At 61.8% G+C, this 102,494-nt stretch carries 102 protein-coding genes (1 of these 102 only partly in view); 56 read left to right on the forward strand and 46 right to left on the reverse strand.

Going from position 1 to position 102,494, the window contains the following annotated elements; translation table 11 throughout:
- On the reverse strand, positions 1-297 hold the 5' portion of the coding sequence (locus tag AC1D06_RS09375; RefSeq protein WP_477986003.1) for an OsmC family protein. Its footprint begins 165 nt before the window's first position; the window shows 297 of its 462 coding nt (coding positions 1-297); its start codon is at positions 295-297; its stop codon lies off the left edge, out of view.
- Between the two features lie 197 nt (positions 298-494).
- Here AC1D06_RS09375 and AC1D06_RS09380 point away from each other — a divergent pair, with 197 nt between their 5' ends.
- The 4 genes from AC1D06_RS09380 to AC1D06_RS09395 all read left to right on the forward strand — a co-directional run bounded on the left by AC1D06_RS09380 (position 495) and on the right by AC1D06_RS09395 (position 5,195).
- Positions 495-1,172, forward strand: coding sequence for a FadR/GntR family transcriptional regulator (locus AC1D06_RS09380; protein WP_477986004.1), 678 nt, complete (start codon positions 495-497; stop codon positions 1,170-1,172).
- A complete protein-coding gene (locus tag AC1D06_RS09385; RefSeq protein WP_477986005.1) occupies positions 1,169-2,440 on the forward strand; it encodes a CynX/NimT family MFS transporter in 1,272 nt (423 codons plus the stop codon). Before AC1D06_RS09380 ends, AC1D06_RS09385 begins: the two co-directional genes overlap by 4 nt.
- A gap of 106 nt (positions 2,441-2,546) precedes the next feature.
- Positions 2,547-4,268 carry a GMC family oxidoreductase gene (locus AC1D06_RS09390; RefSeq protein WP_477986006.1) on the forward strand — a complete coding sequence of 574 codons (1,722 nt, stop codon included), beginning with the start codon at positions 2,547-2,549 and terminating at the stop codon, positions 4,266-4,268.
- A 117-nt stretch (positions 4,269-4,385) separates the two neighbouring features.
- A complete protein-coding gene (locus AC1D06_RS09395) occupies positions 4,386-5,195 on the forward strand; it encodes an AraC family transcriptional regulator (RefSeq protein WP_477986007.1) in 810 nt (269 codons plus the stop codon).
- Positions 5,196-5,203: 8 nt separating this feature from the next.
- Here AC1D06_RS09395 and AC1D06_RS09400 read toward each other — a convergent pair whose 3' ends face one another.
- The 4 genes from AC1D06_RS09400 to AC1D06_RS09415 are packed head-to-tail and all read right to left on the reverse strand — an operon-like array spanning position 5,204 to position 8,847.
- Entirely contained in the window at positions 5,204-5,950 is a 747-nt protein-coding gene (locus tag AC1D06_RS09400; RefSeq protein ID WP_477986008.1) for an N-formylglutamate amidohydrolase, read from the reverse strand.
- A gap of 2 nt (positions 5,951-5,952) precedes the next feature.
- Complete coding sequence (locus AC1D06_RS09405; protein WP_477986009.1) at positions 5,953-7,275, reverse strand: type I glutamate--ammonia ligase; 1,323 nt, start codon at positions 7,273-7,275, stop codon at positions 5,953-5,955.
- The gene (locus tag AC1D06_RS09410) at positions 7,272-7,919 is read right to left on the reverse strand and encodes a cysteine hydrolase family protein (RefSeq protein WP_477986010.1); all 648 of its coding nucleotides are present in this window, start codon (positions 7,917-7,919) and stop codon (positions 7,272-7,274) included. Before AC1D06_RS09410 ends, AC1D06_RS09405 begins: the two co-directional genes overlap by 4 nt.
- A 4-nt stretch (positions 7,920-7,923) precedes the next feature.
- Complete coding sequence (locus tag AC1D06_RS09415) at positions 7,924-8,847, reverse strand: MurR/RpiR family transcriptional regulator (RefSeq protein WP_477986011.1); 924 nt, start codon at positions 8,845-8,847, stop codon at positions 7,924-7,926.
- A gap of 235 nt (positions 8,848-9,082) precedes the next feature.
- Between AC1D06_RS09415 and AC1D06_RS09420 the strand changes: the two genes are divergently transcribed.
- The 6 genes from AC1D06_RS09420 (at position 9,083) to AC1D06_RS09445 (ending at position 16,553) form a co-directional block, all read left to right on the forward strand.
- Positions 9,083-10,060, forward strand: coding sequence for an ABC transporter permease (locus tag AC1D06_RS09420; RefSeq protein ID WP_477986012.1), 978 nt, complete (start codon positions 9,083-9,085; stop codon positions 10,058-10,060).
- Between the two features lie 46 nt (positions 10,061-10,106).
- Positions 10,107-11,132 carry a sugar ABC transporter substrate-binding protein gene (locus AC1D06_RS09425; RefSeq protein ID WP_477875992.1) on the forward strand — a complete coding sequence of 342 codons (1,026 nt, stop codon included), beginning with the start codon at positions 10,107-10,109 and terminating at the stop codon, positions 11,130-11,132.
- Between the two features lie 276 nt (positions 11,133-11,408).
- On the forward strand, positions 11,409-13,532 hold the full coding sequence (locus AC1D06_RS09430; protein ID WP_477986013.1) for an ABC transporter permease: 2,124 nt from the start codon (positions 11,409-11,411) through the stop codon (positions 13,530-13,532).
- Positions 13,529-14,617 (forward strand): hypothetical protein, encoded by a 1,089-nt coding sequence (locus AC1D06_RS09435; RefSeq protein ID WP_477986014.1) that lies wholly within the window; start codon positions 13,529-13,531, stop codon positions 14,615-14,617. Before AC1D06_RS09430 ends, AC1D06_RS09435 begins: the two co-directional genes overlap by 4 nt.
- 1 nt (position 14,618) lies before the next feature.
- Positions 14,619-16,127 (forward strand): sugar ABC transporter ATP-binding protein, encoded by a 1,509-nt coding sequence (locus AC1D06_RS09440; RefSeq protein ID WP_477986015.1) that lies wholly within the window; start codon positions 14,619-14,621, stop codon positions 16,125-16,127.
- A gap of 18 nt (positions 16,128-16,145) precedes the next feature.
- Positions 16,146-16,553 carry a carboxymuconolactone decarboxylase family protein gene (locus AC1D06_RS09445; protein WP_477986016.1) on the forward strand — a complete coding sequence of 136 codons (408 nt, stop codon included), beginning with the start codon at positions 16,146-16,148 and terminating at the stop codon, positions 16,551-16,553.
- A gap of 28 nt (positions 16,554-16,581) precedes the next feature.
- Here the strand turns inward: AC1D06_RS09445 and phnF are convergent, their stop codons facing one another.
- Positions 16,582-17,313 carry a phosphonate metabolism transcriptional regulator PhnF gene (phnF, locus tag AC1D06_RS09450; protein ID WP_477986017.1) on the reverse strand — a complete coding sequence of 244 codons (732 nt, stop codon included), beginning with the start codon at positions 17,311-17,313 and terminating at the stop codon, positions 16,582-16,584.
- Positions 17,314-17,584: 271 nt separating this feature from the next.
- Positions 17,585-18,181, reverse strand: a complete 597-nt coding sequence (locus tag AC1D06_RS09455; RefSeq protein ID WP_477986018.1) for a TetR/AcrR family transcriptional regulator — start codon at positions 18,179-18,181, stop codon at positions 17,585-17,587.
- Positions 18,182-18,287: 106 nt separating this feature from the next.
- Here AC1D06_RS09455 and AC1D06_RS09460 point away from each other — a divergent pair, with 106 nt between their 5' ends.
- Entirely contained in the window at positions 18,288-18,857 is a 570-nt protein-coding gene (locus tag AC1D06_RS09460) for a hydrolase (protein WP_477875999.1), read from the forward strand.
- The gene (locus AC1D06_RS09465; RefSeq protein WP_477986019.1) at positions 18,854-19,966 is read left to right on the forward strand and encodes an AbrB family transcriptional regulator; all 1,113 of its coding nucleotides are present in this window, start codon (positions 18,854-18,856) and stop codon (positions 19,964-19,966) included. The genes AC1D06_RS09460 and AC1D06_RS09465 overlap by 4 nt, the downstream gene beginning before the upstream one ends.
- A gap of 21 nt (positions 19,967-19,987) precedes the next feature.
- Here AC1D06_RS09465 and AC1D06_RS09470 read toward each other — a convergent pair whose 3' ends face one another.
- The 7 genes from AC1D06_RS09470 to AC1D06_RS09500 all read right to left on the reverse strand — a co-directional run bounded on the left by AC1D06_RS09470 (position 19,988) and on the right by AC1D06_RS09500 (position 29,785).
- A complete protein-coding gene (locus tag AC1D06_RS09470; RefSeq protein WP_477986020.1) occupies positions 19,988-22,000 on the reverse strand; it encodes an aldo/keto reductase in 2,013 nt (670 codons plus the stop codon).
- 144 nt (positions 22,001-22,144) lie between these two features.
- Entirely contained in the window at positions 22,145-23,233 is a 1,089-nt protein-coding gene (locus tag AC1D06_RS09475) for an ABC transporter ATP-binding protein (protein ID WP_477876002.1), read from the reverse strand.
- Positions 23,230-25,485, reverse strand: a complete 2,256-nt coding sequence (locus tag AC1D06_RS09480) for a glycoside hydrolase family 2 protein (protein ID WP_477986021.1) — start codon at positions 25,483-25,485, stop codon at positions 23,230-23,232. Before AC1D06_RS09480 ends, AC1D06_RS09475 begins: the two co-directional genes overlap by 4 nt.
- A 9-nt stretch (positions 25,486-25,494) precedes the next feature.
- A complete protein-coding gene (locus AC1D06_RS09485) occupies positions 25,495-26,310 on the reverse strand; it encodes a carbohydrate ABC transporter permease (RefSeq protein WP_477876004.1) in 816 nt (271 codons plus the stop codon).
- Positions 26,307-27,209, reverse strand: coding sequence for a carbohydrate ABC transporter permease (locus tag AC1D06_RS09490; RefSeq protein WP_477876005.1), 903 nt, complete (start codon positions 27,207-27,209; stop codon positions 26,307-26,309). The genes AC1D06_RS09485 and AC1D06_RS09490 overlap by 4 nt, the downstream gene beginning before the upstream one ends.
- 115 nt (positions 27,210-27,324) lie before the next feature.
- Positions 27,325-28,593, reverse strand: a complete 1,269-nt coding sequence (locus AC1D06_RS09495) for an ABC transporter substrate-binding protein (RefSeq protein ID WP_477986022.1) — start codon at positions 28,591-28,593, stop codon at positions 27,325-27,327.
- Positions 28,594-28,717: 124 nt separating this feature from the next.
- Entirely contained in the window at positions 28,718-29,785 is a 1,068-nt protein-coding gene (locus tag AC1D06_RS09500) for a LacI family DNA-binding transcriptional regulator (protein ID WP_477876007.1), read from the reverse strand.
- Between the two features lie 248 nt (positions 29,786-30,033).
- Here AC1D06_RS09500 and AC1D06_RS09505 point away from each other — a divergent pair, with 248 nt between their 5' ends.
- The 3 genes from AC1D06_RS09505 to AC1D06_RS09515 all read left to right on the forward strand — a co-directional run bounded on the left by AC1D06_RS09505 (position 30,034) and on the right by AC1D06_RS09515 (position 33,135).
- Positions 30,034-31,281, forward strand: coding sequence for an NAD(P)/FAD-dependent oxidoreductase (locus AC1D06_RS09505; RefSeq protein WP_477986023.1), 1,248 nt, complete (start codon positions 30,034-30,036; stop codon positions 31,279-31,281).
- 10 nt (positions 31,282-31,291) lie between these two features.
- Positions 31,292-32,326 carry a proline racemase family protein gene (locus AC1D06_RS09510; RefSeq protein ID WP_477986024.1) on the forward strand — a complete coding sequence of 345 codons (1,035 nt, stop codon included), beginning with the start codon at positions 31,292-31,294 and terminating at the stop codon, positions 32,324-32,326.
- 152 nt (positions 32,327-32,478) lie between these two features.
- Complete coding sequence (locus tag AC1D06_RS09515; RefSeq protein ID WP_477986025.1) at positions 32,479-33,135, forward strand: FecR family protein; 657 nt, start codon at positions 32,479-32,481, stop codon at positions 33,133-33,135.
- Positions 33,136-33,498: 363 nt separating this feature from the next.
- Here AC1D06_RS09515 and recF read toward each other — a convergent pair whose 3' ends face one another.
- Positions 33,499-34,620 (reverse strand): DNA replication/repair protein RecF, encoded by a 1,122-nt coding sequence (gene recF, locus AC1D06_RS09520; RefSeq protein ID WP_477986026.1) that lies wholly within the window; start codon positions 34,618-34,620, stop codon positions 33,499-33,501.
- Positions 34,621-34,809: 189 nt separating this feature from the next.
- On the opposite strand from recF, the gene AC1D06_RS09525 reads away from it, so the two are divergent.
- Entirely contained in the window at positions 34,810-35,091 is a 282-nt protein-coding gene (locus tag AC1D06_RS09525) for a hypothetical protein (protein ID WP_477986027.1), read from the forward strand.
- On the opposite strand, the gene AC1D06_RS09530 is transcribed toward AC1D06_RS09525, so the two are convergent.
- The gene (locus AC1D06_RS09530; RefSeq protein WP_477986028.1) at positions 35,061-35,795 is read right to left on the reverse strand and encodes a type 1 glutamine amidotransferase; all 735 of its coding nucleotides are present in this window, start codon (positions 35,793-35,795) and stop codon (positions 35,061-35,063) included. The two genes, AC1D06_RS09525 and AC1D06_RS09530, sit on opposite strands and share 31 nt — an antisense overlap.
- Positions 35,796-35,933: 138 nt before the next feature.
- Here AC1D06_RS09530 and AC1D06_RS09535 point away from each other — a divergent pair, with 138 nt between their 5' ends.
- On the forward strand, positions 35,934-36,881 hold the full coding sequence (locus AC1D06_RS09535; RefSeq protein WP_477876014.1) for a sugar-binding transcriptional regulator: 948 nt from the start codon (positions 35,934-35,936) through the stop codon (positions 36,879-36,881).
- Positions 36,882-36,889: 8 nt separating this feature from the next.
- On the opposite strand, the gene ung is transcribed toward AC1D06_RS09535, so the two are convergent.
- From ung to AC1D06_RS09550, 3 genes are read right to left on the reverse strand one after another with little or no spacing between them, the layout of a single operon-like run.
- Positions 36,890-37,591, reverse strand: a complete 702-nt coding sequence (gene ung / locus AC1D06_RS09540) for a uracil-DNA glycosylase (RefSeq protein WP_477986029.1) — start codon at positions 37,589-37,591, stop codon at positions 36,890-36,892.
- A gap of 8 nt (positions 37,592-37,599) precedes the next feature.
- Positions 37,600-37,908: a HigA family addiction module antitoxin gene (locus tag AC1D06_RS09545; protein ID WP_477876016.1), complete on the reverse strand. Its 309-nt coding sequence runs from the start codon at positions 37,906-37,908 to the stop codon at positions 37,600-37,602.
- A complete protein-coding gene (locus AC1D06_RS09550; RefSeq protein ID WP_477986030.1) occupies positions 37,908-38,192 on the reverse strand; it encodes a type II toxin-antitoxin system RelE/ParE family toxin in 285 nt (94 codons plus the stop codon). Before AC1D06_RS09550 ends, AC1D06_RS09545 begins: the two co-directional genes overlap by 1 nt.
- A 202-nt stretch (positions 38,193-38,394) precedes the next feature.
- Between AC1D06_RS09550 and AC1D06_RS09555 the strand changes: the two genes are divergently transcribed.
- The 3 genes from AC1D06_RS09555 (at position 38,395) to AC1D06_RS09565 (ending at position 42,064) form a co-directional block, all read left to right on the forward strand.
- A complete protein-coding gene (locus tag AC1D06_RS09555) occupies positions 38,395-39,606 on the forward strand; it encodes a mandelate racemase/muconate lactonizing enzyme family protein (protein ID WP_477986031.1) in 1,212 nt (403 codons plus the stop codon).
- Between the two features lie 212 nt (positions 39,607-39,818).
- On the forward strand, positions 39,819-40,106 hold the full coding sequence (locus AC1D06_RS09560; protein ID WP_477986032.1) for a hypothetical protein: 288 nt from the start codon (positions 39,819-39,821) through the stop codon (positions 40,104-40,106).
- Positions 40,107-40,195: 89 nt separating this feature from the next.
- Positions 40,196-42,064, forward strand: a complete 1,869-nt coding sequence (locus AC1D06_RS09565; protein WP_477986033.1) for an FUSC family protein — start codon at positions 40,196-40,198, stop codon at positions 42,062-42,064.
- Between the two features lie 6 nt (positions 42,065-42,070).
- Here the strand turns inward: AC1D06_RS09565 and AC1D06_RS09570 are convergent, their stop codons facing one another.
- A complete protein-coding gene (locus AC1D06_RS09570) occupies positions 42,071-43,051 on the reverse strand; it encodes a DMT family transporter (protein ID WP_477986034.1) in 981 nt (326 codons plus the stop codon).
- Between the two features lie 300 nt (positions 43,052-43,351).
- On the opposite strand from AC1D06_RS09570, the gene AC1D06_RS09575 reads away from it, so the two are divergent.
- The 3 genes from AC1D06_RS09575 (at position 43,352) to AC1D06_RS09585 (ending at position 44,864) form a co-directional block, all read left to right on the forward strand.
- Positions 43,352-43,555 (forward strand): cold-shock protein, encoded by a 204-nt coding sequence (locus AC1D06_RS09575; RefSeq protein WP_477876022.1) that lies wholly within the window; start codon positions 43,352-43,354, stop codon positions 43,553-43,555.
- A 95-nt stretch (positions 43,556-43,650) separates the two neighbouring features.
- Positions 43,651-43,890, forward strand: coding sequence for a BrnA antitoxin family protein (locus tag AC1D06_RS09580; protein ID WP_477986074.1), 240 nt, complete (start codon positions 43,651-43,653; stop codon positions 43,888-43,890).
- A 272-nt stretch (positions 43,891-44,162) separates the two neighbouring features.
- A complete protein-coding gene (locus AC1D06_RS09585; protein WP_477986035.1) occupies positions 44,163-44,864 on the forward strand; it encodes an SDR family NAD(P)-dependent oxidoreductase in 702 nt (233 codons plus the stop codon).
- Positions 44,865-44,976: 112 nt separating this feature from the next.
- Here AC1D06_RS09585 and AC1D06_RS09590 read toward each other — a convergent pair whose 3' ends face one another.
- Positions 44,977-45,444 (reverse strand): SRPBCC family protein, encoded by a 468-nt coding sequence (locus tag AC1D06_RS09590; RefSeq protein WP_477986036.1) that lies wholly within the window; start codon positions 45,442-45,444, stop codon positions 44,977-44,979.
- Between the two features lie 226 nt (positions 45,445-45,670).
- Here AC1D06_RS09590 and AC1D06_RS09595 point away from each other — a divergent pair, with 226 nt between their 5' ends.
- The 10 genes from AC1D06_RS09595 (at position 45,671) to AC1D06_RS09640 (ending at position 55,179) form a co-directional block, all read left to right on the forward strand.
- The gene (locus AC1D06_RS09595; protein ID WP_477986037.1) at positions 45,671-46,939 is read left to right on the forward strand and encodes a M20/M25/M40 family metallo-hydrolase; all 1,269 of its coding nucleotides are present in this window, start codon (positions 45,671-45,673) and stop codon (positions 46,937-46,939) included.
- Positions 46,939-47,739 carry a FadR/GntR family transcriptional regulator gene (locus tag AC1D06_RS09600; RefSeq protein WP_477986038.1) on the forward strand — a complete coding sequence of 267 codons (801 nt, stop codon included), beginning with the start codon at positions 46,939-46,941 and terminating at the stop codon, positions 47,737-47,739. The genes AC1D06_RS09595 and AC1D06_RS09600 overlap by 1 nt, the downstream gene beginning before the upstream one ends.
- A complete protein-coding gene (locus AC1D06_RS09605; protein WP_477986039.1) occupies positions 47,736-48,695 on the forward strand; it encodes an ABC transporter permease in 960 nt (319 codons plus the stop codon). The genes AC1D06_RS09600 and AC1D06_RS09605 overlap by 4 nt, the downstream gene beginning before the upstream one ends.
- Positions 48,692-49,552 carry an ABC transporter permease gene (locus tag AC1D06_RS09610; protein WP_477986040.1) on the forward strand — a complete coding sequence of 287 codons (861 nt, stop codon included), beginning with the start codon at positions 48,692-48,694 and terminating at the stop codon, positions 49,550-49,552. Before AC1D06_RS09605 ends, AC1D06_RS09610 begins: the two co-directional genes overlap by 4 nt.
- Entirely contained in the window at positions 49,549-50,445 is an 897-nt protein-coding gene (locus tag AC1D06_RS09615; protein ID WP_477876030.1) for an ABC transporter ATP-binding protein, read from the forward strand. The genes AC1D06_RS09610 and AC1D06_RS09615 overlap by 4 nt, the downstream gene beginning before the upstream one ends.
- On the forward strand, positions 50,438-51,250 hold the full coding sequence (locus AC1D06_RS09620) for an ATP-binding cassette domain-containing protein (protein WP_477876031.1): 813 nt from the start codon (positions 50,438-50,440) through the stop codon (positions 51,248-51,250). Before AC1D06_RS09615 ends, AC1D06_RS09620 begins: the two co-directional genes overlap by 8 nt.
- Complete coding sequence (locus tag AC1D06_RS09625) at positions 51,243-52,049, forward strand: alpha/beta fold hydrolase (RefSeq protein ID WP_477876032.1); 807 nt, start codon at positions 51,243-51,245, stop codon at positions 52,047-52,049. The genes AC1D06_RS09620 and AC1D06_RS09625 overlap by 8 nt, the downstream gene beginning before the upstream one ends.
- A gap of 25 nt (positions 52,050-52,074) precedes the next feature.
- Positions 52,075-53,634: an ABC transporter substrate-binding protein gene (locus AC1D06_RS09630; RefSeq protein WP_477876033.1), complete on the forward strand. Its 1,560-nt coding sequence runs from the start codon at positions 52,075-52,077 to the stop codon at positions 53,632-53,634.
- A gap of 123 nt (positions 53,635-53,757) precedes the next feature.
- On the forward strand, positions 53,758-54,723 hold the full coding sequence (locus AC1D06_RS09635; protein WP_477876034.1) for an NAD-dependent epimerase/dehydratase family protein: 966 nt from the start codon (positions 53,758-53,760) through the stop codon (positions 54,721-54,723).
- A 207-nt stretch (positions 54,724-54,930) separates the two neighbouring features.
- Positions 54,931-55,179: a hypothetical protein gene (locus AC1D06_RS09640; RefSeq protein WP_477876035.1), complete on the forward strand. Its 249-nt coding sequence runs from the start codon at positions 54,931-54,933 to the stop codon at positions 55,177-55,179.
- A gap of 314 nt (positions 55,180-55,493) precedes the next feature.
- Here the strand turns inward: AC1D06_RS09640 and AC1D06_RS09645 are convergent, their stop codons facing one another.
- The 4 genes from AC1D06_RS09645 to AC1D06_RS09660 all read right to left on the reverse strand — a co-directional run bounded on the left by AC1D06_RS09645 (position 55,494) and on the right by AC1D06_RS09660 (position 57,454).
- Positions 55,494-55,877 carry a nitrile hydratase accessory protein gene (locus tag AC1D06_RS09645; protein WP_477986041.1) on the reverse strand — a complete coding sequence of 128 codons (384 nt, stop codon included), beginning with the start codon at positions 55,875-55,877 and terminating at the stop codon, positions 55,494-55,496.
- The gene (gene nthB, locus AC1D06_RS09650; RefSeq protein WP_477986042.1) at positions 55,864-56,523 is read right to left on the reverse strand and encodes a nitrile hydratase subunit beta; all 660 of its coding nucleotides are present in this window, start codon (positions 56,521-56,523) and stop codon (positions 55,864-55,866) included. Before nthB ends, AC1D06_RS09645 begins: the two co-directional genes overlap by 14 nt.
- Entirely contained in the window at positions 56,520-57,143 is a 624-nt protein-coding gene (gene nthA / locus AC1D06_RS09655; RefSeq protein ID WP_477986043.1) for a nitrile hydratase subunit alpha, read from the reverse strand. The genes nthB and nthA overlap by 4 nt, the downstream gene beginning before the upstream one ends.
- A gap of 71 nt (positions 57,144-57,214) precedes the next feature.
- Positions 57,215-57,454: a type II toxin-antitoxin system Phd/YefM family antitoxin gene (locus AC1D06_RS09660; protein WP_477986044.1), complete on the reverse strand. Its 240-nt coding sequence runs from the start codon at positions 57,452-57,454 to the stop codon at positions 57,215-57,217.
- A 177-nt stretch (positions 57,455-57,631) separates the two neighbouring features.
- On the opposite strand from AC1D06_RS09660, the gene htpG reads away from it, so the two are divergent.
- Positions 57,632-59,527 (forward strand): molecular chaperone HtpG, encoded by a 1,896-nt coding sequence (htpG, locus tag AC1D06_RS09665; protein ID WP_477986045.1) that lies wholly within the window; start codon positions 57,632-57,634, stop codon positions 59,525-59,527.
- A 481-nt stretch (positions 59,528-60,008) separates the two neighbouring features.
- Positions 60,009-61,127 (forward strand): calcium:cation antiporter, encoded by a 1,119-nt coding sequence (locus AC1D06_RS09670; RefSeq protein ID WP_477986046.1) that lies wholly within the window; start codon positions 60,009-60,011, stop codon positions 61,125-61,127.
- A gap of 15 nt (positions 61,128-61,142) precedes the next feature.
- Here the strand turns inward: AC1D06_RS09670 and AC1D06_RS09675 are convergent, their stop codons facing one another.
- Positions 61,143-62,165, reverse strand: a complete 1,023-nt coding sequence (locus tag AC1D06_RS09675; protein ID WP_477876042.1) for an LLM class flavin-dependent oxidoreductase — start codon at positions 62,163-62,165, stop codon at positions 61,143-61,145.
- 171 nt (positions 62,166-62,336) lie between these two features.
- Here AC1D06_RS09675 and AC1D06_RS09680 point away from each other — a divergent pair, with 171 nt between their 5' ends.
- The 6 genes from AC1D06_RS09680 to AC1D06_RS09705 all read left to right on the forward strand — a co-directional run bounded on the left by AC1D06_RS09680 (position 62,337) and on the right by AC1D06_RS09705 (position 69,790).
- Positions 62,337-63,350 (forward strand): LacI family DNA-binding transcriptional regulator, encoded by a 1,014-nt coding sequence (locus AC1D06_RS09680; RefSeq protein WP_477986047.1) that lies wholly within the window; start codon positions 62,337-62,339, stop codon positions 63,348-63,350.
- 22 nt (positions 63,351-63,372) lie between these two features.
- On the forward strand, positions 63,373-64,692 hold the full coding sequence (locus AC1D06_RS09685) for an ABC transporter substrate-binding protein (protein ID WP_477986048.1): 1,320 nt from the start codon (positions 63,373-63,375) through the stop codon (positions 64,690-64,692).
- Positions 64,693-64,901: 209 nt separating this feature from the next.
- On the forward strand, positions 64,902-65,747 hold the full coding sequence (locus tag AC1D06_RS09690) for a carbohydrate ABC transporter permease (protein ID WP_477986049.1): 846 nt from the start codon (positions 64,902-64,904) through the stop codon (positions 65,745-65,747).
- On the forward strand, positions 65,744-66,577 hold the full coding sequence (locus AC1D06_RS09695) for a carbohydrate ABC transporter permease (protein WP_477876046.1): 834 nt from the start codon (positions 65,744-65,746) through the stop codon (positions 66,575-66,577). Before AC1D06_RS09690 ends, AC1D06_RS09695 begins: the two co-directional genes overlap by 4 nt.
- A 34-nt stretch (positions 66,578-66,611) precedes the next feature.
- Complete coding sequence (locus AC1D06_RS09700; RefSeq protein WP_477986050.1) at positions 66,612-68,720, forward strand: ADP-ribosylglycohydrolase family protein; 2,109 nt, start codon at positions 66,612-66,614, stop codon at positions 68,718-68,720.
- A complete protein-coding gene (locus tag AC1D06_RS09705; protein ID WP_477986051.1) occupies positions 68,720-69,790 on the forward strand; it encodes an ABC transporter ATP-binding protein in 1,071 nt (356 codons plus the stop codon). Before AC1D06_RS09700 ends, AC1D06_RS09705 begins: the two co-directional genes overlap by 1 nt.
- An 82-nt stretch (positions 69,791-69,872) precedes the next feature.
- On the opposite strand, the gene AC1D06_RS09710 is transcribed toward AC1D06_RS09705, so the two are convergent.
- The 3 genes from AC1D06_RS09710 to AC1D06_RS09720 all read right to left on the reverse strand — a co-directional run bounded on the left by AC1D06_RS09710 (position 69,873) and on the right by AC1D06_RS09720 (position 72,038).
- The gene (locus AC1D06_RS09710; protein WP_477986052.1) at positions 69,873-71,081 is read right to left on the reverse strand and encodes an MFS transporter; all 1,209 of its coding nucleotides are present in this window, start codon (positions 71,079-71,081) and stop codon (positions 69,873-69,875) included.
- A gap of 172 nt (positions 71,082-71,253) precedes the next feature.
- Positions 71,254-71,691, reverse strand: coding sequence for an SRPBCC family protein (locus AC1D06_RS09715; RefSeq protein ID WP_477986053.1), 438 nt, complete (start codon positions 71,689-71,691; stop codon positions 71,254-71,256).
- A gap of 5 nt (positions 71,692-71,696) precedes the next feature.
- Positions 71,697-72,038 carry an ArsR/SmtB family transcription factor gene (locus tag AC1D06_RS09720; RefSeq protein WP_477986054.1) on the reverse strand — a complete coding sequence of 114 codons (342 nt, stop codon included), beginning with the start codon at positions 72,036-72,038 and terminating at the stop codon, positions 71,697-71,699.
- A gap of 86 nt (positions 72,039-72,124) precedes the next feature.
- On the opposite strand from AC1D06_RS09720, the gene AC1D06_RS09725 reads away from it, so the two are divergent.
- Entirely contained in the window at positions 72,125-72,340 is a 216-nt protein-coding gene (locus AC1D06_RS09725; protein WP_477986055.1) for a hypothetical protein, read from the forward strand.
- A gap of 30 nt (positions 72,341-72,370) precedes the next feature.
- Here AC1D06_RS09725 and AC1D06_RS09730 read toward each other — a convergent pair whose 3' ends face one another.
- The 9 genes from AC1D06_RS09730 to AC1D06_RS09770 all read right to left on the reverse strand — a co-directional run bounded on the left by AC1D06_RS09730 (position 72,371) and on the right by AC1D06_RS09770 (position 81,200).
- Entirely contained in the window at positions 72,371-72,685 is a 315-nt protein-coding gene (locus tag AC1D06_RS09730; protein ID WP_477986056.1) for an L-rhamnose mutarotase, read from the reverse strand.
- 290 nt (positions 72,686-72,975) lie between these two features.
- A complete protein-coding gene (locus tag AC1D06_RS09735) occupies positions 72,976-74,028 on the reverse strand; it encodes a Gfo/Idh/MocA family protein (RefSeq protein ID WP_477986057.1) in 1,053 nt (350 codons plus the stop codon).
- Positions 74,028-74,762, reverse strand: a complete 735-nt coding sequence (locus AC1D06_RS09740; RefSeq protein ID WP_477986058.1) for a FadR/GntR family transcriptional regulator — start codon at positions 74,760-74,762, stop codon at positions 74,028-74,030. Before AC1D06_RS09740 ends, AC1D06_RS09735 begins: the two co-directional genes overlap by 1 nt.
- Positions 74,759-75,721 (reverse strand): ABC transporter permease, encoded by a 963-nt coding sequence (locus tag AC1D06_RS09745; RefSeq protein WP_477986059.1) that lies wholly within the window; start codon positions 75,719-75,721, stop codon positions 74,759-74,761. The genes AC1D06_RS09740 and AC1D06_RS09745 overlap by 4 nt, the downstream gene beginning before the upstream one ends.
- On the reverse strand, positions 75,718-76,758 hold the full coding sequence (locus AC1D06_RS09750; RefSeq protein ID WP_477986060.1) for an ABC transporter permease: 1,041 nt from the start codon (positions 76,756-76,758) through the stop codon (positions 75,718-75,720). The genes AC1D06_RS09745 and AC1D06_RS09750 overlap by 4 nt, the downstream gene beginning before the upstream one ends.
- On the reverse strand, positions 76,758-78,257 hold the full coding sequence (locus AC1D06_RS09755) for a sugar ABC transporter ATP-binding protein (protein WP_477986061.1): 1,500 nt from the start codon (positions 78,255-78,257) through the stop codon (positions 76,758-76,760). The genes AC1D06_RS09750 and AC1D06_RS09755 overlap by 1 nt, the downstream gene beginning before the upstream one ends.
- Before the next feature lie 66 nt (positions 78,258-78,323).
- The gene (locus tag AC1D06_RS09760; RefSeq protein WP_477986062.1) at positions 78,324-79,361 is read right to left on the reverse strand and encodes a rhamnose ABC transporter substrate-binding protein; all 1,038 of its coding nucleotides are present in this window, start codon (positions 79,359-79,361) and stop codon (positions 78,324-78,326) included.
- Positions 79,362-79,458: 97 nt separating this feature from the next.
- Entirely contained in the window at positions 79,459-80,418 is a 960-nt protein-coding gene (locus tag AC1D06_RS09765; RefSeq protein WP_477986063.1) for a C-terminal binding protein, read from the reverse strand.
- A complete protein-coding gene (locus AC1D06_RS09770) occupies positions 80,415-81,200 on the reverse strand; it encodes an acetoacetate decarboxylase family protein (protein ID WP_477882716.1) in 786 nt (261 codons plus the stop codon). Before AC1D06_RS09770 ends, AC1D06_RS09765 begins: the two co-directional genes overlap by 4 nt.
- Before the next feature lie 233 nt (positions 81,201-81,433).
- On the opposite strand from AC1D06_RS09770, the gene AC1D06_RS09775 reads away from it, so the two are divergent.
- On the forward strand, positions 81,434-82,198 hold the full coding sequence (locus AC1D06_RS09775; protein ID WP_477882715.1) for an SDR family NAD(P)-dependent oxidoreductase: 765 nt from the start codon (positions 81,434-81,436) through the stop codon (positions 82,196-82,198).
- Between the two features lie 57 nt (positions 82,199-82,255).
- Here AC1D06_RS09775 and AC1D06_RS09780 read toward each other — a convergent pair whose 3' ends face one another.
- Positions 82,256-83,284, reverse strand: coding sequence for a LacI family DNA-binding transcriptional regulator (locus AC1D06_RS09780; RefSeq protein ID WP_477986064.1), 1,029 nt, complete (start codon positions 83,282-83,284; stop codon positions 82,256-82,258).
- A 184-nt stretch (positions 83,285-83,468) separates the two neighbouring features.
- Here AC1D06_RS09780 and AC1D06_RS09785 point away from each other — a divergent pair, with 184 nt between their 5' ends.
- Entirely contained in the window at positions 83,469-84,590 is a 1,122-nt protein-coding gene (locus AC1D06_RS09785; protein WP_477986065.1) for a mandelate racemase/muconate lactonizing enzyme family protein, read from the forward strand.
- 41 nt (positions 84,591-84,631) lie between these two features.
- Here the strand turns inward: AC1D06_RS09785 and AC1D06_RS09790 are convergent, their stop codons facing one another.
- From AC1D06_RS09790 to AC1D06_RS09815, 6 genes are all read right to left on the reverse strand, one after another.
- The gene (locus AC1D06_RS09790; protein WP_477882711.1) at positions 84,632-86,131 is read right to left on the reverse strand and encodes an ATP-binding cassette domain-containing protein; all 1,500 of its coding nucleotides are present in this window, start codon (positions 86,129-86,131) and stop codon (positions 84,632-84,634) included.
- On the reverse strand, positions 86,128-87,183 hold the full coding sequence (locus AC1D06_RS09795; protein ID WP_477882710.1) for an ABC transporter permease: 1,056 nt from the start codon (positions 87,181-87,183) through the stop codon (positions 86,128-86,130). The genes AC1D06_RS09790 and AC1D06_RS09795 overlap by 4 nt, the downstream gene beginning before the upstream one ends.
- Positions 87,184-87,269: 86 nt before the next feature.
- Positions 87,270-88,379, reverse strand: a complete 1,110-nt coding sequence (locus AC1D06_RS09800) for a sugar ABC transporter substrate-binding protein (protein ID WP_477882709.1) — start codon at positions 88,377-88,379, stop codon at positions 87,270-87,272.
- 132 nt (positions 88,380-88,511) lie between these two features.
- Positions 88,512-89,651: a mandelate racemase/muconate lactonizing enzyme family protein gene (locus AC1D06_RS09805; protein ID WP_477986066.1), complete on the reverse strand. Its 1,140-nt coding sequence runs from the start codon at positions 89,649-89,651 to the stop codon at positions 88,512-88,514.
- 13 nt (positions 89,652-89,664) lie between these two features.
- Complete coding sequence (locus AC1D06_RS09810; RefSeq protein WP_477882707.1) at positions 89,665-90,543, reverse strand: SMP-30/gluconolactonase/LRE family protein; 879 nt, start codon at positions 90,541-90,543, stop codon at positions 89,665-89,667.
- 12 nt (positions 90,544-90,555) lie between these two features.
- Positions 90,556-91,305: an SDR family NAD(P)-dependent oxidoreductase gene (locus AC1D06_RS09815; RefSeq protein ID WP_477882706.1), complete on the reverse strand. Its 750-nt coding sequence runs from the start codon at positions 91,303-91,305 to the stop codon at positions 90,556-90,558.
- Between the two features lie 440 nt (positions 91,306-91,745).
- On the opposite strand from AC1D06_RS09815, the gene AC1D06_RS09820 reads away from it, so the two are divergent.
- From AC1D06_RS09820 to AC1D06_RS09860, 9 genes are all read left to right on the forward strand, one after another.
- Positions 91,746-92,828 (forward strand): tartrate dehydrogenase, encoded by a 1,083-nt coding sequence (locus tag AC1D06_RS09820; protein ID WP_477882704.1) that lies wholly within the window; start codon positions 91,746-91,748, stop codon positions 92,826-92,828.
- A complete protein-coding gene (locus tag AC1D06_RS09825) occupies positions 92,821-93,690 on the forward strand; it encodes an amidohydrolase family protein (RefSeq protein WP_477986067.1) in 870 nt (289 codons plus the stop codon). Before AC1D06_RS09820 ends, AC1D06_RS09825 begins: the two co-directional genes overlap by 8 nt.
- Positions 93,691-93,693: 3 nt before the next feature.
- Complete coding sequence (locus tag AC1D06_RS09830; RefSeq protein ID WP_477882702.1) at positions 93,694-94,182, forward strand: VOC family protein; 489 nt, start codon at positions 93,694-93,696, stop codon at positions 94,180-94,182.
- Positions 94,179-94,511, forward strand: coding sequence for an EthD domain-containing protein (locus AC1D06_RS09835; RefSeq protein WP_477882701.1), 333 nt, complete (start codon positions 94,179-94,181; stop codon positions 94,509-94,511). The genes AC1D06_RS09830 and AC1D06_RS09835 overlap by 4 nt, the downstream gene beginning before the upstream one ends.
- A 10-nt stretch (positions 94,512-94,521) precedes the next feature.
- Positions 94,522-95,289, forward strand: a complete 768-nt coding sequence (locus AC1D06_RS09840) for an SDR family NAD(P)-dependent oxidoreductase (RefSeq protein WP_477986068.1) — start codon at positions 94,522-94,524, stop codon at positions 95,287-95,289.
- Between the two features lie 22 nt (positions 95,290-95,311).
- Positions 95,312-96,100, forward strand: a complete 789-nt coding sequence (locus AC1D06_RS09845) for an SDR family NAD(P)-dependent oxidoreductase (RefSeq protein WP_477882698.1) — start codon at positions 95,312-95,314, stop codon at positions 96,098-96,100.
- 63 nt (positions 96,101-96,163) lie between these two features.
- Positions 96,164-96,400: a biotin/lipoyl-containing protein gene (locus AC1D06_RS09850; protein ID WP_477882696.1), complete on the forward strand. Its 237-nt coding sequence runs from the start codon at positions 96,164-96,166 to the stop codon at positions 96,398-96,400.
- Between the two features lie 46 nt (positions 96,401-96,446).
- Positions 96,447-97,454 (forward strand): alpha-ketoacid dehydrogenase subunit beta, encoded by a 1,008-nt coding sequence (locus AC1D06_RS09855; RefSeq protein ID WP_477882695.1) that lies wholly within the window; start codon positions 96,447-96,449, stop codon positions 97,452-97,454.
- Positions 97,451-98,485 carry a thiamine pyrophosphate-dependent dehydrogenase E1 component subunit alpha gene (locus AC1D06_RS09860; RefSeq protein ID WP_477986069.1) on the forward strand — a complete coding sequence of 345 codons (1,035 nt, stop codon included), beginning with the start codon at positions 97,451-97,453 and terminating at the stop codon, positions 98,483-98,485. The genes AC1D06_RS09855 and AC1D06_RS09860 overlap by 4 nt, the downstream gene beginning before the upstream one ends.
- A gap of 73 nt (positions 98,486-98,558) precedes the next feature.
- Here the strand turns inward: AC1D06_RS09860 and AC1D06_RS09865 are convergent, their stop codons facing one another.
- Complete coding sequence (locus AC1D06_RS09865) at positions 98,559-100,943, reverse strand: transketolase-like TK C-terminal-containing protein (RefSeq protein ID WP_477986070.1); 2,385 nt, start codon at positions 100,941-100,943, stop codon at positions 98,559-98,561.
- Between the two features lie 124 nt (positions 100,944-101,067).
- On the opposite strand from AC1D06_RS09865, the gene AC1D06_RS09870 reads away from it, so the two are divergent.
- From AC1D06_RS09870 to AC1D06_RS09880, 3 genes are all read left to right on the forward strand, one after another.
- On the forward strand, positions 101,068-101,544 hold the full coding sequence (locus AC1D06_RS09870; protein ID WP_477882691.1) for an Lrp/AsnC family transcriptional regulator: 477 nt from the start codon (positions 101,068-101,070) through the stop codon (positions 101,542-101,544).
- 359 nt (positions 101,545-101,903) lie between these two features.
- Positions 101,904-102,047, forward strand: coding sequence for a hypothetical protein (locus AC1D06_RS09875; RefSeq protein ID WP_477882689.1), 144 nt, complete (start codon positions 101,904-101,906; stop codon positions 102,045-102,047).
- Positions 102,048-102,158: 111 nt separating this feature from the next.
- Positions 102,159-102,347: a hypothetical protein gene (locus tag AC1D06_RS09880; protein WP_477882688.1), complete on the forward strand. Its 189-nt coding sequence runs from the start codon at positions 102,159-102,161 to the stop codon at positions 102,345-102,347.
- Positions 102,348-102,494: the final 147 nt, after the last annotated feature.

Raw genomic sequence — 102,494 nt, forward strand, 5'->3', positions numbered from 1 at the left:
CTCGTTTTTCGCCATTCGTCCTTCGGCAATGTCCTCATAGCTGTTGATGACCAGGCCGCGCTTGGCGGCGAGGTAGAGGAAGGTCAGCATATGGCAGGAGGACAGGCTGGCAATGAACGCCTCTTCCGGATCGACGCCGGAAGGATCGGAAAAGCGTGGCACGACATGCGGTGAAGAGGAAGCCCGGAAACTAACGCCGCCGTCGAAAGACCAGGTATGGCCGCGGCTGTAGCGATTGTCGCTGAACACCTCGCCCGGCGTCCGCTCCCAAAGGATGGTGGCAGTGTAGCTGGCCATGTTGGACCTTTCGTTATGGGACCTGCCTGCCACGGCCGACAGGCCGATTTGCTGGCATCGACTCCACGTACCGAACAGAAATAACGACAAACCGCCGGGCGCGATAGCCCGTAGCGGATGGACGAAGGGAGATTGACAGCAGTATGCATCTTTGGCAATGATCAAGTCATCAGATGACTTGATCATTGAAGAAAACCATGCAACCCGTCAATCGAACCAATCTCGCCGAAACCGCTTCTATCGCCATCCGCCAGGAAATCCTCGCCAAGCGCTGGGGCATCGGCGAGAAGTTGCCCAACGAAGCGACGCTTTCCAACATGCTCTCCGTCAGCCGCGGCACGATCCGCGAGGCCGTGCGCGTGCTGGTCTCGCAAGGCTATCTAGAAACCCGGCAGGGCTCCGGCACCTATGTCCTGTCGACGACGGATACGGCAGGCACGATGACCATGGCGCGCCGCGCCGGCCTGCGAGATCTCTTCGAGGCGCGCGCGGCACTGGATGTCGAAGGCGCCCGGTTGGCGGCGCTGCGGCGGACGCCCGAAACGATCGTTGGCCTCCGCATGCTGCTGGAAAAGCGCGGCAATTTCCAGGGGGAGGACAAAGCCGGCTTCATTGAGCGTGATCTCGCCTTCCACAAGGCAGTGATTGCCGCCTCGGGCAACCAGGCGATGGTGGCGATCTACGATTTCTTCTCCGCCTCGATCACCGAGACGATCGCCTCGACGCTCGGTGGTGACATTCCAGAGCCGGATATGCAGGCGCATATTGCCATTGTCGATGCCATCGAAAGCGGCGATCCCGAAAAAGCCGATACCGCGGTGCGCGGCTTCATGGCGCCCGTTATTGCCGCTCTCGAACGGATGATTCTTTCATGAATAGCCATGTCCAGCCCCATGAGCCCGTCGAAGAATTGCTGATCGACGACGAGGCCGCTGCTCCGCCTGCCACGCCGCCGGCTAAGCAAACCGCCGCAAGCCGGGTGATTCTTGGCGTCAGCCTCGTGCTGATCGCCTTCAATCTTCGGCCGCTGTTTTCCAGCGCGTCTTCGCTGCTGCCGGAAATCCGCAGTGAGTTTGGCCTCGGCAGCATCGGCACCAGCGTGCTGACGACATTGCCGGTGTTCTGCATGGGTGCCTTCTCGCCACTTGCGCCAAAGCTGGCGCAGAAGATCGGTGCAGAGCGGACGCTGCTTGGCATGCTCTTTCTGCTGACGCTCGGTGTGGCTTTGCGCGGCATCGCCTCGGTGCCGATGCTGTTTTTGGGCACCGCGCTGGCCGGCGCCTGCATCGCCATCGGCAATGTGCTGCTGCCGGGTCTCGTCAAGCGCGATTTCCCCGATCGTGCCGCGCTGATGACGGGCCTCTATACGATGGCGCTTTGCGCCGGTGCTGCCGGTGCAGCGGGTTTGACCCTGCCGGCCGAGCGTGCTTTCGGCGGCTCGCTGCAGGCAGCTCTGGCTGTGTGGGCGGTGCCGGCGCTGGTCGTCAGCCTCATGTGGTTGCCGCAGGTCCTGACCGGCGGCAGTGCCGCCAGCCGGCCGCGTGTGCGTGTTGCAGGCCTGTGGCGGGATCGGTTGGCCTGGAATGTGACGCTGTTCATGGGACTGCAGTCGGCGCTGGCCTATTGCGTCTTCGGCTGGCTGGTGCCGATCCTGCGTGAGCGCGGGCTCGACGGCGTCGCAGCCGGCGGCATCGTGTCGCTTTCGGTGATGGTGCAGGCGGCGTCCTGCCTGCTGCTGCCACATCTTGCCGTGCGCGGTAGGGATCAGAGGCTGGTCAATGTAGCGCTGATCGTGGTCTCCGTTACCGCCCTGCTGGGCTTCCTGTTTGCGCCGCTGTCGACCGTCTGGGTTTGGGCGGTGCTGTCGGGCATCGGCCAGGGCGGGCTGATTGCCGTGGCACTGATGGTTATTGTGCTGCGTTCGCCCGATTCGCATGTCGCGGCGCATCTTTCCGGCATGGCGCAATGCGTCGGCTACCTGCTCGCCGCGCTCGGACCGCTGATCGTCGGCCTGATCCGCGGCTGGACCGGCTCCTTCAGCTGGAGCGCAGTGCTGTTCGTCCTGCTCGGGCTTGGCGCGGGCATCAACGGCTGGCTGGCCGGCCGCAATCGCCTCGTCGGCGTGCGAGCGGAAACCGGCTGAACGCCTTCCATTCTGAAAAAATTGGACGCCCGGTTAATTGCACCGGTCGCCCCGCTGAGCGCTTTCCTTAGACTACCGGTCAAAGCAAAAGACCGGGAGTGGGACTATGGAGGCAGCGGCGGACTATCTGATCCTGGGGGGCGGTTCGGCCGGATGTGTGCTCGCCGCGCGGCTGACGGAAGATCCGAAGACGAGGGTGCTCCTGGTGGAAGCAGGGCGCAACCTGACGCGCGAGACGATGCCGGCGCATGTCCGCAGCCGCTATCCCGGCCGCGCCTATCTCGATCCCAACAATATCTGGCCGGAATTGCAGGCCTATTTCGCCACCCCTTCCGATGGTGTTTCCCGCGCCAAGCGGCGCTACGAACAGGGACGGGTGCTCGGTGGCGGCTCTTCGGTCAATGCCATGGTCGCCAATCGCGGCGCGCCTTCCGACTATGACGAATGGGGCGAAATGGGCGCCGAAGGCTGGTCTTTCGAGGCCGCCCTTCCCTATTTCCGCAAGCTCGAACGCGATGTCGATTTCGGCGGCGACAACAAATATCACGGCACGGTCGGGCCAATTCCCATCCGGCGGATTTCCGACCAGCGCATGTCGCCCTTCGTCAAAAACGTCTGTGGCGCCTTCGAACGGCAGGGCTACAAGCGCCACGCCGACCAGAACGGCGTCTGGGAGGACGGCATCTTCGTCGGCGCCATCGCCGTCGACGACAGTGGCCACCGTATCCCCACTTCGCTTGCTTATCTCACCGACGATGTCCGCAAACGCGCCAATCTTGAAATCATCACCGACCACACCGCCGAGCGGCTGGTGATCGACAATGGCCGTGTGACAGGCGCAGTGATCATGCTGTCGAATGGCGGCACGGAACGGACCGTGACGGGCCGCGAGACCATTCTCTCGACCGGTGCGCTACATACGCCGACACTGCTTATGCGCAGCGGCATCGGCCCGGCGGCACATCTCTCGGACATGGGTATTCCGTCCATCCTCGACCTGCCGGGCATCGGCGCCAACCTGATGGAGCATCCGTCGACGGCTGTCAGCTGCTACCTGCCGCCCAATCTCCGCCTCGCCGATCTCGACGAACACCACGACCACGCCATCCTGCGCTTTACCTCCGACATTCCGAATGCACCCGCAGGCGACATGCATGCGGCGATGATCGCCCGCTCCGGCTGGCATTCGATCGGCAGCCGCATCGGCACGCTGTTCATCTGGCTCAACAAGCCGTTTTCACGCGGTCAGGTGCGGCTCTCGGGCAAGACGTCGCGCCACGAGCCGGAGGTAGATTTCCGCATGCTGTCGGATGAGCGCGACCTGACACGCCTCGCTTATGGCTTCCGCACAGGCGCCAAGGCATTGCTTGACCTGCAGGACCACGGCGTTTCCGGCCCGGCTTTCCCGACCGCCTATTCCGCCCGCGTGGCGGCGATTGCGGCCGACGGCACGATGAACATGCTCAAGCGTGGCCTGTTCTCGGCGATGATGGATGCGGCCGGCCCGGCGCGCGCCTGGCTCTTGCGCACAGCCGTGACCAGCGGTCTCGATCTCGCCTCGGTGGTCGCCGACGATCAGGGGCTCAAGACCATGCTCAAAGCCGCCGTCGGTGGTGTGTGGCATGCTTCGGGCACGTGCCGCATGGGCGGCGCCGATGACAAGATGGCGGTGACCGATGGTGCGGGCCATGTAAGGGGCATTGCAGGCCTGCGCATCTGCGATGCCTCGCTGATGCCTTCGATCCCGCGCGCCAACACCAATACACCGACGATCATGATGGCCGAGCGGATCGCCGATCTCATCAAGGCAGAAGCCGGTGCGGCATAGAATGGTTCATTTTTCCGCGGATTGCGCTACTATGCTGTCGATGCCTCCCGACAGATGGCATCGCAACGGCACGAAGGGCATCCGTGGGAGCGGGCCTGCTGCCGTGGAGGAGGAGAAATGACGGGTATCCTGGCCGCCCTCAACGGCCCGTTCGGGCGTGTCACCTATTTCGAGATCGTCGAACCGGTCGGCAATCATGCCCATCCGCATGTGCATCTCTTATTCAAGATTTCCGGTGACGACCGGATGATGAATGTCGAGGGCCGGACGGTGCGGCTCGACGACGACACCTGCATCCTGATCAATCCCTGGCAGGAACATTGCGACATCAAGCCGGATGGCGACAGCGCCACGCGCATGCTGGCGCTCTATATCGAGCCCGCCTGGCTGTCGCAGCATCTCGGTGGCGGCTGGCAGCGGAGTTTCGAGATCGTGACGGCGCCGATATTGCCGCATGTGCGCAGCTTGGTCGACGCGGTGCGCGACATGATCGAGGGCGGCCGCTCGGACCATGTGGCATTCGAGGCCCTGCTGCTCGACCTGATCCAGGAATGCACCGCGCCGGTGCGGCTGCCGGTGGAAATGCGCCGCAGTGCCGATTACCGCATCAAGAATGCCGTCCAGCTGCTGCGCGAGGCGCCGCAGCTGCACAATGACTTTCGCTCCATCGCCCGCGATGTCGGCCTGTCACGCTCGCGCTTCTTCGAACAGTTCCGCAACTCGGTCGGCGTGGCGCCAAACATGTTCGTCGACAGTCTGGTGATCGAGGAGGCGATCCGCATGCTTGCCGTTTCCGGCCAACCGCTTGGGCAGATCTCCACCAATCTCGGCTTCGCGGCGCCTTCAAGCTTTACGCGTTTCTTCAAGGAGCGCGTCGGGTTCACGCCGAGCAATCTCCGGCGCCATGTCAGCGACGCGGCTCTCTGACAGTCGCGTTATGCCAGGGCCATGGCGAGGCGCTCGGCCCATTCGGCGATTCCCGTTTCGTCGCGCACCAGGTCCTGGCGGATTTCGATGAGGATTGCCGGATAGCCGCGATCGTCGCCATGCACCGGCACGGCATAGTCTCCCGCTCTGTCGACCGTATAAGGCTCGTTGGCGCCAACGATCAGCGAGCGGTCCTGGCTGAGCCGGTTGATTGTCTCCTCCGCAAATCCTCTTGATTTGTCGAACAGAACGCCCGCGTGCCACGGCCTAGCCTTTCCAAAGAAAACCGGTGTGAAGGAATGGATGGTGACGATCCGTGTGGCCCGCCCGAGCCTGTCCCGCTCGTCAAGATGCGCCTGCACGCGTGCGTGAAAAGGTGCAAAGATTCGATCGATCCGGCGCCGTCTCTCCGCCGACGGCAAAGCCTCATTGCCTGGAATATCGGTCGCTTCCGAGCGCACGGGAATGCTGGTCGGGCTGTCGAGCGGCCGGTTGAGGTCGATCAGCATGCGAGAATAGGTACCGAGAAAGCAGATCGCATCCAGCCGCTGCGAAAGCGTTCGCGCCACGGCCTCCGCCCCGATATCCCAGGCAATATGACGACAGAGTTCCTCCGGCGGCAGGCCGAGTCCGTCATATTCGATCGGGATATGATTGGAGGCGTGCTCGCAGATCAGCACGATATCCGAGGCGCCGGCCTCGTTGAGCATCGTGACCGCCGGCGGCCAGTCCGACCCGTTGAGCGGCGCGGTCATCGTCAATAGACTTCCCGGTAGCGTTCGCAGATCGCGGCATCGTCGAGTCCGGCCAGCGCCTTCATCTCCTCCGACTTTACCCCGACAAAACTTTCAAGGAAGAGCGGCGCGAACCAACCGCGGACGGTGGCATCGGCTTTCAGCGCGTCGAGTGCGGCAGGCAGGCTTTCAGGCAGGCGGATCAGGCCTTTTTCCGCCCGTTCTGACTCGCTCATGATCGAAGGATCGCCCGAGACGATCGGCGGCGGCGGCAGCTTTTGCTTCAACCCGTCCAGCCCAGCGCGGACGATGGCCGCCAGCGCCAGATAGGGATTCGCCGTCGCATCGGCGGCGCGGTATTCGATGTTGAAACTCTTCACCGGATTCCGGCCGCCGATTGTCACCGTCGGGCAGATGCGCAAGGTCGCCTCGCGGTCCCTGTCACCCAGCCAAGTATAGGACGAGCTCCAGCTGTGCGGCTTCAGGCGATAGTAGGAAGAAACGCTCGATGCCGTCAGGACCGTCATCGCCGGCAGATGCTTGATTACGCCGGCGCAGAACGCAGCGGCCGCCGCGGACAGGCCCGCCGGGCCGGCGTTGTCATAGGTCGCCGGCTCACCTTTGCTGTCGATGAGGCTGAAATGGATATGCACGCCATTGCCGACCGAATCCGGCGCGGTCTTGGGCGCGAAGCTTGCCTTCCAGCCACGGACCCGGGCGATCTCGCGGGTGATTTCACGGATCGCAACGGCGCGATCGGCGGCCGTCAGCGCGTCGGCCGGTGCATGCGTCACCTCGAACTGGTCGATGCCGAATTCGGCGATGATCACTTCCGGCGAAACGCCCGCTTCGGTCAGCGCCGCCATCAATTGCGACGCGAACGGATCGGCCCGGCGCAGTCCTTCGAAGGAGAGCACATGTGCGGGCGGCAGGTTGGCGCCGAAAACCTGGAATTCCTGCTCCACGGCAGCCAATAGCGATAGCCCTGTCTCAGCCTTGAGATCGGCCAGCGCATCGCGCAGCATCGTGCGCGTGCAGCAGGACCAGGGCGTGCCGTCGAGCTCGACCAGATTGCCGGGTACGAGGTCGAAGGCGGTCGCCGCACCGGTCTTTTCCGTGCGTAAGCGGGCGTCCAGGTCCGGGATCAGCCGAAGATCGCCCGACGAACCCCAGGGATTGGGATCGGCGATCGAATTGAACGGCGTCAGCGACACATTGGCCTGCAGCCAGCCGATGCCGGTTTCGCTGAGCTTGTCCAGCCGGCTTGTGGAGACGAAGCGGCCCCTGGTCACGGCGGAAATGTCGGTGGTGACGATGCCGGTCAACGGTTCGTAGAGCTCACTCATGCCGCTCTGCTCATCGCCTGCATGCGGCCGACCACCGTGTCGGTGTCGGCAACCCAGCAATAGCCGCCGAACGCCTTCAGCGCTCCCTCATGCCGTTCCCCAGAGGCGGCGCAGCAGGCGTCCGAGACGCAGGTGACGTAATAGCCGCGATCGGCGGCATCGCGCACCGCCATGTCGACGCATTGGTCGGTCATGATGCCGGTGATGATCAGGTAGCGGATGCCGAGATTCTTCAGGAGATAGTCGATATTGGTCGAGTTGAAGACGCCCGACGACGTCTTGGGGATCAGGATCTCGTCGCCGACCGGGGCGAGATTATTGGGCGGCAGGCCCTCCGGCAGCGACGGCGCGATATGGATCGGCGTCAGCTTGTGATCGAGCGAGCGGTCGCGGCCATCTTCAGTGAGGCTCTGGATGATCGTGTGCATCACCTCGATGCCGCTGGCGCGGGCGGCAGCCAACAGGCGCTCATTGTTGGGAATGGTGGTCGAGGCCGTGGTTTTGTAAAAATAGTGTTCTGGCCCGCGCTCGGGATGCGACGGGTCGAGCCCCGGCTCCAGCCAGATGCGCTGCATGTCGACCAGGAGCAGCGCTGTCTCGCCGGGACTATAAGGCGCGTCGCGGCGCATCAGGGGTGGTGTCATAGTGTCATCCTTTGACGGTCTTGGGTCCGGGAAAATCGCGGATCGAGGTTCCCGTCATATTGTCCATCGCCTCGTGGTCGAGCGTCACGGCATTGGCGTGACGGATCGTCTCCAGTGTCTCGATGCGGTTGCGCATCGCCTCGTCCATGCCGGCAAGGATATGGGCGACGAAGGCTTCCAACTGCGCCAGCGCCGGCGCCAAAGTGTCATAGGGTGACGCGGCCTCGACGGGGCTGGTGATGGTCACTTCGGCAATCTCTGCGATCGGCGACAGCCAGGGATCGGTGAACAGCACAATGCGGGTGCCACGCGCAGCGGCCTGTCGCGCGAAGGCGACAATGTCGTTCTGATAGCGCCGATAGTCGAACACGACCAGCACGTCGCGTTTGTCCATGTCGATGAGTGTGTCGAAGGCCTGCGGCGAGAGGGGGCCGAGGTCGCGGACACCGGGCCGGAGCTGCGCAAGATAGCCGGCCAGCATGCCGGCCAGATACCGGCTGAAGCGGCCGCCGAGCAGCGTCAACGGCAGGCGGCTATCGGTCACCAGCTTCGCCGCGCGGTCATAGGTTGCCGCGGGCGTCGTCAGCATTGCCTTGTCGATACAGCCGGCGACCGAATGCAGATAGGCATTGATGGCATCGTCCTCCGCCGACCCGCCGTGACGCTTGGTCTCCATCATCAAAAGCGGAGAATGCAGTCGCGCCTCGACCTCGGCCAGAAGTTTTGCCTGGAAATCCGGATAGCCCTGGAAGCCGAGTTTCATCGCCAGCCGCACCACTGTCGGATCGCTGACGCCGGCGCGCCGGGCGAGCCCGGTGGCTGTGCCGAGCCCCGCCGTCGGATAGTCGGCAAGCAGCACCTGCACGATCTTTTCCTCTGACGGCGTCAGGGAAAGGCTGCTCTTCAGCAAGAGGTCGCGCAGGCTCACCCCTGCCCCCATAGTTAGACCCACGTGAAGAAAGACTTACAGACAAAACACTTCTCGTCAATCGTGAAGAATTGTTGACAGAGAGGTAAATCTGGCATTTACTTTCGCGTAACGCAGCGAGAGACTGTCCGGAACAGCACGCGATCATTGGTTTTTCCGCCATTTCGCCGATGGACGCGAAGCGCGTTTCCGCGCCTTTTGCTGCAGTTGAGCCGTTGGGGACAGGGCCGGTCGCATGCAGTGGATGAACCTCCGCAATCTGAGCCAGGAGAAGATCGTCTTCGCCATCGCGGTGATCATCTTCATTGCCGCCTCCATCGGTCTGCCAGGCTTTTTCACCTCGGAGAATATCGTCGCCATCGTCCGCTCGGTCTCGGTGCTCGGCATTTTGGCGCTCGGCATGGCGATCGTCATTATCGGCCGCGGCATCGATCTCGCCGCCGTGGCGATCATGGCCATGTCGGTGGCCTGGTACCTGCAGCTGCTCAATGACGGCACGGCCGATGCCATCGCCCTGCCGACGGTTCTGGCTGGCGTGCTGTTCATCGGCCTGCTGAATGGCTTTCTCGTCGCCTATGCCGATGTGCCGGCGATCTTCGTGACGCTCGCCAGCGGTTCCTTCGTCTTCGGCTATGTCCGCTCGCAGCTGATCGCGCAGGACGCAGTGCCGGTGCCGCCGGGGCACTGGATCGAGCTGTTCGGCGGCGTGCGCTATTTCAACATTCCCGTCGAAGTGTTCATCTTGCTGGCGCTGGCCTTCCTGATCTTTCTCTTCCTGCGCTTCACCAAATTGGGCCGCTATGTCTATTATGCCGGCGACAATCCGGTTGCGGCGCGCAATGCCGGCATTCCGGTGCGGCCGATGCTGGTGCTGCGCTATGTCATCTCGGCGCTGATCGCCTTTCTCGCCGGCCTGCTGACGGCGGCGAGCCTGCATTCGATCAACACCCGTGTGGTCAATTCGACGCTGCTCTATGACATCGTCCTGGTGGCTGTCATCGGCGGCATCGGGCTTTCGGGCGGCAAAGGCAGCGTCCGCAATGTGCTGTTCGGCGCGGCGCTGATCGGCATCATGCTCAATGCCATGACCATTATCGATATTCCGCTGATCTACCAGAACCTGATCAAATCGACGATCCTGCTGGCCGCGATCATCATGGACGGCGTGCTCAATCCGCGCGACGAGCAGACGGCGCAGCAGGGAGACATCTAGCAATCGCACCCGGCCGAGGCCGGACCGCAACAAGGAGAGGACCGACATGAACTATTGGAAGACCATATTGGCGGCGACCGCCGTGCTTGGCATTTCGCTCTCGGCCACCGTCTCGACCAAGGCTGCTGACGATCCGGCACCGGCGGCCTATTCATCGGCGCTCAAGGGCAAGCGCATCGTCATGGTGCCGATGGCTATGGGCTTCGACCTCGCCCAGGGCTGGTCGGCGATCATCCAGCGCGAGGTCAACGCCTTCGGAGGCAAGTTCGAAACCCGCGATCCGAATTGGAGCGTCGAGGCCGGCGCGCAGGCAATCACCGAAGTGATCTCGTCGGACAGCAAGCCTGACGTGCTGATCGTCATGTCGCCGGACCTCAACTCCTATTCCAAGCTGATGAAGAAGGCGCAGTCGGAGGGCATTTTCGTGCTCCTGATCGACAACCCGGCCAACTTCAAGGCCGATGCCTATGTCGGCGGCGACTGGACTGAACTCGGCCGTCTCGAAGCCGAAGCCGTGGTCAAGGGCTGCGGCCCGAACTCCTCCAAGAAGATCGGTCTCGTGCAGGGCGATGAGGTCAACGCCACCAGCCTGTATCAATATGCCGGGATCATGGAAGTGCTGGCGAAACATCCAGATTTCCAGGTCGTCGCCAAGCCGGATTCCAACTGGGATGCGACCACCTCGCGCAACGTGACCACGACCATGCTGCAGCAGCATCCGGACATCTGCGGCATTATCGATTTCTGGGATGGCGACGCCACCGGTGCCTCGGCGGCGATCCGCGACGCCAAGCTGCAAGGCAAGGTCTTCCTGGTGACCACCGGCGGCGGCGAGAAGACTGCCGATTGCGATCGCATCGCCGATGGCACCTATGGCGCGGTTGTCATGACCGAACTCGCCAAGGAAACCAACAACATGGTGTCGGTGATCAAATACCTGCTGCAGAGCGGCCAGAAGCCCGCGACAGCCTCGCCCTATATCTACACACTGATGAAGTCGACGACGAAGGAGAATCTCCGGCCCGACAGTTGCTGGGATCTGAAGGCGCTGCAGGCTGAAGCGAAGCAGTAGGCCTTGGCATCCGGCTCGCCCCCTCATCCGACCCTTCGGGCCACCTTCTCCCCGAGGGGAGAAGAGGGAGCGAGCGGCACCCTTCCCGTCCGGATCGCAACATCGATATTGTTGCACTCATCCTCTGCGCCAATGGTTGGCTGATGCGGTCCGGCAAACGCCCTCTTCTCCCCTCGGGGAGAAGGTGGCCCGAAGGGTCGGATGAGGGGGCTCTCTCCACTCGTCGAGCGGGCATCCTCCCGCTCGACCCAATCAAGCAGCATGACGCGGTGGCCGATGTCCTTTCGTGAACGCCTGCAAGCCTGGCGATACAACAATATTCCCGATCATCTTATCGGCGAGATCCTCACCAAGCGCTGGACGGACAATGCCATTCCGTTCATCGCGCTGGTGATTGTCGTTGCCAGCTTCGGCACTGCCATCCCCGGCTTCTTCAAGCTCTATTCGCTGCAGGAATCGACCCGCCAGCTCGGCGAATTCTCGATTGTCGTCACCGGGTTGACTGTCGTCATGCTCGGCGGCGGCATCGACCTGTCCGTCGGCTCGATCTTCGCGCTCTCGTGCTTCGCCGCCGTCGGCGTGTTCATGATTCTCGACCAACCCGTCTGGCTGGCATTCATCGCGGCACTGGCGACCGGCGTCGCCTTTGGCGCCATCAACGGCTATCTCGTCGGCTATCTGCGCCTGCGCGCCTTCCTCACCACGCTCGTCACCTTCATCATCGGCCGTGCGATCTTCGATATCCTGGTCGTCAACTATGGCGCAGCGATCCAGACCTCGATGGCCTCCTCCGACATCTGGGATTTTGTCGGTGACAGTACCGTCTATGGCTTTTCCATCCCGGTGATCGCGGCGGTCGTCATCGCCATCCTCACCCATATCGCGCTGACGCGGTCGCGGCCGGGCTGGCATGTGCTCGCCGTCGGCGGCTCACGCCGGTCGGCCCACAATGCCGGCATCAAGGTGCGGCAAACCGTCTTTATGACCTATGTATTTTCCGGTCTCTGCGCCTCGATTGCTGGCTTCCTGATCGCCTGCCGGCTTTCGGGCGCCGGACCAGGCACAGGTCTCAATCTCGAAATCCTGGCGCTGACGGCGGCGGTGGTCGGCGGCAATTCGCTCGGCGGTGGACGCGGCTCGGTGGTCAAGGGCATGATGGGCGCGATCATCGTGCTGGTAATGACCAATGGCCTGATCCGGCTAGGCTATGGCACCGGCACGAACCAGATGGTGCTGGGTATCATGCTGGCGGTTGCCGTGACGATCGACATCCGCTGGCTGAAGAACCGCCACAAGGTGCTGAACGAAGTCTACGTCGCCCCAGTCTATCTGAAGATGGGCGAGACGCAATCGGCCGAACCGAATTCCGGCACGCCTTATGCGCTCAACAATGCGATTTCGAGGACCGACTATATCGGTCTCGGCGAACTCGAAGGGCCGGAAGACGTCATTCTCGACCGCAACGACCATCTTTATTGCGGCACACGGCATGGCGAAATCATCCGCTTCTTCGCGCCGGATTATGTCAAGTCGGAAGTCTTCGCCCACGTTGGCGGTTTCCCGCTCGGGCTTACCTTCGACAAATCCGGCAATCTGATCTCGTGCGTCGGCGCCATGGGGCTCTATTCGATCTCGCCCGATCGCGAGGTGAAGAAACTGTCGGCCGAGACGCGGCGCAGCTGGACCTCCGTGGTCGACGACGCCCGGCTGCGCGACCCGAATGACTGCGACATCGCCCCCGATGGCCGCATCTATTTCACCGACTCGACCAAGCGTTACGACGCGCATGACTGGGCACTCGATTCGATCGAAAACCGCGCCACCGGCCGCTTGCTCGTTTATGACCCGAAGGACGGGACGACGAAAACCCTGCTCGACGGCTACCGCTATCTCAACGGCGTCTGCATCGCCCATGACGGCAAGTCGCTGTTCGTCGCCGAAAGCTGGGCCTGCCGCGTACACCGCTACTGGCTGGAAGGGCCGAAAGCCGGCATGGCCGAATGCGTGATCAAGGACATGCCCGGCTATCCCGACAATATCAATCGCGCCTCGGGCGGGAAATACTGGATGGCGTGGCTCGGCATGCGCACGCCGAGCTTCGACCTGTCGCTGCGCCATCCCGGTTTTCGCAAACGCATGACCCGGCGCCTGCCGCAGGACGATTGGCTGTTTCCCAACATCAATACCGGCGGCGTGGTGAAATTCGACGAAGCTGGCCAAATCGTCGGAACGCTGGGCGATATGACCGGTGTATCGCATCCCATGGTCACCTCGATGCGCGAGCACAAGGGGTATCTCTTCATCGGCGGCATTCTCAACAACCGCATCGGCAGGTTCAAGCTGCCGGAGGCCGATCCGGACTGGGTCGGCCCGGCCTCCTATTGGGGAGCGGCGAAATGATCTTCGATCCGATCCTCGATCTTTTCCGCGGCAAGGCGGTGACCATTCCGCCGCTCGATGGTGCGTTCCGGCCGAACACGATACTGGATGAGGCGGAGGTGGTCGCCGAGCTCGAAGCGCCGGATGATATGGCTTACGACTACGATGATGAGGCCGTGTTCATCTCCAGCGGCAACAACCTCTGGCGGATGAAGGCCGATAAGCCGGCAAACCTTTACCAGACGTTCCCCGCCCCGATAACTGCGGTGGATACCGGCCATCATGGCGCTCTCGCAGTTGGACTCGAAGACGGCACGCTGCTTGTGAATGGTGTCGCAGTCGAAAAACCCGACGAGATCAAATGCATCACCGCCCTGAACTTAAGCGCGACCAACAACCGGCTTTATCTCACGAACGGTTCGAGGGACGTCAGCCCGTCGCGCTGGTCGCGTGATCTTCTGTCGCACGGCAGGAGCGGTTCGATTTGGTTCATGGACTTGAAATCACAAGATTTTCATAAGATTGCCGATGGGCTTGCCTATCCCTCCGGCCTCGACATCACATGGGGCGGTACCGGAAAGGACAGGATTGTCGTCAGCGAAAGCTGGAGGCGGAGGTTGATCCAGATCGATGACAGGACGAGCGACCAAAAGACTTTGACCGATAATTTGCCGGGTTATCCCTCGCGGATGGCGCCAGCTATCTATGGCGGCATGAGCCTTTGCATCTTCGCGCCAATGAACCGTTTGATCGAGTTCGTCTTGCAAGAGGATGACTATCGGCAGGCAATGATGGAGGAAGTGGCGGAAGAACACTGGATAGCGCCGGCCTTGTCGTCGGGTCGCTCCTTCCTTGAGCCGCTGCAATGCGGCGCCATTCGCAGCATGGGCGTACATAAGCCTTGGTCGCCCAGCCGGTCCTACGGCATGATCGCACAACTCGACGACGACTATCAGCCGGTCTCCAGCATCCATAGCCGAGCCAATGGTTCACGCCATGGGATCACGGGCGTCATTCACCTGAAAAATGCCGGGGACATCAGATGTTACGCCGCGTCCAAGGGCGGCAACTGCGTTCTGTCCATCGACTTGAACAAGGGGGCATGAGATGAGCGATAACAGCGACATCATCATCCGCCTCGAAAACGTCACCAAAGCCTATCGCGGTGTCCCAGCCGTCAAGAGTGTCAGCTTCGATCTGCGCAAGGGCGAGATCCATGCGCTGCTTGGCGAAAACGGCGCCGGCAAGTCGACGCTGACGAAAATCATTGCCGGCGTGGTTGAGATGACGTCGGGAAAGATGTTCCACCATGACAAGGAGATTGCCTACGCGACGCCGCATGCGGCGCTCAACGCCGGCATTGCCATGGTGTTTCAGGAAACCAGCTTGGTGCCGTCGATGACGGTGGCGCAGAATCTCTATCTTGGCTCAGAAGCTTTCCTCAATCGGCTGCGCGGCATCTATATTTCGGCTCAGCAATTCCTGCAGTCGCTGAATTTCCCGGTCGATCCGACGGCCATGGTCGAAACGCTTGGGGCGGCGAAGAAGCAGATGGTCGAGATTGCCCGCGCCGTCCAGCACAATGCCGAGATCATCATTTTCGACGAGCCGACGGCGACATTGACGCCGGAGGAGAAGCGGCATTTCTTTGCGCTGGTTCGCCGGCTGAAAGCGCGCGGCGTGTCGATCGTCTTCATCAGCCATGCGCTGGAAGAGGCGCTGCTGCTGTCCGACCGGATCACCATTCTGCGCGACGGCGAACTGGTGGCATCCGGGCCGACCGCGGATTTCGACCGGGAAAAGATCATCGCCGCCATGGTCGGCCGCACGCTGTCGGGCGCGCTCTACCGCCAACGCGATGCCTCCACGATCCGGAAGCCGGGCAAGAAGGTGCTGTCGGTGCAGGACATTTCGATGAGCAATGTCGTGCGCAACAATTCCTTTTCGATTTTCGAGGGCCAGATCACCGGCGTCTTCGGCCTGATCGGCTCGGGCCGCACCGAGACCTTCAAGGTGGTCGCAGGCATCTATAAGCGCGACTTCAACCGTGGCGGTACGATCGAGCTCGACGACAAGCCGGTGCGCTATTACGTGCCGCGCGAGGCGGTGGGTGACGGCATCGTCTATGTCACCGAGGATCGCAAGAGCGAAGGCTTTTTCGAGACCATGTCGATCGCCGAGAACCTGTTCGGCGGTCTTCTGGCGGCCGGTCGCGAGAAAAGCACGGTCATGAGCGTCAAGGAGATGCATGCGCTCTCGGCCGAATGGTCGAAGGCGCTCAATATCCGCGCCATCAACGACAATGCCCGGGTCGTCGAACTTTCCGGCGGCAACCAGCAGAAAGTGGTGATCGGCAAAGGGCTAGTGCAGAAGCCGCGCCTCGTCATCTTCGATGAGCCGACGCGTGGCGTCGATGTCGGCGCCATCGCCGAAATCCACCAGATCATCAATGGACTGGCGGACCAGGGGCTGGCGGTGGTGGTGATTTCCTCCTATCTGCCAGAGATCATGAACCTGTCGGATCGCATTCTGGTCTGCCGGCAGGGGCGGATCGTCGAAGAATTCTCGCCGACGGAATCGACGGAAGAGAAGATCATGTATGCGGCAGTTCACTAGCTGCGAGAAGGAATAGCCATGTCCACCGTAAAACTCCTGACCGACATTGAGATCGATGCCACTCCTGCGGCCAAGGCGGTATTTGACGATATCCGCGCCACGCGCAAATCCGATTTCGTCAACAATTTCTGGCGTGGGCTGGCGAATGACCCGCCGCTGCTCAAGCGCACCTGGGAAGGGCTGAAAGCGGTGATGGCGACGGAAGGCGCGCTCGATCCGCTGACCCGCGAGATGATCTATATCGCCGTCTCGACCGCCAATTCCTGCAGCTATTGCGTCCATTCCCACACCGCCGCCGCACGAGGCCGCGGCATGACGGATGCGCAGCATGCCGAACTGCTGGCTGTGATCGGGCTGGCCGCCCAGACCAATCATCTGGTCACGGCGATGCAGATTCCCGTCGATCCGGAATTCCAGGTAGGTTGAATTTGGTACTAGAGTAGAGCGAGCCGTTTCAGTCCTTGCCAACCGTGAAGGTCACCCGCTCCGACGACCAGACCGTTTCGCCATAATTGAAGGGCATGCCGTTCTGGTCGATGTCGACTTTGCGGACGATCAGCACCGGCGTCGACTTCGGCTGGCGTAGCAGGCGGGCTTCGTCGGCGGTCGGCAAGCGTGCCTCTATCTCTGTGACCAGTCTGTCATAGTCGCGGATGCCGTAGGTGGCGAACGCCGCGGTCACGGTCGGAAAACATTCGCGTGCCTTGTCGAAATCGGGAAAGCGCGCCGCTGGATAATAGGAATCACCGATCTCTACTGGAATGCCGTCAGCGGTCGACACGACGACGCGATGGATAACGGCGGCGCCGAGCGGCAGCCTCAGCCGAACCACGACATGCCGCGGCGCCGGGATGATTTCATGCACCAGCAATTCACCGCCGGGCTCGAAACCCTGTTCGATCAGGTTCTTGGAAAACCGGGTCTTCTTCGAGAGCGGATAGTCCAGCATGCCCTTGTGCACGAAGGTGCCGCGACCCTGTTCGGCGCGCACCAGACCACGCGCCTCGAGATGGGCGATGGTCTGCCGGATGGTAAAACGGCTGACATTAAAGCGCTGCATCAGCTTGGTCTCGGTCGGCAATTGCTGGCCGGGTCGCAGGGCGCCGGATTCGATCTCGTTTGCCAACAGTTCGGCGATCTGGTGCCAGAGCGTGCTGCCGGCTTCACGGTCGATTTCTGCTGTCATCTCGCCCTCCATGCCGGGGCAATCGCCTATGGAAAGGCCCTCTCTGGCCTCCTGAGTTCATCGAAGGGCGGCCATCTCTCCCACAAGGGGGAGAAGACTCGCGGCACTCTCCTTGCCTCAATCAGGGCACGGCGGAGCCGCAAGTTAAGCCCCTCTCCCTTGCGGGGAGGGATTTTGGTACCAAAGACGAATGCCTGCCCTTTAAGTTATGGCGAAGCACATACGACGGTTCCATGACAACCATATGAATTCGTCCGGACGACTGGAGGAATTATGCGGCGGCCACAATATAGGCGCCGGCCATCTTGCGCACCTCTGCAATCTGCCTCTCCGCATCCGCCCCGCCCTTGTCGGCAAGGGGGGGAACTGATTTCAGCAGGTGCAGGATCACCGAGCCCATCGCCGTCGCATGCTCCTCGGCGAGGCGATTGTTTTGCGCTTTCAAAGCCTTGGCGATCCGCTCGATCGAGCCGTTGCGCAGCGCGCCACGGCGGCCGGAGGCATCCTCCTGATGATCGACCAGCGATACGGCCACGGCACGGTCGCCGCGCAGCGCGATCATCAGGTCGATGAAGCGGTTGGCAAGCTGTTCGCCGAAAAGCTGATGGCTGTCGCTGATGATTTCGTCGAGCCCTTCGAACAGCTTTTCGGCGTAACGCATGATCAAGGCGTCGGCGAGCGTCTCCTTGGTCGGGAAGAAGCGGTAGAGCGAGCCGATCGCGGTGCCGGAGCGGGCTGCGATCTCCGTCATCGTCGCTGCATCATAGCCCTTTTCGGCGAAAAGTTCGGCGCCAGACTGCATGATGGCATCGACGCGCAGGCGGCCTCTCGCCCTTTTCGGCGCCACGGCTGATATCACTGTTGACATTTGCGAGGATATCCTCAACTATCTGTTTTGCGAGTCTATCCTCACATAACACGACAGATCTCTCCCGTCATCTCTCCGTTGCAATCCTGTCTCAAGAGGCATTCCCATGCTTGATCCCAAGACCACGGCCCTCGTTCTCATTGATCTGCAGAACGGCGTCGCCAGCAATCCGCAAATCCGCCCGCGCCTGGGCGCGGAGGTGGTCGCCAATGCCATTCCAACCGCCGAGAAATTCCGTGCCGCCGGCGCGCTCGTTGCCCTGGTGTTCGTCAACTTCGCCAAGGACTATGCCGACATGCCGTCGCGCAATGTCGACCAGCCGATGCAGCTTCCGCCGGGCGGCCTGCCGGACGGATGGTCGGATCTTGTCGAAGGCATCGAAGGCAAGGGCGATCTCAAGATCCACAAACGGCAATGGGGCGCCTTCCATGGCACCGATCTCGACCTTCAGCTGCGCCGGCGCGGCATCAACACCATCGTGCTCGGCGGCATTTCCACCAATATCGGCGTCGAATCCACCGCCCGCGCGGCCTGGGAGCATGGCTATGATCTGCAGATCGTCGAAGACCTCTGCGCCGGACCGAGCGACGAGGCGCATAATTTCGCCTTTACCACTATCTTTCCGCGCATATCGCGTGTGATAAAGAGTGAGAACATTCAATTCCCGGCATCATGACGACCTCTGCCCAACCAAGCACTCGGACCATTGCTTTTCGATGGTCCGGGCTCTTCTTTCTCTCGGCTGCATTCGTCGCCGCGCTGGAATTTCTGCGCCTGCCGGCGGCCTTGCTGCTCGGGCCAATGCTGGCGGGTATTTTGTTTTCCGCAGCGGAAAAAACGGTGAAGGTGCCGAAGCTGGTGACGGCCTTCTCGCAGGCGCTGGTGGGCTGCCTGATCGCACAGTCCATCCCTCTCTCCATCCTCACGGAAGTGGGCAAGGACTGGCCGATCTTCCTGGGCGGTGTGATCTCGGTGATCGCCGCCGGCGCCTCGCTCGGCTATCTGCTCGCCAAGCTCCAAGTTCTGCCCGGCACAACGGCGATCTGGGCCTCCATGCCCGGCGGCGCGTCGGCGATGTCGATCATGGCCGAATCCTTCGGCGCCGACATGCGGCTTGTCGCCTTCATGCAATATCTGCGCGTCGTCTGCGTTGCGGTCGCCGCCACAGCGGTCTCACGCATCTGGGTCAGTGCCAGCGGTGCTGCGCCGCCGGCAATCATCTGGTTTCCGCCGATTGCCGTGGTGCCGATGATCGAGACGATTGCGCTCATCGTGTTCTCAATCGTCTTTTCGCAGGTGATGAAGCTGCAGGCGGGGATTTTCCTGCTGCCGATGATGCTTGGGCTGGCGCTGCAGACGCTCGGCCTGATCCAGATCGAGTTGCCGCCTTGGCTGCTTGCGATCAGCTATGCCTTCATCGGCTGGAATATCGGCCTGCGCTTCACCCGGGCCATCCTTCACCACGCAGCAAGGGCGCTGCCACGTGTGCTCGGCTCGATCGTCATTCTGATCACGATCTGCTGTGGCTTTGCGGCGATCCTCGTCGAGGTCATGGGCGTCGATCCGCTGACTGCCTATCTGGCGACCAGCCCGGGCGGGGCGGATTCGGTGGCGATCATTGCCACGTCAACGCCCGTCGACGTGCCGTTCATCATGGCGATGCAACTGATGCGGCTCTTCGCCATCCTACTGACCGGCCCCCTCATTGCCCGTGCCATCGTCAAATGGTCGAAGCTGCGGGACGAGCCGATAGCGCCCGCCCCAAGCCAACTGCCGGCGGAGTAGTGCACCGCCGGCTCTCGTTTCTTATTGCCCGCTTTCGAGCCAGCGTACCTGCTCCGGGGTCAGCTTGATGTCCAGCGCAGAGAGACTGTCCTCGAGCTCCGTCAGGTTGCGCGGGCCGATCAGCGGGATCACCGGGAAGGGCTGCGCCAGGACATAGGCGAGCGCGACGTGGATCGGATGGCGGCCGAGCTTGGCCGCCAGTTCGATCGCCCGGTCGCGGCGTTCGAAATTCTTTTCCGAATACCAGCAGCGGACGATTTCCTCATCGTCATGCTTGTCGCGGCCGGCGCGGTCGGTGAAGAAACCGCGGCCCTGGCTCGACCAGGCAAAGTTGGTGATCTGCGTTTCGTTCAGCCAGACTTTCCAGGCATCGTCGGAGGCGGCGACGCAGCCGGCCCAGATCGGGTCCTGCATCTCGGCCAGCGCGAAATTGTTGGAGAGAGCGCCCGGAGCGGTCTTGCCGTTCTTTTTGGCATAGGCGATCGCCTCGCCCATGCGTTCGCGCGTCCAGTTCGAGCCGCCGAAAATGCCGCGGATACGGCCCGCTTTCACCTCTGCGTCCATGGCATCGACGAATTCGCCGACCGGGATTTCCGGATTGTCGCGATGCATGAAGTAGACGTCGATATAGTCGGTCTTCAGCCGGCCAAGGCTTTCGCTGAGCTGCTTGCCGATCCGGTCGGGATAGCAGAGCGGCGAATGCACGCCCTTGCCGATCAGGATGATGTCTTCGCGCGGCACCTTGCGGCTCGTATGCCAGTCGCCGAAGATCGATTCTGTCTTACCGCTGGCATAGATCCAGGCGGTGTCGAAGATATTGCCGCCGGCTTCGTAGAAGGCGTCCATGGTCAGCGAGGCGGAGACAAAATTCGGGAAGAATTCGAAACCGAGTGCGGCGACCGAACCCTGTTTCGCCAGGCCGGGGATGGAGCGACGCGGTAGAGCATTGCCGGGCTTAACCGGCGCGCCGGCGATATTGACGGTGCGCGTGGCCGGCTTCTCGACCTCGTATTCAAGACCGGCATCGGCGCGCCACTTGTCGAGAACCCGCATGGTCCCCAAAGAATCGGCATGATCCGTGCCAGGTGACGTGAATTCGGTCTGTCCCGCCGCGATGGCGCGGCCAACGGCATCGGCCTCGAAAGCATAGAGCCAGCCGGGTTCGGCGACCTCGACCACCTCTTCCGCGCCATCCGGCTTGATGATCCGGATCGTGCCGGTACCGCCCTTATGGCCGGAAGCGAACCAGAAATCCTTGACCTCTATGCGGCCATCGGAGCCGATGATTCTGAGCGTATTATCCTGCTGCGCCATGATGGAGCAGGAGACTTCGGCAATGATGCCGTTGGGGAACTTCAGGACTGCCGAGGCCCATTCGTCGGCGCCGGTCTGGCCGAGCTGGGCGATGCCGTGCACCGTCATCGGATCGAGGAAGGGCTTGCCATCGACGGCACCGGCGATCAGCCGCACCATCGAGACAGGATAGCCGCCGACATCGAGAATGCCGCCGCCGGCCGTCGCTTGTGAGAACAGGCGGTGTTCAGGCTTCACCGTGCCCATGTTGAAGCCGAAGCTCGACCGAATGAGGCGAACTTCACCCACAGCGCCGGATTTCACCAGTTCGACGATCTTCGCCGTCTGCGGATGCAGGCGGTACATATAGGCCTCGCCGCAGAACACGCCGGCTTTCTTTGCTTCGTGATAGATGGCAGCGGCGTCGAAGGCGGACAGCGCGATCGGCTTTTCGACCAGGACATGCTTGCCGGCGCGCACCGTCTTGATCGCCCATTCGGCATGCGAGGGATGCGGCGTGGCAATATAGACTGCGTCGATTTCTGGGTCTCTCAGCAGCGCATCATAGCCGTCGAGGATGTGGGCGCCGGGGAAACCCTCTGCCAGGCCGGGCTTGTTCGGATCGCGGCTGGCGATGGCCGCCAGAACGCCGGTGGCGGAATGGGCGATCCCATCCGCGAAGGTGCGCGCGATGGTGCCGGGGCCGATAATGCCCCAGCGAATCTTCTTGTTGTCGGACATGGCAACTCCTTTCGTGATGAAACAGGAGAAGCGGCGGGGAGACTAAGCCGACTTTCGTTGGCAAGCCAACGATTCATCCGCTTAGCCCCTTGTTTTGTCGCAGGTTCTTGTCGGAAAACCGTGGAACACTTTTCCGGAACCTGCTTAGCGCAGGCGCTTCTCGTTGCTGTCGAACAGGAAACAGTTCTTCGCCGGGATGCCGACGGTCAGCCGATCCTGCTTGCTCGATATCGAGCGCGATTCCTCGCGTTCGATGATGATCCGTTCGCCGGATCCGATATGGGCGTAGATATAGCTGGTGCTGCCGAGATGTTCGGCAACGTCGACATCGACCGCCAGATCCGCATCACCCTGGCCGGCCTCGACGAAGCGTTCCGGGCGGATGCCGATCGTGACCTTGTCGCCTTTGCCGACGGCTGCTGAAACGGGCAGAGTCAGCCGCACGTCCCGTTGGCTCGTCAGCGTGACCGTTACCTGGCTGGTGCTCGTCTCCGCCACTTCGGCGGCGAGAAAATTCATCTTCGGCGAGCCGATAAAGCCGGCGACGAACTGGTTGGCCGGGTCGTCATAGAGTTCCAGCGGCGCGCCGACCTGTTCCACGATCCCTGAACGCAGCACGACGATCTTGTCGGCCAGCGTCATCGCCTCGACCTGGTCATGGGTGACATAGATGGTCGTCACCTTGAGTTCCTTGTGCAACCGGGCGATCTCGACGCGCATATGGACGCGCAGTTCGGCATCGAGGTTGGAAAGCGGTTCGTCGAACAGGAAGACTTCGGGCTGGCGAACGATGGCGCGGCCGATGGCAACGCGCTGGCGCTGGCCGCCGGAGAGCGCCTTCGGCCGGCGCTCCAGCAAAGGTTCAAGTTCGAGGATCTTGGCTGCGGCCATGACTCGCTTTTCGATTTCAGCCTTCGGCATGCCGGCGAAGCGCAATGCGAAACCCATATTCTCGCGCACGGTCATATGCGGGTAGAGCGCATAGGATTGGAAGACCATGGCGATGCCGCGCTTGGACGGGTCGACATCGTTCATCGGCTTGCCGCCGATCGACAGCAGGCCGGAAGAGATGTCCTCCAGGCCGGCAATCATTCTGAGCAAAGTCGACTTGCCGCAGCCGGACGGTCCGACGAAAACCACGAATTCGCCCGACCTTATGTCGAGATCGACGCCCTTGATGATTTCAAGGCTGCCGAAACTCTTGCGGATGGCGGCAAGCTTCACATCGCTCATACCTGGTCTCCGACCGTAAATTCAAGCGTCTGATCATCGAAGGCAGCGCAGGATACGCTGAGCTCCAACGTGCCTGCCGTCTCGCCCGCCTCCACCCAGAAGCCGGTGGCACCGCCCTTGAAGGTGACGGCGGACGGGCCCTGGATACGGCCATCGCCCTTGAGTGCCAATTGCACCGGCTCTTCGAAGAAGGGCAGAAGATTGCCTTCCTGGTCGAGCGCCCGGAGGATGACACGAACGCTGTCCCTCTCTCCGGCGCGCAATTCCGTGTCGTCGGCAGCGACTTCGAGCCGTGTGGGCACGGGATCAGCCGGCAGGGTCATGGTCTTCACCGGCTTGCCGTCGACATAGCCGGTGATGATGCTTTCGCGCCAGACGCGGCCCCAGGTGCCGAATTCCTGCGGGGTGACTGTGCGGAGGTCGACAACGACAGGCGGGTGGACGAGATGCGGGTAGTTCTCGCGGTCCGGCATGATCCGCTTGGGTTCGAATTCACCGAACTTGAGCTCGATATAGTCGCAATTGGTAAGGATGATCAGCGGCAGCACGCCGCCGATATTGCGCTCGCCGCGCGCCCAATAGGTCACCGGCTGCAATACCACTCCACCGGCCGGATCGCCCTGGGAGGAATAGGCAAAGGCGGCAAATTTCGGCTCGCGGAACATGTCGAGCACGCCGTGATAGCAGATGCGGTCGCCCGAGCCGAAATCCTTATGCGTGTTATAGTCGAACATGCACCAGCCGGTGGAGCCGGAAATGTTGCTGTCGCCGGCCACCGCGTCGAGGATGAGCAGATGGCGGGTCACGTGCTCGGCCTGGCGCTGCTCCTGGTCGAAACGCTTGGTCGGGTACATGTGGCCGTTATATTCGGTGATCATATAGGGGATCGGCCGGGTGATGCCGGTCGTCTCGACCCGGTCGCGCAGCACGACGCGACCGCGATTGTTGCCCGGCATTTCCTCCTGCCCGAGGATGAAGTCGTTCATGGTGTAGACGTCTTCGAGCAGTTCGGAATTGGTGATGAAGCGGACGCCGCCGGTCTGGCGGGTCGAATCCAGTTCACGGGCCAGCCGGTTGGTCTCGGCATAGAAGGTGTGATTGTCCTGGCTCTCGTTGATGCGCACGCCCCAGATGATGATCGACGGGTGGTTCCAGTCGCGCTCGATCATGCGGCGGACATTTTCGATCGATTCCTGCTGCCAGGCCTCGCCGCCAATATGCTGCCAGCCGGGGATTTCCTCGAACACCAGGAGGCCGATTTCGTCGCACCGGTCGAGGAACCACGCCGATTGCGGATAATGCGAGGTGCGGACGATGTTGCAGCGGAGATCATATTTCATGATGTCCGCGTCTTTTTCCTGCGGCCGCCTGCCCATGGCATAGCCGGTATAGGGCCAGGCCTGATGGCGATTGAGGCCGCGGAGTTTCAGCGGCTTGCCGTTCAGCAGGAAACCGTCCGGCGTATATTCGGCGGTGCGGAAGCCGAAGCGGCTGGAAAAACTGTCCCGGCCGGCCTCAGTCTCGATCGTCGCCGTCAGCTGGTAGAGCACCGGATTGTCGATATCCCAGAGTTCGAGGCCGGTGAGATCGTCGATCTCGATCGTGGTTTCGAGGCCTGCCAGTTCCATAGCCTGGGTGATGATGTGCCGGTCATCGGCAGCGGTGATGGTGACGGAGAGCGTGCCTGCCAGCGCGCGGTGTTCGGGATTGGCGAGAATGACGCGGGCTTTTACCGCCTTGCTCTCGGCCAGTGGGTCCGGCGTCTCGATCTTGACATTCTTGATCGCGACCGGGCTCGTGACCTTTAGCCAGACGTCGCGATAGATGCCGGCATAGCAGAGATAGTCGATCTGACCGCCGAAGGGCGGGATTTCGGGGTTTTCCGAACCATCGACCTTCACCGTCAGGATGTTGTCGCCCTTCCTGAGATGCGGCGTCAGCCGCGCCTCGAACGGGGTATAGCCGTCCTTATGGGCGATGATCTTCTCGCCGTTCAGCCAGACGACGTTATCGGCCATGGCGCCGTCGAAGACCAGCGAGACTTCGCGGCCCTCGAAATCGTCTTCCCAGGCTATCAGCTTCTGATAGGTGAACGGCTTCTGGTAACGGGTTTCGTCGAAGTAGTTGTAAGGAAGTTCGACGGCGCTGTGCGGCAGGCGGACCTTTTCGCCGATCTGCAGTTCATGGACGCGATGCTCGGCAAAGCCCTCCGCGAAAATCCAGTTGCCGTTGAAATTCTCGTATCTGCGCATGATAAATTCCTATTTCACCGAACCAAGCATGCCCTGGACGAACTGGCGCTGCATGGCGAAGAAGACGAAGATCGTGGGAAGCGTAGCAACGATGGTGCCGATCATCACTGTGCCGTAATCGGGATAATAGGCCGAGCCGAGCGAGGAGACGACGAGCGTGATCGTCTTCATGCCGTTGGACTGCAGCACGATCAGCGGCCAGAGATAATTGTTCCAGTTGAGCATGAAGACGATGACGAACGCCGCCGCATAGGTCGAGCGCATCACCGGCACATAGATATAGAGGAAGATCTGCCATTCCTTCAGCCCATCGACCCTGGCGGCATCGCGCAGTTCCGGCGGGAAGGCCTTGGTCGCCTGGCGGAAATAGAAGATGATGAAGGCCGACGCGATCATCGGCAGCATGATGGCGATATGCGTGTCGATCAGACCGGCCTTGGCCATGATCCGGAAGAGCGGGATCATCAGCGCCGCGAACGGCACGAACAGCGTCAGCAGCACCAGCGAATAGACGCGATCGCGCCATTTCGAGTGGAACACCTCGAAGCCGTAGCCGGCGAGCGAGGAGACGATGATCGTCAGAAGCGTCGACAGGATCGCCACCTTCGCCGAGTTCCAGAACACCAGCGGCAAGTCCACCTTGGCCAGGAAATTGCTGATATTGGTCATCAACTGCGTGCCGAACGACACTTTGCCGTCGATGATGTCGATCGACTTGTTGGTGGCGCCGATCACCATCCACAGGAACGGAAACACCGACAGGAAGGCTGCGAGCCCGAGGAACACATATTGCGCCGTGTTCTGCGCGAGGCGGGACAGATTCATGTGCGCTCCCTCGCGAAATAGAACTGGATGAGCGCGAGAAGCGCCACCATGACCACAATCACGTAGGAAACCGTCGCTGCGTAGCCGTAGCTTGGCACGTAGCGGAAGGTCAGGTTGTAGATATAGAGCGACAGCGTCAGCGTCGAATCAGCGGGACCACCCTTGCCTTCGGCGCTCAGGTTATAGACTTCGTCGAAGAGCTGCAGCGTGCCGATGGTCGAGGTGATGGTGGTGAACAGGATCACGGGCTTCAACAGCGGTACGGTCAGGTGGACGAAGCGTGCCCAGGCCGGCACACCATCGATGCGCGCCGCCTCGTAGACCGAGCGGTCGATGTTCTGCAGTGCTGCCAGATAGAAGATCATATTGTAGCCGGTCCAGCGCCAGGTGATGGCGATGACGATCAAGACCTTGGCCCAGAAGACGTCGGTGAACCATTGGATCGGCGCGGACGCAAGGCCGATGGCGATCAGTGTCGAATTGACGATGCCGTCGACCGAGAACATGCTCTTGAACAGCACCGAATAGACGACCAGCGACGACACGCAGGGCAGAAAGATCGCCGTGCGGAACAGGCCGACGAAGCGCAGGTTGGGATTGTTGAGCAGGCTGGCGAAAATCAGCGCCAGCGTGATCATGATCGGCACCTGCACGACGAAAAAGGTCATCGTGTTGCCGAGCGCGTGCAGGAAGACCGGGTCGCGCGCCAGCCGCTCGATATTGCCGAAGCCGGCGAATTTGATGATCAGCCCCTTGCCCGAATAGAGCGACCAGCTGAGCGAATCGAGGATTGGAAAGGCCAGGAACAACGCCATCAGGGCCAAAGCCGGCAGGACGAACAGCCAGCCGTTGACATCGTAATAGAAGCGTCTCGCTGAGCCCGATCGCGCGGCAGCCACGGTGCACTTGCTCCTTAGAAAATGGGGGGCGGAAACAGCAATCCCTCAAGGCGAGCGGCGTTCGCCGCTACGCCCCGGGGAGGAAACGGGCCACGAGGGCCCGTCCGGGAGTTTCTTACTGCATCTGGTCCTTGGCCTGGCCTTCGATCGCCTTCAGGACGTCGTCGACCGGCGTGCCCTTGGCAAGCGAAGGCAAGTTGGCGGTCACGGCGTTGTCGACTTCATTGGTGAAGACGCCATAATTGACCGGCGGAACCTTGGCGAGCCAATCGGAGAAGTTCTGCCAGACCTTTTCGCCACCGAAGAACGGATCGGCCGCCGAATAGGCCGGACCCTTGCGGGCAGTCATCAGCGAGCCGACAGCGCCCTGGTCGATCAGGATCTTCTGGTAGAAGTCGACGTCCTTGGCATAGACTTCATTGAGGAAGTCGATCGCAGTGTCTTTTTCCTTGGACGCCGAGAGCACGTACCAGCTCGAGCCACCGAGGTTGGAGGCATGGCCGGCGCCGTCGATGGTCATGGCCGGAATGGGTGCGACGCCCCATTTTTCAGCCTGGTCCTTCTGCGCCTTGACCGTGCCGGTGATCCAGACGCCGGTGATGACGGAAGCGACATCGCCCGAGGTGAAGGAAGCGACCCAGTTGTTCCAGCCGGCCGTCGGCTTGTAGATATTGGCCTGGAGAATCTTGCCTTCGGTCTCAAGCGCGCCCTTCAGAGCCGCATTGTTGGTGATCGAAAGGTTGCCGTCCTTGTCGAAATACCAGCCGCCGGCAGACTGCATGAGAATGCGGATCAGGCCGGCATCGTTGGGGTCGACGCCCATCATCTTGTGGCCGGTCTTGGCTTCGACAGCCTTGCCGATCTCGATGTACTTGTCCCAGGTGAGGTTCTGCATGTCTTCCGGCTTGTAGCCGGCCTGGGCGAGATAGTCCTTGCGGTAGTAGAGGCCGGTGACGCCGGAGTCGAAGGGCATGCCGTAGACCTTGCCGTCGACGGTCATCAGCTGCACCTTGTAGGGCGCGAAGCCGGTATAGTCGATCTTGCCCGACAGCTCGGCGAAGGAGCCGGGGAAGGACTGCAGATATTTCTGCGCGCCGTAGTCTTCGATCAGCACGATGTCGGGAAGCGCATCCGACGTGCCCGAAGCCAGGCCCGTCTGCAGCTTCTGCTCGACGTCGGCCTTGGCGAAATCGACGACGTTGAAGGTCGTGTCGGGATGCGCCTTGGTGTAGCGCGCGCCGGCTTCCTTCATGATTGCGACGTTGAAGTTCGGATCCCAGCACCAGATGGTGACCTGGCCGGCATAGGCGGCGGTGGCGGCAAACAGGCTGACGCCTGCAACGGCTACGGCGGCGAAGCGTTTTAGAATACGGGACTTTTCCATCTTATCCTCCCTCGAAATGGATTGCCTGAAGACGGGTTCCTCTCCCGTCTTGCGGGGAGTATTTCCAAAATGAGGGAAAAGGCAAGAAAAATTTCAGTAAATATTTATTGCAGGTGCGAAGAGCCTAGCTTTGCACCGGTTTGCGACTGCTCTCGCGCCAGATCATTTCGGTCGCGATTGTGACGTTCTTGGTGTAATCGCGACCGGCCAGGCGCTCGACCAGAAGGTCGACCGCGGTCTCGCCGATATGCTCACCATGGATCTTCATGGTCGAGAGCGGCGGGGTGAGGAATTGGGCGACCGGAATGTCATTGAAGGAGACGACCGCGATGTCGTCGAGAACTCTGAGGCCCGCCTCCGCCATTGCCCGATAGGTGCCGATCGCCATGTTGTCGTTGGCGGTGACGATGACATCCGGCAGCGGCTTCAACTGCAGGACTTGCTTGGCAAGCATATAGCCGGTTTCCAAGCGCAGATTCTGGCCGGAATCGCAGCTTTCGCCGAGCACCAGCAGCGCGGGATCAAACTGGCCGCGCTCCTTCTGCCAGTCGATATAGGCCTTGCAGCGCCGCTCGCCAAAGGGCTGGGTTTCGCCATTGAGATGTTCGTAGGAGCCAATGAAGGCGATCCGCTGATAGCCCATGGCATTGAGTTCATTGAGGATTTTTCGCGTTGCGAAAGCGACGTCGGGATGCACGCAATCCATCGTGTCCGACTGCGGATCGAAATCGGCGAAGACGACGTGACGGCAGTGATCGGCAAGCCAGGCGATCTCATTGTCGGACTGCTTGCCGACGACGATGACGCCCGAAACGCTTTCCAAGAGAGCCGGGTCCGGCAGCGTATCGGAATGAAAGATCTTGACGATTTCCGTGCCGTGCGCCCGGCAGCGGTTCTCGATGCCGAAGCGCACGCCAACATAATAGGGGTCGGCAAGCTCGTCGTAAGGCTCGAGGAAATGCACGATGGCAAGCCTGGAAAGCGGCGTTGCCGGTGCGGGCAGGTAGGCGGCGACATTGCCGTTGACGCGATTGCGGTTGCGCGGCGTCGCATAGTTCAATGCTTCGGCAGTTTCGATGATCGCCTGGCGCTTGGCCGCGGAAATCGACAGCGCCGGATCGTAATTCAGCACGCGCGACACTGTCGTGGACGACACCCCCACAGCCTTGGCGATTTCCTTGATGGTGACCATGCCCGACAATCCGGCTTCTTGTGGGTTAAACTCTCACAGTTTTCCCGTCGCTGGAAGAGTGAGCGAGTAAATATTTACTGACTTTTCGCCACGAGAAGACGAACTGTCTATTCCGCTTTGCCGGCTAAGTCGAGGGCTTGTATTGCGGCCTGTCATCGCGGAAATATTTCCGCCGGCCAGTTTTCAAGCCCAGTGAACTGATATATCAGATTGCCTCGAAGACGCCGTAAGGGCGGCAAAGGTCTCGCATGGAACACAAGCATCCCGTTATTGTGGCAGGCGCCGGCATTATCGGCGCGACGATCGCCCATGAGCTCGCGGCGCGCGGCGAAAAAGTCATTCTCGTCGACCGGCAGGAGCCCGGCCTGGGTGCCTCCTTCGGCAATATGGCAAGCATCGCCGTCAACGGCTTCGACGCCGTCTCGCGGCCGTCCACCTGGCGAAAAATTCCCGGCTGGCTGATGGATCCCCAGGCGCCGGTCACGGCCGATCCCATCTATGCAGTGAAAATGCTGCCGTGGTTCCTGAAATTCCTCGCCGCCGGCCGGCCGGCGCGTATCCGCGCCATCGAGGATGCCGGTGCGAGCCTCGCCACCCGCTCACTTGCCGACCTGAAGGTGCTGCTCGACCGGATCGGCGCGCGCGACATGTTGAGCCAGGCGACCTGCCTGTCGCTCTACGAGAGCGAACGCGCGTTCGAGGATGACCACGGCAATCGCGAACTGATGCAGCGCTACGGCATGACATACGAGGTGCTGAGCGGCGGCGAGATCCGCGAGCGCGAGCCGCAGCTTAATCCGGCAATCATCAAAGCGACGCTGCTGCCGGACAATCCGTTCATTTCCGATCCTCATCTGCTGGTCAAGCGCCTGGTCGAGGCGGCTCAAGCGAATGGCGCCGAACTGGTCACCGGCGATATTGCGCGTGTCGAACGCGACAATCGCGGCGTCACTGCCGTGATCCTCGGCGACGGGCGCCGCCTGGAAGCCGACAGGCTGATCCTTGCCATGGGTGCTGAGACCGGCGCATTGGCAGCGTCGCTGGACGAGCCGTTTCCGCTGGAAACCGAGCGCGGCTACCACACGCAGATCATGTCGCCCGGCATCGACCTGACCTATTCGCTGATCTGGCCGGAACGCGCCTTCATGGTGACGCCGACGGCGGGCGGCGTCCGGGTCGGCGGGTCGGTGGAAATGGCGGGGCTGAAGAAGCCGCCGAACTGGCGGCGGGCGCRCATCCTCGTCGAACATGCGAAATTCGCGCTGCCCGGCCTGAAAGTTGAGAATTATACCGAATGGATGGGCCATCGCCCCGCCATGCCGGACACCATCCCCGTCATATCACCCTCGGCGAAGACGAATGGCCTTTATTATACGACCGGCCACGGCCATTTCGGCGTCACCTATGCGGCGACCAATGCACAATTGATGGCCGACATGGTTCAGGGCAGGACGCCGGCGGTCGACATGCGGCCGTTCCGGATCGACAGGTTTTGAGGATAAAGAAATGCGTTGGAAGCGGACCATTCAGCTCGTCGATGTGCATTGCGAGGGCGAGATCGGCCGGTTGGCGACCGGCGGCGTGCCGAACATCCCCGGCAATTCGATCGCCGAACAGTTGAACTATATCAACACGGTGGATGACAGCATTCGCCGTTTCCTCTGCCTCGAGCCGCGCTCCGGCCCGCTCGGCTCGGTCAATCTGCTCCTGCCGCCGCGGCGCGAAGGGGCGGATGCCGGATTCATCATCCTCCAGGCCGACCAGGCGCATGCCATGTCCGGCTCGAACGCCATCTGCGTGACGACGGCGCTGCTCGAAATGGGCATTGTCGAAATGAAGGAACCGGAAACCGTGGTCATGCTCGACACCGCCTCGGGCCTGGTCAAGGCGACCGCCACCTGCAAGGATGGCCGCTGCGAGCGCGTCGAACTCACCATGCCGCCGTCCTTCGTGCTCGATCTCGACGTCGAAGTGCCGACCGAGCACTATGGCAAGGTCAAGGTCGACATCTGCTATGGCGGCATTTTCTATGCCATCGCCGATGCCTCAGCCGTCGGGACGTCGATCAGCAAGGCCAATGCCCGCGAACTGGTCGAGGCTGGCATGCTGCTCAAGGAGACCATCAACCGGACGATGAAGATCGTGCATCCGGAAATTCCGGAAATTTCCGGCGTCGCCTATGTAATGTTCCGCGGCGAGGAACCGGATGGCGCGGTGCGCACCTGCACGACCATGTGGCCCGGCCGCGTCGACCGTTCGCCCTGCGGCACCGGCAGTTCCGCCAATCTCGCCACGCTTCATGCACGGGGCAAGGCCAAGGTGGGTGACGTACTGACCTCGCGTTCCACCATCGGCACGGAATTCCGCGTCGGCCTCAAGGACGTCACGGAAATTGCCGGACGCCCCGCCATCATCCCGACCATTTCCGGCCGCGCCTGGACGTTCGGGCTGACGCAGGTGGCGCTCGACCCATTCGACCCGACGGCGGAGGGCTTTGCCGTTACCGATGTCTGGGGCCCGGAGGCCGGCGCGATCAGATAGAGCGATTGTTTCAGGCTCTGTTCCCGCGGGAACATCGTCTTGAAACATCGCCAGCGATAATGCCGTGGAATTCGAAGGACAGTCGACTGACGCTTGGAAACCGGCAGCGGTTGGCGTAGTCTTTGTGGACAGCTTTCAGGAGGCTCCCTGCCATGTTCGGTAAGATATTCTACATCAACAGAGGCCTGACGCGACGCGAGACGCTTGGTCTCGCCGGCGCGCTGGCGCTGTCGCATGCGCTGCCTGCCTTCGCCGACGACGCAATCGGCCAGGTGCTGGAAGCCAAGGGCGACGTTCTCAAGAGCCAGAACGATATCGAGACCAAGCTCAAGATCGGCACGGCACTGATCAACAACGACCTGATCACCACCGGCGCCAAGAGTTTCGCTTCGCTGACGCTCGGCTCGGACACCAAGATCAATATGGGCGAGAAGACGGAAGTCCTGCTTGACAGCTTCCTTGCAGAGCAGGGCGGCACGCTGGACCTGGTCAACGGCGACATGGTGTTCGACCGGCCGGAAGGCAAGCCGAAGATCGATCTGACCATCCGCACCACGTTCGGCCAGATCGGCGTGCGCGGCACGAAATTCTTTGCCGGCCGCAATCGCGGCAACTATGCCGTCTTCGTCGAGCACGGCCTGGTCGAAGTCATGAGCGGCATGAGCGTACGTAAGGTCGGCGCCGGTGAAGGCGTGGATATCGCCTCGGATGCCAGGACCCGCTCACTGTTCGGCGGCGACGTCTCGGACGTCAAGAGATGGGGCAAGGGTCGCATCGAAGAGGCCTACAAAAGCGTCGGCCTGATGTAATCTCATTTGCTGAAAGCCCATCAAGATCTCCGGATGCTCCCGGAGATCTTTGTTTTTGCGCGTGCCTCGTCAAACGCTGCACAGTTTCGCAAAACATGCTTTTGAAAAAGGAAAGACCGCCATGGCTGGAGGGCTATGCCATGACGGTCTTTTTATGAAGCGGACAAAGAATAAGGGGCGTCTCGGTCCGCATGTCCGGGCCGGCGGGGGACGTGCCGGTTTTCCGGAGGGGACAGCCAAAGGGGCACGGCTGTCTGTACTCATTTAGATGGCGATTCGATTATGTCATTTCAATGAAGCAGAATGCGACTTAAACATTAAAAAATGTTAATGCAAGCACGGGTGCCCGCAGCAGAACCACATTCAACGCGAAATCGTACCATGTGTGACCGTGAAATTTTCTGCGCGGTCGCCGAGCGCATCGAAAAGATGCCGATCCGTACCGGTCATGAAGGCCTGGCCGCCAATATGGTCGATGAGATCGAAGAGGGCGGCGCGGCGGCGCGCATCGAAATGGGCGCCAATCTCGTCGAGCAGCAGAATGGGGGCGGCGCCGGTCATGTTGGCGGTCAGTTGCGCGTGCGACAGGACCAGGCCGGCCAGGAGCGCCTTCTGCTCGCCGGTCGAGCAGAGGCTTGCATCGATGCCCTTCTGCCGGTGGGTGACGATCAGATCGGCGCGATGCGGCCCCTCCAGCGTCCGCCCGGCCGCCTGATCGCGAAAGCGGCCTTCCTGCAGCAGCGCCAGATAGCGGTCCTCCAGATCAACCGCCGGCAGGCCATGCGCCTCGTCGAGGAAACCGGACAGATGAAGGTCGGCGGCCGGAAAGGCCGACCCGACCTCGCCGCGCTCACCGAGCCGGGTCAGCAACATCAATAGTTCACTGCGCGCCAGCGCCATGGCCACGCCGAGGCTCGCCATCTGCGCTTCGATGCCGGCCATCCAGTCGGGATCGTAGCGGCCTTCCTCGAGCAGCTTATTGCGCATCTTCATGGCGCGCTCGAAATCGGCGGCCCGCCGGCCATGGGTTGGATCGAGTGACAGGACCAGCCGGTCGAGGAAACGGCGGCGATCGGAGGCAGGGCCGGTGAACAGGCCGTCCATTGCCGGCGTCAGCCAGAGGATGCGCAGGTGATCGAGCAGTTCGTCGGTCGATTTCGCGTCGGTGCCATTGATGCGCACCCGCCGCGAGGCGGCGTCGCCGGCAGCAAGGCCGGTGCCGATCTCGACCGGCCCCTCCATGCCGTCGATCTCGGCGAAGATGGAAAAGCCGCTTTCGGCACCCTGCAGGCTGATATCGGCATAGACGGCGCGTCTCAGCCCTCGCCCGGGGGAAAGCAGGGAGACGGCCTCGAGCAGATTGGTCTTGCCGGAGCCGTTCTCGCCCGTCAGCACGACATGCCGGCCATCAAGCGTAAGCGCCGCCGTTCCGTAATTGCGGAAGGCGGTGAGCGCGATACGGCGGATGGCGATTTTCTCGGGCATGAACCGGCGGGGGTTTCCTGCAAACTTGAATCAAATCGGCGCGGTCTGTTGCGTGGCGATACACAAAATCGGCGATGCAGACAATTTTATTGATCGCCTTAAGCGGCTTTCAAGCGAGCCGGACTAATCTGCCGTCATGACCGGATGCCACAACAACAATCGGCACCGAAAATGGACAGGGATTGGAACATGAAAAAGCTCGTCTTCGCATTCATGGCCTGCATGGCCGTTTCCACTTTCGCATCGTCGGCCAGCGCCATGAATCTGGGAGCACTGACCCGCACAAGCCCGACGGCTGCCGTCGAACTCGTCGCCGTCACCGAACCGGCCATCTGCCGCGATGCCACCTGCGGTCTGGGCGACCGGCAGGCGTCGAGCGTGGCACCCGTGATCCACGTCATCTTCGCCTCGTTCAGCCAGTTCGTCGGCAAGGCCAGCCATCAGCTCATCGCGGCGGCCTCGGCCGCCTGAAGCTCTCGCACCAGGGCCACCCAGGCCCGCGCGATGCTGAGACCGGCCGCATCGGCGGCCGGACCGGAACGTTGCGCCGTCGCCGCATAGTCCGGCAACCAGCCGGGATGCTTGCGGTCGAGCATGTCCTTGAATTCGGCGTTCCATTTCCCGACCACGCCACGATCCGCCTCGAAGTGGAACTGCGTGCCATAAGCCGCACGGCCGATGCGGAAACATTGGTTTTCGACCGCCGGGTTGCGGGCAAGCCGCACCGCGCCGTCGGGCAGGGTGAACGTATCGCTGTGCCATTCGAAGATCGGAAAGCCGGCTTCGACCGCTGACAGGACCGGATCATCCTTGGCGGCCTCCGTCAGTTCGACCTTATGCCAGCCGAATTCCGGCGCCGTGCCGATGAGGTTGTTCGCGCCATAGGCGCGGGCGAGAATCTGGCTGCCGAGACAGATGCCGAGAACCGGCCGGCCGGCGTCGCCGAAGGCCCGCATCAGGCGCGCAAGTTCCGGCAGATAGGGATGGCTATGGTCGTCGACGGCGCTCTGCTCGCCGCCGAACACTGCAATCGCATCATGGTCGTGCGAGCCTGACGGCAAGTTGTCGCCCTTCCATGGCCGGCGGATATCGAGTGCTGCGCCCACTTCGGCAAGTGCCGCCCCCACCTGCCCGAAATGGGTGTTGGCCATGTTTTCGACGATCAGGACCCGCATCTTTCCGCCTCGATTCTCGTTTGCCGTCCAAAATGGGGCCATCCCGCTGAAAAGCCAAGCGTCTCAGCGGAAATTCCCACTGGCGGAAGCATATCGGCCTATTTATGATATGATCGACAACGGAGATTTTTCGGCGAAATGGCCAAGCGTTCCAGCCGTCTCGATGATGCCGCGCGTGCCGGCTGGCTCTACTATGTGGCGGGCAATACCCAGGACCAGATCGCTGTGAAGCTCGGCGTTTCCCGGCAGTCGGCGCAGCGTCTCGTCTCGCTCGCCCGCTCGGAAGGCCTGGTGCGAGTGCAGATCGATCATCCCATCGCCAACTGTCTCGAGCTTTCCGACGCGCTGCGCGAGCGCTTCAAGCTGAAATTCGTCGATGTCGTCCCCACCGATCCCGGCTCCGAATCGACCATTACCGGGGTCGCCGAGGCGGCGAGCGCGGAAATGGAGCGCTGGCTCAGGCATGAGGAACCGGTGCTGATCGCCGTCGGTACGGGGCGCACATTGAAAGCAGCCGTCGAACTTTTGCCGCGCATGGATTGCCGCCAGCATCGCGTCGTGTCGCTGACCGGCAATATCGCGCCGGACGGATCGGCCGCTTATTACAACGTCGTCTTCACCATGTCGGACTCGGTCAATGTCCGCTCCTTCCCCATGCCGCTGCCGGTCATTGCCTCCTCCCCCGGCGAGCGCGAAATGCTGCATGCCCAGGCGATGATCCGGCCGACGCTGGAACTGGCGGAAAAAGCCGACGTCACCTTCGTCGGCATCGGCGAACTCACCGACGATGCGCCGCTCTATGTCGACGGCTTCATCACCACAGCCGAGCTCAAGGCGCTGCAGAAGGCTGGCGCGGTCGGCGAAATCGTCGGCTGGGCCTTCGATTCCGAGGGCAAATTCATTCGCGACATTACCAATGAACGGGTCGCCTCGTCCCCAATCCCGCCGAGAGACACATCATTGGTGATCGCCGCCGCCAAGGGACCGCGCAAGCTGCCGGGCATTCGCGGTGCGATTCATGGCGGGCTGGTCAATGGGTTGATCACCGATGAGGAGACGGCAGCGAAACTGTTACACGGCGGCTGAACCGCAACCTATTCGGCCACCACATCAGGCTTTTCCGGCAATTGCCAGTCGATCGGTTCCATGCCGTTTGACGTCAAAAACTGATTTGCCTTGGAAAAATGCCGCGAGCCGAAAAAGCCGTTATGCGCCGAAAGCGGCGAGGGATGCGGCGCCTTGAGCACCAGATGCTTGCGGGTGTCGACGAAAGCCACCTTGCGCTGCGCATAGGAACCCCAGAGCATGAAGACCGCCGGGCTCTCCTGCTCGTTGACGCGGGCGATCACCGCGTCGGTGAATTTCTCCCAGCCCTTGCCCTGATGTGAGGCGGCGAGCGAGCGCTCCACCGTCAGCACGCTGTTGAGCAGCAGCACGCCCTGCTTCGCCCAATATTCGAGATAGCCATGCCGCGCCGGCGCGATGCCGAGATCGTCCTCCATCTCCTTGTAGATATTGACCAGAGACGGCGGGATGCGCACGCCGGGCCGGACGGAAAAGCAAAGCCCATGCGCCTGACCTTCGCCATGGTAGGGATCCTGGCCGAGGATGACGACCCTGACCTGACCGAGCGGGGTGAGGTCGAGGGCACGAAAATACTCCGAGCCTCTCGGGAAAATGACCTTCCCCGCCTGCCTTTCTTCCTGCAGGAAGTGCTTCAGCGACGCCATGTAGGGACTGGCGAATTCGCTCGCAAGCGCCTGCTTCCAGCTGTCTTCGAGTTTGATGTCGCTCATTGAAATCCCTACTCTGCCGGCTGGTAGCGCTTGACGTCGATTTCATCGGCATGCTGCCGCATCATGACCGTGTCGTACCAGGCCTGCATCTTGAGAAGCGTGTCCATGTTGACGCCGAATGCCTTTTCGATCCGGAGCGCCATTTCCGGGGTCAGCGATGCCTTTTCGTTGATGAGATCGGAAAGCGTCGCCCGGCGCACATTCAGCACATCGGCCGCCTTGGAAATCGAGAGATTGAGTTCGTCAAGAATTTCCTCGCGGATGAAGGTGCCGACATGTGGTGGCGTCATGCCGATTTTCGAAACCAGTTCGCTCATCAGTGGTAGTCCTCCAAGTCGAGATCGGAAATCTCGCCATCTTCAATCAGGAAGGTAATGCGCCAGTTGCCGGATGCAGCAATGCTCCAGACGCCGGCGCGATCGCCGGCCAATTGATGAATTCGCCATCCCGGCGGGCCGCGTACGCCGTCGATATCATCAGCGACGATCAACGTGGCCAGGATGTTTCTAACCCTATTCAAAAGGTCCGGACGAATGCCTTTTGCATCATCGCCTTCGATGAAGCGTCTGAGACCTTTGTGCCGGACGGAACGGATTTTCATCGCTCAATACATGTACGGTCTTACCGTACGAATTGCAAAGAAATATTGTTATTCGAATGGAAGCGGATATGCGTTCTCTCCGCAACTTCGATCTCCTGTTCTCCACAGCCGGTTCAAATTCCGCCTCGATCCTGACGGTTTGCGGCAGGCGTCGCGGCGCAAAATCAGCTAGGAGTGTCGCAACCAATTCGAGGGAGCGAGCATGAAGATCACCGATGTGAAAACCTGGGTCGTCGCCAATGAGGCCGGCTTTGGCGGACCCTATTTCATCTTCGTCAAACTGACCACGGACGGCAATGTCGTGGGTTATGGCGAGGCCTATAATGCCACGTTCGACCCGCATCTCACCGCCAAGCTGATCGAGGACYGCGCCGCCCGCTATCTCGTCGGCCGCGATCCGCACGACATCGAGACTTTCTTCCGCAATTGCTATTCCTCCGGCTTTTCGCAGCGGCCCGACATCACCATGATGGGCTGCTATTCGGCGCTCGAAATCGCCTGCTGGGACATTATCGGCAAGGAAGCCGGCAAGCCGGTCTACAAGCTGCTCGGCGGCCAGGTGCACGAGGCGCTGCGCACCTATACCTATCTCTACCCAAAGACCGGTTCCGTCGTGCCGGCCGAGATCGCTGACCAACGCAATGTCTACAACGACCCGGAAATCGCTGCCCGCACGGCGCTCGAATATGTCAAGGACGGCTTCAATGCGATAAAATTCGACCCGGCCGGTCCCTATACGATCTATGACGGCCACCAGCCGCGCCTTATCGACATCGAGTTGTCCGCCGCAATGGTCAAGGCGGTGCGCGAGGCAGTCGGCACCAAGGCCGATATCCTGTTCGGCACACATGGCCAGTTCACTGCCTCCGGCGCGCTCCGGATGGCCAAGGCACTCGAACCCTATGATCCGCTGTGGTTCGAAGAGCCGGTGCCGCCGGACATGCCGGAAGTGATGGCGCAGGTGGCGCGCGGTACCTCGATCCCGATCGCCACCGGCGAGCGGCTGACGACGAAATTCGAATTCGCTCGGCTGATCGAAAACCGTTCCGCCACGATCCTGCAGCCGGACCTCGGCCGTTCGGGCGGCATTCTCGAAACCAAGAAAATCGCCGCCATGGCGGAAGCCTTCCACATCCAGATAGCGCCGCACTGCTATTGCGGCCCGATCGTCGCCGCCGCCAATATCCAGATGGCGGTAACACTGCCGAATTTCCTGATTATCGAGGCGATCAAGACGTTCGACGGTTTTCACGAGACGTTGCTCAAAAAGAAGATCGAGTGGCAGGACGGCCATGTGATCCCCTCCAAGGAACCCGGCCTCGGCGTCGAACTCCGCGAAGACATTCTCGACGACTATCCCTTTTCCGGACCGCAACTGCACCTCTCCATGGTGCCCAGGGCGGTTGGCGGCTGAGCGACAAAACGGTCTCTATTTTGCAAATCCGACCAGTGGTAATGCTTTCGCCTCGAACCGGGGCGAAGGCGGAAAATGGAAAACAGTGACAGCCTGACCGGCGTCTGGCACGGGCTTTACACTACACCACCCAGCCTCAAATCCCGGAAAGCCATTTCGTCTGCGTTCTCATGGAAAGCGGTGGCCGACTGACGGGCACGATCCATGAAAGCATGAATCATAATGGCAGGGCGGCCACACAGGAGAATGCAATAATCGAAGGCCTTCACCACGAAAGTGCGATCAGCTTCATCAAGACCTATGACGGYAGCGGGGTGCAGTCCCATTCGGTGGTTTATTCCGGCAACGTCAACGCGACGCGTGACGAGATCGAGGGAATGTGGACGATTGCGGTCGAGCGGCGCAATCTCACTGGCCGATTTCTGATGATCCGGAAGCGCGGCGAAAAGCAGCGAAAGAAAAGCGTCCTGCATGCGAGGCAGGATGTGCCAGCTTTCTGAAACCAGGACATAGGCGAGGCATGAGTCTCGGAATTGTTTTCCGGTCCGGGTGAATCTAAGCTGGATCCGGTAAAATATGCCGACACGCCATGCCCGATCCGAAAACGAATTCAGACATTCCTCCGCCGATGAGGCCGGCCTTTCAACTCGGCTCCCTGTTTGCGTTGCGCAAACCGGTGGTTCGGCGCTGGCCATTCGCGCTGCGCGCCGCCCTGGCAATGGGTGCGCCAGCGGCGATCGGCTGGCTGGCCGGTGACCTGCCGGCGGGTTTGATGGCGACGATCGGCGGGTTCACCGCCGTCTATGGCAATGACCGGCCGTTCCTCAACCGCGCCTTTCATCTGGGCGCGATCGCACTGTCCTTCGCACTCGCCGTGATGATCGGCGTGGCGGCGGGCAGCACGGCATGGCTGGTCATTCCGGTGATCACGCTGCTCGCGACCGCTGCCGCCTTCCTGTGCAGCGCGCTGAAGGTCCCTCCACCGGGCGCCTATCTCTTCACGCTGGCCGTTGCCGCCGGCACGGCGATGGGCGCCGAGCATTTGCTCTGGTGGCATGTCGGCATGCTCGTCTTTGCCGGTGGCGCCTTCGCCTGGGTGCTGCATATGGCAGGAGCGGTGTTCGCGCCGCGCGGGCCTGAAATCCTGGCGCTCAAGACGGCTGCCGGCGCGGTGCGCGATTTTATCGCTGCCGTGGGCACGCCGCGCATGGACGCGGCCCGGCATCAGGCGGCGACGGCTCTGCATCTTGCCTGGACGGCGTTGGTCGGCCAACAGCCGGTCCGGCCACGTCCGGACGGCACGCTGACGCGGTTGCGCACCGAAGGCCGGGAGCTGCATATGATCTTCGCCGAGACGATCAATGCCGCGGCCGCCGGCGAACCCATTCCGCAGGCGAATGTCGACCGAGTAAAGGCGATTGCCGCGCAGGCAACAGCGCCGCGGGACATAACCGATCCCGGCCATGTGCCGCTGGGCCGCGTCAGTGGCTGGCAATTGCTGGAGGAAGGCATAAGGCCGGGCGCGCAGGCTTTCGAAATCGGCCTGCGCGTGGCTGTGGCGTCGATGATCAGCGGCGTGGTCGGCTGGGCGATCAATATCGAGCATGCCTACTGGATCACCGCCGCAGCGGTGCTGATGCTTTATCAGGGGCTCGACTGGGCAACGATGCTGCAGCGGGCGATCCAGCGCGTCGGCGGCACGCTCGTGGGCACCGTACTGGCGGGCGGCGTTCTGCTGCTGCATCCCGAGGGACTGTGGCTTGCCGCGACGATCGTCGTGCTGCAATTCATCATCGAAATGCTGGTGCTGCGGAATTACGGCATCGCCGTTATCTTCATCACCGCGATTGCGCTGACCATCGCGTCAGGCGGTCATGCCGTGCCTGACATCGGCCATCAGGTCTGGATCCGCGCCCAAGATACGATGCTTGGCTGCGCGATCGGGGTCATCGTTTTTACTCTTCTGGCGAAGCGCGGCGCCAATCGAGCCATCTCGCAGGAATTGTTCCGCACCCTGGCGGCCATCGATCTGGTCGGGCAACATCTCGCGATCGGGGACGCCGATACGGCCGAAGTCCGCTCCGCACGGCGCAATCTGCAACATCATACGATGCTGCTGCTGCAGAGTTTCGATGCCGCGGTCGGCAGCAGTGCCGAGGCGAGGACGGCGGCGGAGCCGCTCTGGCCGGCGGTCGTCGCCACGCAAAGGCTCGCCTACCGCCTGCTTGCCGCTGCCTGGCAGATAGAAGCCGCCACGGCCGGTGGCCGCAACATCTCATTGGCCAGGGACTTGTTCGGCGAGGACGGCGGCGAGCAACTGCATGCCTGTCTTGCCGCGGTCATCCATGCGATTCACAGCGGTGTGGCAGCACCATCCGCGCCCAACATTCCGGCCTTTCTGTCGGCGGAAATCCGGCTTCTCAGCAATTCGCTCGTCACGTCGCCAAAGCGCGCTTAAAAGCCACTATGCCGGTTTGTTCTCGCGTGCAGCGGGCGACGACAGGGCGAACAGGCCAGCGGCAGCGATCAGTACGGCGCCCACAATGGTGGCCCGATGCGGGATCTCGCTGAAGAACAAATAGCCCCAGAGCGAGGCCCAGAGCATGGCACTATATTCGAAGCTGGTGACCACGCTTGCCTTGGCGATCCGGTAGGCATTGGTGAGCAGCGTCATGGCGACCGCCGCGATCACGCCGCAGGAGGCGATCAGAAGGAAATCGAACACCGTCGGCCAGACCCAGGGCCGGACAAGGAAATCAAGCGATTTGTACGGCGCGTGCTGGATACCGGTCAGATGGCAGAAGCCGGCAATGGCCAAAGCGCCGACAAGATAGACGCCGTTTTGATAGAAGGCCATGACGGTGGCGGTGGTTTGCGACCCCAGCTTGCGGGCAAACAACATGGCGAGCGCATAGGTCAGCGCCGAAAACAGCGACAGAAGTGCTGCCGGTTCGAAAAGGCCTGCCCCCGGTCGCAGCATGACGATGACGCCGACGAAGCCGACACTCACAGCGGTGATCCGCCGCCAACCGATCGCCTCGCCCAGCAGGAAGGGAGCGAGTGCCAGCGTGAATAGCGGCACCGTGAGATAAAGCGCCACGGCATCGGCGAGCGGCAGCGCCGGAAAGGCCATGTAGTAGGTCGTATAGGCAAGCAGGAGCAGGAAGGCCCGGCCTGCCAATGGCCAGAATTCACGTGAAACCAGTGCGCCCAGCCCGGCCTCGAAATGCACCATGACGATGAGGATCGGCGCCGAGACGAAGCAGCGCGTCGCAACGACCTGCGGTAGCGGATATTCGCCTGACACCGCCTTGATGACGGCGTCCTGCAGCGAGAAGATCAGTATGCCGGAACAAAGATAGATGATGCCGAGCGTGGCGCGGTTCTGCACATGGCTCTCCCGATTGAGGTCGCCATAGTGGATCAAAGCCGAACCTAATGTCACTCAATCCGCGACATCAACCATTCGACCGCGACAATCGGTCGTCAGGCGCGGACCAAAGGCCGGTATCCGGACGTGTTCTGCTGCGGACTGCTCAACGCTGAGCCGCAGGGTTTTTATGCGCCTGCCGAGATTGCTCGTGACGCTGTCAACACGGTGTCGATGTCCGTCCGAGACGCATCGGCGCGCGTCACGTTGGGATTGCGCACTCGGGCCGACCGATGCTGCGGCCAAGCCTGTTGTAAGAAGATCGTTCTCCATGTAGCGTGGCTCTCACTGCACAGTCACCAAGGAAAGTTGAGCATGCCCACAGGAACAGTGAAATTCTTCAACAACGACAAAGGTTTTGGTTTCATTACGCCCGAAAACGGTGGAGCGGACGTGTTCGTTCACGTCTCCGCCTTACAGAGCGGCGGCTCCCTTCGCGAAGGGGACAAAGTGAGCTATGAACTCGGCCAGGATCGAAAGACCGGCAAGTCGAAGGCGGAACGCGTAACGACCGTCTGAGCAATATCCTCAATTCGCCTCTGCTTCGGCTTCTCCGCTCGGGCATGCCTACCGAGAGGCGGATTGTGGAATCCTGAACTATAGGAGGCTTGTTGATGGCAAACACACCGCGAAGACCTGCCAATCCAATGGACGCGGCGGAGGCTTTATTCAAGCCAGCCAAAAAGGTCGCCGCGCCGGCCGTCGAACGACGGGTCTTGCCAGTGACCAAAGAGGCTGTGTCGCTCAAACTCGATAGCGACGTGCTCGCCTATTTCCAGGAGGACGGACCGGGCTGGCAAGATCGCATCAACGACACATTGCGCGCAGCGATGAGAAATAATCGATCGTCGTGATCTCTGGTTCGACAGTTCGGCTTTGGCGAGATCCGGCGATTTACCGATCCGGATCTGTCGCCATTCTCCGACGTTATGAGAATTAGGCTCAAACAGCGAAGCTTACCGGTCTTTCAGGCGAGATCGCCAGTGTCGGCGAGCGCGCCGGCGCTTTTCGCCCATGGCATGGCCGCGGCGACGAAATACATCACTTCCGCAAGATGCTGCTGGAGACATGGTTGCCGTTTGCGGCGAGCCCGATATAGTCGTGCCGGATCAAGCGAGGATGAGACATGAAGCCGAATGTCGTGATGGTAACCGGCGCGGCCGGCAATCTTGGGCAGGCCGTCGTGGCGGACCTCGCTGCTCGGGGCGCCGGCCTCGCCTGTGTCGAGCGCGATCCGGAAAAACTCGACGCGCTCGTCGCCTCGCTGCCGACGGATGCGGTGGTACTGAAACTGCCGGGTGTCGATCTCGGCGATTTCGACGCCTGCCGCAAGGCAGCGCAGGCGGCCGAAGGCCGCTTCGGCCGCATCGACGCGCTGGTCAACACCGTCGGCGGTTTCAAGATGGGGCCGGTCGGCGAGGACGGCCTGGCGCAATGGGACGCGATGCTGTCGATCAACGCCCGCACGGCCTATGCGATCAGCGCCGCCGTGCTGCCCGGCATGCAAGCGGCGAAGAATGGGCGCATCGTTCATATTGCCGCGGCACCCGGGCTGAAAGCCGGCGCCCGCCAGGCAGCCTATGCGGCGTCGAAGGCGGCGGTGATCCGGCTGACCGAGGCGCTCGCCGCAGAAAACCATGCCCACAGGATCACGGCCAATTGCATCCTGCCGGGAACGATCGACACGCCACAGAACCGCGCTGCCATGCCCGACGCTAATCGCGACAACTGGGTGACGCCCGAGGCGATCGCCCGGCTGATTGCCTTCCTGATTTCGCCGGAAGGCGGCATCGTCACCGGTGGCGCAATACCGGCAACGGGGTTTTAGACAGCAAGAGGCATGATGGTTAGCCGGCTTCGCCTCTCGAAATCCCGCGGAGCGACGTGAAAGTTTTCGCGCGGTCGACAGCCTCGGGCAGCCAATCGCGCATCGCCGATCGTTATTGCCTTGCGGCAAGGCGGCTGACAATGCCTCGCCGGCCGCGTTCCATGACCACACCATGGTTCCATGAGAAAACCGGTTTCAAGATGAAAGCGAGATTGACCATCCAGGGCTTCGTCACCTCGACGATCCAGTCGTAGCGGAGATTGCACCCGGCGCCCTCCGATGTCAGCGTCCAGCGGCCGGTGCCATCGAGTTCGCCTGAGGCGCGGCCTTCGATGACGGTCATCGGCTCGACCCTGGTCGTGCGCATATTGAAGGTCAGGTCATAGGGCAGCGCAGTCCCCCAGGTCAGCCGCCGCAGCGCTCCGATGCCATCGGCATCGCCGGGCTCGATCACCTCGACCTTGCGCACTGAGGACCACCATTGTGGCCATGTTTCCGGCGTGGTCAGGATGTCCCAGACCGGCTCGACCGGAGCGTCGAGACGCCAGTTGGTGACGAGATGAAAGTTCGCGGATGCCATGCCAGCCCTCCGGCCCACCCTCTTCGCCGGGAAATCACGGCGAAAGTTTCGATCTCGAAATCCCGGACCGAATCTATAGTGAGACCTGCGCTCCTGCTTGTCCAGATTGTCGTTTGATCGCAGCGATCGAGCCTGTGCCACCGATATTTCACGCATCAACGAATCGCCTTGCATCGCGACATTTTTGGTATATGGTCTGGACAATAAACCATAAAAGTGGGAACGCATGCTGGACGATCTGGATCGCGCAATCGACGCGCATCGGGAGGCTATGTTTGCCTTTCTCGAAGACCTTGTTCGCGCCCCGAGCACCATCGGCTCGGAACAGGCGGCGATGGGGATTTTTGCCAGGCAGGCCGAAACGCTTGGCCTCGATGTCCAACGTCTGCCGTTTCCCAATACCAAGGTCGAGGATCCACGCGCCGGCGTCACGCCGCCGGCCGATCTCCTCACGCCCGACCGTTACCAGGTGTTGGCGACCACGCCGGGAAAGGGCGAACTAACGCTGCTGCTCAACGGCCATATGGATGTCGTGCCGGCAGATTCGCCCGAACTCTGGACCACGCCGCCCTTCGAGCCGTCCCGCCGCGACGGCCGGCTTTATGGCCGTGGCGCAATGGACATGAAGAGCGGCTTTGCTGTCGGCATGCTGGCGATTCAGGGTCTCAGCGATGTCGCGCCCGATCTGTTCGCCGAAAAGCGGCTCGGTTTCGTCGCCGTGGTCGAGGAAGAATGCACCGGCAACGGCACGCTTCTGTCGGTCGCCGACCATAGTGTCACCGCCCGAGAAGTTGTGGTGCTGGAGCCGACCGATCTCGGCCTGCTTCTCGGCGGCGTCGGCATATTGTGGGTCGACATCAAGATCGCGACCGAGGCCGGTCACGCCTATTCCGCCGCCGCGGTCAATGCCATAGAACTGGGCATGCGGCTGGTCGCGGGGCTGCGCCGCTGGGCCGACGACCTGCACCAAACCAATCCCGAGCCGAATATCGGCGCCAATGAGCGGGCCTATAACATCAATCTCGGCAAGGTCGCCGCTGGCGACTGGACGTCCAGCGCTCCGGCCAGCGCAACATTCAGCGTCCGCATCGGCTTTCCGCGCGGCTGGGCGCCGGAGAAGGCGGAGGCGCGGGTTCGGGCTGCGATTTCCGATATGGCTGAGGCCGATCCGGATTTCACCAGCGAGCCAATCATGACGCTCAGCGGCTTCCGCGCCAAGGGCCACTTCATTGAACGCGATGCCGCGCTGGTGCGTGATCTGGCGCAGGCGCATGCCGAGGCGCACGGCGCGCCACCGGCGGCCTTCATGCTCGGCAGCACGTCGGATGCCCGCGTCTATCTCGAGGATCTCGGCATTCCCGCCGTCTGCTATGGCGCCAAAGGTGCCAATCTTCATGGCGTCGACGAATATGTCGAACTGCAGAGCATCGTCGATGCGGCCCGCACGCTGGCGCGGTTCCTCTTGAAGCGGTTCGGCCGCGAGGAGGGACAATGATGCCGGGCGACGATATCATCAGCGATGTGGTTGAAACGGAGGAGCACCCGCCACGTCGCCGACTGCATCTCGGTGCGCCGATCGTCGGCCGCCGCATCGCCGAAGATGTGGTTGACCGACTGGTGACTGCCGTGGCGCTCGGACTCTATGTGACCGGCCAGCAATTGCCGACTGAACGCGAGCTCGCCACCATGCTCGGCGTCTCCCGCACCTCGGTGCGCGAGGCGCTGAAGGAACTGACCGATACCGGCTATCTGGAAGTCCGGCGCGGCCGCAATGGCGGCTATTTCGTGCTGGCGAACTGGGGGCCAAGTTCGGCCGAGCATGTCCGCCGCCAGCTCGTCGACAACTGGACCGAGTTCGAGCACATATTCGATGCTCGCCGGCTAATCGAGTCGACCATTGCCCATACCGCCGCCGAGCGACGCCTCGACAGCGACATGGGACCGATCGTGGCCGCTTTGCAGGCCTATCTCGACGCACCCGACCGCGACGCCTCGCGGCAGGCAGATTCCGCCCTACATCGGGCAATCGCGCAAGCGACGCACAATCCGATCCTCGTCGACCTGTCCGTCGACCTGCGCACCCGAATCAGCCTCAATCTCGGCGCCGAACCCTTTACCGAAGAGGTGCGCCGGATCGCCATCGGCCAGCACCAGGAACTGGTCGCAGCCATCGCCGAAGGCAGGGCCGACGATGCCGCAGCGATCGCCGCCAGGCATTTTACGCTCACCGAACGGCTGATGCGCGAAATCGTCGCCCGCGCCGGCGCCGAAGAGCAGCAAGGGCGCTCGCCATGAACCGGCAGATCGCCTTCGTGCTGCGGCGCGTGCTGCTGACCATTCCGACGCTGTTCGTCATGAGCGTCATCGTCTTCCTGATTATTCGCCTCGTGCCCGGCGATCCCGTCCGCACCATGCTCGGCTTCCGCGCCACCGACGAAAATGTCGCCGAACTGCGCCGCCAGCTCGGCCTCGACCAGAGCCTGTTCGACCAATATATCAGCTGGATCGGCGGACTTATGCATGGGGATCTCGGCAAGGATATTGTCAGCCATGCATCGCTTTCCGAACTCCTGGGGCAGCGCCTGCCCGTCACCTTCGAACTGACCGGACTTTCGATGCTGCTCGCTGTCATCGTCGGCGTACCGCTGGGGGTCAAGGCGGCGGTTGGCGGCAAGTGGCTCAATCGGCTGACGGAAGGTTTTGTCGTCTTCGGCATCAGCGTGCCGGATTTCTGGCTCGGCATCATCCTCGTGCTGCTGTTCGCCGCCACGCTCGAATGGCTGCCGCCCTCAGGCTATATGCCCTTTAGCCGCAGCCCGCTGCTGAACCTGCGCTATATGGCGCTGCCGGTGCTGACGCTCGCTGTCGGCGAGGCGGCTTATATCCTGCGCACCACGCGCAGCGCGGTCACCGCCGTGATGGGCCGGCCTTTCGTCACCTTTCTACGCGCCAAGGGGATCAGCACCCAGCGCATCGTCTTCGGCCATGCGCTGCGCAATGCCGGGCCATCGATCGCCACCGTGATCGGCATCCAGGTCGGCGTGCTGCTCGGCGGCGCGATCATTATCGAGACCATGTTTGCCCTGCCCGGCGTCGGGCGGCTGGTCGTGACCGGCATCAACCAGCGGAACTATCCGACCGTGCAGGTCGGGGTGCTGGCAATCGCCACTATCTTCATCGTCGTTTCGCTGATCACCGACCTGATCGTCGGCTGGCTCGATCCGCGCGTCATGGATGGAGAAGCCACATGAGTGCGGTGGAACCGACGACGACGGTAGCGGAAGTGGCGACACGCAACTCGGCCTCACGCTTCATGCTCATCGGCGGCGTCATGCTGGCGGTGCTGGCACTGCTGGCGCTTGCCGCGCCATTGGTCGCGCCGCATGATCCCGAAGCCGTCGAAGTGCATCGCGTGCTCGGCGCGCCGGATATGCAGCATCTGTTCGGCTCCGACGTGCTCGGCCGCGATGTGCTTAGCCGGGTCATCTATGCATTGCGCGTCAGCCTGCTGGTGTCGATCTCGGCGGTCGCTGCGTCACTCATCATTGCCGTGCCGCTCGGGCTGCTGGCCGGCTATTTCGGCAGTTGGGTGGATACGGCCATTTCGCGATCCGTCGACATGATCCTCGTCCTGCCGGCCATGCTGCTGGCGATCACCTTCATCGCCATTCTCGGGCCGGGCAGCGTCGTCGCCACGCTTGCCATCGCCGTCATCTACCTGCCGATCCTCGCGCGCGTCATGCGCACCAGCACGCTCGTCGTGACCCGTAACGACTACGTTGCCGGCTCCCGCGCCCGAGGCGCCAGCCATTTGCGTGTCATTTTCCAGCATGTCGCGCCCAATGCCTTGGGGCCGGTGATCGTGCAGGCCTCGGTGCTCTGTGCTTTTGCGCTGCAACTTGAAGCGGGGCTCTCGTTCCTCGGCCTTGGCGTACAGCCGCCGACACCGTCGCTCGGCGGCATGTTGTCGGATGGGCGCGATGTGCTCAACCAGGCGCCGTGGGTGGAGATCTTCCCGGGTCTGGCGATCGTCGTCGCCGCGCTGGCCTTCAGCTTCCTCGGCGAAGGGCTGCGCCGCGCCTTCGATCCGCGCGGGGTGGCCGGATGAGCGCGGTCCTGTCCATCAGCAATGTCGGAGTCCGGTTTGCCGGCGACGACGCGCGGCCAGCGGTCGACGGCGTGTCGCTGGAGATCGAGAAGGGCGAGATATTTGGCATTGTCGGCGAGAGCGGCAGCGGCAAGAGCACGCTCGCCAATGCCGTCATGGGCCTGCTGCCCACAAACGCCAAAGTCAGCGGCAGTATCCGTCTCAATGACCGGGAGATTGCCGGCCTTGGTGAGGATGAATTGCGGCGCCTGCGCGGCGTCGACATGTCGATGATCTTTCAGGATGCTTCGGCGAGCCTCGACCCGGTCTGGCCGGTCGGCGACCAGATCGCTGAAACGGTCCGCGCCCATAGCAGCGTCAGCCGGCGCGAAGCCAAGGCGCGCTCGATCGCGCTGATGAACGAAGTGGGCATTCCCGACGCTGCCGCGCGCTATGGCAGCGTTCCGCATCGTTTCTCTGGCGGCATGCGCCAGCGCATCGTCATTGCCGCGGCGCTTGCCAACAATCCCGGCCTGTTGATCGCAGACGAGCCGACGACGGCGCTCGATGTGACCATCCAGGCGCAGGTGCTGCAGCTGATCGACCGGCTGCGGCGCCAGCACGGCACCACTGTTCTCCTGATCACCCATGATCTCGGCGTCGTCTCGCAGGTCTGCGACCGCGTCGCGGTCATGTATGGCGGACGGCTGCTGGAGGTGGCAAAGACCGCCGATCTGTTTGCCCGGCCGAACCATCCCTATACGCGGGCATTGCTCGCCGCCAATCCGGCCGGCGCGCCGCGGCACAGCCGGCTGCCGGTGATCCCCGCCGAATGGAGCGTCGAGAGCCTCGAACAATCGGAGCGGCTGAGGGCAGCGGCGCCACGACAGGCGGAGGAGGTCGGCCATGGCTGAACTTCTTCGTGTCGACGGTTTGAAGAAAACTTTCGTCACCGGTGGGCCGCCCTGGAACCGCCACATGGTGGCTGCGGTCGACAATGTCTCGCTGTCGGTCATGCGCGGGCGGACGCTGGGCCTGGTCGGTGAATCCGGCAGCGGCAAGAGCACGCTTGGCCGCTGCATTCTCGGCCTGACGCCTGTCGATGGCGGTCGCGTGGTGTTCGATGGCGCCGAGGTGCAGGGCCTGCGCGGTAAGGCGCTGCATGATTTCCGCCGCCGCGTGCAGCCGGTGTTCCAGGATCCGTATGGCAGCCTCGATCCTCGCTGGACGGTTGGCCGTAGCGTGCGTGAATCGCTCGATTGCTACCGGATCGGCAGCACGGCCGATCGCGAGAAGCGCGTGCTCGATCTTTTCAGTCGCGTTGGACTTAACCCGGCTCTGGCCGGCCGGCTGCCGAACCACCTCTCAGGCGGCCAGCGGCAGCGCGTGGCGATCGCGGCGGCATTGGCGAGCGAGCCGGAACTGATCATTGCCGACGAGCCGGTCAGCGCGCTCGACATGAGCGTCCAGGCGCAAATCCTCAATCTGCTGCTCGACCTGCAGCAGGATCTTGGCGTCGCCTGCATCTTCATCACCCATGACCTCGGCGTCGTCGAACATGTCAGCGACGACGTCGCCGTGCTCTATCACGGCAAGATCGTCGAGATGGATGCCACCGACCGGATCATGCGCAATCCGCAGCACCACTATACCCGCACTTTGCTCGCGGCCGTGCCCCGCCCCCCGTCAACCCCTTACCAAGGAGGCTCCCTTGCCTAAGACGAATGTCAATGGAATCAGCATCAATTATGAAGTGGATGGTGAAGGCGCCCCGAATGGCACCATCGTGCTGATCAACGGCCTAGCCGATGACCTGCTCTCCTGGGGGTTTCAGATGCCGGCGCTGCTCGAAGCCGGCTATCGCGTGCTGCGCATCGACAATCGCGGCATCGGCCTGAGCGACCGGCCGGCCGGCCCCTATTCCGCCCGCATGCTCGCCGATGACGCCAAGGCCGTGATCGACCAGCTCGGCTTCAGGAATTTCCACCTGATGGGCGTGTCCATGGGCGGCATGATCTCACAGGAATATGCGCTGGCCTATGGCGGCGACCTCAAATCGCTGACGCTTGCCTGCACCTATGGCACGGTCGACAAATTCTGCCTGACCATGTTCAACATGTGGGCCGATCTCGCTGCCAGGATCGACGTGCCCTTCGTCATGCGCGATGTGTCGCTCTGGGCTTTTACCGTGCCGTTCTTCAACGAGCGGCCGGCTGATGCCGCCGAGTTCGCCGAGGCAATGGCCGCGCTCGACATGTCGCTCGAAGCCTATCTGGCGCAGCTCGCCGTCATCCAGAATCATGACGCCATCGGCCGGGTCGGCCAGATCAAGGTGCCGACTTTGGTGCTTGCCGGTGAAGAAGACATCCTCATTCCCGTGCGGCTGTCGAAGAAACTGCATGAGGCCATACCCGGCGCGCAATGGGCCACGACACCGGGCGGTCATGCCTGCCTGTGGGAAACACCCGATCCGTTCAACAAGGCCTTCCTCGATTTCGTTCGCAGCCAGTCCCGTTAGCCCGTTTTCAACAAGGGAGAGTTTCATGCATACGATACCGCATTCTCTGACTTCCGCCTTTGCCAGACCGCTCACCCGCACTCTCGCCGCGCTGTCGATCGGCCTCCTCGTCTCCGTCGCCGGCAGCACGGCCTGGGCCGCCGCGATCAAGGATGGTGGCGATCTCCGCGCCGCGCTCACCGGCGAACCCGACGTGCTCGACCCTGCGACCTCGTCCATCTATACCGGTGCGCAGGTCTATGAAAGCATTTTCAGCAAGCTGATCGACATCGACGCCTCCGGCAAGTTCGTGCCGGATCTCGCGACCGCCTGGACCCAGGTCGATCCAAAGACCTGGAAATTCACGCTGGTCGACGGCGCCACATTCCACAACGGTGAGAAATTCACCTCGGCCGATGTGAAGTACACGTTCGAGCGCATTCTCAACCCGAAGACCGCGAGCGCCTATGCCGGTCTTTACGCGCAGATCGATTCAGTCGAGGCACCCGATCCGAAGACGGTGGTCTTTCACTTGAAATCGTCGTTCGGCCCGTTCCTGACCAATCTCGCCACGAATGGCGAGATCGTCAACAAGAAGGCGATCGAGAGCGGTGATCCGGCCCGCAAGCCGGTCGGCACCGGTCCGTTCGAATTCGTCGAATGGGTGCAGGGCGACCATATCACCGTCAAGAAGAACCCGAGCTATTTCAAGAAGGGCCTGCCGCATCTCGATTCGGTGACCTTCAAGTTCCTGCCGGTCGACCAGAGCCGCATCGATGGCCTTTCCGCTGGCGAACTCGACTGGGTCGATGCCATTCCGCTGCAGCAGGTGACGGCGCTGAAGAGCGATCCGCGCTTTACTTATGTCTCTGACGCCGTCGCCGGCATCCCTGATTATATCGGCCTCAACACCAAAAAGCCGCCGTTCGACAATGAGAAGGTCCGGCAAGCCGTGGCACTGGCCGTCAACCGCGCCGACATCCGCGACGTTGCCTATCTCGGCACCGGCGAACTCGGCCTCACCGAAATGCCGACGGGTTCGAAATGGTATGACGAAAAAGGCCTGTTCGCGCCGAAGCAGGATATCGACAAAGCCAAGCAACTGATGAAGGAAGCCGGCTTTGCCAACGGCGTCAAAGTCGAATATCTCGGCCTGCCGCAATATCCGGAACTGCTGAAGACCGGCCAGGTGCTGCGCGATGAACTCAAGCAGATCGGCATCGACATGGAGATCAAGCAGGTCGACGTCTCGGTGTGGTATGACGCCTTCTCCAAGGGCAGCTACCAGATCACCAGCGCCTATCAGGAACGGACGATCGATCCGGACAATTTCTATTCTCTGGTGCTGAAATCCGGCGGGCCGATCAACTCGACCAACTATTCCAACAAGGATGTCGATGCCCTGATCGACAAGGCGGCGGCGAGCAATGACGAGGCCGAACGCAAGGGGATCTACGAGCAAATCCGCACGACCACATCAAAGGATTCGCCACTGGTGTTCGTGCATTTCGAGACGCTGCATTACCTGATGAACACCAATGTGACCGGCTCAGGCATTACGCCGACACTGAGCCTGCATATGGAGAATATTGGTTTCACCCAGTAGGCGGCAGAAACGATCACTGCTCATTCGAGTGGCCGGCTTTGCAATGCCGGCCACTCGGCATTCGAACACTATTGAACGATAAAGTCCGGCTCGGTCGGATAAGGCAATTTGAAGGAGGCCGATATGGCACGCGTGATCGTCATCGGGGCAACAGGCCATGTCGGCACCTATCTTGTTCCCCGGCTTGTCGAGGCGGGGCATGAGGTCGTCGCGGTCAGCCGCGGGCAGGCGGAACCCTATCAGCCGAATCGCGCCTGGGGAAACGTCGAGCGGCGGCAATTGAACAGGACGAGCCTTGAAGACGAAGGGCGGTTCGGCCGGGAAATCCTAGCGCTGAAAGGAGACATCGTCATCGACATGATCTGTTTCACGCTGGACAGCGCAAAACAGCTCGCTGAAGCGCTTAGCGGCCATGTCAGCCATTTTCTGCATACGGGAACGATCTGGACGCACGGCTTCTCTACGGTCGTGCCGACGCCGGAGGAGGCGCCAAAAAAGCCGTTCGGCGAATATGGGATACAGAAGGCGGCGATCGAGGATTATCTGCTGCAAAAGGCACGGCTGTCGGGCTTTCCCGCCACCCTCATCCATCCCGGCCACATTGTCGGTCCCGGCTGGGACCCGTTGAACCCAGCCGGCCACTTCAATTCGGATGTATTTTCGAAACTGGCGCGGGGCGAGACGCTGGTGCTGCCGAATTTCGGCCTGGAAACCGTGCATCACGTTCACGCCGACGATATTGCCGGCCTGTTCATGAGCGCAATTGCCAATTGGAACGCTTCGGTCGGCGAGAGTTTTCACGCGGTGTCCGAGAAGGCATTGACCCTGCGCGGCTATGCCGAGGCCATGTCGCACTGGTTCGGCAAGGAGCCAAAGCTGGAATTCCTGCCCTATGACACATGGAAGGAAGGCCAGACGCCTGAGGAAGCGCAGGCGACCTGGGAGCACATTGCCCGCAGCCCCAATTGCTCGATGGAAAAAGCCAAGCGATTGTTGGGCTTTTCGCCGCGTTATACGTCGTTACAGGCGGTGCAAGAAGCGGTCGAATGGCTAATCGCCAATGGGCGCATTGAAAGCAAAGCTGTGTGATGGTCTTGAGGGATGGGCGCTCGCGCGCCACCAAAAATGGATGCGCGGTGCGACGCCTTGTCAAGCAACATTTTCCGCCGGAACTGGGGTCAATCCACGTCGCCTGTGAATTACGGGATTTGCATCAAACAAGCGTGATCGTCGCATCAATGAAACTTGCGGCGGTTATACATTAGCGTATCGTATTAAAGTGCGACCGGGGAGTTGGTGGAGCGTCGAACCGGTCTGGATGGGTTGGAGGCGATATTGGACAAGACAAATATGCCAGCGGCAGCGCCGCGTGCCGCTGCCGAGCGATTTCGGTCGGAACTGCGTGATCGGCTCATGCGCATGCGCGCGGTTGCGGGCCAGAACACAGGCAAATCGCACTATCTCGACAGCCTGGAGCAAAGTTCAGCAGCTATTCTGCGTGCGATCGCCAATGACGATAAAAAACCGGCATCGGCGACGAAATGAAGGCATGCGCATCGCGACATTGTCGCAAATTGCTGCACTGCAAATTTATTACTTGAAATTTGTGCGCCGCAGCATTATACCTATGCACAGGAAATCAATTCTCCTCCCAAGTGATTTCCGCATGATCGACGGTCATCCTCCTCCCGACCGTTGACCTATATCAGAAGCCCGGTGTACCTCCTCCCACACCGGGCTTTTTTATTTGCCATTTACGAGATGTTCATGACCGCAGATATAGGGTCGCTATAGCCGCGGTCCTGTAGTGCGTACGCGGTCACTTCCTTCCGCTTCAGACCAAGACCGTGCTCGCCGTTTCAGATGCGTGGCGTTGAGAGCGGGTCATTTGCCAATTCGATCGGCTTGCCATGCGGCGTCGCCTCCGCGGCGCGCTGCCAACTCTCCCGCAGAGCCTCAACGGTTTCACGGTCTGCTATGCCACGGCTTTCAATCAGCGACGCCAGTGCCGAGACCCAGCAGTCGAAATAATCCTCGCCGCATTTCTGGGGGTCCTGATGCCTGAGTGCTACCGACAGCGATTCGGCCCATTCGGTCCACGTGAACAGGCCGCGTTCATGCAGATGAACGGTGAGCGCGAAGGCTTGCGCAGCCCAAGGCTCCGGAAATGCCGGCGCGCCATTATCAGTGAGTTTCAATCCGGGAGAGCCAAGCAGGCTGGTTTCGATCTCAGGCCTGTTCAAGATAGCTCTCCCAAGCATCAATGGAGACGGTAAGCGACGGATCGGCGCCGTCACCCCAGATCTCCCCGCCGTCGAAGACGACCGTGTATATCCATTGCGGATTTTCGCCTCGCCCATGCGCATTGTCGTCGGGAAAGACGAACGATCCCTGCACAGCCTCGATCACACCCTGTTTGGCGCGGGCATAGCGCGGCAGACGCGTATGGCCTGCCGGATTGAAATTGCGCGTCCTGACCTTTTCGCCCACGGCGAAACGGGGAGCGGATTCGACCGGCCGGTCACATGGGCCGCCCTTGGCCAGCGCGCCGGCCACCATGTCGGCCGTGAGGATGCGTTTCGGTACCACCGGCTCGGTTTGTCTGCGACTTGCGTCGATCTCGGCTCTCGTCGCAAAACCGTGCCGCTCCAGCAGCACTTCGAGCGCGCGGATCCAGATTTCGTAATAGCTTGCGGCGAGATAGGCGGCGGGCGGGATGTTTTCGCGCGCATGCCGGCTCTCATCGATCGTCCAGGCGCCGAAAACGCCGCAGGAGAGCACGATCCCGAGCGCCTGCTTCTCCCATTCGGCATGGAAATAGGGCTCGTTCGGCTCGGGCGCGACGGGACCGAAGCCCATCTGCCCGCCCAGGTCATGCGGGCCGTTCATGCCGGCATCCCCGCGACTGCCGCGCCGATCATCGCATCCCGGCTGACGAGGGTCGCCAATGCCTCCTGGTCGAGGCCATCCGTGCCTTCCGGCCGCTCGGGGATGACGATGTAGCGGAGTTCGGCGGTGGAATCCCAGACGCGGATTTTCTTCTCCGCCGGCAGGATCAGCCCGAATTCGGCCAGCACGCCGCGCGGATCGATGACCGCCCGCGAGCGATAGGCCGGCGCCTTGTACCAAACCGGCGGCAGGCCGAGCACGGCCCATGGATAGCAGGAGCACAGCGTGCAGACGACGAGATTATGCGTCTCCGGCGTGTTGAAGACGGCACGCATATGCTCACCCTGGCGGCCGGTATAGCCGAGACTGGCGATCGCAGCCGTGGCATCGCGCCTCAGCCAGTCGGCGAAATCTGGCTCGTTCCATGCTTTCGCGACCACATGGGCGCCGTTACGCGGCCCAACCTTGGTTTCGTAGGTTTCGACGATGGCATCGATCGCGGCCGGGTCGATCAGTCCTTTTTCCGTCAGCACCGTCTCGAGCGCCTTCACCCGCGCCTGCATGTCGGAATAGCGATTGTCATGATGATGATCGTGGTCGTGGTGATGTCCGTCGTGCAAAATCCGGCCCTCCAGAGGACTTGTCTTAAGCTTTAGAAGATTGATCGCCAAGCATACATTTGCTTGCTGGTTCAGCGGCGCCCTTCGCATTTCCACGCTTGGATTTCATCCTGGGTGACGGGCTTGGCCTGACTGCGAGCTGCACGTAGCCCTTCGATTGCCACGAGCCGGCGGCCGCGCTCATTGATTGTTACAAAATGGGCAACAGGATCGTCATCACGCATAATGATGATCTCCTCGCCTGCCTCAACGCGAGCGAGCAGTTCGGAGAAACGGACCTCGGCTTCTGTAACATCGACGATCATGGCCATATCAGCGCTCTGAGTTGAATTTCTTCCAAGTTAGGCATCCGCAAAAACTAGCCGATCAGCCGACCAACCTCAAAACGATATTCGCATGCTCTTTCGGCAAAGCCAATCTGGACTTGAAATTCCGCTCCAGCCGCGCCATGTCTCGCGCAAAATTTCAGTCTGAACGGAGAGATCCCAATGACACAAGACGTTCTCGACCAGCCCGCCGAACAGCATGCCTTCGAGGCCGATGTCAGCCGCCTGCTCTACATGATGGTGCACTCGGTCTATTCGGATAAGGACGTGTTCCTGCGCGAACTGATTTCCAATGCCGCCGATGCCTGCGAAAAGCTACGCTATGAGGCGATCGCGCAGCCGGAGCTCGCGGCCGATGGCGAGGCGCCGCGCATTCTGGTGTCGCTCGATGAAGAGGGCATGCGGCTCAGCGTCGAGGACAATGGCATTGGCATGAGCCGCGACGAGATGATCGATGCGCTGGGCACGATCGCCCGCTCCGGCACCCGCGCCTTTATGGAGCGGATCGAGGCCGCCAAGGCGGGCGAAGGGGCGGAATTGATCGGCCAATTCGGCGTCGGCTTCTATTCGTCCTTCATGGTCGCCGACCGGGTCGACGTGATTTCGCGCCGGGCCGGTGCGGCCGAGGCCTGGCTCTGGTCCTCTGACGGCAAGGGCAGCTATAGCGTCGCCCCGGCAGCGGTGGAGGATGCCCCGGTACGCGGCACGCGCGTCGTGCTGCATCTAATGGAAGATGCCAAGACCTATACCGGCAAGTGGGCGGTGGAGCGGATCATCCGCGAACAGTCCGGCCATGTGCCGGTGCCGATCCAGGTGCGCGATAAGCCGGACGCCGAGCCGAGTTCGGTGACCGATGGTGCGGCGCTGTGGACCAAGTCGAAAAACGACATCAAGCCTGAGGAATATACGGATTTCTATCGCGGCGTCTCCGGTCAGTATGACGAGCCGGAACTCACCGTGCATTTCCGCGCCGAGGGCCGGCATGAATATACGGCACTCGCCTTCGTGCCGGGAGCGCAGCCCTTCGATCTCTTCGATGCCGATCGCAAGGGCCGGATGAAACTCTATGTGAAGCGCGTCTTCATCACCGACGAGGCGGAACTGCTGCCGCGCTATCTGCGCTTCGTGCGCGGCATCGTCGACACGTCGGACCTGCCGCTCAACATTTCCCGCGAGATGATCCAGGACAGCCCGATCCTCGCCGCGATCCGCAAGGGTGTGACCAGCCGTATTCTGACCGCGATCGAAAAGCTCGCCGAAACAGAGGCCGAAAAATTCCTGAAAATCTGGGAAATGTTCGGCAGCGTGCTGAAGGAAGGGCTTTATGACGATTTCGAGCGCAAGGGCCAGCTGCTGGCACTGTCGCGCTTCCGCACCACCGCTTCGGGCGATGGCTTCCGGTCGCTTGCCGATTATGTGAAGGACATGAAGGAAGGCCAGGACGCGATCTACTATCTGGCCGGCGGCAATCTCGACCAGCTCAAGGCCTCGCCGCAGCTCGAAGGCTTTCGCGCCCGCGGTATCGAAGTCCTGCTGCTCACCGATCCGGTCGACAGTTTCTGGGCGCCGAATGCGCAGGAATTCGAGGGCAAGACGCTCAAGTCGATCACCCAGGGCCTTGCCGATCTCGACAAGGTGGCGAAGGTCGACGGCCAAGCCGAGGATAATGCGGAAGCCTCCGACGAGGTCAGGAACTTTATCACCTTCGCCAAGGAGACATTGGCCGCCGAAGTCGCCGACGTCCGCGTCTCGGCCCGGCTGACCGAGAGTGCGGCCTGCCTCGTCGCCTCTGAAAATGCGCTCGATCGGCAGTTGGAAAAGCTGCTGCAAGGCGCGGGACGGCTGCAGACGGCGGAGAAGCCGGTGCTGGAAATCAATCCCGGCCATACGCTGGTCAAATCGGTGGCAGGCCTCGGCGATGCCGATTTCCGCGCCGACGCGGCCTGGCTGCTGCTTGATGAAGCGCGTATCCTCGACGGCGACAAACCGGCCGATCCGCGGGCCTTCGCCGGTCGCCTGTCGCGCCTGTTCGAGCGGGCGCTGGCAGGGCGTTCGTAAAACAGGGTATTTTAGCCCTCTCGCTCTTGAAACGGTGCGATGTCATATTAGATTCATCTCAACGGGACTGATTTTTCTCCTCCCCTCGGTCCCCGTCATCGGCAATCTCCCTGGCTGATGACATTGTCAGAAGCCCGGCGTTCCCCCTCCCACGCCGGGCTTTTTTTGCCTTGATTTTACTGAGAATCGTCAAGCCACTTCGCTTGTGCCGCTTTGCGAAATACGCGTAGCGATGACGTCGCTCAGCTTCGTGTTTCCCTTCAGTGCCATGCAGCCGTTATTCTCCCGAAACCAGGGACCACTTTTGGTCGACATGCTGCAGACTGCCAAAAACGGATCGCATTCGTGCTTGATCCGGATCGGCGCCATCATCGTTGATCGCAAAGTCTTGCTCGAGGGACTCCCCAGCAACGGCAATAGGCATGTATAAGGAAAATGCCTTTGGGACGGGGCTGCCTTTTCAGGATTCGGGGGATCCATCGTGCAGATTGCCAGTTATCGCCGCATCTTTCTTTTCTACGGGCTGCCACTCATCTGTATCCTGACCGCACTGATCGTCCGGACGAGGCCGTTGCAGGGTTATAATCTCGGGCCGACATTCATGGCCACGGCCGGCGTCCTGCTGATCGTCCTCGTCCTGGCGACCGTCTTCATCGCACTGCATCACGCCGACACCATTGCCAAGCATCTGGGCGAACCCTGGGGGACACTGGTTCTGACCTTCGCGGTCACCGCGATCGAAGTTTCGATCATCATTTCCATGATGCTGCATGGCGAGAACAATCCGACGCTGGCGCGTTCTTCGGTGTTCTCCACGGTGATGATCGTCTGCAGCGGTCTCGTCGGGATCTGCATGACCTTCGGCGGCTGGAGGCATCGCAACCAGGAGATCAGGCGCCAGGGCACGAGCGCGTTCCTTGCCGTGCTCATCGCCATCACGGTCCTGACAATGGTGCTGCCGAACTTTACGCTGACGACATCTCCAGGCACGTTCTCCACGGCTCAGCTTGCCTTCGTCAGCATCCTCTCCGTGTTTCTTTACGCCAGTTTCATCTTCGCGCAGGTGATCAGCCAGCGCGACGACTTCATGGAGGCGTTCGACGGTGAATTGGCTGAGGCCGACGCCGAAAACACGACGAATAGAGCGGCACTCAAGCATGGCGTATTTCTGCTTATCAGCCTGCTCGGCATCGTGCTTCTCACCGAAGAGGTGGCCTCCCGCGTCGAGGACGCATTGCATCATTTTCAGATCGCACAGGCGGATTCGATCGTCGGCGCCCTGATCGCTCTTATCGTGCTGATGCCGGAGGCGCTGTCGGCCGTCCGAGCCTCCATGGCCAACGAGCTGCAGCGCGGCCTCAACATCGCGCTGGGTTCGGCCTGCGCCACGATCGGGCTGACGATCCCAGCGGTCGCCATGGGAAGCCTGATCACCGGCCGCGGACTGACATTGGGCCTCGACGCGGCGCAGACAGTGCTGCTGCTTCTCTCTCACACGATCTGCATCGTCAGCTTCGGCACTGGCCGAACGACGACGCTCACCGGCGTGACGCATCTCGCCGTGTTCCTCACCTTCATCCTGCTGACGATCATTCCGTAGAATGCCGTCGCCGTCTCAGCGCCAGCCCAGCGCCGGGGCGACGTATTTCAGGATCGATTCAATGACATGGGCGTTGTAGGCGACGCCAAGCTGGTTGGGCACGGTGAGAAGCAGCGTGTCGGCCTCGGCAATTCCTTCGTCCTGCTTGAGCTGCTCGATCAACGCGTCCGGTTCGGCGGCGTAGCTGCGGYCGAAGATCGCCCGCATATTGGCGTCGATGAAGCCGATCTTGTCCTCGTCGTCACCCTCGCGGCCGAAATAGGCGCGGTCCATGTCGTTGACCAGGGCGAAAATGCTGCGGCTGACCGAGACACGCGGTTCACGCGTATGTCCGGCTTCTTTCCATGCCTCGCGATAGGCGCGAATCTGGACGGCCTGCTGGACGTGGAAGGCCTCGCCGCCCTCGTCTTCCTTGAGCGTCGAACTCTGCAGGTTCATCCCGAGCTTGGCCGCCCAAACAGCTGTGGCGTTCGAGGCCGCACCCCACCAGATGCGTTCGCGCAGACCCTCGGAATAGGGCTCAAGGCGTAGCATGCCGGGCGGATTGGGAAACATCGGCCGCGGATTGGGTTGGGCAAAACCTTCGCCGCGCAGTACGTCGAGGAAGACTTCGGCATGATGCCGGGCCATATCGGCATCGGACTGGCCCTCCGGCGGCTCATAGCCGAAATAACGCCAGCCATCGATCACCTGCTCCGGCGAACCGCGGCTGATGCCGAGCTGCAGCCGTCCGCCGGCGATCAGGTCGGCCGCACCGGCATCCTCGGCCATGTAGAGCGGGTTTTCGTAGCGCATATCGATGACCGCCGTGCCGATCTCGATGCGTTTGGTCCGGGCGCCGACCGCAGCGAGCAGCGGAAACGGCGAGCCGAGCTGCCGGGCAAAGTGATGGACGCGAAAATAGGCGCCATCCGCCCCGAGTTCTTCGGCGGCAACGGCGAGATCGATGGATTGCAGCAGTGCATCGCCGCCTGAGCGTGTGCCGGATTGCGGCGAGGGGTTCCAGTGGCCGAAGGAGAGAAAGCCGATTTTTTTCATGAGTATGCACACGCATTGAATTGAACTTAGGCGCCTTCTTCGCACACTTTCACGTCTCGAAACAGGCATTGTCCAGACAACGCTGCGTACACGATCGGGAGATAGCACTTGACATAGCCGCCCCGAGAAATCTATTGATACGTATCACTAATACGTATAAGTAATTCCATCATGGTCAATACACGTGCAACGCAAAAGGATGTGGCTCGAGCCGCCGGGGTTTCCCAGGCGACCGTGTCCATGGTGCTGAGCGGCGGTGGCGGGTCGATCCCGGCAGAGACCTGGGAGAAGATCACCAAGGCGGCCAAGGACCTCGGTTATGTGCCCAACCGCTTCGCGCAGGCGCTGAAGACCAATCGGTCGATGACGATTGCCTGCATCGTGCCTGACATCACCAACCCCTTCTATCCGTCGCTGATCCGCGGCATCCAATCGGTCGCCGATGGGCTGAGCTACGATGTCATCGCCGTCAACACCGATGGCGCGCCGGAACGCGAGCGCCATTTCCTCGATTGGGCGCGACAGGGCCGTGTCGATGGGGTCATCGGCGTGTTCTTTACGCTAAGAGCAACCGATTTCACGCCGCTTGTCGAGGCCGGCGTGCCAGTGGTGCGGATCGAATCGTCCAAGAAGCGCGGCGGCGATATTCCGGTCGATGATATTTTCGTCGATAGCCGAGCCGCGGCGCTGGCCGTGACGGAATACCTGATCGACCAAGGCCACCGCCGCATTGCCATGGTCGCCGGCCGGCGCGGGCCGCAGGCGACGCGCATCGACGGCTATCGCGCCGCACTTGCCAAGGCGGGCCTGGAAGAACACGTCGCCATCGACGAGGAATTTTCGGAGATCGGCGGAACTCGCGCCGCGGAAACCATTCTGTCGAGCGCGTTCAAACCGACGGCCATCTTCGCTGCCAACGACCTGATGGCGATCGGCGTCATGCAGACGCTGCGCGACCGCGCCATCGACATTCCGCGCGATATCGCCGTCGTCGGCTTCGACGACATCTCGGCCGCCAAGCTGGTGACGCCGCCGCTGACGACCGTGGCGCAGTTCCAGTGGAAAATGGGTGAGCGCGCCGCAGAAACCCTGATGGAGCGCTTGCGCGGGCTGAGGACCGGCGCGGGAACTGCGCTCGAAATGCCGTTCGAATTGATCCAAAGGGGCTCGACCCGGGCCACCTGAGGCAAACCTGGAGGAGGAAAACATGCAACGCCGTACTGTATTGAAAGCCGGACTTGGTCTGGCCAGCCTGCCGCTTCTGCCACGCTTCGCCTTCGCCGCCGATCAGAAGCCGATCGGCTTCTGGTATGAATCCGCTTCGCCCGAAAATCAGGATAACCTCAAGAATCTCCTGGTCGATCCGTTCAACGCGGCGCATCCGGACTATTCGCTGAGCATCGATTTCCGCGGCTCTGACCTCGACAAGCAGCTGCGCGTCGCCATGCTCGCCGGCACCGGACCCGATATCGTTTTCACCGCCGGACCGAGCTATGTCGCGTCCATGGCCCAGGCGGGCCAGCTTCTGCCGCTTGACGACTATGCCAAGAAATACGGCTGGAACGACAGCATGCTGCCGATCTTCCTCGATCTCGGCAGATATAACGGCAAGCTGTATGCGCTGGCCAAGACCTATGAAACGCTCGGTCTGTTCTACAACAAGACGCTGTTTGCGAAGAACGGCTGGAAAGCTCCGACCACGATCGAAGAACTGGAAAAGCTCGCCGATGAGATGAAGGCCAAGGGCTTGGTGCCGTTCGGCGCCAGCAATGCCGACTGGCGCGGCGCCAATGAATGGCATGTCTCGATCGCGATCAACTCGATCGCCGGCCCGGACATGGTCTACAAGGCACTGACCGGCGCCATCCCGTGGACCGATCCGGCCTTCGTCACCGCGATCGACAAGCTGGCAGAGTGGTGGGACAAGGGCTACTACGGCGAAAACTATTTCTCGCTGACGCTGGAACAATCCTTCGCCCAGATTGCCACCGGACAGGCAGGCATGTCGCCGACCGGCACCTGGAGCTTTACCAACGTCCAGACCTATTTCCCGCAGAACAATGCCGAGCCGGGCTTTGTCGGCTTCCCCAGCGCCAAGGGCGCTCCTGTCTTCCCGCTCGGCATCGGTTCGACAATTTCGGTCAACGCCAAGTCGGAAAATCCCGACGGCGCCGCAGCCGTGCTCGATTATATGTTCAAGCCGGATTTCTACAGCAAGATGAATTCGGCCTGGCAGGGCGAGTGGAACATGCCGCTCAAGGACCTGTCGCAGGTGAAACTCTCCGACAAGGTGATCCCGCTCTATACCGAAGCGATGAAGAACCTGTCCGCCGCCGTCGGCGCCGGCAATTATGGCTATACGAGCTGGACCTTCCTGCCGCCGGCCACCGACACCTACATGATCAGCGGCATCGAAGAGGTCTGGCTGAAGAAGATCAAGACCGCCGATTACCTGAAAAAGCTCGACGATACATTCAAGCAGGAAAAGGACGCCGGCAAGGCTCCGGCTATTCCGCCGCGGGCTTGAGAAGCTGAACAGTCGGGCAAGCGCACGGCGTAAGAACCCTCTCTGGCCTGCCGGCCATCTCCCCCACAAGGGGGGAGAAGACTCGTGGCACTCTCCTTGCCTCAATTGCGGCACAGGCGGTGCGGCCGGGTTAAGCCCCTCTCCCTTGTGGGGAGGGGTTGGGGAGGGGTCTTTGTCCAGCACGCATAGTCTGCCTCGGAGGAGAACCCATGCACCGCCTCTATCTTGTGCCCACGATGATCATCAACGTCGCCATCGTGCTGATTCCGGCGCTGCTGACCGTGCTGCTCGCCTTCTATCATTGGGACGGCATTTCGACGCCGACCTTTGCCGGCCTCGACAATTTCAGCAATCTCTGGAACGATCCGGTCTTCTGGGTCGCACTCGAAAACAACATTATCTGGACGGTCATTTTCCTGATCGTGCCGATCGCTATGGGCCTGTTCGCTGCCTCGATGCTGCTGATCGTGCGGCGCGGCAGTAATTTCTTCCAGGTCGTCTATTTCCTGCCGGTGGTGATCGCCACCGTCATCACTGCGCGTGTCTGGCAAGGGATGATCTATAGCCCGGCCACCGGCATATTCGCGGTGCTGAAGAAGTTCGGCATGCCCATTCCCAACCCGCTTGCCTATCCCTCGATGTCGCTGTTTGGCGTCGCAACCGTCGACCTCTGGCACTGGTGGGGTTTTCTCTGCGTGATCTTCTTCGCCGCCCTTCGCCAGGTGCCGCAGGAGCAGATCGAGGCGGCACGGTTGGAAGGCGCCACCTACTGGCAGATGATGCGCTATGTGCTTCTACCCGGCATTCGCCCAACGATCACGCTGATGATGATCATGACGGTCATCTGGTCCTTCCTGGCCTTCGACTTCGTCTACATCCTGACACAGGGTGGGCCGGCCTATTCGAGCGAGATGCTTTCCACGCTTGCCTATCGCCATGCCTTCTACGATCTCGACGTCGGTCAGGCAGCCGCGGCAGCGCTGGTGATCAGCATTTTCGGCCTTATCGGCACCTTCTTCTACGTCCGCATCTCGACCAAGGAGGGCGACCAATGAGACTGGTCGAAAGCCGCGCCACGCTGGCAATTTCCTATTTCTTCCTCGGGCTGTTCGCCTTCATCGCGCTGTTTCCGATCGCGCTGCTGATCCTCAATTCGCTGAAGCCGGCGGCGCAGATCGTGCAGGCGCCGCTCGCCCTGCCGAACCCGATCCGGTGGGAGAATTTCTCGCATGCCTGGCACGATGCGAAATTCTCAAGAACCTTCATCAATTCGGTCATTATCAGCGCCACGACCATCGTGCTTGTCTGCGCCACCTCTTCGCTGTCGGCCTATGTGCTGGCGCGCAAGAAAATCGCGTCGTGGAAGGTGTTCACCTTCTACCTGCTGGCGACCACGACGGCACCGGTGCAGCTCTATCTCTTCCCGCTCTATTTCGGCTTTGCCAAGCTCGGCCTGATCAACAACGTCTTCGGCGTAGCACTGATCTACACGGCGCTTTACAGCCCCTTCGCGGTGATGCTGCTCCGGACCTATTTTCTTGCCGTGCCGAAGGAACTCGAAGAGGCGGCGATCGTCGATGGCGCCACCCATTGGCAAGTGTTCTGGCGGGTGATGCTGCCGATCGTCTCGCCCGGCATCCTCACTGTGGCACTGATCATCGGGCTCAATTCCTGGAACGAGTTCCTGATCGCCACGACCTTCCTGCAGAAGGCGGAGAACACCACCGCCGTCATCGCCTTCTACCTTCTATCCGGCCAGTACAGCTCCGACTGGGGTGAGATCATGGCCGCCGCCCTTATCATCGTCGTCCCCGTCGTCGTGCTCTTCGTCTTCATGCAGAGACGTTTCATCGAAGGCATGGCCGGCGGCTCGGTGAAGGGCTGATCTTTTCGAAATTTTACATATGGAGTGATCCGCAATGCAGCTTCCGAACGACTATCTCGAACGTGTCTATGCCGGCGTGCTGGGCAAACTGGTCGGCGTCTATCTCGGCCGTCCTTTTGAAGGCTGGACCTATCAGAAGATCATGGAGGAGCTCGGCCCGATCGAATATTACGTGCATGAGCGCCTCAATCAGCCGCTGGTGGTCACCGATGACGACGTTGCCGGCACCTTCACCTTTGTGCGTGCGCTCGAAGATTATGGCATCAAGGCGAACCTTTCGGCCGAGGAAATCGGCAAGGCCTGGCTGAATTATATCGTCGAGGAACGGGCGATCCTCTGGTGGGGCGGCAACGGCAATTCGACCGAACACACCGCCTGGCTCAACCTCAAGAAGGGCGTGCCCGCCCCCCATTCCGGCTCGATCGCCACCAATGGGCAGGCTGTGGCCGAACAGATTGGCGCGCAGATCTTCATCGACGGCTGGGCGATGGTGGCGCCGCGCCAGCCGGAACTGGCCGCCAAACTCGCCGAACAGGCGGGCAAGGTCAGCCATGACGGCGAATCGGTCTATGCCGCCATGCTCTGGGCGGCGATGGAAGCCGAAGCCTTCGGCTCGGCCGATATCGACCATCTGCTCGATATCGGCCTGAAGCAGATTCCGAGCGATAGCCTGATTGCCAGGCTGATCGCCGACATCCGCGCCTGGCACAAGGCCAGTTCGGATTGGCGCGATACGCGGCAAAAAATCCAGGACAAATATGGCTATGACAAATATCCGGGCAATTGCCACGTCGTGCCCAACCATGCGCTGATGGTCATGGCCGTGCTCTATGCGCCGCATGACTTCCAGAAGGCGCAGATGATCGTCAACACGTCCGGTTGGGACACGGATTGCAATGCCGGCAATGTCGGCTGCCTGCTCGGCATCATGAATGGCCTCGAAGGTCTCGATGAAGGTCCGGACTGGCGCGGCCCGATCGCCGACCGCATGCTGATCTCGTCGGCCGATGGCGGCAATTCGATCAACGATGCGGTGCGTCAGGCCTATTTCCTCACCAATCTCGGCCTGCGGCTGGCCGGCGGCCAAGCGCTGGATGCGCCGAAAAATGGCGCCCAGTTTCATTTCTCGCTGCCGGGCAGCCAGCAGGGTTTCCGGCCGCAGGAAGGGCTCGACGTCAGCCGTGTCGTCCGCGTCGGCAATGCCGAGTTCCAAGGCGGCCGGGCACTGGCGATCGACTACGAAGCCCTCGGTCCGGCGCAAATCGCCTCCGTTACCAGCCCGACCTTCTCGCCGCGCGAAATGCTCGACATGCGCACCTATGACCTGATGGCGACACCGCTGGTCTATCCCGGCCAGATCGCCCAGGCGCATGTCGTTGCCGGTGCCGCCAACAAGGGCGACGTCGCGGTGCGGCTGCGCATTCGCGTCTATGATGAGCACGATCAGCTGCGGGACATCGACGGCGCGTCGGTGCTGGTCGAGCCGGGCAAGGAGGCGACTTTGTCCTGGACACTGCCGGACATGGGCGGTCAGCCGATCGCCGAAATCGGCCTTGCGATCAGCTGCACAGGCAAGCGCGCCGATGGCTGCCTGCTGGTCGATTATCTGCGCTGGGATGGCGTGCCGGCGCTGACGCTGAAGAGGCCGGCCGGCGACGGCGACTTCTGGCGGATGTCCTGGGTCAATGGCGCGAGCTTCTTCTCCAAGCGCTTTCCGCAGGCCTTCCGTATCGCGCAGAACAGCGGCGAAGGCATCATCATCCACGGCACCCGCCAATGGACCGACTATCAGGCCTCCGGCGATGTCATGCTGCATCTCGGCAATTATGGCGGCTTCGCCATCCGCGCCCAGGGACTGAAGCGCTATTACGGCGCCCGCGTTACCCGCGACGGCAAGATGCAGATCGTCCGCGTCCGCGATGAAGACACCAAGGTGCTGGCCGAGACCGCGTTCAAGACCGAGTTCGAGAAGACGATCTCGATGCGCGTCAGCGCCAAGGGCGATACGATCAGCTTCAGCGCCGATGGGGTCTCGCTTTCGGTTACCGACAATGACGCGGAAGCGTTTGAAGACGGCGGGGTCGGCCTGCTGGTGCATGAAGGCGCATTGTCGTCCAACGAAATCCGTGTCGGAGCAGCCTGATGGCGACGGTGACGATCGACAAGGCCCGCAAGTCCTATGGCCAGACGGAGATACTGCATGGCGTCTCCGTCGATATTGCCGACGGCGAATTCGTCGTGCTGGTCGGCCCGTCGGGTTGCGGCAAGTCGACATTGCTCAGGATGATCGCCGGGCTCGAGACGATCACCGGCGGCACGATCAGCATCGGCGGCCGGGTGGTCAACGACCTGCCGCCGAAGGAACGCGACATTTCCATGGTCTTCCAGTCCTATGCGCTATATCCGCATATGACGGTGGCGGAGAACATGGCCTTTTCGCTGACGCTTGCCGGCGCGCCGAAGGAAGAGAAGCAGAAGCGGGTCGCGGAAGCGGCGCAGATTCTCGGCCTGACGGACCTGCTCAGCCGTTATCCGCGTCAGCTCTCCGGCGGCCAGCGGCAGCGCGTCGCCATGGGCCGGTCGATCGTCCGGAAGGCACAGGTCTTCCTGTTCGACGAGCCGCTTTCCAACCTCGACGCCAAGCTGCGCGTCGCCATGCGCGCCGAGATCAAGAGCCTGCATCGGAGGCTTGCCACCACCACGGTCTATGTCACCCACGACCAGGTCGAAGCTATGACCATGGCCGACCGGATCGTCGTGATGAATGCCGGCAATATCGAGCAGATCGGCAGGCCGCTCGATCTCTACGACAATCCACAGAGCATGTTCGTGGCGGAATTCATCGGTTCGCCGTCGATGAACATGCTGAAGGGCCGGATCGAGGCGGTGGACGGCCAGCCGATATTCCGGCTTTCGGGCGATGCAGCGCTGCCCCTGCCACAGAGCCTCAACGCGGCGGCGGGCGCCGAAGTGGTTTACGGCATCCGCCCGGAATATTTCTCCATGACGGCGAATGGATCGGGCATTCCGGCTACTGTCGTCGTGGTCGAGCCGCTCGGGCCGGAGACGCAAGTGACGGCGACCATCGGCAACCAGACGGTCGTGGCCATGTTCCGCGAGCGGCTCAACATTCAACCCGACGAGACGATCCGGCTTTTGCCGCAGGTCGAGCGCATCTGCCTGTTCGACAAAGCCGGCAAGCGGATCAACTGAGAAGCGGAAAAGCAGACACGTCTGATATTGAATGCTTGGGCGCCGGCTCGATAATCATCGCCGGCGCTCATTTTCGGGCAAATCAGGCGGTAGCGGCAGCCTGTAGCGGCTTCGGGATCGGCTTGAACAGCATGGCGATCAAGAACGCGCCAAGGCCCATGGCCCAGGAGCCGACATAGAGCCAGGTATAGCTTGCCGTCGTGTCGTAGATCAGGCCGCCGGCGACCGGTCCCAGCGCCATGCCGAGGCTGCCGGCCATCGACGTGCCGCCGATCACCGTGCCCATCATCCTCAGCGGAAAGTTTTCGCGGGCGATCACGGCATAGAGCGGCATCACGCCGGCATAGATGAAGCCGAACAGGGCCGCTGCGGCATAGAAGCCGAACAGGCCATTCGCAAGTAGATAGCCAAGCGCGCCAAAAGCCTGCGTCAGCAAGCCGAGCACCAGAATATTCTTGGCACCGAACCTGTCGCCCAAAAGACCGAAGACAATACGGCCGCCCATGCCCGCCAGGCCTTCGATGCTATAGATAGACACCGCCGCCATCATCGGAATGCCACAGGTGATGGCATAGCTGACGGTATGGAAAATCGGGCCGGAATGGGTGGCGCAGCAGAAGAAATTCGTCAGAACCAGGACGATGAACTGCGGCGATTTCAGCGCCTGCTCCAAGGACATCGATTCATGCGGATGCTCTTCGGCCGGGGCGGCGCCGGCTTCGAGCGCCGGCGGTCGGCGGACCAGGAAGGACAGCGGGATCATCACGACGGCAACGACGAGGGCGATCACCTGCATCGAGGTGCGCCAATCGTGATGGGTGATCAGCCAGGCGGCGAAGGGCGACATAGTCATCGGCGCCACGCCGATGCCGGCCGAAACGAGCGACACGGCAAGACTGCGATGCGCATCGAACCAGCCGGTCACCGAGGCCATCATCGGCACCAGCACGGCAGCCGCCGCAACACCCATCAGCAGTCCGAAGACCAGTTGGAAAACCAGAAGCGATGTCGTCAGGCTCGCCAGCGCAAGGCTCACCGCCATGAGAACGGAGCCCGTCAAAACGATGGGGCGTGGACCCCATTTATCGGAGAGGCCGCCCCAGACCATGCTGGCGAAAGCCATGGCGAGGAAGCCGATGGTCATCGCGCTCGAAATGCCGGTCACGGACCATTCCGTCTCCTTGGCGATCGGCCTGAGGAACACGGGCAGGGAGAACATGGCGCCGATGGCGATGCAGCCTAGAAGACCGCCTACCGCCACCATCACCCAACGATAATGTGCATTCATCATTTCTTCCTCCTTGGCACCGGCAACAGGGCCGAAACGCGGCCCCTTCCCTCCCGGCTCGGCTTAAAGACGCTGCGGCAACCTCGATTTCGACATCCGGTCGAAAATTTTTTGACTGCCGCATAGCCGGAGCATGCAACCGGCTTTTCTTGCTCGCCGGCCGGCCTTCCAACGATCAGGTCAGCACCACATCCCCGGTTTCGAGCAGCGACTTGAGGTTGGACAGGATCTTCGGCCAGCCGCCCGACACGGCGGTGATGAGCTTGGAGTCCTCGACATCGATCATATGCGTGACCGACAGTTTAACGGCATTGGCGACCGGTTCGACCTCGATCACACAGCGCGAAAAACCCTCTGCCTTCAGCTCCGGCCGGAACTCGTTCTGCCAGCGGATGACGATGCGCTTCGGCGGGTCATATTCGAGGATCTCGCCCTTGTCGGTAATCGTACCATCCGGATAGAGCATCTTCCAGGGAGAGCCGACCTTCCATTCCGAATCCATGACGACGCCGAACCAGTATTTGCGGGTGAATTCCGGCTTGGTCAGCGCTTCCCAGAGCGCTTCGGGCGTGGTGCGGATGAAGGTGACATAGGCAAATTTGTCGCCGGCCATGGCTGTTACTCCGTCACATCGGTTGCGGGTCTCTCAGTGCTTTCCAGTGCTGCCTTCAGCTCGGATAAAGCATCCAACTGGCGGCGCTCGAATTTATTGATCCAGCGCTCGGCGATCTCGTTGATCGGAACGGGATTGATGTAATGCAGTTTTTCGCGGCTCTGGCGCTGCCATGACACGAGATTGGCCTCTTCCAGGATCGCCAGATGCTTGGCGACCGCCTGCCGCGTCATGTCGAGACCGTCGCAAAGTTCGCCTAGCGTCTGGCCGTTCCGCTCGAACAGGCGGTCCAGCAGAAGCCGGCGGCTGCGGTCGGCCAGAGCTCGAAAAACAGCGTCGTCATTCATAGCTCCATGATAGGGAACCAAAAGGTTACATGTCAAGTGGAATCCGTTAAAGCGCGGAAAAACGCCGGCCAATCCCGGTCAAGGGATTGCCGCAACGGGTGCTGAACGGGACGGATCGGGAAGATTGGGATGGAGCAGATACAGAAAACCCGGCGCATCAGAGATGCACCGGGCTTTCCAAAAAGGTGACCACCGGCTGGGAGGAGGAGATCGGCTCCGATGACCAGGAAGATAATGCTGCGACGCACATTCGACAAGCGGCAATGCTGCATCGCAGCTATGCAGGATCGCATTACCAGTAAATACTGTCATCGGCGGTAAAGGCCGCCGATCTATTCCATGAAGAACTGCTTTGGCAGCAGATAGGGAAATTGCGTCGTCGGATCGACGTCGATCTTCATCAGCGGCGCCATCCATTCACCCCAGCGGGCATTGATCGGATCGACGGCGAGTTTTTGCTGCGACGCCTTGAGGTCGTCGGTCTCGAAGAAGCCGAAAAGGGTCAGGCCGTGGCGGAAAATGTTGTAGTTGCGGACGCCGGCGGCTCGGAGTGCGTCCAGCATGTCCGGCCAGATCTCGTCGTGACGCTTCTTGTATTCGTCCTCATATCCGGACCGCACTTCGAGAACCCATGCATAGGCGGTCATCTCAATCCTCCTTCCTGATGCTAGAGCGTGTCGCATCTATTTGGAGCCATTCTGTTGGCTCAAGCGGGTCGTCTGTTGGGCCGGCAGGCGCGCGTCGTACAATGACGCACGGCCAAGCCGGCTGGCCCAACAGGCGGCCCGCTTCAGCGAACCCTCCGGGCCGGGCGTCTTTCCGCCAGTTCCTGCGGCGATGGCCTCGACGGTACATCTGTGTACTGCCGTTCGGCCATCGCCTTGGTCCTGATGAAAATCCGTCCCGGCAGAATGGCTCCAAATAGATGCGACACGCTCTAGACCCCGGTGCCTTCGGCTTTGCCGGACCTGGCAGAGCGGTACATGGCGTCCAGCGCATCAGTCACCCGCGCACCGACCATCGCATCAGCCGGATTTGAGACCGGCTTGCCGGCGCAAAGCTCGGCAAAGCGCAGGACAGGCAGAGCGCCGTTATAATCCGCATCGCCGGCAGCGAACGGCACGCTCTCCTCCTGGCCGTCGAGACGGCTGATGTCGAGCCGGCCTTTGCCGCTTTCACTGGCGAAGAAGATCATGCCTTCGGAGCCGTAGATGCGGATATCGAAATGCAGGCCGCGCTGCTTTGGCACCGTCGAGGCGCCGGAGAGCGACACCGTCGCGCCATTGGTGGTGCGGCCAACGGCAGCGTCATAATAGTCGACACCGCTCGGCGATTTGCCGTCCAGGCAGTAGATGGAATCGAACCTGATATCGGCGACATGCACCAGCCAGCCCAGTGCATGCGACAGCTGGCCCCAGCCATAGCCGCCGGCACGCGCCGGGTCGGCCCAGGTGGAGGCTGGCGGGCGGAAGGTGTGATCCTTGGTCTCCAGCATCGGCGCACCGGCAAACAGGTCCTCCAGCGCCGAACCCATCTGGCAGACGACATGCCGCACGGTGCCGATCCGTCCCTCGCGTACCGCCGCTGCAGCGCGCTCGGTGAAAGGGGTGAAACTCATGGCCGTCGGCACCATGACCTGCCGGCCATATTTCTGAGCCGCGGCGGCGATCGCCCAGGCGTCTTCGGCGCGTGTCGCCATCGGCTTTTCGACCAGCACATGAGCACCGGCGGCAAGGCCGGCGATCGTCGGCTCGGTATGGGCAACATGCGGCGTCGAGACGATCAGGCCGTCCAGCTTCTCAGTCGCCAGCATGGCCGAGAGATCGGCATAGCGTCCGGCAATGCCGAACTGGTCGCCCACCGTGTCGACGCGGCCGCGATCCAGATCGCAAAGGCCGACGATCTCGGCATCCGTCTTGTTCCTGATGACAGGCACATGGTTGATGGTCGCCCACCAGCCGACGCCGACGAGGCCGATCCGCGCAGCCATCAGCTTTCCTCCGCCTTGTTGCCCTGCTTGATCGTCGATTGATAGACGTTGCGCATATGTGTATCGGCGGCGCGCGCTGCCGCCTCGGGGTCGCGCGCCTTCAATGCCTCGAACAAGGCATGGTGATCGCGCAGCGACTGCTGCAGCACGCCCGGAGTCTCCGATGCCCGCTTGCGGAATTCGAGACCGAGCACGTTGAGGCTTTCGCCGATGCGCTTGAGCACGGCATTGCCGCAACCGGCCCAGATCAGCTCATGGAATTCGAAATCGGCGTTGCGGAAGGCGAGCGGATCGTTGATCGTGTCCTGCTGTCGCTTGAGGCTGGCTTCGAGCGCCACAAGCGAAGCCTCGTCCATATTTAGCGCGGCGCGGCGCGCCACGTCGGATTCGATCAGGCTGCGCACGTCATAGAGTTCGCTGACATTGGTCTGTTCGAGCTGCAGGTAGAACTGGATCGGTCCGAGTAGCGTGTTGGGGCTGAGGTCGCTGATGAAGGCGCCGCCGCCCTGACGCGTCCTGACGACGCCCAGCACCGTGAGCCCACGCATGGCTTCGCGCACCGAGGGCCGCGACACATTGAGCGAGACCGCAAGATCACGCTCCGGCGGCAGCGCATCCCCGGGCTTCAGCACACCCGCCTTGACCATGTCGAGGATGCGACGGACGACGATTTCCGCCACGGATTCGCGCACGATCGGGATCTCGAAACCTTTTTCGGTGAAGGGTGGGCTCATGAGCTCGTCTCCGCTTTCATCTGCGCATGCCGACCAAACTTGAAGCGCGGCGCGATCACCGATGCAATGAGGAGAATGCCGATCACGCCGGTCTGGATATGGCCGGTGACATTGGCGAGCGCCATGCCGTTGCGCAGATTGAGCACGATCAGGATGGAAAGGCCCGTTCCGATCAAGGTGCCCTTGCCGCCGAAGATCGAGACGCCGCCGAGAAGCACGATGGTGATGATGTCGAGCTCGAAGCCGAAGGCGACATCGCCGCGCACCGCCCCCACCCGCGCCGCATAGAGCAGGCCGGCAAAGGCCGAGATCAGGCCAGAGCCGATGAACAGGATCATCTTGTGCCTGATAGTATTGATGCCGGCGAACTCCGCCACGTCTCGGTTCGAGCCGATGACATAGGTCTTGCGGCCGAAGCCGGTGCGCTGCAGGACGACATAAAGCACGACGAAGAGCACGAAGAAAGCGATCAGCGAGAAGGGGATCGGGCCGATCAGGCCATTTTGTCCGAGACCGTCAAACCAGCCGGGAAAGTCGTTGATGCCGTGGTCTTCGACGAGGACGCGAGCCAATCCGCGATAACCGATCAATGTCGCCAGCGTCACCACCAGCGACGGCAGGCCGACCCAGGTGATGAACCAGCCATTGATCGCGCCGCCCACGACACCGATCACAAGGCAGATGGCGATCGCCAGGCGCGGATCGACGCCATGCTGAAACAGCCAGCCGAAGGCGCAGGCCGAAAGGCCCATCATAGAACCGACAGACAGGTCGATCTCGGCATTGATGATGATGAAGGTCATCATCAGCGCGACGATGACCTTTTCGATCGACAGCTGGAAGACGTCGACCTGGTTGGAGACTGAGAGGAATTCCGGCGAGACGGTGGCGCTGACGACGATGATGACGACGAGCACGGCAAGCAGAAAGCCTTCCCAGTTGCGGAGCCGCTTGATCATGGCGTACCTGCCCTTCTTTCCARCGCAATGCGGTGGGCGCGTGCGGCCCGGAACGCCGAAATCCGGCGGTTGAGGATCGTGTCTACGGTGACGGAGAGCAGGATCATCGCGCCGAGCACGGCCTCCTGCCAGAATTCGGAAACGATCTGCCAGCGCACCAGGCTGGTTTCCAGGAGATCGACGAGGATCGAGCCGAGGAAAGCGCCGATCACCGTGCCGGAGCCACCAAAGATATTGACGCCGCCGACCACGGCGGAGGCGATGGAATTGAGTTCGAAGCCCAGACCGGCGACGACGGTGATGTTGCCGAACCGGGCGAGAAACACGAAGCCGGTCAGGCCTGCCATCAGTCCGGAGAGCAGAAAGGCAGTGAATACCACCCGCTGTGAATCGATGCCGGCCATTTCAGCGGCTTCGGGATTGGAGCCGACGGCGAAAAGCTGACGGGCGGGTCTCAACTGCGTCATCGCCAGATGGGCGATCAGCACGACGACGATTGCCGCGACGAAGCCGGCACGGAACTGCATGTCGCCGATCGTAAACAGCTGATAGTTGGGGAAATCGGTCAGCCACGACGGCAGTTGCTCCGTCGTCACCGATTCGCCGCCAGAGAATTCGACCAGGGTGGAGCGATAGATCGCCATGGTCGCCAGCGTGACGATGATCGACGGCACCCGCACATAGGCGACCAGAACACCGTTGATGATGCCGAAGCCGACACCCAGCAGCGCCGAATAGAGCAGCAGCACGATCGGGTTTATCGCCGGGAAATGGGCCACCATGCTGCCGGTGGCGAAGGCGACGAAGCCGACCACCGAGCCGACCGAAAGGTCGATATTGCGCGTCAGGATCACCAGCGTCTGGCCGGTGGCGATGATCGCCATGACCGCCACGGACGACGAGATGCGGTTGAACAATCGGCCGTTGAGATAATTCTCGATCTGCGTCGAGAAGAACAGCAGCAGCAGGATCAGCACGCCGATGAGCACGAGGATGCGCAGTGTTTGCGGACTGATGCGGTCGAGCWGGGTCTGCATCAGGCCGCACTCCTCTGGCCGGTTGCAAGCGCCATGACCTGTTCCTGGTCGGCATCCCTGTGGTCGAGGATCGCCTTCTGCTGGCCCTCGCGCATGACGAGGATGCGGTCGCCCAGCGCCAGCACTTCCGGCAGGTCGGAGGAGACGACCAGTGCCGCGCCGCCATTGGCGACGAAGCTGCGAATGAGGTCATGCACCTCCGCCTTGGCGCCGACGTCGATGCCGCGCGTCGGTTCGTCGATGATCAGCAGATCGGGTTTCATGTTCAGCCATTTTGCCAGCATGACCTTCTGCTGGTTACCACCCGAGAGCATGCCGACCCGCATCTCGACATCGGGCGTACGGATGTTGAGCAGCTTGCGGAAATGTTCGGCCGTCTCGCGCTCGGCCGCCGTATCGATCAGGCCAAGCGGCGAGAGATAGCGGCCGAGGGTCGCCAGCGTCACATTCCAGCGGATCGGCAGCGCCATGGCGAGGCCGAGCTTGCGACGGTCTTCCGAGACATAGGCGATGCCGGCATTGATGGCATCGCGCGGCGAGGTGATCTTCAGCGGCTGGCCCTTGTAATGCACCGCGCCCTCCGTCAGCTTCAGCGCGCCGAACAGCGCGAGCGCTACATCGGTGCGCCGAGCGCCGATCAGGCCGGCCATGCAGAGGATTTCGCCGCGGCGAAGCTCGAAATTGATGCTGTCGAAGACGCCGGCAACGCCGAGATCCTTCACCGACAGCAGCACTTCGTCGCGCGCCGTCGACGGCATCTTGGTGAAATAATTGCCGACCTCGCGGCCGACCATCTCGGCCACCATCAGTTTCGAATTGGTCTCAGCAATCGGCCGCGTCGAAATGTGGCGCCCATCGCGGATGACGCTGACGCGGTCAGCGAGTTCGAACACCTCTTCGAGGCGGTGGGAAATATAGACAACGGAGACGCCTTCGCGCGCCAGACCACGGGCGATGCGGCGCAATTCACTCGCCTCGTGTGCGGAGAGCGACGCGGTCGGCTCGTCCATGATCAGGATGCGGACATTCTGGCTCAGCGCCCGGGCGATCTCGACGGCCTGCTGCTCGGCCAGCGTCAGACCCGAAGCGATGCGGTCAACGTCGAGCGTCATGCCGATGCGGGCGATCAGCGCCTCGGCCTTGCGCCGCATGGTACTGCGGTTGAGAAACAGGCCTTGGCCGGTGGCCGAGATAAAGATGTTCTCGGTGACGTCGAGGTCGGGGAAGACCATCGGTTCCTGGTAGATGGCGGCCACGCCCATCTGCCGCCCAGCCTTCGAACCCGAAACGGTCACCGGCTTGCCATCGATCTCGATTTGGCCGGCGCTCGGCTGGTAGATGCCGGTCATGATCTTGATCATGGTCGACTTGCCGGCGCCGTTTTCGCCGACAATGGCGTGGACTTCGCCGGGATAGAGCTCGAGCGTCATGTCGATCAGCGCGGCCGTCATGCCGAAGGTCTTGGAGACGGACCTGAGCGCCAGCGTGGGTTGGGTCATTTTGTCGGGATTCCGGTAACTTGAGGTATCGCGGCCGGACAGACATCCGGCCGCGACAGCGTCGTCTCACTTCGAGGCGGCTTCGACATTGTCCTTGGTGTAGACTGTGAAGGGTCCCATCAGGATGCGCTTGGCGCCGGGACGCAGCGGGTCGGCCTCGATCTTGTAGTCGCCCATGCGGCCAGCATGGAAGGTTTCACCGATGTCGCCCTTCAGCTGGCCGGTCGCCAGGCCATAGGCGGTGTAGTAGGTGAGGTAGCCGAGGTCGCGGAAGCTCCACAGCGCGAATTGCGGCGCGCAGCCCTTCATCGTGTAGGAGACCATTTCCGACGGCAGGCCGAGGCCGGAGACCTTGATCTTGTCGCACAGGCCTTCGTCCTGCATCGCCTTGGCTGCGGCCTGGATGCCGACCGTGGTGGGCGCCATGATCAGCTTCATGTTCGGGTATTTGTCGACCAGCGCCAGCGCCCGGTTATAGCTGACTTCCGACTGGTCGTTGCCATAGACGACATCATCGAGCTTGAGATCCTTGTATTTCGCATTCTTCGCCAGCACATCCTTCATCGACGCGATCCAGGCGTTCTGGTTGGCGGCATCCGGGCTTGCCGAAAGCACCGCAAACTCGCCCTTGCCGCCGAGGATGGAGTAGGCCATGTCGGCCATGACCACGCCGATCGAGCCGAAGTCGACCTGCGCGACAAACACGTCCTCGCTCTTGCCGGAGGGGATCGGGCTATCCCAGGTGACGATCTTCGTGCCCTTGTCATGCGCCGCCTTGGCAGACGGGACGATCTGATCACCGGCATTGTCGGAGATCATCACCGCCTTCTGGCCCTGTGTGCCGGCGGTGGTCATCATTTCAATCTGGCCGGCGACGGAATTTTCGGGCGTCGGACCTTCAAACAGCAGCTTGCCCGGATTGGCGAGCTCCTTATGAGCTTCCTCCGCGCCCTGATGCGCCTGGTCGAACACCAGGATGCCGAGGAATTTCGGCAAAAGCACCATGTCGGCGCTCTTGCCCGGTTCGAGCTTGAGAGCGGCCGAATAGGCCATGCCGGTGGTGCAGAGCAGGAGCGCAGTTGCTGCGCCCAGAATCTTCGTCATTCGCATCGTCACTTCCTCCCAGTTGAAACCACGATCCCATATCGGGGTTTTCGCCCTGTGCCCGAAGCCGGACGCAGGTATTCCTCCTTGAAAATCATCACATGCGCACCGGCTTGCGCGGGCCTTCGCCCCGGAGCGCACGCGTCACATCCTCCGCCACCAGGCACTGCAGGCGCTGGATGGCACTGTCCGAATACCAGGCCGCATGCGGCGTCAGCATGAGGTTCGGCGCCGCGCGGAGCGGACTGTCGGCCGGCAGGGGTTCGACTGCGAAGACGTCGAGCGCGGCACCGCCGATAGTGCCGCGGGCGAGTGCGTCCGCGAGGTCGTCCTCGCGGATCAACTGGCCGCGCGCCGAATTGATGATGACGGCATGCGGCTGCATGGTTGCCAACCGCTCGGCGTTGAAAAAGCCAATGGTGTCGGGCGTAGCCGGAGCATGCAGGCAGAGGATATCGGCCTGTCGCAGCAGTTCGTCGGCGTCAACCTGACGGACACCGAGCGCTTCGGCATCCGCGGCCAGCAGGACCGGGTCGGAGGCGATAAAACGGAAGCCGAAGCCGCCGAGACGCCGAAGCACGGAGCGCCCGATCTGGCCCAGTCCGAAGAAACCGAACACTGTGTCGGCGAAAGGCTTCATCGGCCGGCAGACCTTGGCGGCCGCCCATTCGCCGCGCCGGACGGAAGCATCGAGCGCCGCCAGTTTGCGCAGCATTGCCAGAGCCGCTGCCACAGTATGCTCCGCGACTTCGTCGGCGCAGTAATCCGGCACATAGCCGACCTTCAGATTGTGACTGCGGGCTGCGGAAAGGTCGATATTGTCATAACCGACGCCGTAGCGGATGACGGTGGCGCCCGGGTTCAAGGCTGCCGCCGCCTTGGTACCGAACGGAGCAAATTGCACGAGGGCGACATCGGCGCCTTCGACGGCTGCCGCCACCTCTTCGGCCGTTCGGCATTGATGGGCGGCGAATTCGGCACCCGCAGCGCGCGCGGCGGCCTCCTCCTGCTCGAGCATCGGAAAGGTGTAATCGGTCACGACGACCCGGGCAGTCATGGCGCGACCTCCAGATAGTCATGGATGATCTCGCCCGCCACGAGGGTGAAGTCGGCCCGCCAGTAGAAGCCGCGCAAAGGCTCGATCACCGGCAGCCGGTAGACCGGCAATTGCGCATTGGGCCTGAGTTCGACGGTGCAGGGCCCCTCCCATGCCTCATGGACCGTCACCTCCGCCAGGCAGCGGGAGGTCAACTGGCGGATGGCCGGTCGGCCGTCGATATGGTTGACAGCCTTGAGATTGAGATTGGTGGTGAAGTCGAAATAGGGGTTCAGCGCCTCGGGTCCGACCGGCTTCTGCTTATAGGGCAGCGTACCGGTCAGCACATCGATGCCGTTGCGCTCGACACGGCCGACGATCAGGTCGCCGCGCATCTCGACCGAGGGCATGCCGAGCTTCTTCGGCTGGCCATGGATTTCGCGGCCATGGGCGACACCGATATCCGAGGACAGGACAAGATAGGGCGAGTAAGCGCCTGAGGCTTTGCCCGGCAGTTCCGCGCCGAACATGAGATTGGCCTCCGAATAGGGGCCGAGCCAGTCGGTGTCGTTCATCTTGTAGATATGCACGCAGGCAATGTCGCCGACCGGCTTGAGCGGCGGCGGCAGCAGAAAGGCCATGGCCGACGGATCGGTGCGCCAATAGAGCGTCATGATCTCGGCATTGCGGAAACGGAAGGGAAAGGGCGGGATCATCGGCGCATCCCAAGGCGTGGAGAAGTCGCCCTTGCGAATGTCGTCCTCGGTCGGACGGGTGACGCCAAATCTGGTTTCGCCGCTCATGCCGCAAGCCCTCGCACGACATGTTTGCCGCACTCGGTTCCGTCGCGCCGAATGTGCTCGAAATCATTGAGATACTGGCAGGCGATCGGAGCCGCCTCAATGTGCGTCCTGGCCGTCATTCTCTCCCGCAGCGCTGGGCAAAAGCGTTTGACAAACGCGCAAACCCCGCGCTACCCTCCTTAAAATTGGTCAGGCCAATTAACATCACTTCCAAATCTGGGTCAACTGACAAAATGTTTAATCTCGCCCCCGTGCCCGTCCCCAATCTCGCTGGAAAGACCATTCTCGTGACCGGGGCGGGCCGTGGAATCGGCGCCGAACTGGTGCGTATTCTCGACACGGCGGGGGCGAAGGTGTTTGCCGGCGTCCACATTGCCGACCGCATCGAGGACCATCCCGTCGGGGTGAGAAAGCTGATGCTGGACGTGACCAGGCAGGAGGATGTCGACGCAGCGATCGAGGAGATCAAGGCGCAGGCGGGCCGGCTGGATGTACTGGTCAACAATGCCGGAACGATCTCGACGATTGGGCCGCTGACCGATTTGCCCGCCAGCGCATTGAGCACGGCCTTCGAGGTGAATGTCGTTGGCGTCCACAGGATGACGACCGCGGCGCTGCCACTTTTGCGCGCAACAAAGGGCAGGATCATCAATGCCGGAACAGGTGCCGCGACGACACCGATGGAAGGCTGGGCCGCCTATTGCGCCTCCAAGGCCGGCATGCAGATGCTGACGCGAATGATGGCGCTCGAACTTTCGCCAGGCGGCATAAAAACCTTCTTCCTCGGCATACCGCCAACGAACACTGTCATGCAGGACAAGATCCGCGCCTCCGGCCTCAACCCGATCAGCAAGATCCCGCGGGAAAAGCTCGTGCCCATCGCCGTGCCGGCCTCCTGCATGGCCTGGCTGTGCAGCGCCGCTGCCGACGCGGTCGAGGAGGTGCTGCTGGATGTCCGGCAGGATCTGTTCACGCAGCAGATGTCGCTGGCGCTGTAGCGTCGGTGCTGGATGGCTCCTCGCTGGCGGCCATCGCCGGACGGAGCCCTGACCTGCCTATTTCCGCACCGGCAGGCACGATCCGCCGAGGATCAGATGGGTCGGGAAGGAAATGCGCTGCGCCGGCCGATCCCCTTTGCCGCTCAACCGTTCCAGCAGGAGCTGCGCCGCCGTGCGGCCGATATCCTCCACGGGCCGGTCGATCAGCGTGATCGGCCCCGGGTAAAGCAGTGCCACGTCCGAGCGGTCGCAGGCGATCAGCGAGATATCGTTGGGCACCGACACGCTCTGCTGCTGCATGGCGCGCAGCACGCCGACGAGAATGCGGTTGCCGGCGGCAATGATCGCCGTCGGCCGCTCCGACATCTGCAGCAAAGTCGTCGCCTCGCGAAAACCATAGTCGGCCGACAGGCTCTGCGAGCGGATCAGGTCGCGGGGCACCGGCAGGCCGGCGCGCTCGAAGGCCTCGACGAAGCCGCGCACCCGTTCGCGGCCCGGGCGAATGTCGCTGCCGGCGGTGATCAGCGCGATGCGGCGATGGCCGAGTTCGATCAGATAGTTGGTGGCTTGCCTGAGGCCCGGCGCATGCTCGGTGAGCACCGCGTCGATATCGAGCGGCAAGTCGCGGTCGAGCAGCACGCAGGGGATGCGCAATTCCTTCAGGCGCTTGATCGTGCGCGCGTCCTGCTCGTTATTGAGCGTCACGATCATGCCATCGGCGCGGCCGTGCTGCAGCATATCGATGGCCGCCGCCTCTTCGTTCGCCTTGCCATTGGTGCTCATCAGGTAAAGCGAGAAGCCGCGCTCTCGGATTTCCGCGTCGATGGCCTTGAAACAACTTGCATGCCAGGGATTGGCGATATCATCGATAACGAAACCCACCGTCATCGTGCTGCGCCGGCGCATGTTCTGCGCCCGCACATCCGGCTGGAAGCCCAGCGACTGGATGGCGGCGCGCACCTTGCCGAGCGTATCGGGTTTAACTGTATCAGGGGCGTTGAGACTGCGTGAAACGGTTCCGACCGAGACGCCCGAGACCCGCGCCACATCGCGGATCGTCGCCTTCTTCTCAACGCTTTTAGCCACGCCGATCCCCTTGCCGTGCAAACCGGATTTTCTCGGCCAACATGCCGGAAACCATTGCGAAACTCCATCCTAACGCAACTTATATCATGCCAGCAAGGGATATGCGACCGGTTATCGCTTGACCCAATGTGACGAACCACATTATTATGGAAACGTTTCATTTTTTCGCAGGAATGAGCGTCTCATGGTCGGACCCCTCACAATCGAGCGCATCGAATGCATCCCGCTCTGCATGCCGTTGCCGCGCACCTTCCGCGGCAGCTTCTATTACATGACGCATCGCTGTACGATCATCACCCGCCTCTATACGAAAGAGGGCATTGTCGGCGAAGTCTATAACGGCGACGAGTTCGAGACCCAGGCCGAAGTGATCAAGATCATTCTCGACGAAATCGCCCCGCGCCTGATCGGCAAAGACGCCTTCAACATCGAGGGCTGCTGGGAGGAAGCGCGCTGGCCGAGCTACAATATCCTGCGCGACCGCAAACTCGCCATGTGCGCCCAGGCCTGCGTCGACTCGGCCGTCTGGGACACCGTCGGCAAGGCGCTTGATGTGCCGCTCTACAAGCTCTGGGGCGGCTATCGCGACCGGCTTCCGGTGATCTGCATTGCCGGATATTATGAAGAAAACAAGACATTAGCGGATGTCGGCCGGGAGATGGAGGAGATCCGCGCGGCAGGCTATGCCGGCTGCAAGTTCAAGGTCGGCGGCCGTACGCCAAAGGAAGACGCCGAGCGCGTTCGCGCCGCCCGCAGTGCCGTCGGCGACGATTTCGTCCTGTGCGTCGACGCCAACCAGGGCTGGACTTTGCGGGACGCGGTGGCGTTTTCACGCCATGCCCGGGACCTCAACATCCGCTGGTTCGAGGAGCCGGTGCGTTGGTACAACGACCGCCTCGACCTTGCCGCCGCGCGCAATCAGACGGGCATTCCAATCACCGCAGGGCAGAGCGAGATCAGCCGCGCCGGCTGCCGTGACCTGATGATGTCGGGCGCTATCGACGTCTGCAACTACGACGCCAGCTGGGGCGGCGGCCCGACGGAGTGGCGACGGGTGGCTGCTTTGGCGCAAGCGTTTACCTGCCAAATGGGTCATCACGAGGAGCCGCAAATCTCCGCGCACCTGCTGTCGGGCATTCCGAATGGGACATATTTGGAAACGTTTCATCCGGATCGGGACCCGATGTTCTATGCGCTGGTGGCGAACCGCTCGAAGTTTGACAACGGCTATTACGACGTGCCGCAGGGCGCCGGATTCGGGCTTGTGCTCGATGAAGGGACGATCAAGAAATATAAGGTGAATTGAGCACGGACTGCTCGGGCATTGCTGAAAAGCGGCGCCTGAGATTATCCCGCTTTCAATAGCCTCTCCCGACTTTCCTGCTCCAACCGGGTAATATCCGTCGCCAGTTGTTCCACCTGATCGTAGCTCGCCACCGTCAATGCTTGCGAAAGGCGACCGTCGGCGACGACATGCACGCGGTCGGCGGCTTCATAGACCTCCAATATCTCGGTGCAGAAGATCACCACCACATGGCCGGCATCGGCATAGTCGCGCAGGAGCCGGTAGATCTCGGCCTTGCTATGGATGTCGACGCCGCGCGTCGGCTCTTCGAGCAGCAGCAATTTCGGGCTGCAATGCAGTGCCTGGGCAATCGCCACTTTCTGCTGGTTGCCGCCCGACAGCGAGCGAATGCCTTGTGTCGTCGTCCGCGCCTTCACCAGGAAGCGCTTGACGGCATCTTCTGCCATCTCCTTCATCCGCCGGGTCTTCAACATCAGTCCGACACCGGCGATCTCGGGCTTGCCGAGCCGGACGAGCAGGTTCTCGCCGACGGAATAGTTGCTGTAAAGGCTGAGCTGCCGGGTCGCCGGAACATAGGCGGTCATCGTGTCGACCGCCCGCTCACCGGTTTCGCCGCCGATGCTGATCGTGCCCGTGCAGCGCTCCAGCCCGGCGAAGGAGCGGATCAGTTCGCGCGAACCGGAACCTTCCACGCCGACCAGGGCGATAATTTCGCCGGCCTTGCCGTCGAGCGTGATATCGCGAAAAGCTTTGCGATGCGTCCAGTGGCGGACGGAGAAGGTCGGCTGGGCAGACGCAGAGGCCATGGCTTTCGGCACGGCTGAGCCATGCACGGCGCCGCTATCGACCACCATCTGGCGGGCGATGCCATCCTCGGTCAGAGCCCCGGCTTCGAGGATCGTGCGCACCCGTCCGTCGCGGACGATGGCGACGCGCTTGCAATGCGCCACCAGGTCTTCGAGCCGATGCGTGACCAGCAGGACGATATGGCCGCTCGCCGCCAGTTGACGCATTTCTCGGAACAGTTCGTTCGATTCATCGGCGGTCAGCGCCGAATTCGGCTCGTCGAACAGAAAGACTTTTGAGGAGCGGGCGACGGCCCGGGCGATTTCGGTACGCTGCTGCGTGGCCAGCGAGCATTCCGACAGCTGCCGGTTCCGGAGATGGCCGATACCGAGCGCGTTCATCACGGCGGCATCGGCATCGCTTAGTTTCGGCCTGGCACCGCTGGTGCCCTCGCACCCGACCAGCATGTTTTCCGCAACGGTCAGATTGGGGAAAAGCTGCGGCTCCTGATGCACCACGGCCACTGCCTGCCAATCCGATGTCGGCGACCAGGGCTGGCCGTCGAAGGTCAGCTCGCCGCTGTCGGGCCTTTCTTCGCCGGCGATCATGCGGATCAGCGTGCTTTTACCCGCGCCGTTAGGGCCGGCAATACCGAGCACCTCGCCGGGGAGGATGTCGAGATCGACACCATTCAGCGCGATCGTGCTGCCATAGCGCTTGCTGACGCCACGAATGCCGATGCCCTGACCGCTCATGACGCCCTGCTCTTCCGCAGTTTGGTGAGGAAGAGATCGAGCGCCACGGCGCCGATGGTGACCGCGCCGAGGAAGAGTTGTTGCACATGCGGTCCGGGCGACAGCAGCGCCAGGCCGATCTGCAGCTCGGCCAACAGCAGGGCGCCGCCCAACGTGCCGACAATCGTGCCCTTGCCTCCCGACAGGCTGGCGCCGCCAATGATCACCGCCGCGAAGACCGGGAAGGTCTGCGACAGGCCGATATCCGGCTGGCTGGTCTGGATGAAGGAAAAGTCGAGAATGCCGGCCATCGCCGCAAGCACCGAGCAGAGAATGAAGGCGAGAATCTTGTATTTCCGCACCGGCAGCCGCGCCAACCGGCCGGCTTCCGGATTGCCGCCGATCGCCATCAGACGGAAGCCGAACAGCGAGCGATGCAGCAGCAAACCGACGACCACGGCAATGCCGAGCATCCAGAAGATTTCGACAGAGAGACTGTATTTACCGATATTCTGCGTGAGGCCGATGAAGAAGTTGAGCTCGCCCGGATTCACGGTGACATCCGGCGGCGGGTAGTTCGGATTGAAGGTCTGCGTGTTGGTGACCCAGAGCGACAGGCCATAGAGCAGGTTATAGCTGCCGAGCGTGACGATGAAGGATGGGATCTTCATGCTGGTCACCAGCAATCCGTTGAAGATGCCGACGGCGATGGCGACGATGATGACGATCGGGATCGCGAGATAGACCGACACGCCCCACACGATCCAGACAACGGCCAGCGTATTGGCCGCCAGGCCATACATGGCGCCGAAGGAAAGGTCGATTTCGCCGACCACGATCACCAGCGTCAGGCCGATGGCCATGATCGCCACGGAACTCATCGCGCGCAGGACGGAAACGGCCAGATTGGGATTGGCGAAATTGGGGTTGATGATGATAAAGACCAGCGCCACGGCGATGACCGCAAGAAACAGGCCGCCGATACGCAGTGCCGCGTCGACCGTGGCCTTGGCGGCGGAAAATCCCCGTTTCGTCTCGGCCGGCTCCGTGATCTGACCTGGATTCATATTCATCTCAACTCCCCGTCTTGCTCACGGCGTTTGGCTGGCCGGAATCGATCGAGCCGCTTGCAGCGGCTCGACTGGTTGTCTGCAAGAAATCACTTCTGCGACATGGTCTTGTCGAGCTCGGCGCGCGCTTGGGCGACATCCGGTTTCATCACCGCCTTGAGCGTTTGCGTGTTGGGCAAGATCACGCCATTCTTGAGGAACTGGGCACAGGCGGGTGCGCCGAAGGCTGCCTGGTCGGGCCAGCGCTGGTCGAGCTGCGCCACCTGAATGCCCTTCTCGATCGCATCGAGCTGACCCTTGGAGGAGTTCCAGCCGATGGTGAACACCTTGCCGGCCATGCCCAAGCTTTCGATGGCGCGGTCGGCATGTTCGGCGCCGATATCGACATTCTCGATGAACTGCACATCCGGATTGGCTGTCAGGAACGAACGGAAGACGTCAAAAGTCTTGCCCGGCTCATAGCTGGTGTTCAGGCCGTTGGCGGCCGTGGTGACGAATTTGGCGTCCGGAATGGCGGCCTTGATGCCTTCCTCGAAACCCTTCATCCGGCCCTGCGCCCAGAATTGCGTCGGGTCGCCGCCGGACACCGCAAAGACCTTGATGTCGGTCTTGTTGTTGTCCTTGATCCATTTCAACACCGCTTCGGCGGCGGTATGGCCTTCCTTGTCCGGGATCTGGGTGAAATTGGTGAATTCGTGGCCGCGTGAGGTGACGCCAGCCGTGAAGACCGGAATGCCCTGATCCATCAGCTTGTTGGTGATCGCCGTCATCGCGTCCGAGCTGACCGGCTCGATGCCGATGCAGTCGACTTCGCCGGCAGCAAGCTTGGCTTCGATCTGGCTGACCTGCTGGTTCGGGTCGTTTTGCACAGGTGCGATCGCGGCGCAATCCATCGGATAGATGGCATTGCCCATCTTGCAGCCCATGTCGAAGCCCGCCTTGTATTGCGGCGAGAACAGCGGAATACCGGAGGCCTGGTAGGAGAAGACGTAATTGATCTTCTCGCCCTTCTTGATCTTGTCGGCGATGCGGTCGGCAAGCTTGAACGTGCCCCAATCGCGTTTGACCTGAAGCGGCGCACCATCGACCTTGTCGCCCGAAGTGGGGATCTGGCTTTCATCCGCCAATGCCAGGCCGGCGGCGGAAATGGTGGCGCAGCTGACGGCTGCCAGAAGCATGTGACGGTAAGTTTTACGCATGTGTTCCTCCCAGAACAGTTGAATTTCCAGACTTCCCAGGAAGGACCAGCTCCTCCAGCCACCTTCCTGCACCCTGTCCGTTCATGCAGTCCGCCGTCGTTTGGGCAGCGATTGCTCCCCGCGAGATGCATGTCAGACCAATCCCAGCACCTTTTCGCTGCGATAGCTGTTAACGACGTCCTCGTTCACCTCGATGCCCAACCCCGGCCCGGTCGGCGGATACATCCAACCGTCCTTGTGCTCGAAAGGTTTTGGCACGAGATCATGCTGCATCGGGTTCCTCAGCGGCTTCAGCTCGAACAGCTTGCAGGCTGGCGAATTGAAGGAAATCGCCAGACTTGCCGCCGTGACGATCGCCGACGACCAGGCATGCGCATTGGCCTGCCGGCGATAGGACTCGCAGCGCTCCGTCACTTTCTTGAAGCCGGTAATGCCTTCGGCGCGGCCGGGATCGACGCCGATCACGTCGACCGTGCCAGTCGCCAGCACCCGCTCGAACTGTTCGAGCGTCCATTCGCGCTCGCCATAGGCAATGCGGGTGGTGGTCTTGGAACGGAGATTGGCATAGCCTTCCGGGTCCCAGGCGCCGAGCGGCTCTTCGATCCAGGCGAGGTTATACTCCTCCATCGCCTTGGCGCGGCGCACGGCGTCGGTGACGTCCCATTTGATGGCGATGCCATTGTCGATCATCAGCATCTTGTCGCCGAGCACTTCGCGCATCGCCTTCACATAGGCAACGTCGCGATTGTGGTCATAGCCGAGGCGGGCATTGCCGCGCTTGCCGAAGCCGGTTTTCAGGCCCTGCAGGCCGGTCGAGACCCATTCGCGGGTTTCCTCTGCCATTTCGGCAATATCCTCATAGTGCGCATGGCAGGAGGCGATGGCCGGCAGGCGCTCGTGGACCGGTCCGCCGAGCAGATCGAGAACGCTCGTGTTCAGCGCCTTGCCCTTCAAATCCCAAAGCGCGATATCGATCGCCGCGGTCGCATAGGAGGCGATGCCGCCATGATAGCCGTACCACCAGGCCTGCTGCTTGTTTTGCCGCCAGAGCGCCTCGGTCTGCACCGGGTCCTTGCCGATCAGATTGGGCGCCATGCCTTCGATGATCGCCTTGGCAGCGAAATTTGCCTCCGGAAACTGGGTGATCGATTCCCCCCAACCCACCTGGCCGTCATCGGCGGTGATCTTGGCGAGGCAGAGATGCCGGAGCGCATTAAAATCGTTCGGTTCGGGATAACTGACCGGGATGGCTTCGACTTTGGCGATTTTCATGCTGATGCTTTCCTTATCCGATCGCGCCGCGATAGAGCGGCATGCCTTCGACGCCGAGATCGACCTCGATCAGGTATCCTGTCATGGCCGACCCAGTCGTGTCGAACGGACCCATGTCGCAGCAGAACAGCTTGCCGCCCCTGCCGAACACGCAGTTAAGGATCGTGCCTCCCGTCTCGAGGAAGTCGACATGCCTGCCGTCTTTGGTGAAATGATCGACGCCTCCCGCCGCAACCGCCGTGATCCAGAGGTCGCCGTTGATGTCGATCTTCAGGCCGTCGGGAATATGGCCTTCCGGCATCTTGCAGAGCAGCGACTTGCTGCCATCCGGCTTACGGCGGATGACATTAAGCGTGTAGGACTCGACCCAGATGAGCGAGCCGTCCGGCTCGGCGACGATGCCGTTCGGATAGACATAGTCCAGCTCTTCGAGAATGTGGGCGGAACCGTCCTTGTCGATCACGCAGATGCGGCCGGGATGCGGTTTCTCGGCCTGGTTCCAATCGCCGGAATCGGTGAAATAGAGCCGGCCATCCGGGCCGAAGGTCAGGTCGTTCGGACCGTCGAATTTAAAACCATCGGCCTCGGTGACCAGGATTTCCACCTTGCCGCTGGCAAACGTCTTCTGGATCGACGGTGGGCGGTGTTCGGGCGCAACCCACTGGCCGACATTGGGCGTCTGGGTGGAATAGACCGCGCCGTCGCTGCCGAGCATGCAGGCATTCGGGCCGCCGCCGACAAAGGCGAACTGGCCCTGTTTACCGCTCTTCGGGTCCCAATAGCCGATTTCGCTGGCATAGGTATTGGCATAGATCACCCGGCCATCGTCGAGCTCATAGGGACCTTCGGGATGGCCGAGGCCGGTGGCGCGGATCACTTGCGGTCGTTTCATCGTCTCCCCTCTCTACCAGGTCACCAAGCCGCCGGTGAGATTCACCGCCTGGCCGGTCATGTAGCCTGCCTCGTCCGACAGCAGGAACCAGATGGCACCCGCGCATTCCTCCGGACGCGCCGGCCGGCCGAGCGGCACGGTCTTGTTGCGCGCCTCGTTCATCGCCGAGAGTTCCATCCCCCGTAGCTTGGACATGCCGGCGAGCACTGTATCCTGCATCGGCGTGTCGACGATGCCCGGGCAAATGGCGTTGACGCGTACCGGGCGCGAGGCCAGCGCATAAGCGAAGGAGCGCGTGATCGACAGGATCGTTGTCTTCGACGCAGCATAAGCCGCCACCTCGGTCGTGGCGGCAAGCTTGGCCGAGCTGGACGACAGGTTGACGATTGCCCCGCCGGGCCGGAGTTTTGGGCCAATCTGCTGGCAGAGGAAGAAGACGGATTCGGCATTGACCGTGTGAATCCGCCGCCAGTCGTCGAGCGTGATGTCGAAGATCGACTTCACCACCAGCACACCATGCGAATTGACCAGATAATCGGCGCCATCCGCCGCTTCGGCAAGCTTTGCACGCGCCGCCGGATCAGCGAGATCGGCGGGGAGCCCTTCATAATTGTCGTTGGCGACGCCTTTGAGCTTCTCGGCATCGATATCGACGCCAAGCACCTGCACACCTTCGGCCAGCAGGCGCAGCGCCACTGCCCGTCCGATGCCGCTGCCGGCCCCGGTCACAATTGCGCGGCGCTTGCGCTCTCCTGCAGTCATTGCGTCTCAAACCTCCCCGGCCGGCCATGCTTGGCCCCTGCGACCGCCTCTTGCGGCGACATGGAGATATTCCTCCCGAACAGCCTCAGCCGTCCGCGGGAATGCATATTGAAACGTTATCAGAAGAATGCAAGAACTTTTTTGTGGCCAGTACGGCACATGGATGAGCCGCATCAAATGGCCAATCCGCGCCTTGACGGCAATTCCGAGACGACGAAAACGCCCACGGCGATTTTCATACATTCCATTTATTCAAGTAATTTCAATATATTGATTTGATTCCTCTAGCGTTCAGATGCCGATATGTTCGCTCACGGCGTCAGGCGAACGCACTGCTCCGTCAAACTTCACGCCCGAAGGCCTTGCATTGCATCTGACCGCGACTATAATTGAAACGATACCATCCGTACTCACCCATTCCCGCCTGGAGTTCGAGAAACATGCCCTCAGCCAAGATCGCCGTGATCCAGGGAGATGGGATCGGCAAGGAAGTCGTCCCGCAGGGCATAAAGGTGGTCAGCGAAGCCGCGCGCCTGTTCGGTGTCGACATTGCCTGGGAGGATTTCGACTGGGGCTGCGATCATCACGCCCGCACCGGCCGGATGATGCCGGCCAACGGGCTCGACCGGATTGCCAATCATGACGCGATCTTCCTCGGCGCCATCGGCTGGCCGACGGTCTCCGACGTCGAGTCGCTCTGGACGCTGCTGATGCCGATCCGACGCAATTTCCAGCAATATGTGAACTTGAGGCCCGTGCGGCTGTTCGACGGCGTGCCATCGCCGCTCGCCAATCCCGGACTGATCGACTTCTACATCGTCCGCGAAAACAATGAGGGGGAATATTCGGAGATCGGCGGCCGCATGTTCCCCGGCATGGACCAGGAAATGGTCACCCAGCAGACCATCTTCACGCGCTTCGGCTGCGACCGGGTGATGCGCTTTGCCTTCGACCTCGCCCGCAAGCGCAAGAAGAAGCTGACCTCGGCGACCAAGTCCAACGGCATCATCCACACCATGCCGTTCTGGGACGAGCGCTTCCGGGCGATCGCCAAGGAATTCCCGGATGTCGCGACCGAGCAATATCATATCGATATCCTGACCGCCCATTTCGTCCGCCGCCCCTCCACCTTCGATGTCGTCGTAGCCGGCAACCTGTTCGGCGATATTCTCTCCGATCTCGGCCCGGCGGTGACCGGCACGATCGGCATTGCACCGTCCGGCAATCTCAATCCGGAGCGGCGCTTTCCCTCGATGTTCGAGCCCGTGCATGGTTCGGCGCCCGACATTGCCGGCCAGAACATCGCCAATCCGATCGGACAGATCTGGTCTGGCGCGATGATGCTCGAACATCTCGGCGCGAAAGAAGCAGCAGATGCCATCGTCGACGCTATTGCCCGCGTGCTTGCTTCCGGCGAAAATCTGACGCGCGATATGGGCGGCACAGCCTCGACCGAAGCTCTCGGCCAGGCGGTCGCCGATGCGCTTTCGATTCATCCCCTGGAGGCCCGCCGCCATGGCTGAACTGGCATTCGTCGACACCCATTTCCATCTGCATGACATGAAGCATCCGAAGCTGCGCTACGGCTGGCTGGAACCGGATGCCACTCACGGCTTTCTGGCGGATACCGACCCGCTGAAATCCCAGCATTATCTGATCAAGGACTATCTGGCTGAAATCCGCTTCGCCAATGTGATCAAAGCCGTGCATGTGCAGGCTGCCGTCAACACGCCCGACCCGGTCGACGAAACCGAATGGCTGCAGGCCTTTGCCCAAGAAACCGGCTTTCCGCAGGGCATTATCGCCGAATGCCATCTGGCGCGGCCGGACGCAGCGCAGGTGCTGGACCGTCATCTCAAATATCCGAATGTGCGCGGCATCCGCAATTTCGGAGAGGGCCACTACCTGGTCGACGCGGCCTGGCGAAAGGGTTTTGCCGAGCTCGGCCCGCGCAACCTCGTCTCCTGCATCGATACGCGCGTCGAGCTGGCCGACGATATTCTCGACCTTGCCCGCACCTTCCCGGAGACGCAGATCTGCGTCGACCATTGCGCCATCCCGATGAAGCGCGATCCTGAAAGCTTTCGCCAATGGCGGGCTGCGATGGACGTCATGGCGGCAGCGCCGAATGTCTGGATGAAGGTTTCGGGCCTCGGCATGTGCGACCCGCTCTGGACCGTCGATTCGATCCGGCCCTATGTGCTCGGCAGTATCGAGGCCTTCGGTCCGGACCGCGTCGTCTTTGCCACCAATTGGCCGGTCGACCGGATGTTCAGTTCCTATCCCGATGTCATCAATGCCTATGCCGAGATCATCTCCATATTGCCGCGCGATCAGCAGGTGGCGCTGTTCTCCGGCAATGCCGAAAAGCTATTCAGGATCTGAGCGATGAGCGCGCAAACAGACATTGTTGGGCACGCCGCGACAGCCAATGCCATCCATCATGTCGGCATGAGCGTCGCCAGCATCGATGATGCCCTGGCTTTCTGGGAACCATTCCTTGGCGTGCCGGCCCGCTGGCAGACCGTGCTCGACGGGCCTTATCTGGGAAAACATGTCGGCTATCCCGGTATCAGCATCAAGGCTGCCTTCGTAGACCTGCCCGGCGGCAATACACTGGAACTGCTCGACTACCAGACCGAAAAGCAGAAGCAGCCCGATGCGACGGCCAATCCCGGCAATGTGCATCTTTGCCTCAAGGTCGAGAACGCCGACGTCGCCTGGAAACATGCTGTTGCCTGCGGCGCGCGGCCGATCGTGCCGGAAGGTCCGGTCGATATCGATGGCGGTCCGAATATCGGCGCGAAAGTCGCCTATCTGCGCATTCATGACGGGATTACGCTGGAATTCTTTCAGCCGCGGAGGGCCGCTGGATGATCAAGCGCATCAGTTTCATCCGCCGCAAGCCCGGCATGACTGAGGAAGAGTTTTTCGCGCATTGGACGGGGCCGCATGCCGATATCGTCAGGCAGATGCCGGGCGTGCGCGGCCTGCGCTTCGACCGGGTGCAAAGCTGGAACCCTCAAGAGGCGGCCTGGGACGGTGTCGGCGAGGTCTGGTTCGACAGCGTCGAGGATGCGGCGAAGGCCTTCGCCACCGAACCCTATGCCAGCCAATTGGTCGAGGATCGCAAGAAATTCATGGGCGAGGCGCAATCCTGCTTCGTTACCGAGCATACGGTTGTCACGCCGCCGGACGGGCGTTGAGGAGAAGAAGATGGCGTTCAATCTCGGCTCCGGGCTGGAAGGCAAGAAGGTGATTGTCACCGGGGGCACGGGCGGCATTGGCCGCGAAATCTGCCTGGCGTTCGGCGTGGCGGGCTCTGATGTTGCCGTGGTCGATCTCGACCAAGCCAAGGCGGATGCCGTTGTCGCCGAGATGGAAGGCGAGGGCCATATTGCGATCGGCCATGACCTGCGGCCGGTCTCCGACCAGAACACGGCGCTCGATAAGGTTCTGGCCGCCTTCGGCCGTATCGACGTGCTGGTACAGACGGCCGCCGTTCTCGTCCGCCGCCACAGCCTGTTCGAAGTCACCGAGGCCGATTGGGATTTCCAGCACGACATCAACCTCAAGGCCGCGTTCTTCCTGGCGCAGGCGGTGGCGAAGATCATGCGGGATCAGGGCCAGGGCGGCCGGATCATCAATTTCACCTCGCAGGGCTGGATGAGCGGCGGTTTCGGCGGCTCGGTCGCCTATGCGGCGACGAAGGGCGGGATCGTATCCATGACCCGCGGCCTCGCCCGTTCGCTGGCGAAGGACAGGATCACTGTCAATGCCATCTCGCCCGGAGCGGCCGACACCGCGATGATGCGCAGCGGCATGGATGATGCCGCACTCGCCGCGACCGTCGCCCAGATCCCGCTCGGCTATATGGCGCCACCATCGGATCTCGCCGGCTCGGTGCTGTTCCTGGCCTCGGATCATGCGAGCTACATCACCGGCGCCACCATCAATGTCAGTGGCGGTTGGCTCATGTACTAGCGGCAAAGTGGGGAGGAGGATCATGACACAATCGTTTTCGGGCAAGGTCGTCGCGATCACCGGCGCTGCGCGTGGCATCGGCGACGCCATCGCCGGCCGCTTCCTCGAAGAGGGTGCCAAGGTGTTTTCCCTCGACCTTGGCGATCCGGACGAGACGCGGGATAGCGTCACCTACCTAAAAGCAAATGTCGCCAAGCCCGAAAGCGTCGCCGATGCCTTCAGCAAGATCGACCGCGAGGCCGGACAGATCGATGTGCTGGTCAACAATGCCGGCGTGCAGCGCGTCGCCTTGGCGGAGAACATGACGCCGGAGGACTGGCATCTGGTGATCGACACGCATCTCACCGGCATGCATCTCTGCTGCGCCCAGGCGATCCGCCGGATGCGGGCGCGCGGCAAGGGCGGCGCGATCGTCAGCATTGCTTCGGCCGCCGGCATCATCGCCATCCAGGGCCGCGGCCCTTATAGCGCGGCCAAAGCAGGGATCGAGAGCCTGACCCGCGTTTACGCCACCGAAACCGCGACCGCCAATATCCGCGTCAATGCCGTCGCCCCGGGCTCGACCCGCACCAAGCTGATCGAACAGGGAATCAGGGACGGGTCGATCCGCAGCGAATGGCAGGTCGAGCGCATTCCCATGGGTCGGCTCGCCGAACCCTGGGAGATCGCCGATCCGGTCGTTTACCTCGCGAGCGACCGGGCGAGTTACATCACCGGGCAGACGCTGGTCGTCGACGGCGGCTGGACGGTGCAGGGCATGGTTCATATCGCCGACTGGCTGATGCCGTCGCCGAATCCACCTGCTGGATGACAGGGCGAGACGCTTCGTCAGAACGAGTCATGGTTTGAGATAAGATCAATACGGAGTGACAGGATGCGTTCAACACTCAAGATGCCGAAGGTCGGCGATGCCGTCGACGAGGTGGTGATCAGCGAAATCCAGGTCCAGATCGGCGCCAAGGTGGCCGAAGGCCAGACACTGTTCGTCGTCGAGACCGACAAGACCACGGTGGAAGTGCCCGCACCCTTCGCCGGCACCGTGGCCGAAATCCTGATCGCCGCCGGTGATGACGTGAAGACTGGGGCGCCGACCATCGTGCTCGAAGCATGAATTTGGCCGCCCAGGCGGCAGACGTTTCTGGGAATGAGGAGGAGACATGGCCAAGATCTGGGTAAGACAGGCAGTGCTGAGGGCACTGGATGACGCGATGAAGGATGATCCGACCGTCATCATGATGGGCGAGGACGTCGCCGCCGCCGGCGGGCCGTTCAAGGTCACCGAAGGCCTGCTCGCCGAGCATGGCCCGCAGCGCGTCATCGACACGCCGATCTCGGAAATGGGTTTCATGGGTGCGGCTGTCGGCGCCGCCGTCTGCGGGTTGAAGCCGATCGTCGAGATGATGTTTGTCGAATTCATCGGTGTCGCGCTCGACCAGCTGACCACGCAGGCCGCCACGATGCGCTATCTGTCGCGCGGCCGGCTGACGACGCCTCTGGTGGTGCGTGCTTCGGCCGGCGCCGGTCAAGGCTTTGGCTGTCAGCATTCGCAGATGCTCGACCATTGGTTCCGCGGCACGCCGGGCCTGAAACTCTGCGTCACCAGCAACGCCCGCACGACCTATGGCCTGTTGCGCTCGGCAATCGAGGATCCCGATCCTGTGGTCGTGCTGGAGCCGCGTATCCTCTATTCCGAGCGCGAGGAATTCGAGCACGATCCGAATTATCGCATTCCGCTCGGTCAGGCCGAGATCGTCAAATCCGGCACCGACGCTACGGTGATCGCCTGCGGCGCCTTGGTCCGTGCGGTGCAGCAAGCCGCCACCAATAGCCGCGCCAATATCGAGGTCATCGACCTGCTGACTCTCTGGCCCTGGGACAAGAAGACCGTGGCCGACTCCGTGGCCCGCACCGGCCGGCTGGTGACAGTGGAAGAATCACCCGCAGCATCCGGCTGGGGCGCCGATGTCGTCTCGGCCATTGCCGTCGAGCATTTCGGCAAGTTGCGTGCAGCACCCCATCGCATCACTTTGCCCGATGCACCGGTGCCCTATAGCGGGGTGCTCGAAAGCCGCTATCTGCCGAGTGCTGCCTATATCGCCGAACAGGTCGACGCGCTGGTCTCGACCAACCAACCGCCGCTGCCCTGGTGGAGGAATGCCGCATGACCGATCTTTCCAACTCCAATTCGCCGCCCGCCCGCCGCGAGGCGCTGAAAAGCCGGCTGGAACAGCTGACCCGCATGATCGAAATCCGCTCGGTCGAAGAGCGCATCCAAAAACTGTTCGGCGAGGGCCATATCCGCGGTTCGACGCATCTCGCCAGCGGCCAGGAAGCGGTGTCGGTGGGCATTGCCCGCTCGATCGATCCGGATGACATCGTTACCTGCACCTATCGCGGTCACGGCCATGCGCTGGCGCTGGGCGTCACCACCGTCGGCGTGCTGGGCGAAATCTGCGGTCGCACCGTCGGCTGTGCCGGCGGTCTTGGCGGATCGATGCACCTGGTCGAACCGGCCGTCGGCCTCTTGCCGACCGCGGCGATTATCGGCGCCGGCTTGCCGATCGCCTGCGGCGCTGCGCTGGCGGCCCGCACCCGGGGCACGGACCGGATCGCGGTGTCGATCTTCGGCGACGGCTCGGCGAATATCGGCGCCTTTCATGAGGCGCTCAACTTCGCCGCCATCCTCAAGCTGCCGGTCGTGTTCGTCTGCGAGAACAATCTCTATGGTGAATATTCGCGCATCGACCTCACCACCGCCGTCGAGGACATTGCCACCCGCGCCGCGAGCTACAGCATGCCGGGCGTCATTGTCGACGGCCAGGATGTCGATGCCGTGGCCGCAGCCATGGACACCGCCGCCGCCCGCGCCCGCCGCGGCGAAGGCCCGTCGCTCTTGGAAATGAAGACCTACCGCTATTCCGGCCACTCCCGCTCCGACCCGGCGACGTATCGCCGGCCGGGCGAACTTGACCAGTGGCTGAAGCGCGACCCGATCGACATCCTGGCAAAGAAGCTGGTCGAGGAGAGATTGCTGGCGGCAGATGGGCTTGATCCGCTTAAGGCGGACGTGCGCGACGCGGTCGAGCAAGCAACACAGGAAGTGCTTGCATCACCGCATCCGGATATGGGTGAGATCATGTCGCATGTGAGTGCCGCATCGGCCGGCGGCGATCGGAAATATGCGTTCTGGCAGTGATTACCTGTGGGATCGCCCGTACCCAGCGGGCGACCCTAACCTCGCCAATTGAGCAGACCATGCGAAACCGGTGCTATTCCAGCGCCTTCAAATGCCGTATCGGCCGCCCCCGCGCGATCCCCTCAGCCGCAGCCGCGATCGAATTCGCATCGATGCCGAAATGGCGGTAGAGGTCATCGATCGTGCCTGATTGCCCAAAATGCTCGACGCCCAGGCTGCGGGTGCGATGGCCGTAGACTGAGCCGAGCCAGCCCAATCCCGCCGGATGACCATCCGCCACGGTGACGATGGCACAATGCGGGGGCAGTGCGTCGAAAAGGCGTTCGATGTGGCTCTTTGCATGCACCAGCCCGCGCTCCCGCGCTCGGCTTGCCGCTGTCCAACCGGCATTGAGCCGGTCGGCGGAGGTGACGGCAAGCAGGCCGATGTCGCGCCGATCCTCCGCCATCATTCCGACCGCCTCGATCGCTTCCGGCGCGACCGTCCCGGTATAGGCGACGATGACCTCGCAGTTCGGTCCCGGCTCCCTCAGCCAATAGCCGCCATCGACAATCTGCTGCTCCAGTTCCGCTGTCATCGTCCGGGCGATCTGCTCGACCGGGCGGGTTGAAAGCCGGAGATAGACCGAGCCCCCGGTCTCCTCCCTGAGCCAGGTGCGCTCGGATTGCACCGCTTCGCCGTCACGCTGCATATAGTCGAAGGCAAAACGCATGATGACGGCGAGTTCGTCGACGAAAGCCGGCTCGAAAGCCGCCAATCCGTCCTGCGCCATGCCGATCAGCGGTGTCGCGATCGACTGGTGCGCACCGCCTTCAGGCGCAAGCGACACGCCGGAGGGCGTGGCGACCAGCAGGAAGCGCGCATCCTGATAGCAGGCGTAATTCAGTGCATCCAATCCACGCTCGATAAACGGATCATAGAGCGTGCCCACCGGCAGCAGCCGTCGGCTGAAGACCGAATGCGACAGGCCAAGCGCCGAAAGCAGGATGAAGAGATTGTTCTCGGCGATGCCGAGTTCGATATGCTGACCGGTCGTGCCGAATTCCCATTTCTGCGCCGAGGCGATGCGCTCGCTGCGAAAGGTATCGGCCAGCAATTGTTTTGCAAACAGGCCGCGCCGATTGACCCATGGCCCCAGATTGGTCGACACCGTCACATCCGGCGACGTGGTGACGATGGCATCGGCAAGCGGCCCGCCGAGCCGCGCCAGCTCGTCGAGAACCCGGCCGAAGCCGGCTTGCGTCGACATCGTGCCCTTGGTCTCGACCGCCAACTGCTGGGGAACAGGCACGCGTTGCGCATGATAGCGCCGCCGGCCCTTGGCGTTGAAAGGCACCGCGCCGAGGAAGCGTTGCAGCGCCGGCGCCGCGATCTCCAACCCCTCGAATTTCTCCCATTCCCGGCCAGCCGATATGCCCATCGAGGCCTGCAGCGCCGCGATCTGGTCCTTGGTCATCAGGCCGGCGTGATTGTCCTTGTGGYCGGCGAGCGGCAGGCCGAAACCCTTGATCGTATAGGCAATGAAGCATGTCGGCCGGTCGTGCGACCGCGCCGCCTCGAAGGCATCGAGCAGGGACGGCAGGTCATGGCCGCCGAGATTGGTCATCAGCGCCGCCAGTTCGTCATCCGAGCGGCGCGCGAGCAAAGCGCCAATTTCGTCGCCGAGATCGGCCGTCAGCCGCTTGCGCCAGGCTGCACCTCCCTGGAAGGTCAGCGCCGAATAAAGCTGGTTCGGGCAGGCATCGATCCATGTCCGCAGGGCCTCGCCGCCCGGCTCCGCGAAAGCCGTTCGCTGCAGCGAGCCATATTTCAGGATCACCACATCCCAGCCGAAATTGCGGAAAATGCTTTCGAATCGCTCCCAAAGCCCTTCGCGGACCACGGCATCGAGGCTCTGGCGATTGTAGTCGACAATCCACCAGCAGTTGCGCAGGCCATGCTTCCAGCCTTCGAGCAGCGCCTCGAAGATGTTGCCCTCGTCCATCTCGGCATCGCCGACCAGCGCCACCATCCGGCCTTCGATAAGATGCTCGTCGCGCGCCTTGAGATAATCCTGGACCAGCGAGGCAAACAGCGTCTGTGCCACGCCCAGCCCCACCGAGCCGGTGGAGAAATCCACGTCGTCGCTATCCTTGCTGCGTGACGGATAGCTCTGTGCGCCGCCGAAGGCGCGAAATTTCTGGAGCTTGTCCAAGCTCTGGTTACCAAGCAGATACTGGATGGCGTGGAAGACGGGCGACGCATGCGGCTTGACGGCTACCCTGTCTTCCGGTCGCAGAGCCGAGAAGTAGAGTGCCGTCATGATCGTCGCCATCGAGGCCGAAGACGCCTGGTGGCCGCCGACCTTCAGCCCGTCGACATGGTCGCGCAGATGATTGGCATTGTGGATCATCCAGGCGGCCAGCCAAAGCGCCTTCTTTTCCAACTGCGCAAGCGTCTTCAGCTCTGTCTGGTCCATGAATGCCTCCTTGACATGGACCGTCAGCGTAAGGCAGTCTCCGAGACGAAAGTAACCAAAGATATCCTTGGAAACGATATCATTTAGTGATTTTTCTGCGTAGATTCTTAGATTTTGGGGAAATATGCCAAAGCCGCAGCTGGACAATATCGACCGGCGGATCATTGCCGCCCTGCAGGCAGACGGCCGGATGACGGCGCAGGAGCTTGCCGACCGGGTCGGCCTGTCACCCTCGCCCTGCGCCCGGCGCGTCAGGCTGATGGAGGATCGCGGCGTCATCACCGGCTATACGGCGGTCATCGACCAGGACATGGTCGACCTGCCGATCTCGGTGTTCGTCTCGATCAAGCTGGAACGCCAACGGGAGGAAGAACTGGAGCGATTCAACGCGGCGATGTCGCGCTGGCCGGAAGTGGTGGATTGCTACCTGATGACCGGCCAGCGCGATTACCTGCTGCGCATCGTCGTCCGCGACCTGCACGCCTATGAGCGCTTCATCAAGGAAAAGCTGACGCGCCTTGATGGCGTCGCGTCGATCGAATCGAGCTTTGCGCTGTCGCAGATCAAGCGCTCCAACCAGTTGCCGATCGCCGAGGGATGATTGATGTGTCTGACCCGATCTGGCGCGCCGACACAGATCGCGCACCTTGGGCCATTCGATGAGCCCGCGCCGAAGCCAACGGCATTGCCGATTCCATTCTTCCGCTGTGCATGCTACACTGTTTCACATTGGAGGCGCTTATCAGCGCACCTGTCCTATAGGACCGCTTCACCCGGGATCGAACCAACGCCGGAACGAGGGGGGGTCCTCTTTGTCACTACCTCGTGCCTGCCCCGATGCTCCGGTGTCGGCAATAACCCGTCAAACAGAATGCTGACAGAGCCTGCTCTTCCCAATGTGGGACGCAGTGGCCTCTCGGCAATTCGCACAAATATCTGGGATCAGAGAAGGAAACGATCATGGCAAAAGGCCAAGTGCGCGGAAACCGTGAAGTTCGAAAGCCGAAGAAAGACAAGAGCGTCGTCAAGGCCAGCCCTGTCGAAGGCTCTCAGGTCAAGCTTGCCGGCAGCAATGCTTCGTTTGGCAAGAAAGATAAGAAGTGACCATCTGACAGCGACTTGCTCCGGAATAGCGTGTGACAGCAGTTCCGGAGCGACGTGACCGCGACGAAACCACCCGGAGCTGTTTTGATACGATGATGATACGGAATGATCATGGCCATTAAATTTGTGAAAAAGCCCGAATCCGAACAGACTGTTCCTGCCAAAAAGACGCAAGATCTATCGGCGGAAAGCCTGCTTCCTGCGGCCGCTGCGGAAAGCATGCCGGTTGAAAAGTCCGGTCGTCCGAAGGGTAAGAAAGCAACGAAGCCTGCCACGGAAAAAGACCGCGAGCTTTTCTAGAGCAGGTTCCGGAAAAGTGTCCTGAACCGCGCCGGATTTGCCGGAGACCCCAACTCGTGAGAAGTAGGGTCTATGACAAGCAAGACGACGAACAAATTTTCCCCTGAAGTCCGCGCCCGCGCCGTTCGAATGGTGTCGGAACATGAG

The organism is Rhizobium sp. P2_G2, from assembly GCF_056403555.1.

What these genes read in the sequence shown, in the direction of transcription:
- AC1D06_RS09380 (WP_477986004.1), top strand. Translation starts at nt 495, where the DNA reads ATGCAACCCGTCAATCGAACCAATCTCGCCGAAACCGCTTCTATCGCC.
- AC1D06_RS09385 (WP_477986005.1), top strand. Translation starts at nt 1,169, where the DNA reads ATGAATAGCCATGTCCAGCCCCATGAGCCCGTCGAAGAATTGCTGATC.
- AC1D06_RS09390 (WP_477986006.1), top strand. Translation starts at nt 2,547, where the DNA reads ATGGAGGCAGCGGCGGACTATCTGATCCTGGGGGGCGGTTCGGCCGGA.
- AC1D06_RS09395 (WP_477986007.1), top strand. Translation starts at nt 4,386, where the DNA reads ATGACGGGTATCCTGGCCGCCCTCAACGGCCCGTTCGGGCGTGTCACC.
- AC1D06_RS09400 (WP_477986008.1), bottom strand. Translation starts at nt 5,950, where the DNA reads ATGACCGCGCCGCTCAACGGGTCGGACTGGCCGCCGGCGGTCACGATG.
- AC1D06_RS09405 (WP_477986009.1), bottom strand. Translation starts at nt 7,275, where the DNA reads ATGAGTGAGCTCTACGAACCGTTGACCGGCATCGTCACCACCGACATT.
- AC1D06_RS09410 (WP_477986010.1), bottom strand. Translation starts at nt 7,919, where the DNA reads ATGACACCACCCCTGATGCGCCGCGACGCGCCTTATAGTCCCGGCGAG.
- AC1D06_RS09420 (WP_477986012.1), top strand. Translation starts at nt 9,083, where the DNA reads ATGCAGTGGATGAACCTCCGCAATCTGAGCCAGGAGAAGATCGTCTTC.
- AC1D06_RS09425 (WP_477875992.1), top strand. Translation starts at nt 10,107, where the DNA reads ATGAACTATTGGAAGACCATATTGGCGGCGACCGCCGTGCTTGGCATT.
- AC1D06_RS09430 (WP_477986013.1), top strand. Translation starts at nt 11,409, where the DNA reads ATGTCCTTTCGTGAACGCCTGCAAGCCTGGCGATACAACAATATTCCC.
- AC1D06_RS09435 (WP_477986014.1), top strand. Translation starts at nt 13,529, where the DNA reads ATGATCTTCGATCCGATCCTCGATCTTTTCCGCGGCAAGGCGGTGACC.
- AC1D06_RS09440 (WP_477986015.1), top strand. Translation starts at nt 14,619, where the DNA reads ATGAGCGATAACAGCGACATCATCATCCGCCTCGAAAACGTCACCAAA.
- AC1D06_RS09445 (WP_477986016.1), top strand. Translation starts at nt 16,146, where the DNA reads ATGTCCACCGTAAAACTCCTGACCGACATTGAGATCGATGCCACTCCT.
- phnF (WP_477986017.1), bottom strand. Translation starts at nt 17,313, where the DNA reads ATGACAGCAGAAATCGACCGTGAAGCCGGCAGCACGCTCTGGCACCAG.
- AC1D06_RS09455 (WP_477986018.1), bottom strand. Translation starts at nt 18,181, where the DNA reads ATGTCAACAGTGATATCAGCCGTGGCGCCGAAAAGGGCGAGAGGCCGC.
- AC1D06_RS09460 (WP_477875999.1), top strand. Translation starts at nt 18,288, where the DNA reads ATGCTTGATCCCAAGACCACGGCCCTCGTTCTCATTGATCTGCAGAAC.
- AC1D06_RS09465 (WP_477986019.1), top strand. Translation starts at nt 18,854, where the DNA reads ATGACGACCTCTGCCCAACCAAGCACTCGGACCATTGCTTTTCGATGG.
- AC1D06_RS09470 (WP_477986020.1), bottom strand. Translation starts at nt 22,000, where the DNA reads ATGTCCGACAACAAGAAGATTCGCTGGGGCATTATCGGCCCCGGCACC.
- AC1D06_RS09475 (WP_477876002.1), bottom strand. Translation starts at nt 23,233, where the DNA reads ATGAGCGATGTGAAGCTTGCCGCCATCCGCAAGAGTTTCGGCAGCCTT.
- AC1D06_RS09480 (WP_477986021.1), bottom strand. Translation starts at nt 25,485, where the DNA reads ATGCGCAGATACGAGAATTTCAACGGCAACTGGATTTTCGCGGAGGGC.
- AC1D06_RS09485 (WP_477876004.1), bottom strand. Translation starts at nt 26,310, where the DNA reads ATGAATCTGTCCCGCCTCGCGCAGAACACGGCGCAATATGTGTTCCTC.
- AC1D06_RS09495 (WP_477986022.1), bottom strand. Translation starts at nt 28,593, where the DNA reads ATGGAAAAGTCCCGTATTCTAAAACGCTTCGCCGCCGTAGCCGTTGCA.
- AC1D06_RS09500 (WP_477876007.1), bottom strand. Translation starts at nt 29,785, where the DNA reads ATGGTCACCATCAAGGAAATCGCCAAGGCTGTGGGGGTGTCGTCCACG.
- AC1D06_RS09510 (WP_477986024.1), top strand. Translation starts at nt 31,292, where the DNA reads ATGCGTTGGAAGCGGACCATTCAGCTCGTCGATGTGCATTGCGAGGGC.
- AC1D06_RS09515 (WP_477986025.1), top strand. Translation starts at nt 32,479, where the DNA reads ATGTTCGGTAAGATATTCTACATCAACAGAGGCCTGACGCGACGCGAG.
- recF (WP_477986026.1), bottom strand. Translation starts at nt 34,620, where the DNA reads ATGCCCGAGAAAATCGCCATCCGCCGTATCGCGCTCACCGCCTTCCGC.
- AC1D06_RS09525 (WP_477986027.1), top strand. Translation starts at nt 34,810, where the DNA reads ATGAAAAAGCTCGTCTTCGCATTCATGGCCTGCATGGCCGTTTCCACT.
- AC1D06_RS09530 (WP_477986028.1), bottom strand. Translation starts at nt 35,795, where the DNA reads ATGCGGGTCCTGATCGTCGAAAACATGGCCAACACCCATTTCGGGCAG.
- AC1D06_RS09535 (WP_477876014.1), top strand. Translation starts at nt 35,934, where the DNA reads ATGGCCAAGCGTTCCAGCCGTCTCGATGATGCCGCGCGTGCCGGCTGG.
- ung (WP_477986029.1), bottom strand. Translation starts at nt 37,591, where the DNA reads ATGAGCGACATCAAACTCGAAGACAGCTGGAAGCAGGCGCTTGCGAGC.
- AC1D06_RS09545 (WP_477876016.1), bottom strand. Translation starts at nt 37,908, where the DNA reads ATGAGCGAACTGGTTTCGAAAATCGGCATGACGCCACCACATGTCGGC.
- AC1D06_RS09550 (WP_477986030.1), bottom strand. Translation starts at nt 38,192, where the DNA reads ATGAAAATCCGTTCCGTCCGGCACAAAGGTCTCAGACGCTTCATCGAA.
- AC1D06_RS09565 (WP_477986033.1), top strand. Translation starts at nt 40,196, where the DNA reads ATGCCCGATCCGAAAACGAATTCAGACATTCCTCCGCCGATGAGGCCG.
- AC1D06_RS09575 (WP_477876022.1), top strand. Translation starts at nt 43,352, where the DNA reads ATGCCCACAGGAACAGTGAAATTCTTCAACAACGACAAAGGTTTTGGT.
- AC1D06_RS09580 (WP_477986074.1), top strand. Translation starts at nt 43,651, where the DNA reads ATGGCAAACACACCGCGAAGACCTGCCAATCCAATGGACGCGGCGGAG.
- AC1D06_RS09585 (WP_477986035.1), top strand. Translation starts at nt 44,163, where the DNA reads ATGAAGCCGAATGTCGTGATGGTAACCGGCGCGGCCGGCAATCTTGGG.
- AC1D06_RS09590 (WP_477986036.1), bottom strand. Translation starts at nt 45,444, where the DNA reads ATGGCATCCGCGAACTTTCATCTCGTCACCAACTGGCGTCTCGACGCT.
- AC1D06_RS09595 (WP_477986037.1), top strand. Translation starts at nt 45,671, where the DNA reads ATGCTGGACGATCTGGATCGCGCAATCGACGCGCATCGGGAGGCTATG.
- AC1D06_RS09600 (WP_477986038.1), top strand. Translation starts at nt 46,939, where the DNA reads ATGCCGGGCGACGATATCATCAGCGATGTGGTTGAAACGGAGGAGCAC.
- AC1D06_RS09605 (WP_477986039.1), top strand. Translation starts at nt 47,736, where the DNA reads ATGAACCGGCAGATCGCCTTCGTGCTGCGGCGCGTGCTGCTGACCATT.
- AC1D06_RS09610 (WP_477986040.1), top strand. Translation starts at nt 48,692, where the DNA reads ATGAGTGCGGTGGAACCGACGACGACGGTAGCGGAAGTGGCGACACGC.
- AC1D06_RS09615 (WP_477876030.1), top strand. Translation starts at nt 49,549, where the DNA reads ATGAGCGCGGTCCTGTCCATCAGCAATGTCGGAGTCCGGTTTGCCGGC.
- AC1D06_RS09620 (WP_477876031.1), top strand. Translation starts at nt 50,438, where the DNA reads ATGGCTGAACTTCTTCGTGTCGACGGTTTGAAGAAAACTTTCGTCACC.
- AC1D06_RS09630 (WP_477876033.1), top strand. Translation starts at nt 52,075, where the DNA reads ATGCATACGATACCGCATTCTCTGACTTCCGCCTTTGCCAGACCGCTC.
- AC1D06_RS09635 (WP_477876034.1), top strand. Translation starts at nt 53,758, where the DNA reads ATGGCACGCGTGATCGTCATCGGGGCAACAGGCCATGTCGGCACCTAT.
- nthB (WP_477986042.1), bottom strand. Translation starts at nt 56,523, where the DNA reads ATGAACGGCCCGCATGACCTGGGCGGGCAGATGGGCTTCGGTCCCGTC.
- AC1D06_RS09660 (WP_477986044.1), bottom strand. Translation starts at nt 57,454, where the DNA reads ATGGCCATGATCGTCGATGTTACAGAAGCCGAGGTCCGTTTCTCCGAA.
- htpG (WP_477986045.1), top strand. Translation starts at nt 57,632, where the DNA reads ATGACACAAGACGTTCTCGACCAGCCCGCCGAACAGCATGCCTTCGAG.
- AC1D06_RS09680 (WP_477986047.1), top strand. Translation starts at nt 62,337, where the DNA reads ATGGTCAATACACGTGCAACGCAAAAGGATGTGGCTCGAGCCGCCGGG.
- AC1D06_RS09685 (WP_477986048.1), top strand. Translation starts at nt 63,373, where the DNA reads ATGCAACGCCGTACTGTATTGAAAGCCGGACTTGGTCTGGCCAGCCTG.
- AC1D06_RS09690 (WP_477986049.1), top strand. Translation starts at nt 64,902, where the DNA reads ATGCACCGCCTCTATCTTGTGCCCACGATGATCATCAACGTCGCCATC.
- AC1D06_RS09695 (WP_477876046.1), top strand. Translation starts at nt 65,744, where the DNA reads ATGAGACTGGTCGAAAGCCGCGCCACGCTGGCAATTTCCTATTTCTTC.
- AC1D06_RS09700 (WP_477986050.1), top strand. Translation starts at nt 66,612, where the DNA reads ATGCAGCTTCCGAACGACTATCTCGAACGTGTCTATGCCGGCGTGCTG.
- AC1D06_RS09705 (WP_477986051.1), top strand. Translation starts at nt 68,720, where the DNA reads ATGGCGACGGTGACGATCGACAAGGCCCGCAAGTCCTATGGCCAGACG.
- AC1D06_RS09710 (WP_477986052.1), bottom strand. Translation starts at nt 71,081, where the DNA reads ATGATGAATGCACATTATCGTTGGGTGATGGTGGCGGTAGGCGGTCTT.
- AC1D06_RS09715 (WP_477986053.1), bottom strand. Translation starts at nt 71,691, where the DNA reads ATGGCCGGCGACAAATTTGCCTATGTCACCTTCATCCGCACCACGCCC.
- AC1D06_RS09720 (WP_477986054.1), bottom strand. Translation starts at nt 72,038, where the DNA reads ATGAATGACGACGCTGTTTTTCGAGCTCTGGCCGACCGCAGCCGCCGG.
- AC1D06_RS09730 (WP_477986056.1), bottom strand. Translation starts at nt 72,685, where the DNA reads ATGACCGCCTATGCATGGGTTCTCGAAGTGCGGTCCGGATATGAGGAC.
- AC1D06_RS09735 (WP_477986057.1), bottom strand. Translation starts at nt 74,028, where the DNA reads ATGGCTGCGCGGATCGGCCTCGTCGGCGTCGGCTGGTGGGCGACCATC.
- AC1D06_RS09740 (WP_477986058.1), bottom strand. Translation starts at nt 74,762, where the DNA reads ATGAGCCCACCCTTCACCGAAAAAGGTTTCGAGATCCCGATCGTGCGC.
- AC1D06_RS09745 (WP_477986059.1), bottom strand. Translation starts at nt 75,721, where the DNA reads ATGATCAAGCGGCTCCGCAACTGGGAAGGCTTTCTGCTTGCCGTGCTC.
- AC1D06_RS09755 (WP_477986061.1), bottom strand. Translation starts at nt 78,257, where the DNA reads ATGACCCAACCCACGCTGGCGCTCAGGTCCGTCTCCAAGACCTTCGGC.
- AC1D06_RS09760 (WP_477986062.1), bottom strand. Translation starts at nt 79,361, where the DNA reads ATGACGAAGATTCTGGGCGCAGCAACTGCGCTCCTGCTCTGCACCACC.
- AC1D06_RS09765 (WP_477986063.1), bottom strand. Translation starts at nt 80,418, where the DNA reads ATGACTGCCCGGGTCGTCGTGACCGATTACACCTTTCCGATGCTCGAG.
- AC1D06_RS09770 (WP_477882716.1), bottom strand. Translation starts at nt 81,200, where the DNA reads ATGAGCGGCGAAACCAGATTTGGCGTCACCCGTCCGACCGAGGACGAC.
- AC1D06_RS09775 (WP_477882715.1), top strand. Translation starts at nt 81,434, where the DNA reads ATGTTTAATCTCGCCCCCGTGCCCGTCCCCAATCTCGCTGGAAAGACC.
- AC1D06_RS09785 (WP_477986065.1), top strand. Translation starts at nt 83,469, where the DNA reads ATGGTCGGACCCCTCACAATCGAGCGCATCGAATGCATCCCGCTCTGC.
- AC1D06_RS09790 (WP_477882711.1), bottom strand. Translation starts at nt 86,131, where the DNA reads ATGAGCGGTCAGGGCATCGGCATTCGTGGCGTCAGCAAGCGCTATGGC.
- AC1D06_RS09795 (WP_477882710.1), bottom strand. Translation starts at nt 87,183, where the DNA reads ATGAATATGAATCCAGGTCAGATCACGGAGCCGGCCGAGACGAAACGG.
- AC1D06_RS09800 (WP_477882709.1), bottom strand. Translation starts at nt 88,379, where the DNA reads ATGCGTAAAACTTACCGTCACATGCTTCTGGCAGCCGTCAGCTGCGCC.
- AC1D06_RS09805 (WP_477986066.1), bottom strand. Translation starts at nt 89,651, where the DNA reads ATGAAAATCGCCAAAGTCGAAGCCATCCCGGTCAGTTATCCCGAACCG.
- AC1D06_RS09810 (WP_477882707.1), bottom strand. Translation starts at nt 90,543, where the DNA reads ATGAAACGACCGCAAGTGATCCGCGCCACCGGCCTCGGCCATCCCGAA.
- AC1D06_RS09815 (WP_477882706.1), bottom strand. Translation starts at nt 91,305, where the DNA reads ATGACTGCAGGAGAGCGCAAGCGCCGCGCAATTGTGACCGGGGCCGGC.
- AC1D06_RS09820 (WP_477882704.1), top strand. Translation starts at nt 91,746, where the DNA reads ATGCCCTCAGCCAAGATCGCCGTGATCCAGGGAGATGGGATCGGCAAG.
- AC1D06_RS09825 (WP_477986067.1), top strand. Translation starts at nt 92,821, where the DNA reads ATGGCTGAACTGGCATTCGTCGACACCCATTTCCATCTGCATGACATG.
- AC1D06_RS09830 (WP_477882702.1), top strand. Translation starts at nt 93,694, where the DNA reads ATGAGCGCGCAAACAGACATTGTTGGGCACGCCGCGACAGCCAATGCC.
- AC1D06_RS09835 (WP_477882701.1), top strand. Translation starts at nt 94,179, where the DNA reads ATGATCAAGCGCATCAGTTTCATCCGCCGCAAGCCCGGCATGACTGAG.
- AC1D06_RS09840 (WP_477986068.1), top strand. Translation starts at nt 94,522, where the DNA reads ATGGCGTTCAATCTCGGCTCCGGGCTGGAAGGCAAGAAGGTGATTGTC.
- AC1D06_RS09845 (WP_477882698.1), top strand. Translation starts at nt 95,312, where the DNA reads ATGACACAATCGTTTTCGGGCAAGGTCGTCGCGATCACCGGCGCTGCG.
- AC1D06_RS09850 (WP_477882696.1), top strand. Translation starts at nt 96,164, where the DNA reads ATGCGTTCAACACTCAAGATGCCGAAGGTCGGCGATGCCGTCGACGAG.
- AC1D06_RS09855 (WP_477882695.1), top strand. Translation starts at nt 96,447, where the DNA reads ATGGCCAAGATCTGGGTAAGACAGGCAGTGCTGAGGGCACTGGATGAC.
- AC1D06_RS09860 (WP_477986069.1), top strand. Translation starts at nt 97,451, where the DNA reads ATGACCGATCTTTCCAACTCCAATTCGCCGCCCGCCCGCCGCGAGGCG.
- AC1D06_RS09870 (WP_477882691.1), top strand. Translation starts at nt 101,068, where the DNA reads ATGCCAAAGCCGCAGCTGGACAATATCGACCGGCGGATCATTGCCGCC.
- AC1D06_RS09875 (WP_477882689.1), top strand. Translation starts at nt 101,904, where the DNA reads ATGGCAAAAGGCCAAGTGCGCGGAAACCGTGAAGTTCGAAAGCCGAAG.
- AC1D06_RS09880 (WP_477882688.1), top strand. Translation starts at nt 102,159, where the DNA reads ATGGCCATTAAATTTGTGAAAAAGCCCGAATCCGAACAGACTGTTCCT.